At 56.2% G+C, this 113,073-nt stretch carries 113 protein-coding genes (2 of these 113 cut by a window edge); 62 read left to right on the top strand and 51 right to left on the bottom strand.

The features are described 5' to 3' along the window. A protein-coding gene (locus WBY09_RS17705) for a GumC family protein (protein WP_336233449.1) crosses the window boundary here: on the top strand, positions 1–977 show its 3' end. It extends 1,144 nt beyond the left edge of the window; the window shows 977 of its 2,121 coding nt (coding positions 1,145–2,121); the start codon falls outside the window, past its left edge; the stop codon is at positions 975–977. Positions 978–1,238: 261 nt separating this feature from the next. Here WBY09_RS17705 and WBY09_RS17710 read toward each other — a convergent pair whose 3' ends face one another. Beyond that, on the bottom strand, positions 1,239–2,561 hold the full coding sequence (locus WBY09_RS17710) for an O-antigen ligase family protein (RefSeq protein WP_336233450.1): 1,323 nt from the start codon (positions 2,559–2,561) through the stop codon (positions 1,239–1,241). Between the two features lie 89 nt (positions 2,562–2,650). Between WBY09_RS17710 and WBY09_RS17715 the strand changes: the two genes are divergently transcribed. Then, positions 2,651–3,736 carry an O-antigen ligase domain-containing protein gene (locus WBY09_RS17715; RefSeq protein WP_336233451.1) on the top strand — a complete coding sequence of 362 codons (1,086 nt, stop codon included), beginning with the start codon at positions 2,651–2,653 and terminating at the stop codon, positions 3,734–3,736. Next, positions 3,729–5,075 (top strand): prenyltransferase/squalene oxidase repeat-containing protein, encoded by a 1,347-nt coding sequence (locus tag WBY09_RS17720; protein ID WP_336233452.1) that lies wholly within the window; start codon positions 3,729–3,731, stop codon positions 5,073–5,075. The genes WBY09_RS17715 and WBY09_RS17720 overlap by 8 nt, the downstream gene beginning before the upstream one ends. Positions 5,076–5,084: 9 nt before the next feature. Here the strand turns inward: WBY09_RS17720 and WBY09_RS17725 are convergent, their stop codons facing one another. Then, on the bottom strand, positions 5,085–5,531 hold the full coding sequence (locus WBY09_RS17725) for a hypothetical protein (RefSeq protein ID WP_197146967.1): 447 nt from the start codon (positions 5,529–5,531) through the stop codon (positions 5,085–5,087). A gap of 264 nt (positions 5,532–5,795) precedes the next feature. Here WBY09_RS17725 and hrpB point away from each other — a divergent pair, with 264 nt between their 5' ends. After that, entirely contained in the window at positions 5,796–8,303 is a 2,508-nt protein-coding gene (gene hrpB, locus WBY09_RS17730; protein ID WP_336233453.1) for an ATP-dependent helicase HrpB, read from the top strand. An 11-nt stretch (positions 8,304–8,314) separates the two neighbouring features. Here the strand turns inward: hrpB and WBY09_RS17735 are convergent, their stop codons facing one another. Next, positions 8,315–8,938 (bottom strand): class I SAM-dependent DNA methyltransferase, encoded by a 624-nt coding sequence (locus WBY09_RS17735; protein ID WP_286790986.1) that lies wholly within the window; start codon positions 8,936–8,938, stop codon positions 8,315–8,317. Positions 8,939–9,041: 103 nt separating this feature from the next. Then, a complete protein-coding gene (gene greB, locus WBY09_RS17740; protein ID WP_008890268.1) occupies positions 9,042–9,521 on the bottom strand; it encodes a transcription elongation factor GreB in 480 nt (159 codons plus the stop codon). A 181-nt stretch (positions 9,522–9,702) separates the two neighbouring features. On the opposite strand from greB, the gene WBY09_RS17745 reads away from it, so the two are divergent. Beyond that, positions 9,703–10,719: an MBL fold metallo-hydrolase gene (locus tag WBY09_RS17745; RefSeq protein WP_286790987.1), complete on the top strand. Its 1,017-nt coding sequence runs from the start codon at positions 9,703–9,705 to the stop codon at positions 10,717–10,719. A 68-nt stretch (positions 10,720–10,787) separates the two neighbouring features. On the opposite strand, the gene WBY09_RS17750 is transcribed toward WBY09_RS17745, so the two are convergent. Further along, the gene (locus WBY09_RS17750; protein ID WP_286790988.1) at positions 10,788–11,696 is read right to left on the bottom strand and encodes a LysR family transcriptional regulator; all 909 of its coding nucleotides are present in this window, start codon (positions 11,694–11,696) and stop codon (positions 10,788–10,790) included. A 97-nt stretch (positions 11,697–11,793) separates the two neighbouring features. Between WBY09_RS17750 and WBY09_RS17755 the strand changes: the two genes are divergently transcribed. Continuing rightward, positions 11,794–12,258 carry an ester cyclase gene (locus WBY09_RS17755; RefSeq protein WP_286790989.1) on the top strand — a complete coding sequence of 155 codons (465 nt, stop codon included), beginning with the start codon at positions 11,794–11,796 and terminating at the stop codon, positions 12,256–12,258. Next, entirely contained in the window at positions 12,255–13,178 is a 924-nt protein-coding gene (locus tag WBY09_RS17760; RefSeq protein ID WP_336233455.1) for an NADP-dependent oxidoreductase, read from the top strand. The genes WBY09_RS17755 and WBY09_RS17760 overlap by 4 nt, the downstream gene beginning before the upstream one ends. 107 nt (positions 13,179–13,285) lie before the next feature. Here the strand turns inward: WBY09_RS17760 and WBY09_RS17765 are convergent, their stop codons facing one another. From WBY09_RS17765 to WBY09_RS17780, 4 genes are all read right to left on the bottom strand, one after another. Beyond that, a complete protein-coding gene (locus WBY09_RS17765) occupies positions 13,286–14,560 on the bottom strand; it encodes an MFS transporter (RefSeq protein ID WP_336233456.1) in 1,275 nt (424 codons plus the stop codon). A 76-nt stretch (positions 14,561–14,636) separates the two neighbouring features. Beyond that, the gene (locus tag WBY09_RS17770) at positions 14,637–15,584 is read right to left on the bottom strand and encodes a LysR family transcriptional regulator (protein WP_064781772.1); all 948 of its coding nucleotides are present in this window, start codon (positions 15,582–15,584) and stop codon (positions 14,637–14,639) included. Between the two features lie 92 nt (positions 15,585–15,676). Beyond that, positions 15,677–16,852 carry a DUF3095 domain-containing protein gene (locus WBY09_RS17775; RefSeq protein WP_064781773.1) on the bottom strand — a complete coding sequence of 392 codons (1,176 nt, stop codon included), beginning with the start codon at positions 16,850–16,852 and terminating at the stop codon, positions 15,677–15,679. Positions 16,853–16,907: 55 nt separating this feature from the next. Continuing rightward, positions 16,908–17,126, bottom strand: a complete 219-nt coding sequence (locus WBY09_RS17780) for a SlyX family protein (RefSeq protein ID WP_008890264.1) — start codon at positions 17,124–17,126, stop codon at positions 16,908–16,910. Between the two features lie 111 nt (positions 17,127–17,237). Here WBY09_RS17780 and WBY09_RS17785 point away from each other — a divergent pair, with 111 nt between their 5' ends. Further along, a complete protein-coding gene (locus tag WBY09_RS17785) occupies positions 17,238–17,783 on the top strand; it encodes a class I SAM-dependent methyltransferase (protein WP_064781774.1) in 546 nt (181 codons plus the stop codon). A gap of 13 nt (positions 17,784–17,796) precedes the next feature. Here WBY09_RS17785 and WBY09_RS17790 read toward each other — a convergent pair whose 3' ends face one another. The 3 genes from WBY09_RS17790 to WBY09_RS17800 all read right to left on the bottom strand — a co-directional run bounded on the left by WBY09_RS17790 (position 17,797) and on the right by WBY09_RS17800 (position 19,607). Further along, positions 17,797–18,048 carry a GDCCVxC domain-containing (seleno)protein gene (locus WBY09_RS17790; protein ID WP_064781775.1) on the bottom strand — a complete coding sequence of 84 codons (252 nt, stop codon included), beginning with the start codon at positions 18,046–18,048 and terminating at the stop codon, positions 17,797–17,799. Further along, positions 18,035–18,919 carry an NAD(P)-dependent oxidoreductase gene (locus WBY09_RS17795; RefSeq protein ID WP_063087726.1) on the bottom strand — a complete coding sequence of 295 codons (885 nt, stop codon included), beginning with the start codon at positions 18,917–18,919 and terminating at the stop codon, positions 18,035–18,037. Before WBY09_RS17795 ends, WBY09_RS17790 begins: the two co-directional genes overlap by 14 nt. Before the next feature lie 274 nt (positions 18,920–19,193). Further along, positions 19,194–19,607, bottom strand: a complete 414-nt coding sequence (locus tag WBY09_RS17800; RefSeq protein WP_008890260.1) for a tellurite resistance TerB family protein — start codon at positions 19,605–19,607, stop codon at positions 19,194–19,196. A 483-nt stretch (positions 19,608–20,090) separates the two neighbouring features. Between WBY09_RS17800 and WBY09_RS17805 the strand changes: the two genes are divergently transcribed. Continuing rightward, positions 20,091–23,102 (top strand): sensor domain-containing protein, encoded by a 3,012-nt coding sequence (locus tag WBY09_RS17805; protein ID WP_286790998.1) that lies wholly within the window; start codon positions 20,091–20,093, stop codon positions 23,100–23,102. 81 nt (positions 23,103–23,183) lie between these two features. Here the strand turns inward: WBY09_RS17805 and WBY09_RS17810 are convergent, their stop codons facing one another. The 3 genes from WBY09_RS17810 to WBY09_RS17820 form a co-directional block, all read right to left on the bottom strand. Beyond that, entirely contained in the window at positions 23,184–23,828 is a 645-nt protein-coding gene (locus tag WBY09_RS17810; protein ID WP_008890258.1) for a Crp/Fnr family transcriptional regulator, read from the bottom strand. A gap of 200 nt (positions 23,829–24,028) precedes the next feature. Beyond that, positions 24,029–24,475 carry a DUF2946 family protein gene (locus WBY09_RS17815; protein ID WP_336233457.1) on the bottom strand — a complete coding sequence of 149 codons (447 nt, stop codon included), beginning with the start codon at positions 24,473–24,475 and terminating at the stop codon, positions 24,029–24,031. 141 nt (positions 24,476–24,616) lie between these two features. Next, positions 24,617–25,507: a DMT family transporter gene (locus WBY09_RS17820; protein WP_197146978.1), complete on the bottom strand. Its 891-nt coding sequence runs from the start codon at positions 25,505–25,507 to the stop codon at positions 24,617–24,619. A gap of 102 nt (positions 25,508–25,609) precedes the next feature. On the opposite strand from WBY09_RS17820, the gene WBY09_RS17825 reads away from it, so the two are divergent. From WBY09_RS17825 to WBY09_RS17835, 3 genes are all read left to right on the top strand, one after another. Next, complete coding sequence (locus tag WBY09_RS17825; protein ID WP_064781779.1) at positions 25,610–26,509, top strand: LysR substrate-binding domain-containing protein; 900 nt, start codon at positions 25,610–25,612, stop codon at positions 26,507–26,509. 110 nt (positions 26,510–26,619) lie between these two features. Further along, complete coding sequence (locus WBY09_RS17830; protein WP_040823471.1) at positions 26,620–27,189, top strand: HdeD family acid-resistance protein; 570 nt, start codon at positions 26,620–26,622, stop codon at positions 27,187–27,189. 27 nt (positions 27,190–27,216) lie between these two features. Continuing rightward, complete coding sequence (locus tag WBY09_RS17835) at positions 27,217–29,142, top strand: heavy metal translocating P-type ATPase (RefSeq protein WP_336233458.1); 1,926 nt, start codon at positions 27,217–27,219, stop codon at positions 29,140–29,142. Positions 29,143–29,203: 61 nt separating this feature from the next. Here WBY09_RS17835 and WBY09_RS17840 read toward each other — a convergent pair whose 3' ends face one another. The 4 genes from WBY09_RS17840 to WBY09_RS17855 form a co-directional block, all read right to left on the bottom strand. Further along, positions 29,204–30,580, bottom strand: a complete 1,377-nt coding sequence (locus WBY09_RS17840; protein WP_197146981.1) for a PepSY-associated TM helix domain-containing protein — start codon at positions 30,578–30,580, stop codon at positions 29,204–29,206. A gap of 145 nt (positions 30,581–30,725) precedes the next feature. Further along, the gene (locus WBY09_RS17845; protein ID WP_252724081.1) at positions 30,726–31,169 is read right to left on the bottom strand and encodes a DUF2946 domain-containing protein; all 444 of its coding nucleotides are present in this window, start codon (positions 31,167–31,169) and stop codon (positions 30,726–30,728) included. Between the two features lie 57 nt (positions 31,170–31,226). Then, a complete protein-coding gene (locus WBY09_RS17850; protein WP_336233459.1) occupies positions 31,227–32,546 on the bottom strand; it encodes a glycosyltransferase in 1,320 nt (439 codons plus the stop codon). 43 nt (positions 32,547–32,589) lie between these two features. Beyond that, positions 32,590–35,373: an ATP-dependent DNA helicase gene (locus tag WBY09_RS17855; RefSeq protein ID WP_336233460.1), complete on the bottom strand. Its 2,784-nt coding sequence runs from the start codon at positions 35,371–35,373 to the stop codon at positions 32,590–32,592. 99 nt (positions 35,374–35,472) lie between these two features. Between WBY09_RS17855 and WBY09_RS17860 the strand changes: the two genes are divergently transcribed. Continuing rightward, positions 35,473–35,661, top strand: a complete 189-nt coding sequence (locus WBY09_RS17860; protein WP_336233461.1) for a hypothetical protein — start codon at positions 35,473–35,475, stop codon at positions 35,659–35,661. A 3-nt stretch (positions 35,662–35,664) separates the two neighbouring features. Beyond that, on the top strand, positions 35,665–36,522 hold the full coding sequence (locus WBY09_RS17865) for an AraC family transcriptional regulator (RefSeq protein WP_336233462.1): 858 nt from the start codon (positions 35,665–35,667) through the stop codon (positions 36,520–36,522). Between the two features lie 106 nt (positions 36,523–36,628). Here WBY09_RS17865 and WBY09_RS17870 read toward each other — a convergent pair whose 3' ends face one another. The 6 genes from WBY09_RS17870 to WBY09_RS17895 form a co-directional block, all read right to left on the bottom strand. Continuing rightward, positions 36,629–37,237: a LysE family translocator gene (locus WBY09_RS17870; RefSeq protein ID WP_336233463.1), complete on the bottom strand. Its 609-nt coding sequence runs from the start codon at positions 37,235–37,237 to the stop codon at positions 36,629–36,631. Between the two features lie 199 nt (positions 37,238–37,436). Next, positions 37,437–37,805: a hypothetical protein gene (locus WBY09_RS17875; RefSeq protein WP_120226462.1), complete on the bottom strand. Its 369-nt coding sequence runs from the start codon at positions 37,803–37,805 to the stop codon at positions 37,437–37,439. 178 nt (positions 37,806–37,983) lie between these two features. Continuing rightward, positions 37,984–38,421: a YqaA family protein gene (locus WBY09_RS17880; RefSeq protein WP_336233464.1), complete on the bottom strand. Its 438-nt coding sequence runs from the start codon at positions 38,419–38,421 to the stop codon at positions 37,984–37,986. A gap of 29 nt (positions 38,422–38,450) precedes the next feature. Further along, entirely contained in the window at positions 38,451–38,747 is a 297-nt protein-coding gene (locus WBY09_RS17885; protein WP_336233465.1) for a putative quinol monooxygenase, read from the bottom strand. Between the two features lie 180 nt (positions 38,748–38,927). Further along, on the bottom strand, positions 38,928–39,353 hold the full coding sequence (locus tag WBY09_RS17890; RefSeq protein WP_008890243.1) for an organic hydroperoxide resistance protein: 426 nt from the start codon (positions 39,351–39,353) through the stop codon (positions 38,928–38,930). A gap of 143 nt (positions 39,354–39,496) precedes the next feature. Further along, positions 39,497–40,540 (bottom strand): alpha/beta hydrolase, encoded by a 1,044-nt coding sequence (locus WBY09_RS17895; RefSeq protein WP_336233466.1) that lies wholly within the window; start codon positions 40,538–40,540, stop codon positions 39,497–39,499. Between the two features lie 283 nt (positions 40,541–40,823). On the opposite strand from WBY09_RS17895, the gene WBY09_RS17900 reads away from it, so the two are divergent. Continuing rightward, positions 40,824–41,282: a MarR family winged helix-turn-helix transcriptional regulator gene (locus WBY09_RS17900; RefSeq protein ID WP_336233467.1), complete on the top strand. Its 459-nt coding sequence runs from the start codon at positions 40,824–40,826 to the stop codon at positions 41,280–41,282. 6 nt (positions 41,283–41,288) lie between these two features. Here WBY09_RS17900 and WBY09_RS17905 read toward each other — a convergent pair whose 3' ends face one another. The 5 genes from WBY09_RS17905 to WBY09_RS17925 form a co-directional block, all read right to left on the bottom strand. Continuing rightward, positions 41,289–41,726 carry a DUF1801 domain-containing protein gene (locus WBY09_RS17905; RefSeq protein ID WP_336233468.1) on the bottom strand — a complete coding sequence of 146 codons (438 nt, stop codon included), beginning with the start codon at positions 41,724–41,726 and terminating at the stop codon, positions 41,289–41,291. Next, complete coding sequence (locus WBY09_RS17910) at positions 41,726–42,133, bottom strand: MAPEG family protein (RefSeq protein WP_336233469.1); 408 nt, start codon at positions 42,131–42,133, stop codon at positions 41,726–41,728. The genes WBY09_RS17905 and WBY09_RS17910 overlap by 1 nt, the downstream gene beginning before the upstream one ends. 139 nt (positions 42,134–42,272) lie before the next feature. Continuing rightward, a complete protein-coding gene (locus WBY09_RS17915; RefSeq protein WP_197146991.1) occupies positions 42,273–44,348 on the bottom strand; it encodes a methyl-accepting chemotaxis protein in 2,076 nt (691 codons plus the stop codon). A gap of 163 nt (positions 44,349–44,511) precedes the next feature. Next, positions 44,512–46,950 (bottom strand): two-component system response regulator, encoded by a 2,439-nt coding sequence (locus WBY09_RS17920; protein WP_336233470.1) that lies wholly within the window; start codon positions 46,948–46,950, stop codon positions 44,512–44,514. Between the two features lie 5 nt (positions 46,951–46,955). Continuing rightward, positions 46,956–48,014, bottom strand: coding sequence for a sensor histidine kinase (locus tag WBY09_RS17925; protein ID WP_336233471.1), 1,059 nt, complete (start codon positions 48,012–48,014; stop codon positions 46,956–46,958). 405 nt (positions 48,015–48,419) lie between these two features. Here WBY09_RS17925 and WBY09_RS17930 point away from each other — a divergent pair, with 405 nt between their 5' ends. Beyond that, a complete protein-coding gene (locus WBY09_RS17930) occupies positions 48,420–50,012 on the top strand; it encodes a lysine--tRNA ligase (RefSeq protein WP_336233473.1) in 1,593 nt (530 codons plus the stop codon). Positions 50,013–50,149: 137 nt separating this feature from the next. After that, on the top strand, positions 50,150–51,106 hold the full coding sequence (locus WBY09_RS17935) for a proline dehydrogenase family protein (protein WP_336233474.1): 957 nt from the start codon (positions 50,150–50,152) through the stop codon (positions 51,104–51,106). Between the two features lie 47 nt (positions 51,107–51,153). Here WBY09_RS17935 and WBY09_RS17940 read toward each other — a convergent pair whose 3' ends face one another. Continuing rightward, complete coding sequence (locus WBY09_RS17940) at positions 51,154–52,209, bottom strand: hypothetical protein (RefSeq protein ID WP_336233475.1); 1,056 nt, start codon at positions 52,207–52,209, stop codon at positions 51,154–51,156. 208 nt (positions 52,210–52,417) lie between these two features. On the opposite strand from WBY09_RS17940, the gene WBY09_RS17945 reads away from it, so the two are divergent. Continuing rightward, positions 52,418–53,002 carry a TetR/AcrR family transcriptional regulator gene (locus WBY09_RS17945; protein ID WP_336233476.1) on the top strand — a complete coding sequence of 195 codons (585 nt, stop codon included), beginning with the start codon at positions 52,418–52,420 and terminating at the stop codon, positions 53,000–53,002. A 136-nt stretch (positions 53,003–53,138) separates the two neighbouring features. Then, positions 53,139–53,726: a DUF4136 domain-containing protein gene (locus WBY09_RS17950; RefSeq protein ID WP_336233477.1), complete on the top strand. Its 588-nt coding sequence runs from the start codon at positions 53,139–53,141 to the stop codon at positions 53,724–53,726. Positions 53,727–53,824: 98 nt separating this feature from the next. Here the strand turns inward: WBY09_RS17950 and WBY09_RS17955 are convergent, their stop codons facing one another. Continuing rightward, positions 53,825–54,700 carry a branched-chain amino acid aminotransferase gene (locus WBY09_RS17955; protein WP_336233478.1) on the bottom strand — a complete coding sequence of 292 codons (876 nt, stop codon included), beginning with the start codon at positions 54,698–54,700 and terminating at the stop codon, positions 53,825–53,827. Between the two features lie 186 nt (positions 54,701–54,886). Between WBY09_RS17955 and WBY09_RS17960 the strand changes: the two genes are divergently transcribed. Continuing rightward, positions 54,887–55,696: an inositol monophosphatase family protein gene (locus tag WBY09_RS17960; protein ID WP_336233479.1), complete on the top strand. Its 810-nt coding sequence runs from the start codon at positions 54,887–54,889 to the stop codon at positions 55,694–55,696. A 12-nt stretch (positions 55,697–55,708) separates the two neighbouring features. Here the strand turns inward: WBY09_RS17960 and WBY09_RS17965 are convergent, their stop codons facing one another. The 3 genes from WBY09_RS17965 to WBY09_RS17975 form a co-directional block, all read right to left on the bottom strand. Next, complete coding sequence (locus WBY09_RS17965) at positions 55,709–58,954, bottom strand: CHASE domain-containing protein (RefSeq protein WP_336233480.1); 3,246 nt, start codon at positions 58,952–58,954, stop codon at positions 55,709–55,711. Between the two features lie 102 nt (positions 58,955–59,056). Beyond that, positions 59,057–59,677, bottom strand: coding sequence for a S24 family peptidase (locus WBY09_RS17970; RefSeq protein ID WP_008890227.1), 621 nt, complete (start codon positions 59,675–59,677; stop codon positions 59,057–59,059). 158 nt (positions 59,678–59,835) lie between these two features. Next, entirely contained in the window at positions 59,836–60,093 is a 258-nt protein-coding gene (locus tag WBY09_RS17975; RefSeq protein WP_336233481.1) for a hypothetical protein, read from the bottom strand. Between the two features lie 469 nt (positions 60,094–60,562). On the opposite strand from WBY09_RS17975, the gene WBY09_RS17980 reads away from it, so the two are divergent. From WBY09_RS17980 to WBY09_RS18005, 6 genes are all read left to right on the top strand, one after another. Beyond that, a complete protein-coding gene (locus WBY09_RS17980) occupies positions 60,563–61,003 on the top strand; it encodes a hypothetical protein (RefSeq protein WP_336233482.1) in 441 nt (146 codons plus the stop codon). After that, complete coding sequence (locus tag WBY09_RS17985; protein ID WP_336233483.1) at positions 60,991–61,515, top strand: hypothetical protein; 525 nt, start codon at positions 60,991–60,993, stop codon at positions 61,513–61,515. The genes WBY09_RS17980 and WBY09_RS17985 overlap by 13 nt, the downstream gene beginning before the upstream one ends. Before the next feature lie 109 nt (positions 61,516–61,624). Continuing rightward, positions 61,625–61,861: a hypothetical protein gene (locus WBY09_RS17990; protein WP_336233485.1), complete on the top strand. Its 237-nt coding sequence runs from the start codon at positions 61,625–61,627 to the stop codon at positions 61,859–61,861. A gap of 2 nt (positions 61,862–61,863) precedes the next feature. Next, positions 61,864–63,399, top strand: coding sequence for a portal protein (locus tag WBY09_RS17995; RefSeq protein WP_336233486.1), 1,536 nt, complete (start codon positions 61,864–61,866; stop codon positions 63,397–63,399). Further along, positions 63,399–63,644, top strand: coding sequence for a Bbp19 family protein (locus WBY09_RS18000; RefSeq protein WP_336233487.1), 246 nt, complete (start codon positions 63,399–63,401; stop codon positions 63,642–63,644). The genes WBY09_RS17995 and WBY09_RS18000 overlap by 1 nt, the downstream gene beginning before the upstream one ends. 69 nt (positions 63,645–63,713) lie before the next feature. Further along, the gene (locus WBY09_RS18005) at positions 63,714–64,364 is read left to right on the top strand and encodes a capsid assembly protein (protein ID WP_336233488.1); all 651 of its coding nucleotides are present in this window, start codon (positions 63,714–63,716) and stop codon (positions 64,362–64,364) included. A gap of 6 nt (positions 64,365–64,370) precedes the next feature. Here the strand turns inward: WBY09_RS18005 and WBY09_RS18010 are convergent, their stop codons facing one another. Further along, on the bottom strand, positions 64,371–64,499 hold the full coding sequence (locus WBY09_RS18010; protein ID WP_336233489.1) for a hypothetical protein: 129 nt from the start codon (positions 64,497–64,499) through the stop codon (positions 64,371–64,373). 279 nt (positions 64,500–64,778) lie between these two features. Here WBY09_RS18010 and WBY09_RS18015 point away from each other — a divergent pair, with 279 nt between their 5' ends. From WBY09_RS18015 to WBY09_RS18110, 20 genes are all read left to right on the top strand, one after another. Next, positions 64,779–65,594, top strand: a complete 816-nt coding sequence (locus WBY09_RS18015) for a phage capsid protein (protein WP_063087797.1) — start codon at positions 64,779–64,781, stop codon at positions 65,592–65,594. Positions 65,595–65,632: 38 nt separating this feature from the next. Then, positions 65,633–65,908, top strand: coding sequence for a hypothetical protein (locus WBY09_RS18020; protein ID WP_336233490.1), 276 nt, complete (start codon positions 65,633–65,635; stop codon positions 65,906–65,908). 98 nt (positions 65,909–66,006) lie between these two features. Continuing rightward, complete coding sequence (locus WBY09_RS18025) at positions 66,007–66,519, top strand: phage tail protein (protein WP_336233491.1); 513 nt, start codon at positions 66,007–66,009, stop codon at positions 66,517–66,519. An 88-nt stretch (positions 66,520–66,607) separates the two neighbouring features. Continuing rightward, positions 66,608–67,249 (top strand): phage tail protein, encoded by a 642-nt coding sequence (locus tag WBY09_RS18030; RefSeq protein WP_197147009.1) that lies wholly within the window; start codon positions 66,608–66,610, stop codon positions 67,247–67,249. Positions 67,250–67,324: 75 nt separating this feature from the next. Beyond that, positions 67,325–67,918, top strand: coding sequence for a phage tail protein (locus tag WBY09_RS18035; RefSeq protein ID WP_336233492.1), 594 nt, complete (start codon positions 67,325–67,327; stop codon positions 67,916–67,918). 63 nt (positions 67,919–67,981) lie between these two features. Then, on the top strand, positions 67,982–68,566 hold the full coding sequence (locus WBY09_RS18040) for a hypothetical protein (RefSeq protein ID WP_197147011.1): 585 nt from the start codon (positions 67,982–67,984) through the stop codon (positions 68,564–68,566). Between the two features lie 91 nt (positions 68,567–68,657). Beyond that, complete coding sequence (locus WBY09_RS18045) at positions 68,658–70,580, top strand: hypothetical protein (protein ID WP_336233493.1); 1,923 nt, start codon at positions 68,658–68,660, stop codon at positions 70,578–70,580. Then, positions 70,580–71,026: a hypothetical protein gene (locus tag WBY09_RS18050; protein ID WP_336233494.1), complete on the top strand. Its 447-nt coding sequence runs from the start codon at positions 70,580–70,582 to the stop codon at positions 71,024–71,026. Before WBY09_RS18045 ends, WBY09_RS18050 begins: the two co-directional genes overlap by 1 nt. Positions 71,027–71,049: 23 nt before the next feature. Next, positions 71,050–72,453, top strand: coding sequence for a hypothetical protein (locus WBY09_RS18055; RefSeq protein ID WP_336233495.1), 1,404 nt, complete (start codon positions 71,050–71,052; stop codon positions 72,451–72,453). 44 nt (positions 72,454–72,497) lie between these two features. Further along, complete coding sequence (locus tag WBY09_RS18060; RefSeq protein ID WP_336233496.1) at positions 72,498–73,604, top strand: phage head spike fiber domain-containing protein; 1,107 nt, start codon at positions 72,498–72,500, stop codon at positions 73,602–73,604. 9 nt (positions 73,605–73,613) lie between these two features. Beyond that, the gene (locus WBY09_RS18065; RefSeq protein WP_286791719.1) at positions 73,614–73,931 is read left to right on the top strand and encodes a hypothetical protein; all 318 of its coding nucleotides are present in this window, start codon (positions 73,614–73,616) and stop codon (positions 73,929–73,931) included. Between the two features lie 125 nt (positions 73,932–74,056). Beyond that, a complete protein-coding gene (locus tag WBY09_RS18070; RefSeq protein WP_286791720.1) occupies positions 74,057–74,320 on the top strand; it encodes a hypothetical protein in 264 nt (87 codons plus the stop codon). Positions 74,321–74,424: 104 nt separating this feature from the next. After that, positions 74,425–75,933, top strand: coding sequence for a phage terminase large subunit (terL, locus tag WBY09_RS18075; RefSeq protein WP_336233497.1), 1,509 nt, complete (start codon positions 74,425–74,427; stop codon positions 75,931–75,933). Positions 75,934–76,240: 307 nt separating this feature from the next. Continuing rightward, complete coding sequence (locus WBY09_RS18080; protein ID WP_008890208.1) at positions 76,241–76,546, top strand: hypothetical protein; 306 nt, start codon at positions 76,241–76,243, stop codon at positions 76,544–76,546. Between the two features lie 136 nt (positions 76,547–76,682). Beyond that, positions 76,683–77,006 carry a hypothetical protein gene (locus WBY09_RS18085; RefSeq protein ID WP_063088040.1) on the top strand — a complete coding sequence of 108 codons (324 nt, stop codon included), beginning with the start codon at positions 76,683–76,685 and terminating at the stop codon, positions 77,004–77,006. Next, on the top strand, positions 77,003–77,473 hold the full coding sequence (locus tag WBY09_RS18090; protein WP_336233498.1) for a cell wall hydrolase: 471 nt from the start codon (positions 77,003–77,005) through the stop codon (positions 77,471–77,473). Before WBY09_RS18085 ends, WBY09_RS18090 begins: the two co-directional genes overlap by 4 nt. 11 nt (positions 77,474–77,484) lie before the next feature. Then, positions 77,485–77,979 (top strand): 3TM-type holin, encoded by a 495-nt coding sequence (locus tag WBY09_RS18095; protein ID WP_336233499.1) that lies wholly within the window; start codon positions 77,485–77,487, stop codon positions 77,977–77,979. Positions 77,980–78,118: 139 nt separating this feature from the next. Further along, positions 78,119–78,943, top strand: coding sequence for a TIGR04255 family protein (locus tag WBY09_RS18100; protein ID WP_336233500.1), 825 nt, complete (start codon positions 78,119–78,121; stop codon positions 78,941–78,943). Next, on the top strand, positions 78,924–79,595 hold the full coding sequence (locus WBY09_RS18105; RefSeq protein ID WP_336233501.1) for a hypothetical protein: 672 nt from the start codon (positions 78,924–78,926) through the stop codon (positions 79,593–79,595). The genes WBY09_RS18100 and WBY09_RS18105 overlap by 20 nt, the downstream gene beginning before the upstream one ends. Positions 79,596–79,606: 11 nt before the next feature. Further along, positions 79,607–80,464, top strand: coding sequence for a hypothetical protein (locus WBY09_RS18110; RefSeq protein ID WP_336233502.1), 858 nt, complete (start codon positions 79,607–79,609; stop codon positions 80,462–80,464). 53 nt (positions 80,465–80,517) lie between these two features. On the opposite strand, the gene WBY09_RS18115 is transcribed toward WBY09_RS18110, so the two are convergent. From WBY09_RS18115 to WBY09_RS18130, 4 genes are all read right to left on the bottom strand, one after another. Continuing rightward, a complete protein-coding gene (locus WBY09_RS18115) occupies positions 80,518–80,928 on the bottom strand; it encodes a hypothetical protein (protein ID WP_336233503.1) in 411 nt (136 codons plus the stop codon). 4 nt (positions 80,929–80,932) lie between these two features. Then, complete coding sequence (locus WBY09_RS18120; protein ID WP_336233504.1) at positions 80,933–82,249, bottom strand: type II toxin-antitoxin system HipA family toxin; 1,317 nt, start codon at positions 82,247–82,249, stop codon at positions 80,933–80,935. Further along, a complete protein-coding gene (locus WBY09_RS18125; RefSeq protein ID WP_336233505.1) occupies positions 82,246–82,506 on the bottom strand; it encodes a helix-turn-helix domain-containing protein in 261 nt (86 codons plus the stop codon). Before WBY09_RS18125 ends, WBY09_RS18120 begins: the two co-directional genes overlap by 4 nt. A gap of 187 nt (positions 82,507–82,693) precedes the next feature. Next, entirely contained in the window at positions 82,694–83,614 is a 921-nt protein-coding gene (locus tag WBY09_RS18130) for a PhzF family phenazine biosynthesis protein (RefSeq protein WP_336233506.1), read from the bottom strand. Between the two features lie 73 nt (positions 83,615–83,687). Here WBY09_RS18130 and WBY09_RS18135 point away from each other — a divergent pair, with 73 nt between their 5' ends. Then, on the top strand, positions 83,688–84,605 hold the full coding sequence (locus tag WBY09_RS18135; RefSeq protein WP_336233507.1) for a LysR family transcriptional regulator: 918 nt from the start codon (positions 83,688–83,690) through the stop codon (positions 84,603–84,605). A gap of 37 nt (positions 84,606–84,642) precedes the next feature. After that, positions 84,643–85,002 carry a DUF952 domain-containing protein gene (locus tag WBY09_RS18140; RefSeq protein WP_064781822.1) on the top strand — a complete coding sequence of 120 codons (360 nt, stop codon included), beginning with the start codon at positions 84,643–84,645 and terminating at the stop codon, positions 85,000–85,002. Between the two features lie 31 nt (positions 85,003–85,033). Here the strand turns inward: WBY09_RS18140 and WBY09_RS18145 are convergent, their stop codons facing one another. Next, entirely contained in the window at positions 85,034–85,270 is a 237-nt protein-coding gene (locus WBY09_RS18145) for a DUF1413 domain-containing protein (protein ID WP_336233508.1), read from the bottom strand. Between the two features lie 127 nt (positions 85,271–85,397). Between WBY09_RS18145 and WBY09_RS18150 the strand changes: the two genes are divergently transcribed. After that, positions 85,398–85,982 (top strand): exopolysaccharide biosynthesis protein, encoded by a 585-nt coding sequence (locus WBY09_RS18150; protein ID WP_336233509.1) that lies wholly within the window; start codon positions 85,398–85,400, stop codon positions 85,980–85,982. An 87-nt stretch (positions 85,983–86,069) separates the two neighbouring features. Here WBY09_RS18150 and WBY09_RS18155 read toward each other — a convergent pair whose 3' ends face one another. Further along, on the bottom strand, positions 86,070–87,182 hold the full coding sequence (locus WBY09_RS18155) for an NADH:flavin oxidoreductase (protein WP_336233510.1): 1,113 nt from the start codon (positions 87,180–87,182) through the stop codon (positions 86,070–86,072). Positions 87,183–87,433: 251 nt separating this feature from the next. On the opposite strand from WBY09_RS18155, the gene WBY09_RS18160 reads away from it, so the two are divergent. From WBY09_RS18160 to WBY09_RS18170, 3 genes are read left to right on the top strand one after another with little or no spacing between them, the layout of a single operon-like run. Continuing rightward, the gene (locus WBY09_RS18160) at positions 87,434–88,570 is read left to right on the top strand and encodes a quinone-dependent dihydroorotate dehydrogenase (protein ID WP_336233511.1); all 1,137 of its coding nucleotides are present in this window, start codon (positions 87,434–87,436) and stop codon (positions 88,568–88,570) included. Between the two features lie 18 nt (positions 88,571–88,588). Then, the gene (locus WBY09_RS18165; protein WP_336233512.1) at positions 88,589–89,473 is read left to right on the top strand and encodes a TIGR01459 family HAD-type hydrolase; all 885 of its coding nucleotides are present in this window, start codon (positions 88,589–88,591) and stop codon (positions 89,471–89,473) included. 30 nt (positions 89,474–89,503) lie between these two features. Beyond that, a complete protein-coding gene (locus WBY09_RS18170; protein WP_336233513.1) occupies positions 89,504–89,962 on the top strand; it encodes a pyridoxamine 5'-phosphate oxidase family protein in 459 nt (152 codons plus the stop codon). Here the strand turns inward: WBY09_RS18170 and WBY09_RS18175 are convergent. Together WBY09_RS18175 and WBY09_RS18180 are read right to left on the bottom strand one after the other, a co-directional pair. Next, the gene (locus tag WBY09_RS18175; RefSeq protein WP_336233514.1) at positions 89,959–90,840 is read right to left on the bottom strand and encodes a DMT family transporter; all 882 of its coding nucleotides are present in this window, start codon (positions 90,838–90,840) and stop codon (positions 89,959–89,961) included. The two genes, WBY09_RS18170 and WBY09_RS18175, sit on opposite strands and share 4 nt — an antisense overlap. A 157-nt stretch (positions 90,841–90,997) precedes the next feature. Further along, a complete protein-coding gene (locus tag WBY09_RS18180) occupies positions 90,998–91,852 on the bottom strand; it encodes a D-amino-acid transaminase (protein ID WP_197147037.1) in 855 nt (284 codons plus the stop codon). Positions 91,853–92,251: 399 nt separating this feature from the next. Here WBY09_RS18180 and WBY09_RS18185 point away from each other — a divergent pair, with 399 nt between their 5' ends. Continuing rightward, a complete protein-coding gene (locus WBY09_RS18185) occupies positions 92,252–93,175 on the top strand; it encodes an arylamine N-acetyltransferase family protein (protein ID WP_197147038.1) in 924 nt (307 codons plus the stop codon). Between the two features lie 81 nt (positions 93,176–93,256). On the opposite strand, the gene WBY09_RS18190 is transcribed toward WBY09_RS18185, so the two are convergent. The 3 genes from WBY09_RS18190 to WBY09_RS18200 form a co-directional block, all read right to left on the bottom strand. Further along, a complete protein-coding gene (locus tag WBY09_RS18190) occupies positions 93,257–93,643 on the bottom strand; it encodes a c-type cytochrome (protein WP_064781830.1) in 387 nt (128 codons plus the stop codon). 192 nt (positions 93,644–93,835) lie between these two features. Further along, complete coding sequence (locus WBY09_RS18195) at positions 93,836–95,755, bottom strand: autotransporter domain-containing protein (protein WP_336233515.1); 1,920 nt, start codon at positions 95,753–95,755, stop codon at positions 93,836–93,838. Between the two features lie 532 nt (positions 95,756–96,287). Beyond that, positions 96,288–96,473: a VOC family protein gene (locus WBY09_RS18200; protein WP_336233516.1), complete on the bottom strand. Its 186-nt coding sequence runs from the start codon at positions 96,471–96,473 to the stop codon at positions 96,288–96,290. A 156-nt stretch (positions 96,474–96,629) separates the two neighbouring features. On the opposite strand from WBY09_RS18200, the gene WBY09_RS18205 reads away from it, so the two are divergent. The 4 genes from WBY09_RS18205 (at position 96,630) to WBY09_RS18220 (ending at position 101,034) form a co-directional block, all read left to right on the top strand. Next, complete coding sequence (locus tag WBY09_RS18205) at positions 96,630–97,157, top strand: sigma-70 family RNA polymerase sigma factor (RefSeq protein ID WP_231959681.1); 528 nt, start codon at positions 96,630–96,632, stop codon at positions 97,155–97,157. Continuing rightward, positions 97,154–97,291: a hypothetical protein gene (locus tag WBY09_RS18210; RefSeq protein WP_336233517.1), complete on the top strand. Its 138-nt coding sequence runs from the start codon at positions 97,154–97,156 to the stop codon at positions 97,289–97,291. Before WBY09_RS18205 ends, WBY09_RS18210 begins: the two co-directional genes overlap by 4 nt. A 4-nt stretch (positions 97,292–97,295) precedes the next feature. Continuing rightward, positions 97,296–98,396: a FecR family protein gene (locus WBY09_RS18215; protein WP_336233520.1), complete on the top strand. Its 1,101-nt coding sequence runs from the start codon at positions 97,296–97,298 to the stop codon at positions 98,394–98,396. A gap of 226 nt (positions 98,397–98,622) precedes the next feature. Then, on the top strand, positions 98,623–101,034 hold the full coding sequence (locus tag WBY09_RS18220) for a TonB-dependent siderophore receptor (protein WP_336233522.1): 2,412 nt from the start codon (positions 98,623–98,625) through the stop codon (positions 101,032–101,034). 80 nt (positions 101,035–101,114) lie between these two features. Here WBY09_RS18220 and WBY09_RS18225 read toward each other — a convergent pair whose 3' ends face one another. Then, positions 101,115–102,278, bottom strand: coding sequence for a hypothetical protein (locus WBY09_RS18225; RefSeq protein WP_336233523.1), 1,164 nt, complete (start codon positions 102,276–102,278; stop codon positions 101,115–101,117). A 212-nt stretch (positions 102,279–102,490) separates the two neighbouring features. After that, positions 102,491–103,162 (bottom strand): TetR/AcrR family transcriptional regulator, encoded by a 672-nt coding sequence (locus WBY09_RS18230; protein WP_336233524.1) that lies wholly within the window; start codon positions 103,160–103,162, stop codon positions 102,491–102,493. Positions 103,163–103,327: 165 nt separating this feature from the next. Here WBY09_RS18230 and WBY09_RS18235 point away from each other — a divergent pair, with 165 nt between their 5' ends. Next, positions 103,328–104,464, top strand: a complete 1,137-nt coding sequence (locus tag WBY09_RS18235; RefSeq protein WP_336233525.1) for an efflux RND transporter periplasmic adaptor subunit — start codon at positions 103,328–103,330, stop codon at positions 104,462–104,464. Positions 104,465–104,475: 11 nt separating this feature from the next. Beyond that, on the top strand, positions 104,476–107,622 hold the full coding sequence (locus WBY09_RS18240) for an efflux RND transporter permease subunit (RefSeq protein ID WP_063087892.1): 3,147 nt from the start codon (positions 104,476–104,478) through the stop codon (positions 107,620–107,622). Positions 107,623–107,869: 247 nt separating this feature from the next. Here the strand turns inward: WBY09_RS18240 and WBY09_RS18245 are convergent, their stop codons facing one another. Further along, a complete protein-coding gene (locus WBY09_RS18245) occupies positions 107,870–109,459 on the bottom strand; it encodes an FGGY-family carbohydrate kinase (protein ID WP_336233526.1) in 1,590 nt (529 codons plus the stop codon). 215 nt (positions 109,460–109,674) lie between these two features. On the opposite strand from WBY09_RS18245, the gene WBY09_RS18250 reads away from it, so the two are divergent. Then, a complete protein-coding gene (locus WBY09_RS18250) occupies positions 109,675–110,436 on the top strand; it encodes an HAD family hydrolase (protein ID WP_336233527.1) in 762 nt (253 codons plus the stop codon). Positions 110,437–110,442: 6 nt separating this feature from the next. Here WBY09_RS18250 and WBY09_RS18255 read toward each other — a convergent pair whose 3' ends face one another. Then, complete coding sequence (locus WBY09_RS18255; RefSeq protein WP_336233528.1) at positions 110,443–111,174, bottom strand: FadR/GntR family transcriptional regulator; 732 nt, start codon at positions 111,172–111,174, stop codon at positions 110,443–110,445. 162 nt (positions 111,175–111,336) lie between these two features. Here WBY09_RS18255 and WBY09_RS18260 point away from each other — a divergent pair, with 162 nt between their 5' ends. Together WBY09_RS18260 and WBY09_RS18265 are read left to right on the top strand one after the other, a co-directional pair. Beyond that, the gene (locus tag WBY09_RS18260) at positions 111,337–112,326 is read left to right on the top strand and encodes an aldose 1-epimerase (protein WP_286791749.1); all 990 of its coding nucleotides are present in this window, start codon (positions 111,337–111,339) and stop codon (positions 112,324–112,326) included. 99 nt (positions 112,327–112,425) lie between these two features. Further along, positions 112,426–113,073, top strand: partial view of a FadR/GntR family transcriptional regulator gene (locus WBY09_RS18265; protein ID WP_008890164.1) — the 5' portion only. The gene runs 69 nt beyond the window's last position; the window shows 648 of its 717 coding nt (coding positions 1–648); its start codon is at positions 112,426–112,428; the stop codon falls past the right edge of the window.

A 113,073-nucleotide genomic window follows, 5' to 3' on the forward strand; every position in this document is an offset into this window, starting at 1 on the left:
TTCAGGAGCTGGGCCAGCAGGTACAAGCTTTGCGCCGTGAAATGGCAGCGTTTCAGGGGGATGCGGCGATCCTGCATGCGCCTACTTTGCCCGCAGCAACCGAATTTCCCGCCAAGCGCGATCTTGCCATGTTGGCGATCATGATGGCGTTGTTTGCCGCCGTGGTTGCCGCATTGCTGCGTCACTATTTCGATCAGAGCATTGATGACGACTTTGATCCTCAGGCGGCGTTGGGCATCCCGTTATTTGCCCGTATCCCGGAACGGTCGAGGGTGAACAAGGCCACCAGCGCCGCTGCCCATGACGAGGCCGCAGGGCATCTGGCAGTTTTGATGCGGATCATGGTGCAGGGCGGAGATGCAGCAAGCAAATCCGATAAGGACGGGCAGGTGATTGCGGTTGGCTCAGCACTCTCGGGCGATGGCAAAAGTCACATCGTTCATGCGCTGGCCGAAAAGCTGGCCGGATTGGGGGCATCGGTGATTGTCCTTGATGCGGATTTGCATGATCCGGCACCGCCAAACCGGGCGCGGCATGACGGTGACATGACTGCTGATCTGACTGATGTCATGTCAGGGCTTATGGAAATGGACGCCGCCCTCGCCGGGGCAGAGAACGGCGAAAGGTATCGATATCTTGGTGCGCGTATGCCGGTGCCGGGAAATATCGCAACAGGCATGATTGACGGGCAATTACCTGATTTGATCACGCGCCTGCGCACCCGGTTTGATCATGTAATTGTTGATACGCCGCCGATCCTGTCCGTCGCGGATGGTGTGATTGCGCTGGGACTGGCCGATGTCAGGCTGTTTGCCCTGCGCTGCGGACATAGCAAGCGCCGCGATATCACCCAAGCCCTGTCGCAATTGCGCGCGGCCAATATTGTGCCAGAGGGCATTGTTTTGAACGGTGCCAAGCCGCGTGCGGCCTATGGCAAGGCACAGGCGGACATGGCGACCGAGGGGCCGACGTCATGAAGGCAGCCCTGATTGTGATTGCCCTGCTGTTGATTGGCTCTGGCGGCGTGGTTCTGGTTTCGGAGGGCAGGGCGCTATCGCAGCTTGAAAACAAACGTGCAGCTTTTGCCAACGGAGACGGCTTTGGTGCAGAGCGTGATGCGATGGTGGTCGATGGCTCGGAACTTGAAGCACTGCTCAGCCAGCGGCTGATCGAAAGGCCGTTTGATCCGGTTTTTCTGGGGCTGAAGGCTAAAATAGTAGCCGACGATGATTTGGCGCTTAGCGTAAAGCTTCTGGATCAGGCACAGGCGATTGCCCCGCGTGATCCCCGCGTGCAGGCAATGCGTGACGGGCTGCAAGTGCGGCTTCAAAGCTTGCCATTCCCAGCATCACCATTGGCAGAATAAGGGCAGGCATGATCATGACCCAGTCGCCCATGCTGCCAATCATTGCCATCGCAAAAAGGGCAATCAAAAGCGCGCACGTGTCGGGTTGCAGGCAGGTTGCAAGCACCGTTTTGATCGCGATGATGAGTGCTGTTGCGAGGACCAGCATGACCGGAACACCAAACACGATTGCGCCATCAAGCCAAAGGTTATGGCTGCTAAACCAATGGGCATTTGCGTTCAGGTCCGGGGTGGAAAAATGAGCAATGACCAGTCCAATGCTGTCGGCACCCCATCCGGTCAATGGCCGTTCTGCAATCGCCTGCAGGGCGGTGATCCACAAATCATCCCGCTGGATCAGATCACTGCGGGCAAGGTCGGTGAAGCGCGTGAAAAGTTCCGGCGATGCAAAGGCTGTGACGGCAATGGTCGCGATGATGCCAAGGGCGATCACAATCAGCCGCTTATTGCTTTGCACGTTTTCACGTGGGGTCAGAATGATAAACAATCCCCCGCCAACCAGCGCCATTATAAAGGCCAGCCGCGAGTGGCTTTGGACAACGGCAGTTGCGAACAGCAAGCCAATCGCCAACCAGCCACCCGCCTGATCAAGGCGCTTGGCCGTGCTCAGCGCGCGGCTTTGATCATACAAAAACAGGCAGGCCACAATACCGAAGGCCATCAGGTTTCCGAACGACGTGCGATTGGCGAAGCTGCCGGTCCAGTCGCCAAGATGGGCCTGTTTGGTAAACCAGAATGTGGTTTGCCATCCCATCACATCGGCACCTGCGGCAAGCGCCACTTGAACGGCGCAGGTGATGACAATTGTGCGGGCGATGGTGATGTTCAGATGGGTGTTGAGGCGTCCCACCAGCGCAGTCAGGCTCGCAACACCGCCCAGCCAAATCAGATAGGTCGCCATATTCGGCCAACCATACGGGGCGAGTGCAATGTGCGGCGCATTGAACGGATAGGTTTGAACTGGCCAGATCGGAAGGATTTGCAGGATCGCCCAACCAATCAGCCCAGCGATCCCGATCCAAAGATACAGCAGGTGCTTGCCGATTTGCACAGGACCGGGGCGCAGGCAAATCGCAAGCATGCCGATACCGGTCAGGATCGCCAGAATGGCAAGCGCCCATGGCCGCAATCCGCCGAGCAACAGCGGGGCCAGAATGATCTGCACCATCAGACAGGTTTGCGCCAGCCAGAGCATCAAGGTCAGCCAATCTGCTTTGAAATCAAGACCTTCAGCCTAGCCGAATTTTCGCACCCTGTCGCGCTGCTTGCGCAGGGGGCTGAGTGATGAAAGCTATTGCTTCCGACGTTGCGCACTACGCCGGGCAGGGGCCGGGAACCGCCAGCCAAGCAGTATCACTGCCGATCTGGTTGGTACTTGCGGGCAATCTTTTGATGGGCGCCTCGCTCTGGCTGATTGCAGCGGGCGGGATGGTAGCCAAGCTCATTCTGCTTGGTTTCTGGATTGCGATGCTGTGCGCTTACGCCCGCCCGGTTCGAATTACGCCGGGTTTGCTTGCAGGCAGTTTGGTTCTTTCCGGGCTGATTGGTGTCATCGCGACTGGCGATGGGGCAAGCCTCGAAAAACTCCGTCTGATCGGCAACCTTTTGATGCTGCCCGTTGGGCTTTTGGTCGGGCTTGTGATTGGCCGGGACAACCTTCGGGTGATGATGCCAGTTCTGGTGGTTTATCTGCTGCTATCTAGTTCGTTTCAGATGACGCATGAAGGCATGCGTCTTAATCAGCCGTTCTTGTTTTTGGGAATTTTTGCGCTCTGTTCAGTGGTCCAGTGGCGGGGCTGTCGGCTGCTCGCGGCGGGATCGGCCTTGGCTGTGTTGCTCAGCCAAACACGGATTGCGGTGTTGGCGATGTTGCTCAATCTGATCGGGATGATCCGGTTCTCACGGGCGATGACGTGGATTGTTGGATGTGTCGCCTTGGCAGTGGCTGGCTGGTTTGCAATGTCGCATCTGCCGCGCCTGTTTCTGACCCATGGCAGCGGGCGGTTGGCGTTCTGGCAGGATTTCTGGGGGATGTGGCAAGGCGGCTCTGTCGGGCAAAGATGGTTTGGTTTCGGGGCCGGGTCGGTGGAGGAAATCCTGTCCGGCTATCAATCCTTTGCATCCTTTGGTGCCCTGCATAACGATCATTTTCGCATGTTGTTTGAAACCGGAATCACCGGCGCGATGCTTTGGGCGGCGGGATGGATTGTGATGATTTGGACCGTTCGCCATGTGCGTCTTGCCGTCTGCATCCTGCTTTCGGTGATGCTGACCATGGTGACGGATAATACGCTGAATTATGGGCATTATCTGGTCTGTTGCGGGATGGCCGCCGGGATTGCTTCGAGTGCGGGGCGTCATCATGGATAGGGATCATCTGATCAATATCCGGGATCGCGTGCTGGCCCGCATGGTTGCGGATGGCTTTGCCGGGGCCGATCCGTTTGACGGGCTTGAAAGTGCTGTCTTTCGCGCAAGCGGCCTTGGGCGGTTCCGACTGGCGCGGTTGGCCTGGTTACAGACGATCAAGCGTGGTCCGGAAGGCTTGCGCAAGGTTGTTCGCATTCCCAATATGGTCAATCCGAAGACACTAGCCCTGCTGGGTGGGGCCGCGCAGGGTGTGGTCCTTTGTGATGTTCGGGGACGCCTGCTTGAAATGCAAAACCCGGATGGCGGGTGGGGATATCCTTTTGAATGGCAGGCGCGGGCGTTTTACGCCAAACGTCATCAAAGCAATGCGATTGTGACAAGCTTTGTCGTTGATGCGTTACTTCAAAGCGGGATGCAAAAGGATCACCCGGCGTTGGTTCATGCGGCCGGGTTTGTTGAAGACAAGCTCTGGCGGGAAGGCTATTTCGCCTATTTCGATCATGTTGTCGTTGAAATCCATAATGCCAGCCTTTGGGCGGCCTTTGCACTGCATCGGGTGATAGGACTGAATGACAAAACCGCACTGGCGGTGGAGCGCGTTATCAATGCGCAACAGTCTGATGGCAGTTGGGCCTATGGCACGCGGTCCCATCACCAGTTCGTGGACGGGTTTCACACGGGCTATGTTCTTGATCTTCTCGACAGCTTGCGGGCGTCGGGGATGGACGGGCTGGACAAAGCCATTGAATGTGGGTGGCAATTCTATCGCGCAGCGTGCTTCGATAAAAAGGACCTGCCGCGCAGCTTTGCCGGGCGGGATGGCTACCTTGATGCCCATGCAGTGGCACAGGCGATGGCAAGTCTTTGCCGGTTTGGGGACCGCGACGGGGCGATCCGGGTATCTGAATGGGCAGCAGAAAATCTTTTTGATCCGAGCCGTGATCTGTTCTTTGCCGGGATAAAGAAAGGCGGCCGGCCAGATCGGCGCAATTACATGCGCTGGACGCAGGCATGGATGGTCTGGGCACTGTCAATCGTGATAGAAAACACCAAGCCGAACCCGTCGAGCCCGCAAGATCAAACCATGTCGAATTTTGACCCGACCACGCCACTCAGTTTTACCCATCCCGATCCGAACCGGGCGGAGAAGGAGGCGGCCTTGCGTGCCTTGCCCGAACCTGTGTTTCGCGGGCTTTATGATATCACACGCGCGGCAGCATCGCGGGCCAAGGCTGAGGGCGCGATGGAAACGCTTTATGGCCTGACGCGCGGGATGAAGACCCTGCAGCGCATCGGGGCGGAGCAGGGCGTCATCCTTGGCATCAGGCGCGGTGGCTAAACTCGGCGGTTAGCGTTGGCGCAGCTCGTCAGCGGTCAGTTGGCCATCGCCGTTTTTGTCAAGATAGTTGAACATCCGGTTATGGACGGCCTGGAATTCTTCAAGCGCCAATTGGCCATCGCCGTTGGTGTCCATCATGACGATCATCATTTCCGGGCCATGCATTTTGCCCATCATGCCACCCATCATCATGCCGCCATTCATCATGGCACCGTTCATCATACCGGGGCCCATCGCACCGTTATTGCACGGCATCGTGTTGCAGGGACCGTAACCTTGTCCGTTGCCCGGGCCATATCCCTGACCCATCATGCCCGGACCTTGCATCATACCTTGGCCCTGCATCATGCCTTGGCCGTTAGGGTTCATCATTTGCGGGCCTTGTTGGGCCTGGGCGACGCCAAGCGCACCGGCAAGCATCAGTCCGATTGCGGTAATTGCGAGATATCTTTTCATCATAAGTCTCCTGTTCCGAAGGGATGAGACCATTATGTGCAGATGACCCGTCGCATTTTTGCGGATCGAAGGCGGGAAACTGCCCAAAACAATAAAATCATTCTATCATCATCAGGGGCGCGCGCATTGAGGCCGATCAATCGGCATCCGCTGCCAGAGTAAATTCTGGCGTGATTTTCATTGCCCCGGCCAACCCCGCGGGGATATTGCTAGGCGATGCCCGCAAACAGACATCTGCTGTGCCAAGCTGAGTATTGAAAACATATGAGTTCCCGATTTCCCGCCCTGCCGATTGATGCTGTCCTGCCGGAGGTGATTTCCGCGCTGGAAAACGGCACCAATGCGGTTTTGCAGGCGCCACCGGGTGCTGGCAAGACGACAAAGGTGCCGCTGGCGCTGCTTGATTGCGCGTGGCGCGGGGATCAGAAGATCATCATGCTCGAACCCCGTCGTCTGGCCGCGCGTGCCAGTGCGCGGCGCATGGCGCAGTTACTAGGCGAGGCGGTTGGCGAGCGTGTGGGTTATCGCGTCCGGTTTGACAGCAAGATTTCCAAGGACACCAGGATCGAGGTCGTGACCGAGGGCATCCTGGTCCGCATGATTCAGGATGACCCTGAACTTTCCGGCATTGCCGCCGTCCTGTTTGATGAATTTCACGAACGATCATTGGATGCCGATCTGGGCCTGGCCCTTGCCCTTGAAACGCAGGGAGCACTTCGTGATGACCTGCGCCTTGTGGTCATGTCGGCCACCCTTGATGGTGATCCGATTGCGCGACTGATGGGCGATTGCCCGGTGATCACATCCGAAGGCCGCGCCTATCCGGTTGAAACGAGATACGTGGCCCCCAAGCCCGATAAATGGGGCAATTTCCGCATTGATGTGGAAATGACCGGCGCGATCAAAACCGCCCTTCGCGAGGAAAGCGGATCGATCCTGGTCTTCCTGCCGGGGCAGGGCGAAATCACCCGGGTTGAAAGTGCGCTTAAGGATGCGGTGGGAAGTGATGTCATCATCGCCTCGCTTTATGGCGCGATGGATACAAAGGCGCAGGACATAGCGATCCAGCCCGCCCCGGACGGCAAGCGCAAGGTCGTTCTGGCCACCGCGATTGCCGAAACGTCGCTGACCATTGATGGCATCCGGGTGGTGATTGATAGCGGCCTGCAACGCCTGCCAAGGTTTGATCCGGCGTCGGGCATGACGCGGCTGGTCACGGTCAAATCATCGCAAGCCAGTGCCGAGCAACGCCGTGGCCGCGCCGGGCGACTGGAGCCGGGCGTGTGCTATCGCCTGTGGCCGGAAAACGAACATCGTGCGCGTGCGCCCTTTACCGCGCCCGAAATTGCCGAGGCCGATCTGGCGCCGCTGACGTTGGAGCTGGCGCGCTGGGGTGTTACCGATCCCGAAACGCTGCGGTGGCTGGATGTACCGGATCGCGCCAAGATTGATCAGGCGCGCGATGTCTTGCGCGGCCTTGAAGCACTTGATGGCGAAAACCGCATTACCCCGATGGGCACTGCCATGGCCGGATTGCCGGTCCATCCGCGGTTGGCGCATATGATGTTGCGCGGCGCTCAGCTTGGCCTTGATGATGTCGCCTGTGCGCTGGCGGCGTTGTTGTCTGATCGTGATTTCATGCGCGGGCGCGGGGCGGATTTGCGCATCCGGGTTGAGGCGATCATCAAGGGCCGGGCGCCCAAAATGATATCGGAGGCCGCCAAGCAACTTGCCCGCCGTTTGCGCGATGCTGCAAAGCAGAGCGGGTTGGCAAAACCCGATACCGCGCGCGTGGATCGCGCCGATGAGGTCGGATTGCTTCTGGCCTTTGCCTATCCCGACCGGATCGGGGAGCGGCGCAAGGGGGCGGACGCGCGCTATCGCCTTTCGGGCGGGCGCGGCGGTGTTTTACCCAATGAAGATAGCTTGGCGTCGGAGCCCTATATCGCGGTGGCCGAACTGGACGGGCAGGCGCGCGAGGCCAAGATTTACCTTGCTGCCCCGGTGGCGCGTGCAACTCTTGAAACCCATTTTGCCGATCAGATTTCCGAGGGCACGGAAGTCTTCTGGGACGCGCAAAGCGATGCGGTTGCCGCCCGCTGGCAACGCCGGATCGGCGCGCTGGTGTTGGATGAAAAAGCCACCCATGACGAAGCCGATCCCGATGCGATTGTTGCAGCGATGATGGAGGGTATCCGCAAACTTGGCCTGCATTGCCTGCCATGGGACAAGGCATCAGAAGGCTTGCGCGCAAGGCTGGCGTTTCTTCATCGGGTGGAGGGCGATGCCTGGCCCGATGTTTCTGACGACGGGCTTTTGGGATCGCTTGAAGACTGGTTGGCACCCTATCTCGGCGGCATTACCAAACGAGGCCAGCTTAAACAGATCAATCTGTCCGAGGCGTTACTCGCCGGGATTGACTGGAACCAGCGACAGGAAATGGATCGTCTGGCCCCCACCCATTGGCAGGTGCCCACGGGCTCAAACATCCGCATTGATTATAGCGGTGAAACACCTGCTTTGCCGGTGCGCATGCAGGAAATGTTTGGTGCCACCGAAACGCCAAAGGTGGCGAATGGCAAGGTCGCGGTGACCTTGCATCTGCTATCCCCCGCACAACGGCCCATTCAGGTCACCAGTGATCTGATCGGGTTCTGGAATGGGTCCTATGCGCAGGTGAAAGCCGAGATGAAGGGGCGCTATCCCAAACATTATTGGCCCGACGATCCCCTGATCGCCGAACCAACGCGTCGGGTTAAAAGCTGGATGTAGGGTGAGCGGGCCTAGGCCGCTTCAAGGATGCAAAGCTTGCAGGAATAGCCTTCTTTCTGATGATACGGCGCCTCGCGGATTTCGCGGATCTTGGCGATACCGTCCTGTTCCATCTGCTCAAGATGCTCCGCATAGCCATCCTTGTCCCAGACCTTTTCATGAACCGTGATGACAGCCGGTGCGCCGGGCTTGATCACGCGCACGAGTTCATTCATCGCACTCGGGCCGACATGGCCCGATGTAAAAACGCCGACACTGATGACACCGTCATAGGCATCATCCTTGATATCAAGTTTCTGGGTCAGATCGGCCGTTTCAAGTGCGTCATAAACGCCCTTTTGGCGCGCCTTTCTCAGCATGTCAGCACTCAGGTCGACACCGTCAATCGTGGGTTCGCACTGTTCGTGCAGTTCCTTGCCAACCAGTCCGGTGCCACACCCGGCATCAAGCACCCGGTCCGATGAGCTGATTTCGGATGCCAGTGTTTCCGCGGCAATCGCCGGGGCGACATAGCCCATGCCAATCAGGGTGTCATCGTCATAGCTTTCGGCCCAATCGGCATATACCGCGCGAATATCATCGCGGTCCCCGGCCAGGGCATAGGCGCGCGTCAAAAGTGGGTTTTCGGTCCCCATAAGCTTGCTCTCCATCTGTCCTGAATGGGGCAAGTGTACATGATATCAACATGTTATTCAAATCGACCGCGGTTTTGGCCGTTCTTCGCACGGTTCGTGATGATTAGCCGGGATAGCTGATCTCAAGAATTTCCAGCTCATCCTCGCCCGACGGTGTGCGAACGGTGACGACATCGCCGACGCCTGATTTCATTAGGGCACGGGCCACCGGCGAAATCCAGCTGATCTTGCCATTTAGGCTGTCGGCTTCGTCCTCGCCGACGATGCGGATGGTTTTTTCTTCGTCGCGGGCATTCACATAGGTGACGGTGGCGCCAAAGAAGATATGGGCATGATCGGGTTGTTCATCAGAGCGGACAACGACGGCATCTTCGATCCGCTTGCGCAGGTATCGCACACGGCGGTCAATTTCGCGCAGGCGCTTTTTGCCATAGATGTAATCCCCGTTTTCCGAACGGTCGCCATTGCCCGCTGCCCAGTGGACAACAGCCACGACTTCCGGCCGTTCCTTTTTCCAAAGGTGGTCGAGTTCGGATTTAAGGGCGTCTAGCCCTTCGGGGGTGATGTAAATCGGTCTGTCCATTCGCGGGTTTTAACGCAAGGCCGTGTCGCGGGAAAGAGGTGATTTCGACATCGTAATCGTAGATGCAGCCATATATCGATTATCGATTTGAGAGGAATGGTCACCGATCTCAAACTTTATCCACTGTGTAAATGTCTCCGGTGCCACCGCACCCCGATCATTGTTTGCAAAGGTGACTGAAATGGAAAAATCCTCCTCGTTTGATCTCGCCACGATGGACCGTCGACACTTGTTCAAACTTTCGTTGTTCGCCGGTCTGGCGGGCATGTTGCCAGGCCTTCCGGCCATGGCGCAGGAAGCAGGTGACAACGTTGATCCGCCGGTTTCGTCGAATCCGGTGCCGATTGTCGATGCCCGGTTCCCGTCTGAAATCGCGCCCGGTGTTTTCATCCTGCCGGACAAGCGGATCACGCTCGTGCCCAATGTCGGGATCATTGTCGGGCGCGATAGTGTCCTTGTCGTTGATTGCGGGTTGGGTATTGAAAGTGCCGAGAATGTTCTTGATGTCGCGCGGCGGTTGGCGCCGGGCCGCAAGATCATTCTGACAGTGACCCATGCCCATCCCGAACACGGCTTTGGTGCACAGGTTTTCAGTGCGGATGCGCGCATATATTACAACAGTGCACAGCGCGATCATCTTGCGCGACGTGGCGATATTCTTCTGGACGGTTTTCGCAACGGGGTTCTGCCACCCGAGCAGACCCATCTTCTCGATGGTGTGGTTCTGACAGGGCCGCATGAGACGTATGACGGTGCAACGGCAAGGATTGATCTTGGCGATCGAGTGGTTGACATGCGGACATGGGGGACGGCGCATACCCCGGGTGACCAGATCATTCATCTGCCAGACGAGGGGATCGTTTTTGCCGGTGATTTGCTGGAGGAGCGCATGTTTCCAATCGTTCCGTTCTTCCCGCCGATGATCGAGGCCGAGGAAATCGATATCGCCCGCTGGGAGACGGTTCTGCGCGATATCATCAGCCTTGCACCCAACACAATTGTGCCCGGCCATGGCAATCTTGCCGGTACTGAATTGCCCGAGGCGGTTCTGGCCTATTTCGCCGATGTCAGACAGCGTGTGCAAAATGCCACCGGCGATCCCGCCGCACTGGAACAGCAAATCCGTCGGCACTATGCCACCTGGGAAAATCCGCATTTTGTCGCGCCGACCCTGCGCTATTTCATGCAGGCGGGCTGATCGGCCGTCACTTTATATTCCGATCGTTATGACAGGGGACCTGTGCATTCACGCCAGGTCCCTTTTTGTCAGCCATCCAGCGACAGATCCGCGATGAAATCACGCAGCCAGCGTTGGGCGGGGTGTACGTCATTGCGGCGATGCCAGGACATGTAAAAAACGACCGGCTCAAGTTCAAAAGGAAGCGGCCGGATCGCAAGCGCGTCGGCCTGACCCGATGCCGGTATGACGCCAGCCATCAGGGTTGCGATCAGATCAGAACGCGCAATCATAAGCGGGGCGGCATAAAGGGTTGGCAGGGTTACGGCAAGGCGGCGTTTATGCCCCATCTTTGCCAGCGCGGCATCAACCAGACCAAAGCGGTCATTTTCCGGTGATACCAGCAAATGCGATAGCGACAAAAACGCCGAAAGATCCAGCGGTGTCTTGGTTGCCGGATGGTCACGGCGCAGAACACAAACGAAGTCTTCCGAAAAAAGCGGCTGGTTCAGAATGCGCCCGGTTGCCGTCGGTGGTACACCAATCGTCAGGTCGGCCTCGCCCGCATCAAGCAGCGCAATGGCATCGTCGCGCGCCGTAAAATTCCCGACCCTAAGCGTGATGCCCGGTGCCTTCTGGCGCAGGGCTTCAAACAGGACAGGCAGAACCTTGAAGGTCGGATGATCGGAGGCTGCGATGGAAAACGTCGCGGTGGATGTCGTCGGATCGAAGGTCTGGGTAAAATCAAGTGTGCGCTGAATTTCGGCCAGCGCATGACCAAGTGGTTCTGCAAGTTCAAGGGCACGCGGGGTGGCCTGCAGGCCAGAAGGACTGCGGATGAAAAGTTCATCATTTAGCAATCCGCGCAACCGCGACAGCGCAGCACTCATGGCCGGTTGTGTGCGGCCAATGCGAATGCCCGCACCTGTGACGCTGCGCTCTTTCATCAGCGCATCGAAAGCCACCAGCAGATTAAGGTCGATGCCATGTAAATCCATCAGGTGGATGTTACTGCATAATTTATATTGATTTCAAGTATGCTGAAGGGGCCGATAGCATTGCCCGATATTCAACAATCCTGAATGGGTAATCAAAATGACAGATCAACTTAATACACCGGTGATTTCCGGGGTGTCGGCCCCGGACCGCAAAGCGGTCGAGGCACTTTATCGCGCCTTTACAGAATGTGTGGACTTTCTCGACGAGGCGGTGACCAGCGACTGGCAGGATATTCCGCTTGCGCCCGGGCAGGAGCCGGGACGCGATGGCATGAAGCCATTGATCACGGCGTTTCAGGCTGCATTCTCAGACTTGAACATCATCATCCATGAGATGATTGGTGGGCCGGGCCGAGTTGCAGTGCGGGCTGAAATCACAGGCACGCATTCAGGCGAATGGTTCGGAATTGCTGCGAGCGGACGGGAATTTCGCATGCCGATCCACGAATTCCACTATGTCGAAAATGGCAAGGTGACCCATACCTGGCATCTTGAGGACTGGTTTGGTTGGCTGCATCAAGTGGGCGCATTGCCTACCGCCGATCAGGGGGATGCACGATGAAAGCGATCAGACTTGATAGCTACAATAGGGCACCGGTAATCGGCGATATTGCCACACCTGATATTGGTCCGGATGACGTTCTGGTCCGGGTCCGGGCAGCCGCATTTAATCCGCTGGATATCAAGTTGCAAAGCGGTGTCTTGCATGGATATTTCCCATTGGAATTCGGATATACGGCGGGAACGGATCTTTCCGGAACGATTGAAGAAGTCGGGGCAAATGTGACGAACTGGCGCAGGGGGGATAAGGTTATCGCCCGACTGGATCCGGTTGCGGGCGGTGCTTTTGCCGAGTTTGCCTGTGTTCCGGCGCATTATCTTGTGAAGGTGCCGGACGGTATGGCGTTTGAACTTGCGGCGGGAATCCCGACCGCAGCGGGCACAGCCTGGCAAGCCTTGTTTGAGATGGGCAATCTTGATGTCGGGCAGACGGTTCTGATCCATGCCGGTGCGGGCGGTGTCGGCAGTTTCGCCATTCAGTTCGCACGTGCTGCCGGGGCGCGCGTGATTGCAACCGCATCGGGTGACGGAATTGATATTGTCCGAATACTGGGCGCGGATCAGGTGATCGATTATCGCCACACCGACTTTGCCGAAACGCTTGCGGATATCGATCTGGTGATTGATACGATTGGCGGAGAGACACAGCAAAAATCGTTCGGCGTCTTGCGAAGGGGCGGCAAGTTGCTATCGCTTGTTGCACCGCCTGACGAGGCATTGGCAAATGCCCACAATGTCGATGCGCAATTTGTGTTTCATATGTCTGACACGGATCGCCTGGCACGGGTCGCTTCGGCACTGCACGAGAACAATGTGCGTGTTCTGATCGACCAGACTGTGCCGTTTGATGCCTTCGCACAAGCCTTTGCGCGACAATCATCGGGCCGGGCACGCGGCAAGGTCATTGTCACGATGGCCTGATCACAGTGTTTCAATGAAAAGCGGGCCGTGACGCCAAATTGTGCGTCACGGCCCGTTTGTATTGCGGTACTGCTTTGCTTTGTGAAGGCAAAGTTTGGTCTTGTCGGTTATCCTCTGGCCGCGACCCGAAGTTCGCGATCGTCAATCGGCATATGGACGATGGCGGCAAAGACGCCGAGTGCCACCGATGCCCACCAGACCGCATCGAAATTACCGGTCAGGTCATAGACAATGCCACCCATCCAGGCGCCAAAGAACGCGCCGATCTGATGAGACAGCATGACAATGCCAAACAAGGTTGCCATGTAACGCGGCCCGAAGACCTGTGCGATCAGGCCACTGGTCAGCGGCACGGTCGAAAGCCAAAGTGCGCCCATCGATGCCGAAAACAGCAAGATGGTTTCAGATGTTTTGGGTGCGAAGATAAAGATCACGATGACCAGCGCACGCATGCCGTAAATAAACGACAGGCCATATTTCTTGCGCCATTTGCCACCGGCCCAGCCGGCCGTAAGCGTTCCGACAATGTTAAACAGACCGATCAATGCCAGACCTTCGGCCGCGACAGAACGGGGCAAGCCGCACAGTTCTGTAAAGGTTGGAAGGTGGGTGGCGATCACCGCGATGTGGAAACCGCAGACAAAGAAACCGGCATTGAGCAGTGCGAAACCGCGATGTTTGCGGGCCTCGTGAAACGCGGCGGCCAAGCCCTGCGGACCCAGATCGGGGGTGGCGGTCGGGCTGTTGCCTTCGGCCTTGCCGGTCATGGCAAAGGCGGCCGGGATGATCAGCATCGAAATGGCTGCGAGGATAACAAGCGCCGATACGTAACCAAGCGAGCTGTTGAGCGCCTGGGTGGTTGGAGCCATTACCAACTGACCAACTGAACCACCAGCGGACGCCAGACCCAGTGCGAAGCTTCGTTTTTCGTTGCTGAAAACACGGCTGATGGCGGCAAGCACCACCGGAAAACTCGTGATGCCAACACCGGTACCGATCAGGAAACCTGCGGTGAGGTAGAGCTCGCCGGGGAACGCGGATGTCCCCATCAGATAAAGCCCAAGCGCATAAACGATGCCACCGCCAATCAGTGTCCGGGCCGTGCCAAAACGGTCCGCAATGGCACCGGCGATCGGGGCGGATATGCCCCACATCAGGTTTTGAATGGCAAAGGCCAGACCAAAGGTGGCAGCGTTCCAGCCGGTGTCATTGAGCATATCGGGGATAAACAGGCCAAGTGACTGACGCACACCAAGGTTTAACGACAACACAAGGCAGCCCGAAAGTAGAACCAGCCACGGGAACCATTTTTTTGCCCGCATGATGGTCATGCGTGTGGGGCTGTGGGGCGGACTTTGGGGCGAGCTTTGAGTGGGGCTCATAGGCGTTCCTCCGAGAGGGATTATTGTTTGGTGGCGATATTGAACGCGGTGGCGCTATGCGTCCAATTCATTCGGATTATGATGCTGATAACATTTCTGCATGGGGGTTATCGGATGCTTTGCCCGCATTAATCACCAGTTCGCCAACCTTGTCGATAATATCGTCAAGATCAGAGCTTGATGCGCGACGGATCAGGGTGATGGCCATGCCCCAGTTCATGCCGGGAATATCCAGGATCTTGATCCGCTTTGCGGCTGGGCTGTGCTGGCAAAACCGCCGCGCCATGATCCCGTAACCGGCCCCGGCGGCGACCATTTCGATCTGCAATTCAAGGGCGGATACCTCAAGCACGGAGGTGAATTCGACCCCGTTTTTATGCGCCCATGCATTGCCAAGCGCACGGAAGGTGCATCCTTCGGGCATCAGGATCATCGGGTGTTTGGCAAGTTCTGTGATGGTGGTCGGATGGGGACGGGATGATTTCGGGCCGATGGCAACGATTTCATCATCCAGCAGGGTTTGCGGTGACAAGCTTGCCGGCAGATCGCGGCTTTGCACCCCGCCAACAATGCCATTAGGCCCGTCAAGCGACAGCATGGCATCAATTTCGCCCCGACGCAGAAGCGGAAGAAGTTCGGCCGACCAGCCGCTTTTGATCGAAAGCGACATATCCGGGAAGGCCTGATGCAGGGAACGGAGTTCTTGGGCGGCCAAAAGCGGGGCGGCCCCGTGGCTTACGCCGAGGCGAAACGGGCCCTGGCGTTTGGTGTTGCCGAGAACCGAGTCACTGAAACCTTCAAGGCGGCGCAACAGATCGCGTGCCTCGGTAAGCGCCCGGTGCCCGGCGATGGTTGGTTGCAGGGGCTTGGTGGCCCGGTCAAACAGGCTTTTGCCAATGCGTTCTTCAAGGCGCTGAATACGGCGGGTGACGGCAGGCTGGGTCAGGCCAAGGCGATCTGCCGCACCGTGAAAGGATTGCGCGTCTGCAACGGCGATAAGGGTTTCAAGCTCGCGGGTGTCCATGGGGCTATCCTGATCCGTTCGGGATCAGGGAAGTGTCCGGGATAATTCATGGTCATGCAAGAAATCTATTGTAGCGTCACAATTGATGCGTTTCATGCATTGGCGGGGGATGCGCCAAGGTCCTGATCGCGTTTTCTTTTTGCCTTGAATGCCGTGGCCGCCGCGGTATAGCCGCCTTCGCCGCCATCAAGAAAATGGAAATGCGCATCACTTGTGATGGAGGGCACGATGCAGGTCATGATCGCGCTGCGTTGGCGATGGGTGCCAAAATGAATGTCACCTTGCAGTTCTGCCGCATGCAAAAGGGCTTCGACTTCCTCAGCACGGGTCAAACTGCAATTCACCGTCATCCAAAGCCCATCACCGAACTTGCGAAAGTCGGTGTTATAGCCGGTGTAATCGCGATAGCGCCTTGGATCAAACGCGCCCAGTTTCCAGCCGGTTTTCATCAGGATGGCTGCGATCAGCGCGATATAAAGCGCCTTGAGCCATGCTTTGATATAACCGCCTTCCTTGTGTTTGGTGGCCTCTGCCTCAAGATGCATGCCGGGCGGCGGGAAGGCGACGCCGGGCCCGTTTTCGGGGATCGGGCTGCTTTTGCGCGGGCTGTCATCGAGAATGGCAAACAGGGTGCGGACCGTTTCATCAAAACGGTCCGGGTGGTCGCGCGGGGCAACAATGAGTGACAAGATAACATCAGAGTCCTCGGCACGGATGGGTGACCAGCGGCAAGACAATCCGGTTAAATCCGGGCGGGTGCCCGGTGGTGCCGGCGTAATCAGGTTATGGCCCTGTTTCATTTGGTCTTCGGCCCATTGCAGGCCGCGCCCGTTGAACATGGCATAGGAAACCGGCTTGGACACTGCATAGCGGGCAACACGCACATTACGACCGGTGGCACGGATGTCGCCAATCCGAACCAGCCCGACCCGCAATTCAAGATCGAGTGTTTCACGGGCCCATGTGGCTGTGGCGGCCATCGCATCGCGCACGCCGTCAATCTGATCCGGGGGGCATGCGAAACTTGCGCCATCACCGCCAAACAGAAACGGAAAATCGGAATGGCCAAGCACATTACTGACCGCGCAGATCACCGACGCACCGACCATGTTGACGTCCTTGTATCGACCGGCTTCGACCGCCTTGGTCGATCCAATGACGTCGGATGTGCCAACCCACCAGTCATCTGGCAGGGCATGATACACCGTGCCATCAAGGACCTTTCCGAAGTCGTCAAAGGTCGGTATGTCGAGATAAAGGTTGGTCAAATCGATCTTTCATTGGCAGGCGCGATTGCCAGAAACCAGCAAACCCTGCGTGCCATCAATAGTGCGGCGGTGGTGCGTCGTCTTCGGGTGCTGTACGCAGGAAATCGATCATGCGTTTAACATCAGACGACATTAATTTGTTCTGACGTTCAAGCAGATCGATGCGATCCCACTGCTTTTTGATCATGTCAGACAGGTCGGTGACGACGGTTTCCATGTGGGCAAGCTGTATTTCAAGCTCGGTTATGCGGGTGTCGGTTTCTTCGTGGCTCATTCCGGTATCTTCTGCAAATGTGTTCAGTTGGCTGTGTATGCCGTGACTTGCGGTACGCGCATGCCTGTGGCACCACTGCGCGGCACGGACCCTAACATATCTGGATGGTTGATGACTGATTTATCCGTACTGGCCCTTGTCGGCATTATTTTGGCGCTGATTGCGGGATATGCAATCCGCCTAAAGGCCGTTCCGATGCCTACATCGGCCAAGGCAGCCGACGAAATCATCGCCTATATCCCGGGTGATACCAAGGCGGTGACGGATTTTGGATCTGGATGGGGGGATCTGGCACTGGCGATTGCGCGTTCGAGGCCGGAGGTCAAAGTAACCGGTATCGAGCTTTCGCCAATCCCCTATGCCATCAGCCGGATGCGGGCGGTTTTGGCTGCACGGCCCAACCTTGATTTCATCCGGGGCGATTTTAAAACCCTTGATCGTGATCCGGGCGACGTTGTGGTGTGTTTTCTTGACCCAAGGGTGATGGGCGATGTTGGCGATGTGCTGGATCAGCGCATGGCAAATGGCGGCATTTTGATATCACGCGCCTTTGCCATTTCCGGCTGGCAGGCGTTTGGCGAGGTGCCGATGAAAACCGGATCAGACCACATTTATCTGTATCGTATCGGCAGTCACAAGCCGGGCATTGTTGCCTGATCAGCCGTGAGGCTTAGTTGCCATGTCCGCAACAGCCACCGTCCGCATCGCGCCCATGCAACTGAATCGGCGGGCAGGGGACGGTGCCGTAAGAACAGAAAACGCAGCAATCACCGGCCTTGGGGCGCAGAACTTCGCCGCATCCCTTGCAGTCATAAAAATACTGACAGGCATCGGTCGGCATGGTTTCGGTTTCGACATGCCCGCATTCGGGGCAGGTCAGAACCGAGACCAGTTCGACATGATTGGCATCAGTCTTCTTCATAGACTTTGATCAATGCTGAATGATCAAGGTCGCCATGACCCATGTCGATCAATTCGTCATAAAGTTCCATGGCAAGACGGGTGATGGGCAGTTCGACCCCCAGTTCGCCTTCGGAAAATTCAAGCGCCTGGAACAGGTCCTTGCGCTGGGTGACGACCTTGCCGCCCGGTTCGAAATTGCGTTCGATCATGCGTTCGCCGTGCTTTTGCAAGATGGCGGAATCGGCAAAGCCACCGGTCAGGGCAGATCGCAGCTTATCAAGATCGACACCGGCTTCATCGGCCATGGAAAAGGCTTCGGCAACGGCACCGATGGTGATGCCGACAATCATCTGATTGGCCGCCTTGGCAATCTGGCCGGAACTGACATCGCCCACATGGGTGACGCGCGACCCAAGGACGTCAAACACCCGATGGGCACGTTCGAAATCTTCGGGCGATGCACCGACCATGATGGAAAGTGTGCCGTTCTCAGCCCCGTGGGTGCCACCGGAAACCGGGGCATCAATCCATGTGCCGCCAGCTTCTTCGACCACATCGGCAAAGCGCCGTGTGGCTTCGACCGAGGTTGTGCCCATGTCGATGACGATGGTGCCTTCTTCGAGGCCGTCAATAATGCCTTCTTCGCCCAGAAGGACATTTTCAAGTGCGGGCGTGTTGGCAACACAAATGATGACGATATCGGCCTCGGCCGCGGCATCGGCCGGGGTGCCGGCCGTTGCAATGCCAAGGTCTTCGAAGGCATTGAGGGTTTCGGGGTTACGGGTATTGACGGTCAGGACTGCACCGGCCTTTTCAAGATTGAGCGCCATCGGACGCCCCATCAATCCAAGTCCGATAAAGGCGATGTTTTCCCCGGAAAGAGCGGTCATGACGGCGATCCCTTTGTGTGACGGTAGCGATATCTGAATTGGCGACGCAAAAACGGTCCGCGCCCATTGGCCCGAAACCGGAAAGTTTTGTTGGCTGGGTCCTGACCCATTGTGGATGACCAAGAGCAGCAGTTTCAGGGCGTAACGCCCAAAATGCGCTTTGTGTTCCACAAATTCGATCAGACAGGCCCAACACAAAGTTGGAATGCTGAATTAACCGTTTTTCACTCAACAAGGCCGTGCTGGCAAGGTGCCGCAGCCGTCGTTGCAAACATCAAAAATCACCGGGCCGGACATAGCGCGCTGCCATGGCGCGTTCGATGGCCGATCCGACCAACCGGTCAATATCAAGCCGGTGGCGAAGCAATTCAAGAATGCGGAGTTCTTCCTGGCTGATTTCGCTGTCGGACAGGACGATTTCACAGGCGAAGACATACGCGGTTTCGCGCAGTTTGCGCGGCAGGGCATCGCGGATCATATCCAGCGTGCGGTCCATGCCGTCTTCTTCGCCCAGCAGTTTGGCGCAATCGCGCGCAACACTGGTGACGCCATCATTGTCAAATCCGGCAAAAATCGGAAGATAACGGACCCGGCGGCCCATCGCGGAAAGTTCGGCGTCGGTGATATCGTTATCGGCGGCCGATACCATAACCATTGTGTAGATCAAGGCGTCCTGATGCGAAATCACGTTGGTTACTCCTTATCGAGGATGGTTCCCTGAAACGCTTTTATCCGGACTTTGACGTTGGGATCCGGACAGTGTGAAAACCACCGAGCCGAGCGATGGTATGCCGATAAACTTCCACGGGCAACAGTTAACCGATGAATTTTCAAGGATTTTAAGGATTACGTAGTGAAATCGCGTTCATTCTGTCGGCACCGGTCGCGCGGGCGTTGAAAGCCGTGAAAAAGGCGGCATGCGCGACCAAAAGAACAAAAAATGAAGCCGCTACAAAAATACAAGCAAAATGATTGGGGTTGGTGGCTCTCGTCGGGGAAAATTTGGCTTTGCACTGCATGGGGTAGCAGTTATGGTCGCGCAGCGACAACAAACATGACGAATAAAGCCGCTATGGGAGACATCAACGCAATCGATTCCGTCGGTATGTTGACGGCGTTGATCAGCCACCTGTGTTTGCCGTCTGGAGCATATGATCCAGACGAAGGACGATTGCTCGTAAATTCAGCATGGCGCGAAGCCTATGACGAGAGTGTCCAGGTCGGCGAATGGGTTTCTCCGGACGCGGTTGAAGGTCTGTCGAAACCGCTGGCCGAACTTTCCGGACGGCTTCTTGATATTGGCGGCTACCATTATATCGAATGCGGGTTCCGGGACTCTGCATGTGTGTTGTTCGGCTGGAAGCTGAGTATCGGTCGGCGCACCTATATCCGCTTTACAACCATTGAAGCCACCGTTTCATCGGGCATCGGATCGTTGATTTCACCGCAACCGGTGTTGCTGGTGGAAACCAACGGTCGCCTGCGCAGCACCAATTGCGCAGCAGAGCAGCTTGCCCTTGAAATGGGCATGGCATCGCCGCTTGATCTGATGCATCCAAGCGACCAGCGCCCGCTGGTCAGTGACGAAGGTCCGCAATTTGACACCGACAGTCCGCGCACCGTCCATTACGGGCAGCGGTTCTTCCAGTGGCAATATATCACGCTGGAAAATTCGGGCTGTCTGGTGCTGTTTGGTCAGGAACGCACGCGCGAGGAAAGCTATCGCCGTGCCCTTGAACATGCGGTGCATGGTATTATCGAGCTGAATGCTGAAGGCACGATTACCAATGTGAACGAAGAAACCGCGTCACTGTTCAATTATGATTCCGTACGCGAAGTGACCCAGGCCTATTTTCGCCATCCCGAAACCTTTTATGCCAGCGACAGCGACCGCATTCAGCTGCGTCGTGATCTTGCATCCGGCAAGGGGGTTCAGGCCCGCGATATTGAAATGCGCCGAGCCGATGGCAGCCAGATCTGGGTGCGGGTGAATGCCACCGAAATTCGTGGCGAAGGCGGAATGCTGCTGGGCTATAGCGTTACCATCACCGACATTACCAAGAACCGTCAGGCGGAATATGATCTGCGTCGGCGTCAGGAACGCTATCGCGCCTTGGTTCAGACGGCGGGCAGCGTCATCCTGTTCCTCGATGCCGAGGGGCGCATTCTGGAATATAACCGCGAATGCGAATGGACGTTCGGCTATTCCTGGATGGAGGCGGCAGGCCAGAACTTCTTTGACTTTTTGCTGGTTGAAGAAGACCGGGCGCGTGTTCGGATGGCAGTGCGCCGGTTGCTGTCGGGCGAAATCATCAAGGATGAGGTCCTTTCATTCAAGCGCCGCGACGGTGAAACCCGCCTGTTGCAATGGAATGCGCGCGCGCATTTCGGCGAAGATGGCGATGTTGCCGGTGTGATCTGTATCGGTCAGGACGTGACAGAAAAACTGTCGGTCGAACGAGCACTCCGCCATGCCGAGGAAAAATTCCGCGGTATTTTCGAAAATTCGGCAGAAGGCCTGTTTCAAAGTATTCCGCTTGGCCCGATCCTGTCGGCCAACCCGGCCTTTGCATCCATCTTGGGCTATGACGCGGTCGAAAGTCTGATTGCCAAGGAGCATGACTGGGCGTTTCATTATCTGAACCCGGTCAATCGTTTGCGGTTTATCGGCCGGTTGCTGCGCGATGGAATTGTGCAGGGCTTTGAAACCGAGATGCGCCGCGAAGACGGCAAAATCATCTGGGTCGAGGAAAATGCCCGTCTTGTCCGCGATGAGAAGGGCCGTCCGACCCTCATTGACGGATCGATCACCGATATTACCGATCGCAAACGCAGCGAAGCGCGCATTCAGTTCCTTGCCCATCATGACGGCTTGACCGGGCTTCCGAACCGGACCCTGTTCCAGGAACGGCTGGCGGCGGCCGTTGCGCGCAGCAAACGCGAACGCTGCCACTTTGTCCTGATGATGTTTGATCTTGATAACTTCAAGGACATCAACGACACGCTTGGCCATCCGATTGGCGATCTGCTTTTGCAGGGGGTTGGCGAACGTATGCGGGTTTGCCTGCGCAACGAGGATGTGGTCGCGCGTCTTGGCGGTGATGAATTCGCAGTTCTGATCCACGAGCCGGGCTCGGTCGAGGAAGTGACCTTTGTCGCCCAGCGCCTGATCGAACGCATTTCCGAACGTTTCATGCTGGATGGCAATGAAGTGCAGGCATCGACCTCGGTCGGGATTTGCATGTATCCGCAGGATGGTCGCGATGAAAAGGACCTGCTACGCAATGCGGATCTGGCGCTTTATTGTTCCAAGGCCGAGGGGCGCAATCGCTATCACTTCTTTGAACCGAAACTTCAGGTCGAGGTTCAGGAACGCAAGGCGATGGAACGCGATCTGAGCCATGCGATTGAAAATGACGAGCTGGAGCTGTTCTATCAGCCGATCATTGATATCGTCGGTCATCGCATCATCGGCATGGAAGCACTGGTGCGCTGGTTCAGCCCGTCACGCGGCCAGGTCAGCCCGGTTGATTTTATCCCGGTGGCTGAACGCATGGGCATCATTGCCGATATCGGCAAATGGGTGCTGAAACGTGCCTGCGAACAGACCAAGGCATGGCGCGATGCCGGCTATGGCCAATTGACCATATCGGTCAATCTTTCGCCGCTTGAACTGGCCCGTCACGAAGACCTGATTGAAAGTGTCGGCGAAGTGCTTTCGCGCACGGAACTTGATCCCCATCAGTTGCAGTTCGAGGTGACCGAGGGGGCCGTGATGGACAATCCGCGCGAAGCCGCCATCACGCTTGGTATCCTGCGAAATCAGGGCATTCGCATTGCGATTGATGATTTCGGGACGGGGTATTCGTCGCTGGCCTATCTCAAACGCTTCCCGGTGGACAAGATCAAGATCGACCGGTCCTTCATCATTGATATCGACAGTTCTGATGGCAATGCCGCGATTGTGCGCGCGGTTGTGTTCCTGGCGCGATCATTTGGCATGGCGGTCAATGTCGAAGGCATTGAAACCGAAACCCAGCTTGAACATATCGCGTCCGAGGGTGTCGATGAAGTTCAGGGCTTCTATTTCAGCAAGCCGATCAGTGCCAGCGATATGGAAAGTCTGCTTAAGGCCAACCTGACCTCGCCCGCCCGTTTCCCGGTTGCCCAACCCAGTTCATAATCAGCATTAGTGTTGGTCCAAAAGAAAACGCACCGGAACGGTATCCCGGTGCGTTTGTTGTTTGATGATCGTGACGGCCAGTTATGCCGCGGATTGCTGTTGCGGGTCGCCTGCGACCTTGCACAGCTTGTCGCGATCGATCCGCATGGTCGATGGCATGCGCGGGTTTCGGGTGATTGCGCCCTCACGCCTCAGATTGGCGATCATGCGACTAGCCGTTTCGGTCGTGGTCGCAACGATATTGCCAAGCTTTTCACGGTTGGGCAGCGATACCAGATCATTGTGGGCAGACCACAACAGGAACCGGCAAATCCGGCGCATGGCCGATCCGGTGCCAAAACTGATCTTAAGCTGCTGACCATCCATGACCTCGCTTGCCAGAAGAGATGTCACAGCCGATTGCGTGCGGGCATCGTTTTGCTGGGCAAGACGGATCCGCTGGATCGGGATGCGTTTGATTACCGAGGGTGCGATGGTTTCAATCACAAGCGACGGGTCGGTCACCGCCAGCATTTCAAGGCCGATCGGATCGCCAGGGCGATAAACCCGGCAGACCTGCCTTTCCCCCTGTTCAGTGTATTTGCAGCGCAGTGCTAACCCGGACTGCACAATGTAAACATATGTGTGGTCCTGGCTGTGATGTCCGATGCTGGCATCGGATGGCAAAGTCAAAACGGCGGGTTCGGCAAGTTTTTCCAATACAAGCAAGGCGTCGTCTTTGTTCATGGGGATCTCCCATTGGCAACCTTACAGATACGCGGCAATGCCGTCGCGTATCGACACCAGTCTGTGAACCGGGATGTCCCGGAAGTCGCCGGCTTTACCGGCTGGCATGGGATGATGATCGGATAGAACCACGTCCGTCAGATACAGTTGTGGCGTAAAACCGCCAACAAGGCCCTGAAAGACAGTGCTTGGAAATCCGGTCAGATGGCGACCGGCGGTGCGCGCGGGGATGCGGCAATCGGGCAGAAATCGTGCAGACGTGCCGTAATGTGAAGGGCCGTGACCTTATTAGACAGCCGGATCCGATGGATCAACGGTAATTCAGGTTCAACCGGCATGCCGACCACGTGGTTGCCAAGGCCGCAACTGGCGCACTGGAAGCCATCAAAGGCGTTGGAACTGTGCGGATTGGCAGTGCGATCTGCGGCAAGGTCGGCTGGAACCGAAATGGTTTTGATGCCATTTGCGGTACAGATAATCAGCGGGACATAGGTCTGGGAAACTTCCGTGTTCGACGTCGGCACTGTTTCAAGGGCGACAGGCGCGTGCATGAACCCGAAAAACAGCGCGTTGACCAGCAACAGCCACGCCACACAAAGTGACAGGGTGCGTCGTGCAACCAAGCTGTTGAGCGGTGTGAAATACACGGGTTTCCATCCAGATTGGATAAGGTCTGGAATTTGATAGACCCTTGAAACCCCCATGTCAAAGCATCGAATTGTGAACCAGTTATCAGTTTTTCTTTATAATCGTTCTGATATGCCGGGCCAGGCCCGGCACACCCTTGGCTACGCCGTTGCCTTGCGGGCCGATCTTGCCATGGAAATGCGCAACATAACCACACCGGTTATCGCCACCGCGCCGCCGATCAGGGTCAGGATATCGGGCGTAATACCGTTTAGAGTCCATGCCAGCACAACGGCAATGGGTGGCACCAGATATAAAAAGTTTGCCGCCGATGCCGGCCCGAAATGGCCGATTGCGATGCTCCAGGTGGCATAGCCAAGGGATGCGGAAACAAGACCAAGGAACAACACCGCCGAAATCACCGAAACCGAAGCCACACTGATTTGTGCCATCCCGTCGGGCAACCAGGGTGTTAGCCATAGCGCACCGGTGATCAGTGTCCAGCAGGTGCAGGTGGCCGGGCCATATCGCGCAATCACCCCACGCACCAGAACGAAATAGGTGGCTGACAGCATGGATGCCAGCAAGATCAACGAACTGCCATTGCCAAAACGCATCGGGCCGGGTTGACCAACGGCGATCAGGACAACGCCGGAAAAACTCACCGCTGTGGCAATCCAGGCACCAATCCCGAACCGGTCACGCAGAAACACTGTCGCGAGCATCGCCGTCCAGATCGGTAATGTATTGATGATAAAGCTTGCCGCGCCCGGTGATACCGTTTGCTGCCCGGTATTGAGCAACCAGTTATAGATGCTGATGCCAAGCGCACCGCCCAATCCAAGCCGTGCAAGATCAACCAGCTTGGGCATTTCCGGGCGTTTGATCGCAAGCCAGATCACAGCCGGACAGGCCGCCAGTGTAAAGCGCACAGCGGCAAGGGGCAGGGGATCAAGCCCCGAAAGCGCAACCCCGATCAACGGAAAGGCCGCCGCCCAGGACAGAACCGTAATCAGGGCACAGGCAAGGCCCAAAGTGGCTTGTGAGAACATCAGCATTCCCCTCGTTCTATGCGAATGAATTTGTCTTCTGTCTTGCTGATAGCGCGATCATGAGTGTTGACATAGAACATAGCTTGGGGATCAGATGTGCATATGGTGCACAGCAATGACCTTTCCCTTCCGCCTCTTGCGCTTTTGCCCGCGGTGATGGCCGCGGCGCGCAACGGGTCCTTTTCGGCCGCCGCCAGTGAAATGGGTGTGACGCATAGCGTGATCAGCCGCCATGTTGCACAGGTCGAACAATGGCTTGGCTATGATTTGTTTGAACGCTATGGCCGCGGGGTGCGCCCGACGCCTGATGGGCAACGGTTTTTGCGCGAAACACAGGCGGCGATTGATCTTTTGTCGCAAGGCGCGCAGCCCTGGCGGCAACGCCGTGGACCGGATGTCATCAAAATAAGTTTGCTGCCATCTTATGCCCGGATCTGGTTCCTTAAGCTTGTGCCCGAGATCGAGCGTGATCTGAATGTGCGGCTTGAACTTGAAATTACCGAACGGCTGGCCGATTTCGATGGCGGGCAGACCGACATCGCCATTCGCTGTGGCAAGGGACAATGGCCGGGTACCAAATCAAGCTTGCTGTTTGCCGATGATCTGGTGCCGCTGATTTCCCCCAAGCTCCTCGGCGGGCTCGAACCGCAAAGCCTTGATGCAGATGCAATTGCCAACCTTCCGCTTTTAAATGACAGCGACGCGACCGGGTGGCGGCATTGGTTGGCCGAACATGGGGTTAAGTATCGGCCCAAGCCATCTGATCGCCGCTTAGAGGATTACAGTGTCGGGCTGTCTGCGGCGGATGCCGGCCTTGGTGTGATTTTGGCCCGCCTGCCGTTTGCGCGCACGGCAATTGGAAATCACGACCTGATCATGCTGCCTTTCGCACCGGTTCGAAGCCCGCTTGCGACGTTTTTGGTGCAGCCGGCCTATGACCAGCGCCCGGCTGTGCGTGCGGTGGCAGAGCGCCTGATCACGGCGGCAAAGGCCTGTGATTAAGATCAGCCCCTTGGGAACTTGTCCTATTCGACAGGCGTTAGATGGGCTATAATTTGCAGCAATTTCAGGTTGATATTGCCGCGATCCACAGCAGTCAGGAGCACCCTACCATGACCTTGATCGTTAATGACGGAACGCCGGAAATGCGTGGCCTTTTGGAAAAGGGGCGCAAACGGCTGCGCAACGTCGGCGTGGTGATGCTGATCCTTGGCGTACTGGCGGTGGCCTTTCCCTTTGTCACGACAATTGCCTTTAAAACCGTGATTGGCTGGCTGTTCCTGTTTGGGGCGCTTGGTCATTTTTACGGGGCCTGGAATGCCGATACCCCGACACGGCGCAGCCTTGATGTCGTTCAGGGGATTGTCTTTGCCCTGATTGGCGGCTGGCTGGCCTTCATGCCAGAAGGTGGCATTGTGACACTGACCGTGTTGCTGGCGATTGCCTTTTTGCTGCACGGGATTTTTGAAACCCTGATGGCGCTGTGGCTCAAACAGTTTCCGGGCTGGAAGTGGATGCTGGTTTCTGGCGGGATTTCGGTTCTGGCCGGTGTCCTGATCTTTGCCGAACTGCCAAGCTCCGCCACCTGGGCGATTGGTCTGTTGATTGGCATCAATTTGTTGTCGTCGGGTTTCAGTTATCTGATGGTATCGATGGCGATGGGCAAGGTTTCGCAGGCCTGAAAACCATAAACACATAAGGGGTAAGGCATGGCAAACACGCCACCAGTTGGTGTTCTTGAACGGTGTGATGATGCCTTGTCCGCCCCGGGCCTTAACCGCACCATTCTGATCATTACCGTGCTTGCCATGGCGGGGCATTTTATCCTGATGTTTCCTGGGGTGTTTGGTCTACCCGACATGATGCTGGGCCAACGCACCGCAGACCTGCCGCTTTTGGTTTTGTTTTTGCTGGGTGGCATCCCCATTTTGGCGCAGCTTGCAATCAAGCTTTTGCGGCGCGAAATGGGCGCTGATTTTCTGGCCGCTATTGCCTTTGTTACCGGTGTGGTGCTGGCGGAATATCTTGCCGCCAGCCTGATCATTCTGATGCTGACCGGCGGGCAGGTTCTTGAAGGCTTTGCCATGCGCAAGGCGTCGTCGGCCCTGAATGCCCTGGCCAAGCGCATGCCAAGTGTCGCGCATCGCAAATCCTCCGATGGCGAGATTACGGATATCGCGATTGATGAGATCGACATTGGCGATCTGATCGCGGTCTTTCCGCATGAAACTGCGCCCGCCGATGGCATCGTTGTTGATGGCCATGGCAGCATGGATGAAAGCTACCTGACCGGGGAGCCCTATGTGGTTGCCAAGGCACCGGGCACCAATGTGCTGTCGGGCGCGATCAATGGCGAGGCCGTCCTGATCATCCGGGCGGAAAAGCGCGCGCGGGATTCCCGTTATGCCCAGATCATGGATGTCATGGCCGAGGCCGAACAAAAACGCCCGCGCATTCGCCGTCTTGGTGACCAGATCGGCGCGTGGTTTGCCCCGGCAGCGCTTTTGTTTGCGATCTTGGTCGGGTATCTGAGTGACGATTCATCACGCTTTCTGGCGGTGCTGGTAGTGGCGACACCCTGTCCGCTTTTGATTGCCATTCCGATCACGGTGATGAGTGCGATTTCAATCGCCGCCAGACGCGGTATCGTCATCCGTGACCCGACCGTTCTGGAACGCTTGCCAACCTGTCAAACGGCGATTTTCGATAAAACCGGCACGCTGACCTATGGCCGACCGGAGCTGGTGGAGGTGCTGGCCGGGCCCGACATGGATGGCAACCTTGTCTTGCGACTGGCCGCCAGCCTTGAACGTTATTCGAAACATCCGCTGGCCTCGGCGGTTTTGAATGCGGCGCGGGATCGCAAACTGCCGCTTGATGAGGTTAATCATGCCTCGGAAAAACCGGGGCAGGGCTTAAGCGGGCAGGTGGACGGGCATGAAGTTGCCGTGACCCACCGCAATAAACTGATGAAATCCGACCCCGAGATCGCGGGGCTTTTGCCGGAAACGGCAGCCGGGCTTGAATGCGTGGTGCTGGTGGATGGCAAATATGGCGCGACCTTCCGCTTCCGCGATACCCCGCGCGCAGAGGGCGAAAGCTTCGTCGGGCATCTGGGCGACATCCATCATTTCAACAAGGTGATGTTGCTTTCTGGCGACCGGGAAAGCGAGGTCAGCTATCTTTCGGAACTGCTGGGCATTTCGGAAAGTCTGGCATCGCAAAGCCCGGAACAGAAAGTCGCGATCGTCCGCGCAGAAACTGCCAAGGCCCCAACCCTGTTCATGGGCGATGGCATCAACGATGCCCCGGCACTGGCCGTTGCCACCGTCGGCATTGCCTTTGGCAAGGAAAGTGCCGTCACTGCTGACGCCGCTGGTGCCGTGATCCCCGAAGCCTCATTGGTAACGGTTGACGAGCTACTTCACATCAGCATGGCGATGCGCCGCATCCTTTTGCAAAGTGTCATCGGCGGCATGGTGCTTTCCATCGTCGCCATGGGCTTTGCAGCGGCAGGCTATATCACCCCGGTCGCCGGGGCTCTTTTGCAGGAAGGCATTGATATCATCGCGATCCTTAATGCGCTTCGACTGGCGATCCGGCATAATATTGATGCGGATATTGTCGAGGACTAGAGCGACTGAGATGGAAAGTCGCGGCCCGAATATGTTTGCGGACCGCGACGAAATAGCAGGGTTATGCCGTGCGCAATTTGCGTTGCGGGCGGGCGACCAGCAGGTAATCCAGAAGCCAGATGACAATCATGGATGCGCCAACGGTCGGATAGATGATGCCGCCAATGACAAGGATGGCGGTGACCGTTTTAAGCTTGCCTGTGTCGCGCGGCATCGGCGGGACGCCAAGGGCACCGGCTGGGCGTCGTTTCCACCACATCACACCAGCCGATACCGACATGAAAATGATCAGGGCACAGATCACCAGCAGGATGATCTGATTGGCGATGCCAAATTCCTGACCCATGTGAACATTGATGCCAAATTCCATGATCTTGCCGAACGGCCCGTAATCGGCATAGCCCATATCGATCAGGGGCCTTCCGGAATATTGATCCAAGTGAATGACCCGTTGCAGCGACAGGTCATCGGGATAGATCGACGCCGAATAAACCCCGGTTTCCGAGCGCGGCAGGGCCACGACATATCCCGGTGTGAGCCCCATATCGTTAAAGGTTGCGACGGCCTGATCAATGCCGATGGGGTTCGGCTTTGTCACCGGATTGGCTCCACCATCAACCGATTGCGGCAGCGGAATGTTTTCGTTGATCCAACTTACGTCGCCAAAGGCATCAATCATCGGAATGGTCGACAGCGGCACATCGATCCGAACGCCGGACGGATATCCATTGGGCGTGCCGTTGGCAAACTGGTTGGCATATTTGCCCCAGAACACCGACCAGAACATGCCGGTTCCGGCCATGAAGATAATGAAAACACCAATGAAGATGCCGGTGACGGCATGGGCATCACGCCACCAGATGCGGCGTTTGGGTGTTCCACGCAGGCTGACAACCCCGCCTTTCTGATTGCCGCGCGGCCACCACAAATACATCCCGGTCAAAACCAGAAGGATCGCCCAGCCTGATGCAATTTCAATGATGTAATTCGGGATGGTGCCAAATTCGGCAAGGCTGTGAATGCGCCGGACCACCCACATGATGGTAGTGCGATCGGGCATATGCCCCAGAACGTCACCTGTATAAGGATTAACGTAAACCGCCTCGCGCCCGCCGGCCTCAGTGGCAATGACGATTTCACTGCTGCGATCCGGACTTGCCGGGGGCATGACCTTGGCGGCACTGCCCGGAACGGCAAGAAGGGCCGCGTCAATCTGTTGGCTTATCGGCAGGGGCGCTTGGCCCGATGCCTCAACGAATTTAAGGTCGGCGTGATACCAGTCATCGATTTCATCGCGATAGATGTAAGCCGCCCCCGTGATCGCCATCAGGATCATGAAGGGCAGGATCAGAAGACCGGCATAAAAATGCCAGCGCCAGACAGCGCGATACAGGCTTGTATTCCCCTGTGATGCCGGGGATTTGGAAGTTTCAGTCATGTTTCTTGTCCATGCATGTGCGCAAGGCGTGCGAAGGTGTGTTGGCACGACAAGGGCACAGGTAATTTTGGGAAAAAGCAGATCTGAACGCGCAATTATCCTGTCATGGAACTTGCGGTTTTTTCAGGCGTGCTAAGGCAAATGGTCAAGAAACAGCAGGCGGGGCGCGTGGCGATGGCGCAAGCGCACAGAAAACGTGCTTGCGCGCGGTAATGTGAAGGGCAGCAACTGCGTTGCTAAGTTCGATTGCTTCAAGTTCGGGAAGTTCCGGCGTCACCGGCATGCCAAAGGCATAATTGCCCAAACCGCACAGTGCACATTCAAAGCCATCTGGCGCGTCTGCATTCTGGCCTGGTTCGTCGGGCAGGCCATCGGCGCGGACCAGAACGGTTTTGAAAGTGGATCCGGTGCAAATGACAATCGGAATGCGCACCACCCCATCCATCACCGAGGCCAGCGATGCCCCGTTGGCCTTTGCCATGGGAATATGCATGAAGCCAAACATGATGGTGTTGGCAAGGAAAAACACAGCCACCAGTGCCGAAAGGCCCTGTCTGAACATCAGACTGATCTGGTGTTTGCGTTGCACGTGTTGCGATCCATCAAGCTTTGTCTGGATCGTGTTTATGCCCTTCACCGGGATGTGTCAAAGGCTTCCAGTTTTGGGAAGGTCAGATTGCCCAACCGCGCGCGTGATTTCGGCAATGGCATTCGCGATGCCGTCTTCATCGGCGATCTTGCTTGCGATGCGTTCTGCGTTATTGCGATAGGACGTCGTTTCAAGGACCGTTTTGATCCGACGGGCCAGCATCGCGGCATCAAGTTTTGCGGGCTTGATCGGGCGTGGCGCAACGCCAAGCCTGTGCAGGCGCTTGGCCCAGAAAGGTTGATCACCGAAAAACGGAATGATGATCGATGGGCGACCGGCGCGCATGGCGGCGGCACAGGTGCCAGCCCCGCCATGGTGAATGACGATATCGACCTTGGTGAACAGCCAGTCATGGGGAACTTCGCGCACTGCAAGGATGTTGGCGGGCCAGTTAATGTTTTCCATGCCACCCCAGCCGGTTGCGATGATGGCGCTAACATTGGCCTGCGATACCGCCTCGGCAATCATTTCGGCCATCGCCGTCGGATCATTGCCGGGCATTGATCCGAAACCGATATAGATCAGGTTCTTTTGGCTTTCGACAAAGTTTTGTAATGCCGGATCGGGTGGGTTTGTTTGGGCGGCTCCGTCCAAAAACCAGTATCCGGTGACGGTCGCGTGTTTCGGCCAGTCATCGGGTCGGGCAATCACCGCGTTGCTAAAGGCATGAATGATGCGAAGCTTGCCGGATTGGCAGGACTTCACAATGTCCAAAGACTTGGTCTCGATCCCGTTTTGACGTCGTACCGCCCATCGGCAAACTTGCCGACGCAGCGTTGCGTTCAAAACCCGGTAGATAAGTGTGCCGGTCACGCGGTTGTACCAGCGACCCAAGGTGCCGCTTGGGCCAATATCGGGAATGCCCATATGGGGATAATCGCCGGTCGGGATGAAGGACGGGATCAGTTGGGCCATCACAACCGGGATGCCGAAATGCCTGCCAATTGGCAGTGCGCCAAAGGTTTTCGGATGAAAAACAATGACGTCGGGTTTGCCCTGATCAATGGCGCGGAAAATGTCATCAAGCAGTGTGTCCTGAAGACCGCGCGCCTTTTTGCCGATGGCAAATAACGACCTCAGTTTTTGAAACGCCGATGCCTTCGGATCGGAAGCGTGGGCAAATTGTGGATCATCCATAAGCGCAATCAGCGCATCGGTCAGGGGCGCGAATTCAAGGTCTTGATCGGTGACAAAATCCGCAAAGCGTTCCGGCGCGACGAGCGTGACCCGATGCCCCTTTTGGATCAGCCCAGGGCCAAGCGCGACAAATGGCTGCACGTCGCCGCGTGTCCCATAGGTCATCAGCATGACATGCATGGTGCGTCCTTTCCGCCGTCACAATTGAGGCCAAAGAAACCGATTAACCTTCTTTGCGATCCCGGTCATTGCCAAGGAATCCTCGCGTTTGCTCAATCGCTTCGCGCAGGCCAACACGCTGGACTTCGACGTCTTCAGGGAAGGCACCCAGCAGCCGTGAGGGCATCCGGTTGTCCAGCAGGACAAACACGCCGCGATCTTCGGCACGGCGCACCAGGCGGCCAAAGGCCTGCTTCATGCGCAGGCGTGTGAGCATGTCGTCATAGCGCGCCCCATGGAAAGCGGACTTGCGCGCACGGTGCAGGATGTCGGGACGCGGCCAAGGCACGCGGTCAAAGACGATCAGGCGCAAGCTATCACCGGGCACATCCACCCCGTCACGTACCGCATCGGTGCCAAGCAAACAGGCGTCGCGTTCGACCCGGAAAATGTCGATGAGCGTCGAGACATCCATGCCATCAATATGCTGGGCCAGAAGCTGCAGGCCCGCTTCATCCATCGGCCCGGTCAGACGCTCATACACCGCCCGCAGACGGGTGATCGCGGTAAACAGGCCAAGCGCACCGCCGCCCGATGCCAAAAACAGCTCGCGATAGGCCGCCGCAACATGATCCGGGTTGTCGCGGCCAAGGTCATTGACGATGAAAACGCGGGTTTGCTCGCGGTAATTATACGGACTTTTCATTGCCGCCCGGATGGCCGGAAGCGGCATGTGCGCGGCCCCCGTACGATCCTCGGCCACGGCCCAGTCGAATTCTTCGTCACCCGTGCCATCCCGAAGGGTGGCGGACGTTACCACCATGCCGTGCGCGGTGGGCGCAAGGGATGTGGTCAGCGGGATGGTCGGGTCAAGGTAGTGACGATGCATGCCGACATCAAAATCGCGGCCAAACTGGCGTTCAATTGCAAACCAGTCGACAAAGGTTTTGGGTGTTTCCTCGACCAGCGATGCCAACATTTCACGCCATGCGCCGACCTGCATGATCGCGCGGCGTTCAAGCGAGCGGATGGCAGCATCAAGGCGTTGGCGTTCGGCACTGTCAAGCTCATCGGCCTTTTCGTCCAACATATGGGCAATGATCTTGATCAGGGATTTGGCCGGTTTTTCCATGGCCTCCAGCGCGCGATCGAGATCCGCCGCACTGGCAAGAACTTCGTTGAGCGCCGGTTTGCAATCGGTCTCGATTGAGTATCCTCGATCCCCCTCGGCGGAGCGCGCCATCACCTGTGCCCGGACATGGGCAAGGAAGGTTTCTGCCGGGCCCTTGGCATATTGTGACCCGTCATGAATGCGCGATAGCCAACCTTGTTCGGGCAGGCATTGCGCAGCGACAATCACCGCATTGACCGCATCACGCAGTTCGTCCCGATCAAGGATCAGCGTTTCAAGGCGCTGTTTCAGGCCCCGCGCACGCGATGACCCCTTTTGCTCTGCCCCCAGCAACCAACGTCTGAGCTCCTGCCCCTCCATCCCGGTCAGATGCGATGAGAAGGCCTTGTCGGCGGCATCAAAAAGATGATGGCCTTCGTCAAAGACGTAACGTGTCGGCATGGAGGCATCATCAAGCCCGCCAAGTGCTGCCTGCACCATGACCAGTGCATGGTTGGCCACCACGATCTCGGCCGAGCGGGCGCGCCGTACGGTCTTTTCGACAAAGCATTTCGAATAATGCGGGCAGGCGGCATAGATGCATTCACCGCGCTGATCGGCCAATGCGCCGGTGAACCGGTTGCCGAGCAATTCGGTCAGCCAGGCGGGGAAATCACCGCCGACCATATCGCCATCACGTGTGTGCGACGCCCATCGCGCAATCAGGCCCAGCGGGGTGGCTTGGTGCGGTTGCTGGTTAAGCGGGCGTTGGGCTTCTTCGAAATTCAGCAGGCAGAAATAGTTTTCCCGTCCCTTGCGCACGACGGCCTTCAGGCGCTTGTCCGTGGGATCGTCATACAGGCGATCGAGTTCCTGATCGATCTGGCGTTGCAGGTTACGGGTATAGGTCGAAATCCAGACCGCACCGTCATTTTTCTGGGCCCAAAGTGACGCCGGGGCGACGTAACCCAATGTCTTGCCGGTCCCCGTTCCGGCCTCGGCCAGGACGATATTGGGCGCACCATCATGCAGGCGTGGGCCAAAGGCCGAACATACGGATGACGCATAATCGGCCTGTTGCGGGCGTTCTTCCGCGCCCTCGCCCAGAAGTTCTTTCAGGCGTTTACGGGCATCCTTGGGATCAACCGGATAGTTGGCGGGTGGCGGTGGCGGGGCATGTTCGGCCCATTCGCCAAGCTTTTTCCAGACTTTCAGGCCCTCATATACCGCATAACGATGCGGACCGTCGCCATCGGCCCCAAGGGCGGCCAGAACCGAAACACCCCACGGCCAGTGGCCGCGTGCCATCGGCCATGCAACCGACAGGGCCGGACCGCGTTTGTTGCGATGAAGGGTGGCGAGTTCCTGCAAAAGCCGTTTCATGGCTTCCGCCAATGCCTCTGCCTGACCAATCAGGTCATCGGCCGGTTTCTGGCCCGTCGCCAATGCAATGCCGCGCGGGGTCGGCACACAAAACTGTGCCGGACGGACAAAGGCAAACAGCTCCAGCAGGTCATGGGCCGGGAACGGATCGGATTTCAGCCGCCGTGCACAGGCCGGGGTATGGACCAGAATAGGGCGTGATGACCGGGCGCGCTTGGCCGCGGCCCCGTGCGGGAGTTCCTCGATCTCGCCATCGGGCGACAAAAACACGGCGTGACGCAATCCAACGACCATGACAGGTGCGTTGGGCGGCATGAAACGCGGTTGGGACTCTTCGGAACGATCATCGAACATTTGGGGCACTATAAGCAGACAGCGACAGTGGCGCCACCGGGGAAATTGACCTATCTTCGAATTTGTAGATTAGATCGTTTGGCAATGGTGGGGGGAAGTATGGACTGGTTTAAAAATATAGCAGTCAATCTTCATGCGAAGGGACCTGCAGCGGTTCTGATTTCCCTAGTTTTATCTATTGCTGCTCTTGGTCTATGGGGAGAGGGCGATCTAGCAGAAGTCGCGCTCAGCATTCTCGGATTTGCCTTTGGAATGGTGGGCTTATCTCTGGCTAATAAGGCGAACTAACCAATGGCAGCCCCCAATACCCGCAATCAGCATTTCTGGCGCGATGACGCGATGCCGTTTGTCGAATTGCGGCGTGTCGCGGACGGGCATTCGGTTTGTTATGAGCGCCACAGCCACGATACCTTTTCCATCGGTACGGTGAAGGGTGGTTACAGTACCTATTGGAACCGGGGCAAGACCCATGAAACGCAGACAGGGTCGGTTGTGATCCTCAACCCGGAGGACGTGCATGGCTGCAACCCGGTCAAGGGGGCGGATTGGGTCTATGACATGTTGTTTGTTGATCCGGACTGGCTTACCGATTTGCAGATTGAACTCGATGCCGATGCGGCCGGAAAGTTTGCGATGTTTTCCGATACGCTCAGCCACGATCCGCATCTTTATGATGGCTTGATTGATCTGGCCGATATGCTGGCCAATCCGGATGTCGATATTCTTGGCAAGGAAACGGCACTGGTATCGTTCTTTGGCGATCTGCATGTGCAGCTTGACCGGCGCGGTGTGCTGGGGGGCTGCGAATTGCGCACCAACGGTGCGGTTCATGATCGAAAGATGGCCCGGGTGGGCGAGTATATCCGCGCCCATTATGCCGAAAATATCAGTCTGGATGATCTGGCGGCACTGGTTGGCTATTCCCGGTCCTATCTGGTGCGGGCGTTTAAAAAGACTTTTGGCATGACGCCTTATGCCTATCTGATCAATTGCCGGGTGCAGCGGGCGCGCCATGCGCTTAGGCGCGGGGAGAAGATCGTTGATGTCGCGCTTGAAACCGGCTTTGCCGATCAGGCGCATTTCCAGCGCATCTTCAAACGCCTGATGGCGGCAACCCCACGGCAATATGCCCGTGCGCAGGCCGCCTGATCTGGGGCTGTGGATGCCCGCCGTCGCGGGCATGACGAGGAAGGCTCAACTATGTCGTCATTCCCGCGCAGGCGGGAATCCCTTGCCGCAAGTTGTGCGGGCGCATTTATCCGAAAACCAGATAGGCGGCACTGGCGATCAGCAACACCGCCATCGCCCGGTTGAACGCGCGAATGCGCGAAGGTTCGCCCAGGAAACGCGACAGGAACGCGCCCGCATAGGCCCAGCACGCGACCGAGGCAAAGCAGATGACAAAGTAGATGGCGGTGAATTCCCAGATCAGGGTTGGCGCGCCGGACGCCGCATAGGCGCCCATCCCGGCGATGGATGCCAGCCAGGCCTTCGGGTTGAGCCATTGCATGACGGCCCCGGTGATGGCTTTGGGACCGGATGCGGCATCGCCCTTGCCAAGTTCGCCGTTTGACGTTGCCAGTTTCCAGGCCATGAACAGCAAGAACGCCACCCCGGCCCACTGAATGACAGTGGACAGTTGCGGGAAGGCTTCAAGCATTTCATGCAGGCCCAGCCCGATCAAAAGCAGCAAAAGGCAAAATCCCGCGGTCGCGCCAAAGACAAGGCGAAGGGACGGGCGAAAGCCATATTGCACCCCAGAACTCAGCACCAGAATATTGACCGGTCCCGGTGTGATGGAGGCGGCCAAGGCAAAGGCGGCCATGGAAAGATACAGGCTGAGTGTGGCGCTAAAGCCGGACATCTTGGTATTCCTCGCAGGGTAGTGTTTTTTGTTGTTGATCAACATGCGCTGTCTGGCGGCGGGTTTATTGAACAAAATTGACCTGCGCGAAGGTGATTGCGGCTTTGGGCATAAAAAAACGCAACCGGATGTGGAGCCGGTTGCGTTGCGTGCTGTCGATATCCGTGTTCCGGTTGGTTGTGCCGGAACCGGTGTCAGATCAGCTTGTCGTCAGATCCATCAGAAGCGATGCGCAGCGCTGAGCGATCTCGTTGTTGGGTTCGTCACTGCCCGGCATGGTTGCCCAGCCTTTTGCAATCACGAAATCGTCGCGCTTGTAAGAGCTTTCAGCCTTGAGGGCCGTAAGTTCCGCCGTCTGATTGTTGGGCGAAAGCATTTTGAACTGGGCGACACATACCGGTGCCATTGCCGAGATCGTTGCTTCCTTGCCGCTTGCATCGGCCATTTCCTGCGCAGTGCCACCAGACACCACCGAGCCGGTGCTAAAACCGACAATGGTGATCAGTGCGGCGCCGATAATGCCGCCCCAAATTCCGGGCTTTGTCCATGCAGGGATTTCGATAGCCATAAGTAAAATTCCTTTTAATCAGGCCGTGAAAAGTATTTTTCGCGGCTCTGTTAGATCAAAGGAAAACATTGATGATGTAATATTACAATTGATTTATTTTTAAATATTTAAATCAAAGGTGAATTTTCTGAAGGGGAGCGGTTTTATTTTTCGATATTTTGAAGAATTATTTCGTGCTTCAACCGGAAAACATGTTCGACAAACCAGTTGCCCCACCGGCAATCATGGCATAGCGCGCCGCCTTGCCAATGGTCACCAGAATGATGAAGGGCAGAAGGCGCACCCGCATGACCCCGGCAAACAGGGTCAGCGGATCACCAATAATCGGAAGCCATGAAAGCAGTAATGACCACAGCCCGTATTTGCCAAACCAGCGCGATGCACGATCCAGTGCCTCGGCGGAGACGGGGAACCAGCGCTTGTGCTTGAAATGCTCGGCATAAAGGCCAAGCCACCAGTTGATGAGCGATCCCAGAACATTCCCGACCGTGGCGACCAGCACCAACACCCAAACCGCATGATCGCCGGACGCAATGAGGGCGGCCAACGCCGCCTCGGACGTGCCGGGCAGGATGGTGGCCGATGTCAGGGCGGAGAAGAAAAGGGCGAAAAGCACGTGTAAAAGCCAGTCAGATCAAGTCAGCGTTATGATTTGAGGCTGAATCTAAGGACATCAAGCGGTTGTGCAAGCACTTCATCCTTGCTCTCGGCAAAGGCCTTCAGGTAGGGCATCTCGAAATGCCGGGCGAGGTCTTCTTCCGAGCGCCAGGTTTCATAGGCCAACCAGAGGGCAGGATCGTCATTTGACTGGTGCATATCATAGCTGATGCAGCCTTCCTCGGCGCGCGATGGTTCGACCAATGCCAAAAGCCGTTTGCCAAGTTCGTCTTCCATGCCGGGTTTGGCGCGTGCGGTGGCAACAACGGTAAGATGCTTGGACATTTCGGTTTCCTGTCATTTTGATTGTTTGGCTTTTGGATAGATCACCACTCACAGTGCAGGACAAATCTTTGTTTCACAAGCAGGCAGAGAACAGAAAAAGGCCCGGTGCGGGGGACACCGGGCCTGGAATTGCTGGTCAGCAGTTTGGGGGGGAGCTGACCAGCAGGGGGGAGACGAAAATTAGGCGATGGTCGTGGTGACATCGACATTGCCGCGAATTGCGTTGGAATAGGGGCAAATGGTGTGTGCTGTTTCAACAAGCTTCTCGGCATCGGCCTTGTCGAGACCGGGCAGTGATACAGTGAGCTCAACCGCGATACCAAAGCCGCCTGCTTCGCGCGGACCGATACCGACTTCAGCCGAAACCCCGACGTCATTTGGCACCTTGATCTTGGTCTGGCCGCTGGCTGCCTTCATGGCGCCGATAAAGCAGGCCGAATAGCCCATGGCAAAAAGCTGTTCCGGGTTATGACCGTCACCGCCAGCACCGCCGAGTTCCTTTGGCGTGGACAGCTTGACATCAAGCGATCCATCGTCAGTCGAAGCGCGGCCATCGCGGCCACCGGTTGCAGAAGCGAGTGCGGTGTATTTGACATCAACAGACATGGTTTTCATCCTTTGTTTGAACATTGGTTCGGTTGGTGATTACCCGGCTGTTAGGTTCATATGTCGCCGGGGGCGGGCAGGTGCAACCGCACCTACCCGAAAGAGTGTTAAAGTTTGGGGACAATTCCCCTGTATTCGTCGTGTTATTCGCCGTGCAGGGCGGTGTGGAGATACTGACCGGCCTGCGCAATTGCGCCTTTGGCAGCCGGGGTATCGGCAAGGGCATTGAGCATGACAAAGTCATGGATCGTACCGTTGTAACGCGTCACGGTGACATCCACGCCAGCCTGGCTCAGTTTGCGGGCATATGCTTCGCCTTCATCCCGCAGCACGTCGTTTTCCGCAGTAATCACAAGTGCCGGGGCCTGACCGGCAAGCTGATCGGCACTTGCATGGATCGGTGTGATTTTCGGGTCAGTACGATCAACGCCTTCGGGCAGGTACTGGTTCCAGAACCATTCCATCGCAGGCTCGGTCAACCACGGGCCGTTGGCAAATTCGGTGTAGGACCCGTTGTTAAAATCGGCATCCGTCACCGGATAGAACAAAACCTGTGCGGTGATTTCCGGACCTTTGCGTTCCTGAGCCAGAAGCGAGACCACAGCGGTCATGTTGCCCCCGACACTGTCACCGGCAATTGCCAGACGGGTCGGATCGATATTGAGCTGTTCACCATGTTCAGCCACATATTTGGTAACGGCGTAATCCTGCTCAATCGAGATCGGATAGCGTGCCTCGGGGGAGCGTTCGTAATCCACAAATACCAGGGCCGCATTGGCACGAACCGCCAGTTCACGAACCAGACGATCGTGGGTGCCGGTATCGCCCATCACCCAGCCTGCACCATGGAAATACACGATCACAGGAAGGCGATCAGTATTGCCCGCCGGGCGGATGATGCGGACCTTGGTGGCACCCGTCGGGCCAACACCAAAGACCGTGTCAGTGATATCAACAGCCGGTTTGGCAACCTCGCCGGACTGTGCACCCGCCAGAACGTTGCGGGCCTCAGCCGGGGTCAGGGTGTAGATCTCCGGGCCGCCGGATGCGGAAAGGACGTCAATGAATTCCTGGGTGGTGTTTTCAAGAACCGGCTCTGCGAAGGCTGCGGTGCTGGTCAGGGAAGTCGACAATGCCAGTGCACCAGAAACAACAGCAGCGGCAACTTTTGAATTGAATGGGCTCATGGGTCTGATCCTTTAAATGGGCCGTCCGTGATGTTTGACGGGCGACGTTGCGTTTTGTTGAATTATGTATCGCACACAATTAAGTCGTGCACGATATAAAAATGAGAAACCCAGCCATGCAATAAAATCGCTTGTTATTTAATCGCGTGCGATATAATTTGCTTGGCCTTGAAAATTTCAGACCCAAGATGTTTTGAGAAGACGGACATCGCCTGTGGGTATGGAAGTCGCAGAATTCTGCGCAATGCGATGTCTTGTTGCCCCATATTAAAGGACCAGACCAATGGACAATTCATCCAAAGATGATCTGCTTCAGCTCGAAAAGTTTCTGTGCTTTTCGATCTATTCAGCCGGTCATGCCTTTAACCGGGTCTATAAGCCGCTGCTGGATAATCTGGGGCTGACCTATCCGCAATATCTGGTGATGGTGACCCTGTGGCAGGAAGATAACCAGTCTGTACGGAGCATTGGCTCGAAGCTCTATCTGGAATCCAGTACGCTGACACCGTTGCTCAAACGTCTTGAAGCCAACGGGCTTGTCAGCCGCAAGCGCGACCCGGAGGACGAGCGATCCGTGCGCGTCAGCCTGACCGCGGCCGGAAAGGCCCTGCTAGACAAGGCTGAAGAAGTCCCGCCCTGCATTCTTGAGGCCACCGGACTTGATATCGAGACCGCCAAACGCCTGAACCGTGATTTGCGGACCATGCGCGATCAGATGGAGGCCGGCGGTCAGAAGGTTTGATCGCGGTTATGTGGCCTGCTGTTTGAGATCCTGTTTCCGGTCCCGATGATAGGTCAGGGCCCAGCCAAGCGCGGTCTTGATCGCCGGTTCAGGCAAGGGGCGATCCAGCGGCAGGATAATGGCGCGATTGCCCTCGGTCGTCAGATCAGCCGAAAGCAGGCTGCGCGTCCGGTCAATCAGGTCGGTCTTGCAATCAAAAAAGATCATGACCTGATCAGGTGTTTTGGCTTTCCAGTCGGCACGAATGGTAATGCCCGATCCGGATTTGGGACGCCAGGCCGGTTCGCCCCATTTCAGGCTTTCGGTGATCGGGCCAACCCCGTCAATTTCGCCCGCCAGTTCAAAGACCCAACCCCGGATCGATATCAATGCCCGCCGGGCGTGCGCCGGGCAGGCATTGAATTTTGCCGCAACATCTGGGCTTGCGAAATCGCCAGATCCCATCACATGCCCGCAGCGCTCAGATTGCCAAGGGACTGTATCAGAAGCCAGACACCACAGATCGCAAGGGTGATGTGCTGCATGATCATGGCCGGGGCGATGATCCGTTTGGACCGGGTTAAGGTGCCAATGGCATGTAAAATCCGGCTTGCGATCAGAATGGCAGCCACAATCCAGATGATGGTCGATGTTGCCAGGATCGCCTCGATGGCAAGGATCAGCAGAATGCAAAGCGGGGCATTTTCAACGAAATTGCCATGCGCGCGAATGCGCCGGCGCAGGGTGTTATCATCACCATCGCCGCTCAGCACATTAAGCTGGGCGCGCCGGATCGAAACTGCCATGCTCAGGATGGTCAGAATCAGAACAAAAACGGCGGTGATAAAGATGGTTACGGGCAGCGGCAGCATGTCAGTATTCCCGGCTTGTGAAGGGGATTGTGAAAGTGTTTTCGAATTCAATCACTGAACGCAGTTTGGATCAAACAAAAGGACGACACCAATCATGGTGCCGTCCGAAGTGTCATGGGTCGAAAGGTACTTTTTCGCCCTAGATGTTGCGCAGGCGATCAAGGAAGTTTTTGACCTGTGCGTCAAGATTGCGGGCTTCTTCGGCCAGTTGGGTCGCCCCGGCCTGAACGTTCGAGGCCGCTTCGCCGGTTTCCTGGGACGTGTTGCGAACAATCCCGATAGAGGACGAAACTTCGTTGGTGCCAGCAGCCGCCTGTTGAACGTTACTTGAAATTTCGGCGGTGGCAGCCCCTTGTTCCTCGACCGCGGACGCGATGGCGGTGGCGATTTCGTTGATGTTGGAAATGGTTTCGGTCACCCGTTCAATCGCGCCAACGGTATTTTGCGTCTCGGACTGGATGGAGCCAATCTGTTGGGCGATGTCTTCGGTCGCCTTGGCGGTCTGGTTGGCCAGGTTTTTGACTTCCTGTGCGACCACGGCAAAGCCTTTGCCAGCCTCGCCCGCACGGGCCGCCTCGATGGTGGCGTTCAGTGCGAGAAGGTTGGTCTGGGCGGCAATGTCATTGATCAGGTTAACCACTTCGCCAATGCGGTCGGCCGCCTCGGCCAGGCCGGTGACCATGGCGTTGGCACGTGAAGCTTCCTCGACAGCAGTGTTGGAGATGTCAGATGACTTTGCCACCTGGGAGCTGATTTCCTGAATGGAGGCAGACAGTTCCTCGGTCGCAGACGCCACGGTCTGGACGTTGGCACTTGCCTCGTCCGCGGCGGCGGCAACAACAACAGCCTGTTCGGAGCTTTCATCGGCAGCACGGCGCATTTGCCGGGACACTTGTTCCATGTTTCCGGCCTTGTCAGACACGTTGACAACGATGGAGCCGACCGATTTTTCAAACTCGTCAGCCATTTGCAAGCGCGTGCGATTGCGTTCGTCGCTGGCGCGCTGTTCGGCTTGAAGCTTTTCACGTTCGGCCATCTGCATGCGGGCGGAGGCCTCCTTGAAGGCTTCAAGCGCCTTGGCAATTGCCCCTATCTCGTCATCGCGTTTGAGATAGGGCACCGTAATGTCAAACTCACCCTTCTGGAGGTTGTCAATCACACTGGTCACCCGCGTCATCGGGCGCGCAACAAGGGTTCTGGTCGACAAAAGAACCACGGCAATGACAATCGCCAACAGGATGACACCGCCGATCAGGGTGATATTGCGCAGATTGTCTGCCGGGGCAAAGACGGTCGCCAGCGGCACATTGACCACAACGCCCCATTTGTTGGGGTATCCGGCAATCTCGACCGGGACAATCATGTGCATGGTTGTATCATCATCAATCCGCATCGGATCGCCCGATTGCATGGTTTTTAGGATGGCGGCATGGATCGGGTTGTTGCCATCAAGGGTGGTGCCACGGAGTTCCGGGTCTTCGTGGGCAACCCAGGTGCCTTGGGCGGAGACAAGATTGACCGTACCAGTGCCAAACGGTGTCAATTCGGCAAAGCGTTCTGACAGGGCATTGAGTTCAAGATCAACGCCCAGCACTCCCAGAAAATCACCGTTCGGGTTCTGCACCGGATAGACAAAGGATGTCAGAACAACGTCACGGCCCTGAATGTCATAGGTGATGGCGTCGGTGACATAGGGCTGATTGGTGTCACGCGGTGCCGTGTAATATTCATTGATCTCTGGATTATCGAGACCGGTCAGGTGATAGGGGGTAATGCCGTCACCGAAATTGTAATAATAGGTGACGTATTTGCCGCTGCCGTCGCCGAATGGCTCGCCCTCGTTTACGTAGTCGGCATCCTTGCCATCAAGTGCATCGGTTTCAAAGCCCGCCCATGCGCCGGCAAGTGTCGGATTGTCGATCAGTGTCCGACTGAGAATTTCGTTATATGCCGCGCGATCAACGCCGCCTTTTTCGCGGATCGCACGAAAGGCCCCGGCCAGGTTTTTTGCGACCAACATCCCGCCATTCAGAACACTACCAGCCTGCTCTGCGTGATAGTTTGCAACCCCACGTGCTTCGCCGACGGTCAGTTCCTCGGTGGTCTGGCTTGTTTGAACGGTTTGAAGAGATATACCTGCAATCAGGCAGAGCGCGATGGTTACTGCACTGACAAGAGTCAGCTTCGCGCCAAGGGACAGGGACGAAAAGTTCATACAGTCATCCTTCCGACCTATGCTTTCGTTTGAAAGATCGCAATTGAGTAATAGGCCAGCCAAGTCAATGGCTTGGCAGTGCAATAAGGCACGACATATTAGGCGATTACTCTAAGGTATAATATTTGGAAAGGGAAGCTGTCTGAATATGTAGTTTTTGTTATTAAAATCGTTTGGTTTTTCCGATTGTCGGCGCAAACACTTCCTCGGCGGGGACAGGTTTGCCAAACAGGAATCCTTGCAGCTTGATGCCCGGCACGTCGCGCAGGAAGTCATACTGCGCCTTGGTTTCAACGCCTTCCGCTGTGACCGACAGGCCAAGTGCACCCGCCATTGCCAGCATTGCGTTGATCAGGGCCACGTCATCACTGTTGCCCGGTACCCCGCTTACAAAGGCACGATCGATCTTGATGCGACTGATCGGCAGGCTTTTGATCGACCGAAGGCACGAATAGCCGGTGCCGAAATCGTCAATCGCCAATGAAACGCCGACTTCCCGCAGGTCGTGCAGGGTCCGGATCATGCTGATTTCGTCCTGGATCATGCTTTCGGTGACTTCGATTTCAAGATCCTCGGCCGGGAGGCCGGAAATCGCCAGTTCATGGGCGATGCTGTCGGCAAAACCGGGCTGTTGCATCTGGCGGACCGACACATTAACGGCCATGCGAAGTTTCTGGCCATATTCATCCTGCCAGCGACGGGCCTGGTGGCACGCTTCGCGGATCACCCAGCTGCCGATTTCAAGAATGAGGCCGCTTTTCTCGGCAATCGGGATGATTTCATGTGGCCCGACAAGCCCGTGGACCGGATGTTTCCAACGCAGCAATGCTTCGACACCGACCATGTCGCCGGTTTTGCCATCAATCTGTGGCTGGTAATGCAAAACCAGTTCTTCGTTTTCAAGCCCGCGGCGCAATTCAAGGGAGCGCGTCATGTAATGGGCTGCATTGGCCGTCATTTCCGGCTCATAGAGGGCAAAGGTCCTGCGTCCGCGATCCTTGGCCGCATACATCGCGGTATCGGCAAGCCGGATCAGATCGTGTGATGATCGGCCATGCACTGGATAGAGTGAAATACCCAAACTTGCCCCGATATTCATTTCGTGGCCACGGATATAGAACGGGCGTTGCAGTTCCTGAATGATCTTTTGCGCCAGATTGGCGGCCGCGGTTTCGTTGGGGATGTTTTCGCGAATGATCAGGAATTCATCGCCGCCCAGCCGGGATATCGTGTCGGTGCGTTCGGTAATACCCTTGATCCGGGTTGCGGCAATCAGAATGACCTGATCGCCAGCGGCATGGCCAAGTGTGTCATTGATCGTCTTGAAATCATCAATATCAAGAAACAGGCAGGCGACCATCATGCCGCTGGGTTCGCAACGTTCGATCGCGCGGTTCAGGCGGTCAGTGGCAAGCAGCCGGTTGGGCAGGCTGGTTAATCCGTCATATTGGGCGAGGTAATGCAATTCCTGTTCGGCCTGCCGGATGGCGGTCCGGTCAGAGACGATCATCACATAGTGGGTCAGCTCGTGCTCTTCGTTTTCGACGGCAATAACCTGCAGGGACAGCGATATCGGGCCACGACTGGCGTTGTGGGTATCAAGATCGCGATGCCATTGGCGGCGGGCACCCGGCCCGGAAAACAATTCCTGAAAGAACTCGGCAGGATGTTCATTGGCAGAAAGGAAATAGGGCGGCTTTTGCAGCGTGTTTTCTTCGGTCTCGCCCGTGATCCGGTAATAGGCGTTGTTGGCGTTGGTAACATTGAGGTCCGGATCAAGAATAAGAATGCCGTCCTGGGTGGTTTCAAACACCGTCATGGCTTCGCGGAGCTTGTCCTGCGTCAGACGCTGATCGGTGATGTCCTGCATCATGCCGATGATGCGTTGTGACCCTTTGCGATCATCGCCAAAGGACTTGCCGCGGGCCCGCAGCCAGCGATAGTTCTGATCCTTGTCCAGACTGCGAAAGACAACGTCATAGAAATCGCCATGGGCAACCGCATAGGCAAAGGCCTTGCGCACCATGTCGCGGTCTTCTGTTGCGACCCGTTCAAGAAAGGCATCCCAGCTTTCGGTGACTGTTTCGGCATTATGATTAAGGTCGGCATTGCCAAGCCCGGTGGAGTGCATTTGCCGGGTCAGGACATCAATTTCCCAGCAACTCATCTGTGCCGCCGTCATGGCAAGCGACAGGCGGTGCTGGCTTTCTGACAGGGCCAGTTCGGCTGTGCGGCGTTCCAGTGCCATCTGGATAGTGGCATGCAGTTCACGGTCCGAAAACGGTTTGATCAAATAGCCATAGGGACGGGTTTTTTGCGCGCGCGCCAGTGTCGCGTCTTCGGAATGGGCCGAAAGATAGATGACCGGGATCATCAGGTGCGGCGGGATTCCAGCCGCTGTTTCAATGCCGTCAATATCGCCTTCGATGCGGATATCCATCAGAATGATGTCAGGTGGATCTTCATTGATGGCCGCAAGGGCGTCGCTGCCGCGCGTATGTGCGCTGGTGCGCTGGTAGCCCAGCTTTTCAAGCTGCTTGCGCAAATGAAGGGCGATAACACGTTCGTCCTCGACAATCATGACATGGACTGAATGTGGCATCCCGATCACTTCCCTATTTTGAAGTTGATGACAAAGGTGGTTTCGCCATTGGTCGTGATATCAAGCGTGCCACCAATCTGGTCGGCCAGCAGTTCAATCAGTTGCAGGCCAAGCCCGTCACTCGTGCCCGGCGTAAAGTCATCGGGCATACCGCGCCCGTTATCAGATACACGCAAGGTCACAACATCTTCGTCATTCATCTGGGTCGATACCGTGATCTGACCTTTTGCGCCGTCGGGGAAACCGTGTTTTAGCGCATTGGTGATCAGTTCGTTGGCAATCAGTCCACAGGGCACGGCCTGATCGATGGTCAGTTCGACATGGGCCAGATTGCTTTTGACCTGTACCCGGTTGATATCGACATTGAATGTCGCCAAAAGCGACGAAATAAGGCTTTCGCAGAAATCGGCGAAATTCACCTTGGCGATGTCTTCGCTTTGATACAGCGACTGGTGAATTTGCGCCATCGACCGGACGCGATTGCAGCTGTCGATCAGCGCTTCGCGTGCCTGTATGTCAATGACCGAGGATGTCTGCATATCGAGCAAACTATGAATGATCTGCAGATTGTTTTTCACCCGGTGATGGACTTCGGAAAGCAGCGTTTCCTTTTCACGAAGCGATCGTGCGATCTGTTCTTCGCGATGTTTGCGTTCAGAAATGTCGGAAATGGCCGCAAGGATTTGATGCCTTTCGCCATCAGAGATCGGGTTCAGGCCGATTTCAACGGGGAACTCGCTGCCATCCTTGCGCAAGGCATAAAGATCGCGGCCAGCCCCCATCGGGCGGGGATTTGGCCGCTCGGAATAGGAGCGCCGCAAACGCGGGTGTCCGGTACGGAAACGTTCGGGGACCAGCATTTCAATCGGCTGGCCCAGCAGTTCATCGCGCGCATAGCCGAAAATGATTTCGGTCTGGGCGTTCACCATTTCCATGGTGCCATCCGCACTGATCAGGATCATGGCATTTGGCGCGTATTCAACAACGCGTTCAAATCTTTGATCCGGACTTTTCGTCGGAAAGGCGTTTTCGGTGATGTGCCCACCGGTCTCTCCAAACGACATCAACACACTCCAATCATCGTGTTTGTTTCGTCGATCGGGTTTGCCTTCGCTTGCGGACTATCAATAGTATTAAATTAAACTAATAGTGTATCTCAGTATAAGCATATGGTTATGCAATAAAAGATCTTCTCAATTTAAGCGTGCTTACCCACTGTCGGATATTTGTCGGCAGGTGGCTAAAGTCAACTACACTTAGGTGTAGCCGCTAAGGTGGCTTTACAAGCAACCGCCTGCAGATAAATATCGGCGATTGGCCCGGTAATTCCGCGATTATTTGGCAGCCATGCGCAACAGGTGCTTGATCTTGGCCCGAAGTGGGGTATAGCTTCGCGCAAACATGCGATCAGCTTGATACGTATATTTCCCGAGAATTTAACGATCCAACTGACAAACAAGGTTTCAAAAATGACAGCCGATCTTCGAGATGCCGCACTTAACAGCAACGTCTGGGCTTTTCAGGAAGCCAGCAAGCTGGTCAAGCGGTATAAACAGAAGGCGCCTGAAAAGGGCTATGTCCTTTTTGAAACCGGTTATGGTCCGTCGGGTTTGCCGCATATCGGCACCTTTGGTGAAGTTGCGCGCACGACCTATGTCCGTCGCGCGTTCGAAACCATGTCCGACATCCCGACCAAGCTGTTTTGCTTCTCGGACGATATGGACGGCCTTCGCAAGGTGCCCGACAACATCCCGAACAAGGACATGGTCGCCCAGCATCTTGGCAAGGCGCTGACCAGCGTTCCGGACCCGTTTGGGACGCATGAAAGCTTTGCCCATCATAACAACGCCAAGCTGCGTGAATTCCTTGATGGTTTCGGGTTCGAGTATGAATTCAAATCATCGACCGACTGTTATCGTTCGGGCATGTTTGACGAAGCACTCCTGCGCCTTCTGGAACGCTATGACGCGATCCAGAAAATCATGCTGCCGACCCTTGGCGAAGAACGCCGTGCGACCTATAGCCCGTTCATGCCAGTCGAGCCGGGCACCAACAAGGTCCTGATGGCCAAGGTGACCGAGCTTAAGCCTGAGAGCGGCAGCATCGTTTACGAACATCCGGAAACCGGCGATCTGGTTGAAACGCTGGTTACGGGCGGCAATTGCAAACTGCAATGGAAGCCGGACTGGGCAATGCGCTGGTATGCGCTGGGCGTTGATTATGAAATGGCCGGTAAAGACCTTATTCCGTCGGTCGAGCTTGGCAACAAGATCGTCAAGGCACTTGGCGGCACCCCGCCGGAAGGCTTCAACTACGAGCTGTTCCTTGATGAGAACGCCCAGAAGATTTCCAAATCTAAGGGTAATGGTCTTTCGATGGAAGACTGGCTGAAATATGCGCCGGAAGACAGCCTGTCGCTGTTCATGTTCCAGAAGCCGAAAACCGCAAAGCGTCTGTATTTTGATGTCATCCCGAAAACCGTGGATGAATATCTGACCTTTGCCGAAAAGCTTAAAACCGAAACCGATCCGGAAAAGATCCTGCAAAACCCGGCCTGGCACATTCACGCCGGGACCGCACCGGATCGCGAAATTCCGTTGTCGTTCGGCATTCTTCTGAACCTTGTTTCGGTCTGCAATACCGATGATCGCGACCTGCTTTGGAAGTTCATTTCGCGTTACGCCACCGGCGCAACTCCGGAAACCTCGCCGTATCTTGATAAGCTGGTCGGCTATGCGATCAACTATTACAGCGACTTCGTCAAACCGACCAAGTCGTACCGCGCCCCGACCGAGGCAGAAAAAGCAGCCCTTCAGGATTTGCGCGATACACTGGCTAAAATTGCACCGGGCACCGATCCGTCCGATATCCAGACCGAAGTTTTCACCGTGGGCAAAAACCACAATTACGAAAACCTGCGCGACTGGTTCAAGACGCTTTATGAAGTGCTTCTGGGTCAGGAACAGGGCCCGCGTATGGGCTCCTTCATCGCCCTTTACGGCCTTGATGAAAGTGTTGCCCTGATCGACCGTGCGCTGGCCGGTGAAGACCTGTCAGCCTAAGACGGCGCGATCAGATAAATGCAAAAGACGGCTCGCCTTTGGCGGGCCGTTTTGCTTTTTGGGTCATATCATTCAATAATTTGCCAGTCAGACCGGCTATGGCGGTGCTTTGCGTCACCAGCAAGGAATTGAATGATATGGGATTTTGGCAGAAATCAATGATCGCGGTTGCATGTTCCAAACCGCTTCGCAGCCTTGGCGAGGCGATTGGACGCAAGACTGGACTGGCCGCGCAGTTTGTCAGTGCGAACGATGGCATTGGCCATGTGTCGCGGGCAAATGCGCTGGCGGCACAAGGTATCCGGATTTCAAGCTTTTATCTTGGTGAATATGTCGAAGATATCACGCAGGTCCGCGAAACGGTTGATCAGCTTGGCTTTGTGATGCCAAGCCTCGATATGTCTGGACTGGATGTGCATGTGTCGATTGATCCGTCGCAGCTGGGCTATATGCAGGGCGAGGCGGTCCTGACCAAACATGTCGACGAGATCGCAAACAAGATCCGCGATATTGCAGCACAGGCAAGTTCATCGCAGACCATCCGGCTTATGATCGACATGGAAGATTTCGACATGGTCGATGATACGCTGGCACTGCATCATCGGTTGGCGACCGCCGGTGTGCCGGTTGCCCAAACCCTGCAAGCCCGTTTGCACCGGACGGAATCTGATCTGAACGACATGATTGCACGCGGGGCGATGGTACGACTGGTCAAGGGGGCAATGGCCCCACCGGCAAGCGTATCGTTTACCGAGCGTGATCAGATTGATGCCAATTATCTGAAACTGGCCGGCATGATGTTATCGGAAACCGCCAGGCAAAGCGGTTTTTTCCCGGTCTTTGGCAGTCACCATCGCGACTTGGTGCTCAAGATCGCGACGCTTGCCGATGACAATGGCTGGGCCCGCGATCAGTTCGAGTTCGAGATGCTGTATGGCGTTAATCAGCCGTTGCAACGTGAACTGGTTGCGGCGGGGTATCGCCTGCGGCTGTATGCGCCGTTTGGCAAGGACTGGTGGGCCTATGCCTGGCGCCGGGTGGGGGAGAATCCGCGCAACCTGTCGCTTTTGATGAAGTCGGGACTTAACCGATAGTAAAAACGAATGAGGCCAGCACATTGATGCTGGCCTCATTGTGTTAATCAGCTTGGCGGCAGGTAACGCCGCAGCGGATGATTTTCAAATGGCGCCAGAAGCACATGGCGGGCACGTTGCCAACCCACACCAAACGCCATCACCAGTCCGCCAACGATGAAGCAGACCAGAACGATGGTCATGGACGGATCAATCGCCGCCCCCTCGAACCCGGATTGCAGCAGATAACCGACATAGATCAGGCCACTGATGATCGGCGACCGACGATCCAGGATCAGGGACAGCACCATGGCAATGATGATCACCGGGATCATCGCAAGGGCGGCGGCCTCAAACGTTGCGGCAATCGAATGGATGGTCAGCGGCGCGCCAAAGACATAAAGCCAGAACGCACATTCCGCCCAGCCATTGATCCGTTTGGGATCGCGGCTGTCGATAAAGATCGCAAGGGCCAGCAACAAGATGCCCGTCGCCGTGATCAGATAGGGGATATAGGGTTCTGCCGCCGGGCCGAATGTCGCCATCAAAGCAGACCAGAAAACGCCAACGAGGCCAGCAGCAATCAGCGCAAACGATACCGGCAGGCGATAGCGCAGGAAGAAGCCAAGTTGGAAGGCAAAGCCGATGATGGCGACAAACACCAGCACATTCATCGACCGCTGCCCGAAATCAATCACCGTATCAAGATCGGACAACTGCCCGGCAGGTCCGGCAAGCGACATGTAAATCGCCACCGCATAGATCATCAGCGTTGCGCCAAGGGCGGCCATAATCGCGATCGAGGGCAGGGACGCCTTGAGCTTACCTGCGATATATTCCGCCAGCGCGACATAGGCGATCATGGCGAGTGGTGGCGCGATCCAGAATGCCAGCCCATTGGCAAGCAGGCCCCACAGAACGAACCAGCCGATGGTCAGTGCGCATATGCCAAGTGCGATGAAGATGTCATTCATGCCGCGAAACAGCGTGAATTTTTCAGTTTCAGGCGACTCTTGCGATTGTTTAGCAAGGTAGTCTTCAAGCCTTGCAAAGGCCTCTTCGCTGAGCACGCCGGCCGATACCGCATTTCGGATATCGGCAAGGGTGAATTGATTGTTTTTCACGGTGGCTCCGGTGTGTGTTGTTGCTCTTGTGCCGTTTTGGCGTGTGTCCGATGGGTCAGTGATACACGCCCTGTGCAATGCTTTCAAATTTCTCAGTATGCCTAAATGCGGACTAAGGCATCGAACGGGCACCTAAACCGGGCAGTTAACAGGAACATAATGTTTAACGAATAAGTTAGTGAACTGACTTATATGTGTTGAGGTATCAATGGCCACCAAGCTGAGTTCCGAGCAAAAGCGTCAAAAGCTTGCCCGCGCGGCGATGAATGTGATCTGGCGCGATGGCTATCACGCCGCCACCATTCAGGCAGTCGCGACCGAGGCCGGGTTACCCGCCGGTGGCGTGTTTTACCGCTTTCCCAAGAAACATGACCTTGCCCTGGCGGCACTCGAAACCATGGAAGGGGAGTTTGTCCCGCTTCTTGAAAGTATCTCGACGTCGCGTTCGGTCGCGGACCGTTTGGCAAAGTTTTTTGATTATCTTGATGCCATGACGCCGCGCCGGGTCAGTCACGGCTGCCCGTTGGCAAGACTGATGCTTGATCTGCCCAATGATGACGACTTTGCCCCGTCGCGCAGAACCGGCCAGGCGGTGTTTGACGCCCTGATCAACTGGGTTGCGGATCAGCTTGAAGAAGGCGGGGCAGATCGCAAAACAGCCGCAAAGACCGGTCGTCAGATCATCATGCGCTGGCAGGGCGCGATTATTCTTGCCCATAGCATGGGAGATCGGGCCATCCTTGATGATGAGATCAATGAATTGCGCGCACTGGCCGAAGATCTGATTGGCTAAACCCCGGTTGTTTTTCCCCAAAAAGTTGATTGCCATTATTTACGCATTTTCTGATGATGAATTAGGGGATTGGCGCATTCACCCGATGCGTGTCGCACTTGGTCCGGCAAACATTTCAAACCAAAGGACACGGGCAATGACGAAGATGAAACTTGTGCTGGTGGCAATGATGGCAACGGTCTTGGCGGCCTGTGCCACAGGTCCGCGCATCTATACCGATGCCGATCCGGCGGCCGATTTCGGACAGTATCAGACATTCGCCTTTGTCGAAGGGGCCGGCAAGAATGCCGAGGCGCAATATCAGACCCTGTCGGGTCAGCGGATCGAGGATGCGATCAACACCGCAATGGTGTCGCGCGGCTATCAGCTTGATATCCATAACCCGGACCTTTTGATCAATTTCCATCTCAAGACCGAGGAAAAGACACGCTCTTCTCCGCCGGTTTATATGGGCGGGTATTATGGCTATCGCAGTGGCATGTATGTTGGTTGGCCGGGCTATGTCGAACCGGGCTATGTCGATAGCTACACCGAAGGCACGCTGAGCATCGATCTTGTAGACCGCCAGACCCGTCAGATGGTCTGGGAAGGCACAGCTGTTTCGCGGGTGACCAGTTCACTTCGCGAAGCGCCGAATGAAACGGTGCGGGCTGCGGTGGCGTCGATCTTTGCGCAATACCCTTATGTGGCGGGCAATAGTGCGCCCCGAGCCTTGACGCATTAAGAACCAGAGCCTTGACGCAATAAGAAAGCGTTCTGACGGAACAAAAAAACGGCCCGGATATCCGGGCCGTTTGTCTGTCGATCATGTGCTAACTGCGATCAGTCTTCGCTGGCAGCAACAAAGGCGGTGTAAAGGTCCTGCGCGCGCCGTGTGATCGGGCCGGGCTGAAGGTTGCGGTCATCAAGTTTGACGCACGGGGCGACCTTGTAATAGTTGCCGGTGCCAAAGATCTCGTCAGCGGTTTCGAGTTCTTCGTATTTGCAGGTCTTTTCGACCACATCAACACCGTCTTCACGCAGAAGCTTGATCACGCGCTGACGGGTCAGGCCATTGAGGAAGGTGCCATTGATCGCCGGGGTAAAGACCGTACCGTCCTTGGCAAAGAACAGGTTGGCATAGGAAAACTCGGCAACATTGCCAATCGGATCAAGCATCACGCCGGTGTCAAAGCCCGAACTGGTGGCCTCGGTCACCGCACGGCCGACATTGGGATACAGGCAGGATGCCTTGGCCTCGGTCGGCGCACTTTCCGGTGACGGGCGGCGGAAGCTAGATTTGCGGGCACTAAAGCCGGTCTGGATGGCTTCTGGCATTTCACTGACAGAAATGCACAGCACGAACTGCGCGCTTTCGGGCGTCGGCGCGATGAAGCCTTCGCCGCCAAACACCAGCGGTTTGATGTAAAGCGCCAGTTTGGGATCGAACTTTTGAACGCCTTCCTTGACCAGGGCGACGATTTCCTCGGTGGTGATCGTCGGTTTCAGGCCCATCAGCTCGGCCGAGCGGATCACACGCGCACAATGCGGATATAGGTCCGGCATTTTGCCATTCATGCGGCGTGCACCATCAAACACGGTCGAGGCCATCCAGAAACCATGGGTTTGCGGCCCCATGATGTTGGGGTTCCCTTCGTGCCATTGGCCCTGATACCAGGTCCAGGTGGTGACGGTGCTATCGGTGGCGGCGTGACCCATTTTTGTACTCCTGTGGGGCGGTTCATTAGCGCCGCCTAGCATAGGATTTTTGCAATCAAATGGTCAAAGAAAACATCACCGCTTTAGTGCCTTTGAAATGTCATGAAACCTTGCAAGCAGTTATGCGATAGGTTTTTCTATAGATAGTTGATTTTGAGACGCTTTCCGCTTTGAAAGGAAAACAGGATGGGTGATGACGTCAAACTTGATCTCGACGCGCGGTTCGAACATGCCCGTGACGTCATCCGCACTGCCGGAAAGCGGGCGATGGAGTATTTCGACGGCAGTGCCGGCGATCTTGAGGTCGAGGCCAAGGAAAACCCGCTCGATATGGTCAGTATCGCCGACAAGAATGTTGAAGCGATCATTCGTGATCAGATCGCAGACACCTTTCCCGAGGACGGCTTCCTTGGCGAGGAAATGGGCATCGAGAAGGGCGACAATGATTGCCTGTGGGTGATCGACCCGATTGATGGCACGGCGTGCTTTGTCAATCAGATGCCAAGCTGGTGCATTTCCATTGCCCTTGTCGTCAAGGGGAAGATCGAGATCGCCCTGATCTATCAGCCGTGTGGCAAGGAATTGTTCAGTGCCCGTCGCGGTCAGGGTGCGCTTGCCAATGGCGAGCCGATCAAGGCGAGTGAGGCCAAAACCGTCGGTGACGGGGTGATGGGGCTTGGCATGTCCCATCGCACGACAAGTGACGCGATTATGCCGTTTATCAAGGACTTGCTGGATCGCAAGGGCATCTTTATGCGCAACGGATCAGGCGCACTTTCAATGGCCTATGCCGCGGCCGGGCGGATGATCGGCTATTACGAACCGCATATCAATCCGTGGGACTGTCTGGCCGGGATCCTGTTGATGCAGGAAGCCGGGGGTTGGGCCAATGATTATCTGGGCGCACCCGATGCGCTTGAAAATGGCGCACCGATCCTGACTGCGGGTCCCAAGGTCGCCGAAGAACTTAAATCCATGACCGGTATCACCCGTTAGGCAGCCCGCGCATCAGGTTGCTGGCGTGTCATTTCGCGCCAGGCGGGCGTCAAATTTGCGGTGAATGAGGCGGGCCAGTTCAGCGTCAATCATCGCGATATCCAGCGGCTTGGTGCAATAGGCGTCAAAGCCGGTCTCGTGAAAGTTTTCGAGATTGTCGTTTGAAATGTCCGCGGTCAGGGCAAGCACCGGAATGGTCGCCTTGACCGGATCGTCAAAGGCGCGGATACGTCGGGTAGCCTCGATACCATCAAGAACCGGCATGTGAAGATCCATCAGAACCGCATCGAAATCGGCCCCGGCAAGAATATCAAGCGCGATTTGCCCATCAGCAGCCGTGGTAATCGTATGCCCCTGCGCTTCCAGCAGTTTCTGGGCAAGGATACGGTTGATTTCGATGTCCTCAACCAAAAGCAGGTTCCATGCGCCCGGATCAGCTGCCTCGGCCTTTTCAGATCGGGCGTCGTCCGGGTTTGCGGTTTGTCCTTCCTGCCGGGCAACGTCGGTTTCGGTGCTGCGTGGCAAGGTCAGGTCAAACCAGAAACGGCTGCCTTTGCCTTCCTGGCTTTCGACTTGCACCCGGCCGCCCATCGCCTGAACCATGCGCTGACAAATGGTCAGGCCAAGTCCGGTGCCACCATAACGACGCGTCGTGGTGGTGTCGGCCTGGGTGAAGGCATCAAAGATCGCTTCGAGTTTGTTTGGCGCAATGCCGATCCCCTCATCGCGCACCGAAATGCGGAATGAAACAGCATCTTCGGTGATGTCGAGTGCCTGCACCACAACCAGAACCTTGCCCTGTTTGGTAAACTTGATGGCGTTGGAAACAAGGTTGGTCAGCACCTGCTTGAGGCGTACAGGATCGCCGGTGACATGGCGCGGCAGTTTCGGATCGATATCAAGCTCAAGCGTGCTTTCCTGCGCGCGTGCCGGGACCAGCATCATCGAAACAACTTCTTCGCAGATGTGATGAAGGTCAAACGGGTTTTCTTCCAGCACAAGCTTGCCGGCCTCGATCTTGGAAATATCAAGAATATCGCCAATCAGCGACAATACGTGGCGACCGGCCCCGCGAATGGTCGACAGGTAGCTGCGCAGCGTTTCGGTATTGGCATCTTTTTCCAGACTGTCACTGGCAAGCTGGGCATAGCCCAATATGGATGTCATCGGGGAGCGGAATTCATGGCTCATGTGGGCGATGAATTCCGATTTGGCCCGATCAGCCTGCTGGGCCCGGTTCATGGCGTTTTCGGCAGATGCGCGGGCGTCTTCAAGTTCGCGGGTCCGGGTCTCGACCAGATTGACGATGTATTTTTCGGTGCGGTTCAGTGATCGCAGATAGATCAAAAGCAGAATGCTGACTGTGCTGCCAAACACAAAGATCGCCCATGGCTGCCAATAAAGCAGCGTGCCAAAGCCCGGCTCTGACGGATGCAGGACAATCGTCCAGTCGCGATAGCCAAACGTGAAGTTCGAAACATTCGGGTTGAACGGCTTTTCCAGTTCCTCTTGAATGTGCTCTATCGCATAGTTGGCTAACCGGTTGGAATAGATAAGTTTCTTATCAGACTCGGATTTCAGGTCGGCAAGATGGATTTCAAAATTCAGTGGAATGCGCGCCACCCGTGCCGCCCGGCTGATCATGTCGGTCAGGCGCAACACCCCGATGGCAACGCCCAGTGGCGGTCCGGTGCGGTCCCGACGATTTTCAACCGCCAGAAACGCAAGCGAGGTCACGACCGCCGAATTCGCCTGCACCAGTTCGAGCGGCTCGGTCAGGGTGACATTGCCGGTCTGAAGGGCGGTTTCAAGCGCACGTCGACGCGAAGGTTCGCTCATCATGTCAAAGCCGATGACTTTTTCATTCCCGGATCGCGGAAAGACAAAGAAGACCGGATAATAGGTGTCCTGTTCGCTTGACGTTTGCAGTTCGCCATCGACAAGGGCGCGGATGGCGAAATTGGTCACCCCGCGCAGCTCGGCATTTTCTTCAATCAGGCCGCGCGCCCGGCGTTCAACATGCGGCGCCCATTCAAGGGCGGCAACACCGGGCCGACGGTTGACCCATGGGGCAATCATCGCATCAAAGGTATTGGCCGAAATGCTGCCATGGACATCAAACAGGGTCCGGACGGCGATCAGCGCATCGGTGGCCCCGCCAAGTTCTTCGCGAAGCGACGCTTCAAACGCCAGGCGATACTGGTCGGTCGATGATCGGTCGGCGGCAACAAGCTGGGTATAGGTGTACCAGGATGCCAGCCCCGAGACGCCAAACCCGATCACGCCAATGATGATCGACAATGTCCGGCGTAACCGATGGACATCTTCGGATTGCCGCCCGTCAAGGGTTCGCGTCGTGATCGCGGCAATCCGTTCCATGCCCGCAGCCAGAAACAGGGTGCCGACCGAAATGGCAATGACATAGCCATAAAGGTTGCGAAGGCCTGTATTCAGCCCGACACCGACAAAGGTTTTATTGCCAAGGGCGGCAAAGACGATGATGTCGGCAACGATGACGGCATTGATCAGAACCGCGCCCAGCAGCCCATAGCGCACCGCCCCCCAGATCACCAGCGGTACGGAGACAAAGATAAACAGATATTCGGGCTTTGAGATCAGCGGCGTTGTCTGAACGGCGGAGGCCAGAACGACGGCCGCAATGACGATGAAGGCAAGCTCGCCATAGTGTTGGAGCGAACGGGATACCGGCTGCCGGTTCATCAGGCGCAAGGTCAATGGTCCGACCACAATCGCACCGACCAGATCGCCCAGGAACCAGCCCTGCCAGATTTCGCCGAACTGATCAAAGTTGCCGATAACAATCATGCTGAGTGTGGTGCTGCCCAAAAGGGCTGCTATGGCAGGGCTACATACCGTGCCCAGCGCAAGGAAAACCAGCATGCTGCGGAATTGCGCCAGCGGATAATTCTCGGCAAGGCGCGTGATCAAAAGGGCGGGCAACACGGCGGCAAGGGTATTGCCCGCCGCAATCATAAGGGCCGCTGGCACCGACGGCGACGTCGCCAGATTAACTAGAAGGGCACCGATGAACACTGCCGGGAAATACCGCCAGCCCCAAAACACCATCGCGGCAATTGCGATGCCCGATGGCGGCCAGACAAGGGTGACACTTGTGCCAAAGAACGGAAGTTGCAGTCCGGCATAGCCCGTTGCGAAATAGGCAAGGATAACCACCAGAGAACGCACAATGTGATGGCGTTGCAGCGTCAAACGATTGTTCCCCTTCCCCTCTGGCATCAGCCGGTTCTTTTGCTAAGACCAAATGTAATGTGTCGCAGGGCGGATTTGAATAGATCAATCATCGAATGTGTGCGAATGGCCAAAGGCTTATTCGAATGCTTATTGGCTGCACCACAGAATACGGGCGACCCAGTCGATTTCCTCTGCCGGAATAAAGCGGTCTTCGAAATCGGGATTCAGGGATTTCAATTCCACACCAAGCGCGCCGCGCCGGACCAGTTCCTTGGCCATGACTTCGCCCTCGTGGGTTTTGACAACCACGCGGTCCTTGGGGCGGATGTTTGACGCCGGGCTGACAATGATCAGATCGCCATCGCGAAACACCGGCGCCATGGACTCCCCCGATATCCGCAACCCATAGGCTGTCGGATCGTGCAGGGCCGGAAAGGTGATGTCTTCCCATGATCCGCCAACCGGATAACCGGCATCATCAAAAAAGCCGCGATTGCCGGCTTGCGCAAAGCCGATCACAGGGATACGCCCGGCACCATTGCCATCCACCAGTTCGGAAAATTCACGGAAACTGACATCGGTGACGGAAAGCACCTTTGAAATGCTTTCGGTCGAAGGCCAGCGCGCCTTGCCTTGGGCTGTGGTGCGCTTGGACCGGTTGAACGTGGTCGGGTCAAGTTGTGCCAGGCGGGCCAGTCCCGAAGGCGTCAAACCGTGATCTTCGGCGATCTGATCCAGGGCAGCCCATATTTGTTGATGTCTGATCATGCCGCATTCTAGCAAGAGGCGAGATCATTGAGGAAGGAATTAATTCCTGAATTCGAAAGATATTAGTGTCCCAGTACCGGTTACACGCCGTTCTCTGACGAAAAGAGCCGGTGAACGCACCACGGAAGTCGTGATGTGGAAAATTTGCCGTAACTCAACTAATCGCAAAAAACACTAGTCTGACGATGCTCTTCGACAATGTAATCCGTGCCAACTTTCCTTGCGGTCAATGTGTGAATGCAGGAATCGGCATAGGGAACGTAGGTCGTAGTATTGGGGCCCGATATCGGTATCAAGCCGCTTTCGACGATGTTCCACTGATAGGCTCTGCGGCCATCATCAAGATCGATGATGTTTATTGGCGGGCCATAATCCAGAATCGGTTCGGTAATTGATTGGCCAATATAGCCTTTCATGATTTGTCCTGTGCAACTCACAACGAACAAAACCGCGAGTAAGGCGAAATATCTCATGAATCCCCCAAAACCGTGCTTTTCAGAGCGAGCCCAGCAGTAAAAGTGTCTCACAATACCTGCTCTAAATCGAGCTTTGGTTGTGTAAGATGTTGCAAATACATCAAAAATAATTATAGGAAATTAATCCTTTACAATGAGAACAAAAAGGGATTATAGCTTGCATATCAACACCGGAATTGCATCTGCAAATAAGTCGGGCCTTTCGGGGACCGGCTGAAAAGACGGCGAGAACCGTCGATATGCGCGGGCGGAACACCGCCCTTGGGGACATCACAAACCATTCATCAAATCAACGTGCATCGCAAGATGCGCGAACGGGAAAGTTTTATCTTTTTCAAAGGTTTGGTGCGGTGAAGGGTTGGTTGCAGGTCCGGTGGAATGAACAGGTTTTATCCAGCAGGAGGGCGACGTGACCGAACAACGACTTTTTCCCAAACCGCATTCTGCGCGCGACATCACCCCTTTTTCCAGCGCCCGGCAGGCGTGGTTCTGGTTCGTGCGCTGTCAAACTGCGCGGATCGAGGGTGCTCGTGTGGTGGCCGACGCGGGCGAGGTGGTGCGCCCCTGTGACCCTGATGATGTCTATAACGCGGTAATGCGCCTTAAAAAGGCGGGCATTCTGGGGGATGGGCATTTGCAGGTACTGGAATATTTCGGGTTGGTCGAACGCGAACCCGATGCCCGCGATCCGCGCGAAAAGGACAAGGGTGATTTATGGCAACAAGCCCTTGATGCACTTGAAAATGTGCTGGTCACACGCGGCATCGTCAAACGCGGGGAAGACGAAAGTTTCCATCATGAAGATGTCGCCGTCGAACTGGGTGGGGATCTGTCGCCATGCGGGATGTAACCAACGTGCTCAAACAATCCAAAACCGCCGAAACGGCACAGGAATCCGCCGGTCCGTGGATGGATCACTGGACCGATCAATCCGCTTCCGGGCGCGAGGTCTCAGTCCTGGTGGTCTTTGCCGATGCACCAGAAAAGCGATTGTTGCGGGTTCTCAAACCGGGCTTTCGTCATTGCTTTGTACTGGTGTCTGGTGTCCGGGCAGGGGAGTGGATCTGCCTTGATCCGCAAAGCCATCGGGTGCGCTGTGAAAGCTGGTGCTATTCGCCGATCTTTGATCCGGCGGCCTATTATCGCGGCCTTGGCTATCACTGCATCTGGGCGCGGTATCCGGCCTCGATCACGCACAAGGTCCGCTTCGGCCCGATGAGCTGTGTCGAGCTGATCAAGCGCCTTTTGGGCATTTCGGCCTTCTGGATCATCACCCCCTGGCAGCTCTATCGCCATCTGCAACAGAGGTCTGAAAACCCAGATCAGATCAGGAAAGTGTTTTTTTCTGAAAAATGTTCTTGATTTGTTCTTTTTAATGTGACATAAGAGACAAATCAACGCCACAGATGCGCCCGCAGGGTTCCGACCCTTGCGGGCGTTTTTGCGTTTGGGGGATCGGGAGGGAAAAGTGATGGGCAGTTTGTTTTCGACACCCAAACCGGCCGCTGTCAGTGCGCCGGTGACACGTCAGCAATCCACCACAACCGAAGAAGACACCAGTGCCGAAGACGCCGCACGATCTGCCCGGACCGAGGCGCTTGAACGCCGCCGTTATGGCCGGGCCAGCCTGATCGGGACGAGTTATCGCGGGCTTTTGACGGACCGCATCGCCAAGGCGGGCGGTGGCAAGAACCTTTTGGGGGAATAGGCATGGCGAAATCGCAAAAGCTTGGCGAGATGACGGAAGATGAAGACAAGATTTCGTCTGGTGCGGATGTTGCCCAGTTGCGCGCCCGCTTTCAAAAGGCGATGGAACGCCGGCGCAACTGGGTTGCGCATTGGCAGGATTGCTATGAATTCGCCCTGCCACAGCGCAATGCGGCAGCCAGCAACCAGACCAATGGCGGCAAGCGCCTTGATCGGGTGTTTGACGCCACCGCATCGGACGCGGTCGAACAGCTTGCCGCCAGCCTGATGGCCGAAATCACACCGCCCGGTGGCGGCTGGTTTGAGCTGGAGCCCGGTGGCAATGTCGCCAATGCGGATCGACAGGCTTTGACCGAGCAACTTGGCCGGGCCGTTCGGATTTTGCAGGGGCATTTTGATCGGTCCAACTTTGCGGTCGAAATGCATCAGGCGTTTCTGGACCTGGTCACCGCCGGAACCGCATGCTTGCGCCTTGAAAAGGCCGATTTGCACAGCCCGTCTGCTTTGCGCTTTACGGCAGTGCCCTTGCGGGATCTGGCGTTTGAAGAACGATCGGATGGCAAGATGGATGCGGTGTTTCGCAAACTGGCGCTCACCCGCGCGGAAATCCTTGCAACCTGGCCGGGGGCAAAGGGCTTTGCCGGTGATGATAGGGATGACAAGAACGCGCCGAAACGCTTCACGGTGATCGAGGCCGTGCTCCCGGCAACCGACCGCAAAACCGGCTATGAGCTGTGTGTGTTTCGCGAAGACGGTGACGCCAATACCAATGATCTGATCTATCGCGACCGGTTTGATGTGTCGCCCTATATCGCCTTTCGCTGGATGAAGGCGCCGGGCGAGATTTATGGCCGGTCGCCGGTGATGAAGGCGCTGCCCGATATCAAGACCGCGAATAAGGTTGTCGAACTGGTTTTGAAAAACGCCTCGATTGCGGTCACTGGCATCTGGCAGGCCGATGATGATGGCGTTCTGAACCCGGCAACCATCCGCCTTGTGCCGGGCAGCATCATCCCCAAGGCCGTTGGATCGGCGGGGCTCAAGCCGCTTGAGGCGCCCGGTCGGTTTGATGTGTCTGATCTTGTGCTTTCCGATCTGCGGGATCGCATTCGGCGCTGCTTGCTGGCCGATCGCTTGGGCCAGACCGATCAACCGGGCATGACCGCGACCGAGGTGCTTGAACGTGCGTCCGAAAACGCCCGGCTTCTGGGGGCAACCTATGGCCGGTTGCAGGCGGAATTGCTCTATCCGCTGATCCGGCGCGCACTTTATATCCTGACCCAAACTGGCGAGCTTCCCGACATCCCGCTGGATGGCGATGTTGTCGTGCTGCGTCACGCGGCCCCGCTCGCACAACTGCCAAAACGGGTACAGGCGGGACAGGCGCTTGATTGGCTGTCGCGCATTGCCGCCCTTGGTCCGGATGCCCTGGCGGAGGTCGATTTGCCCGTCATGGTCCGCTGGTTTGCCGATCAGTTTGGTGTGCCGGACCATTTGTTGCGGCCAAGCCTGCCCCCTGAAATCGCGGAGGCGGTGTGATGGTTGAGAACGGATGGGACTGGTTTGAGGCCGAGAACGAGACGCTTTCGGAAAACGGCAGCGACCACTGGCAGGCCTGTTTTGATAGTGATGCCGGGGCAAAGGTACTGGCCGATCTTGAACGCCATTTTCTGCACACCGCCCTTGGACCGGATGCCAGCACTGCGGCGATCTGGATGCGCGAAGGGAAGCGCGCGCTGGTGCTGCAGATCAAACGGCTGGCGGAGCGTTCCGCCGAGGATTGATCCCCGCGAAGGCGGGGAACCCGAGCCAATCGTACCAACCGATCTTTTCAGAAAAACTGGAGTGTTCGCATGACAACCGAACCCGACCTTCTCGCACCGGAAACCGAGACGCCGGAAGTCCCGGAAGCGGCAGAAACACCCGAGCTGCCTGATATCGAAACGCCAGCGCCCGAACCCGAACTTGACCCCGCAGCCCTCGCCGATCTGGTGCCCGAAACACCGGATGCGTACGCAATCACGCTTGCTGAAGGCATGGAAGATATCGATGCCGATCTGAACCAGCGCCTGCATGCGGCAGGCTTCAGCAACGCACAGGCACAGCTGGTTTATGATCTGGCGGGGGAGGTTCTTTCACCGCTTATGGGCGATCTTGATCAGGCCGCACAACGCGCGACCGACCGTGCGGCGTTGGCGGCCGAGTTTGGCGGGGCGGAAAGCTGGAAAAAGCTGGCCCCGAAAATCGAAAGCTGGGGCAAGGCCAACCTGCCAGAGGCCGCCTTTGAAACCCTGTGTCAAAGTGCCGATGGTGTGCGTGCCATGCATCGCATGATGGCGCAAAACACTGAAGCCGCCCTTGGCAAAGCTGACGGCGGGGCCGGGGAGACAGGTCTTCGATCTGAAATCCGGCGCAAGATGAATGATCCGCGTTATTGGCGGGATCGCGATCCAACGCTGGTCGCCGAGGTGCAAGCGGATTTTGCCCGGCTTTCCGGTGGGTAGTCAGGCCTAGAACAGCTTGTCGGCACGGTCGATGACCGCGTTGACATAGTCGGGGATCGGGGTCAGCGGCAAAAGGAAATAGCCCGCAATCCCCAGCCCGATCAGGCTGAACACAAGCACAACCGACTTCTTCACGACAGATACTCTTTTTCTTTGTTTTCTTGTTTGTCTTGGACCGGACCGCGCAGAAAAGCCCGTCGGGTGCAACAGGTCGGGGCAAATCAAGCGCGTGTCCTACGGAACCTCGATGGATGAGGTTTCCTGTAACAGCGCTCTTAAAACACCAAACCTTGGCCGGAAAATGACCGGTTTTGGGGCAATTGTGGCACCGGCCTTTGTGGGCTCCGCAATTGATCCCCGGCGGCTGCCTGCAATCACGACAAAACCATATCTGAAACAAGGGGATAAAAGGCGATGACAACCACGATTGATCAAAGCTTCATCGACCATTTTCAGGCCGATGTGCATCAGGCCTATCAACGCATGGGATCAAAACTGCGCAACACGGTGCGGGTCAAAAACGCCATCAAGGGCGCGACCACGGTTTTCCAGAAAGTCGGCAAGGGCACGGCGACCACCAAGGCGCGGCACGGCAAGGTGCCCGTAATGAATGTCGATCACGAGGCGGTCCGCTGTGACCTGCGTGATTACTATGCCGGTGACTGGGTCGATGCGCTCGACGAGCTTAAAATCAACCATGATGAAAAAATGGTTCTGGCCAATGCCGGGGCCTATGCGCTGGGCCGCAAGACCGACGAGCTGATCATTAATGCCCTGGTCGGGGCCGATGATGTTGTGCCTGACAATACCGAGGGCATGACCCTTGATAAGGTGATGATGGCGTTCGAAGGCCTTGGTGATCGCGATGTGCCCGATGACGGGCAGCGCTACGCGATTGTCGGCTGGAAACAGTGGTCGGAACTGCTCCTGATCGATGAGTTTTCACGATCTGACTATATCGGCGATGAAGACCTGCCGTGGAAGGGCACACAAGCCAAACGCTGGCTCGGAACGCTTTGGATGCCCCATTCCGGCCTGCCGGTCGCAAGCGGTATTCGATCCTGCTTCTGGTATCACCGCACTGCGATTGGCCATGCAATTGGCTCGGACGTTCAGTCCGACATCACCTGGCACGGCGATCACGCAGCCCACTTTGTCAACAACTCCATGAGCCAGGGTGCCACGCTGATTGATGGCGATGGTGTCACCTGCATCAAGGCGCAGGAATAACACTCACACCCGACTTTTCCCGAACCAAGGAGACACAAATGGCAGAAGGTTTCAAAGCCAGAAACCTCAGTGTTCTGGCATACGCCAACGGCTTTACGCTGTGGCACTACGTCACCCCGGACGTCGCCGCCGACGTCGACACCGCCGACTACTTTCTTGAGGCCCGCGACATGCTGCGCGTCGGCGATTTCATCATCGCCAACACCAACCGCGACGCCACCATGTCCGGCGGCCTGTTCGTCGTCGCAAGCTCCGGTGCAAACGGCGTCGATGTCCGCGACATGACGGCAATCGGCACCTCAAACACCGACTGATCGCAAACCCCCGATCCACCCTTTTCATCCTCCCTCAACCTCGCCCCGGTGACAGATGTTGCCGGGGTTTTCTTTTTACCCGATCCCAAGGATTGCCCATGTGTAACTGCAACAAGATTACCATCTGCGCCGAGTTTGATGCCGCCCAGATCGCCGGCCTGCAGGTGCCGATTGCTTCCATCCATGCCTTTGCCACCCAGACCGTGCCGGACGGCTATCTGATCTGTGATGGTTCTGCCGTTTCCCGCGCAGAGTATGTCGACCTGTTTGCTGCACTTGGCACCGTTTGGGGCGAGGGTGATGGCAACACGACCTTCAATGTCCCCGATTTGCGCGGCGAGTTCCTGCGCGGCTTTGATGCTGGCCGTGGTGTCGATGAGGGGCGTGTGTTTGCATCTGAACAGAATGATGAGTTTAAAAGCCATACACACGGTTTTACCGAAACCAAGTCTGCTTTGTCAGGGTCGAGGGAGTACCCAGTCTACAGTTCGCAAGTTGTTGAGCCGAACGCTGTAGAGGAAGCTGTTACTCACACTGGTGGGGATGAAACCCGCCCGCGTAACGTGGCCGTGACTTACGCGATCAAGGCAATCCACCCTGCGAGCAACTGAGTAAGACCCGCAACCAATCCACATCTTTTCAAACGCCCTGGCAGCATCCGCTGCCGGGGTTTCTTTTTCTCAACCAAGGAGACTGCTCATGCAGGGTAATACCCCGGTCGAATGTGAAATCCTCAATGTCATTCAGGGTGCGGGCATCTGGCCCGATTGCGATGATAAAACGCAGCTTCTTCAAGCCATCGAAGCGCTGATTTCAGGCGGTGGTTCTGGTGGTGGCGGTGTCGTCGCTGGCAGTGAAATCGGTTCGGTTTCAGCTTTCGCCATGCCAACCCCGCCAACTGGCTGGCTGGTCTGTGATGGTTCAGCGATCTCACGCACCGAATATGCCGATCTGTTCGCAACCATTGGTACGCTTTGGGGGGCTGGTGATGAGGTGTCTACCTTTAACCTGCCGGACCTGCGCGGTGAGTTCGTGCGTGGCTTTGATGATGGTCGCGGCGTTGATGATGGGCGTGTGTTTGCGACTTCACAGGACTTCGCCCTTGAAAACATCACTGGGCGTTTTGGCGGAAGCGCGTTGTCGGGTGGTAACGACATCTTCGAGGGTGTTTTTGGTGACAACATCACAGGTTTGTTGGATCAGTCGCCAGGTTCGGGCGTGAAGCAGCCCTACGGCATTGATTTTGATGCTTCGCGAGTTGTCAGCACAGCTAACGAAACCCGCCCACGCAACATCGCGATGACCTATGCGATCAAAGCGTTCTATCCGACGTCTGCATAAGTCTTGCAATGAAATTTATGACCCTGGCAGACCGTGTTTGCCGGGGTTCTTTTTTGTCCAAATTGGAGAAATCATATGCAGTGTTTGAGCCCGGTTGAAAGTGAAGTTCTCAATGTCGTTCTGGCAGCCGAAATTGTTCCGGATCGCATGGACGATACCCAGCTGTTGCAGGCACTTGAAACCCTGTTTGGCGGTGGCAGTTCTGGGGGTGGGGCTGTGCCGGTTGCGACCATCCTGTCGTTTGCCGGTTCGTTGGCACCGGAAGGCTTTATGATTTGTGATGGTGCGGAACTTCTGGCGGCGGACTATGCCGATCTGTTTACCGCGATTGGCACGACCTATGGTGTCGGGCAGGCCGCTGGTAGTTTCAAACTGCCGGATCTGCGCGGTCGTGCACCGATTGGTGCCGGTCAGGGCGATGGTCTGACGGATCGTGTGATTGGTGCGGCTGGTGGTGAGGAAACGCATCAGCTTACGGTCGATGAGATGCCAAACCACACTCACCAGTACGGTGCGCCTCATCTCCAAACCTATGGCATGGGTTCATTTGCGGAACGGGGCCTAAACCCGACTTCGCAGGAATGGTATTCGGTGTCGGATGCTGGTGGCGACCAGCCTCACAACAACATGCAGCCGTTCCTGGTGGTGAATTACATCATCAAGGTCTGATTGCTGTGATCTAGAACCTTGCGGGGCCCGGTTTTCCGGGCCCCGTTTTTGTTGGGGGATGTGATGGCGTTAAGTGATGTGGCGCTGTGCGCGCGGGCGTTGGTGATGATCGGGGCAGCACCGATTTCATCGTTTGAAGAAGACGTCGCCGAGGCCGAGATTGCCCGGATGCTTTATCCCGCTGTGCGTGACGGCATGCTGGCGGGCTACCCTTGGCGGTTTGCCGGGCGGGGGTGCTGGCTCTCGCGCTTGGCGGACGGGGATGGCGCTGGGGCTGGTTCGGCCAAGGAGGACAGCAATCTGTTTGCCTTGCCACGGGACTTTATCCGCTTGCTGTCGCTTGAAAATGAGGGGGGCAAGATTGCCCGGTTTGAGTTGCGCGATCAGGCGGTTCTGGTCGCAAGTGACAGTGCGTATCTTGGCTATGTCGCGCGTTTGCCCGAGGGCAGCTTTCCGGCCTGGTTTGATATGGCCTTGATGGCACGACTGGCGGCCGAGTTTTGTCTGCCGCTGACCGAAAGCAGCACGCGCGCAGAGTACCTTTTCAAGCGGGCCGAGGATCAGTTGCGTGAAGCCAGGCTTGCCGATGCGCAGCAATCGACCCCGCATGCGATTGATGATTTTTCCCTGATTTCTGCGAGGGGCTAGGGCTGGCACGGAGCACGTCGCCATAGATCCCCGCCTGCGCGGGGATGACGATCCGCAGGCGCATTACCGTTATTCAACGAGGGAGCACCCCATGGCACGCCGCGTTCTGGAGAAAAATACCTTTTCGACCGGCGAACTGGCCCCGGAATTGTGGGGGCGATCGGACTTAAGCGCCTATGCCTATGGGGCAGCGCGCCTGCGCAATGTGTTTATCGAGCCATCGGGCGGAGTGCGACGTCGTCCAGGTATTCGATTGGTTGATGAATTGCCCGGTCCCGCCCGCCTGATCCAGTTCGAGTTCAATACCGAGCAGACCTATCTGCTGGCCTTTGGTGACAACCGCGCACTGGTGTTTGAAGACGGGGTTGAGACGATCTGGTTTGAAACCACGTTTGGGGTTGAACACCATGATCTTTTGAACTGGACGCAAAGTGCGGATACGCTGTTGGTCGTGCATCCGGATGCCAAGCCGGTCCGGATCACGCGCACCGGCGATGGCAGCTGGCAAACCAGCCTGTGGGCCTGGCGCGAAACCAATTTTCGCACCAGCCAGCCCTATTACAAGTTCGTTGAACCGGCTGCGACCCTGACGCCGTCGGGCACCAGCGGCACGGTCACGCTCTCAGCCAATATGGATGTGTTTGTGCCAGCACATGTCGGGACCCTGTGGCGCATTCAGGGGATTGAGGGCGAGATTAAAAGTGTCGCCAATGCTCGGTCCGCCACCATCGCGCTGAAGCAGGCATTGCCCAATACCGATGCTACCGTCGATTTTGTCGAGCAGGCCTTTTCCGATGTGCGTGGTTGGCCGCGCAGCGTGACCTTTCATCAGGACCGCTTGATCATCGGCGGATCGCGCGATTTGCCCAACCGGTTGTGGATGTCAAAGTCTGGTGATCTGTTTAATTTCGAGCTCGGCGAGGGGCTTGATGACGAGGCGATTGAATTTGCCCTGCTGGCCGATCAGGTCAATGCGATCACCGGCATTTTCGCCGGGCGTCATTTGCAGGTCTTTACCAGCGGGTCGGAATGGATGGTGACGGGCGATCCTTTGACGCCCGCAAATGTGCAGGTCACGCGCCAAACCCGGATTGGCAGCCAAAGTGATCGCACCGTGCCGCTGGTCAATGTTGATGGCGCAACGCTTTTTGCCGGGCGGAGCGGGCGCGAAATTCGCGAATTCCTGTTTACCGATGTCGAACAGGCCTATGGATCCGCCGACCTTGCCTTGCTGTCACGCCATCTGATCCATCATCCGATTGATCAGACCTTCGATCCGGATCGGCGGCTTTTGCATGTGGTGATGCGCGATGGATCGCTTGCCACCCTGACGCTGTATCGGTCTGAGGCGATTACCGCCTGGTCGGCGCAATCGGTTGCGGGATGTGCCTTTGCATCGGTTTCGGTGTCAGGCGGGGATGTCTATGTCGTGCTGGAGCGTGACGGACTTTATTTCCTGGGCGTGTTTGACCCGACATGCGGCTTTGATCTTTATCGACGCCAAGTGGTGGCCGCGGGTGAGGCGCCGCGCCGACATTGGGGCAATCTAGATCCGCTCGATGGGCTTGATGTCAGTGTTTGGCACGATGGCGTTCTTGCCGATGACATCCCGGTTGCCGGGGGCACGATCAGCTTACCTGAGAGTATTGGGGCGGTGCCGGAAATCGAAGTCGGCTTGCCCTTTACCCATGAAATTTATGCCCTGCCGCCGGCCGCATCGGATGGCAGCCGCCCGCATGGCGGCAATGCCGTGCGGCTGTTCTCGGTGACCTTGCGTTTGCAGGAAACCGGGCAGCTTCGCGTTGATACCGGTCGGGGATTGCGCGATGTGGCACTTCCGGTTTCCGCCGATGAAAAGGACGCGCTTTATAGCGGGGATATCACCCTGCGCGCGCTGGGTTGGCGGCGGGGCAGTGGCGGGACACTTAAAAGCGGACTATGGCGCATCGCCGGGGACTTGCCCCGGCCTTTTTTATTGCTTGGTGCGGCCAGTGAAATGGGGGTGAATGACTGATGGGTGGATTTACATCAATCGTGCCGATGGCGGCATCGGTGCTGCAAACCGGACAACGCATTGCCGCCAATCAAACCAATGCACAAAGCCGAATTGATCAAACCGAAGCGGCCCGTCAGGCGGAATTGGCCGAAATCGCAGCGCGTGAGCGTGAAGACGCCACCAATCGCGAGGAGGACCTTCGACGGCGTCAGGCAACCGCGCGTGCCCGGCAAGGGGCATCGGGCCTGATGGCCGGTGGATCGGGATCGGCCAGTGCGGTTCTGGCGGGGTACGAAAAAGCCGCCCGGCAGGATGCGAACCAGAGCGCGGACGCCGCCGCGAGAAACCGCAGTCGCATCAACCAACAGGCCGCCTGGCGTGAAAAGTCGCTGCTGCGATCTTCGCAGGATGACACGGTTGCGCGGCTGAATGCCTGGTTTTCAAAGCGTGATGGCTGGGGCTGATATTTTTAAGGGGTAAGTACGCTATGGGTGCTGTTTTTGCCAATCAGATCCGTGCCGCCATTGCCTTTGTTGGCGATGGCGCACGCGATACGTTTCCGTTTGATTTTGATGTGTTTGATGCCGGTGATGTGCGGGTGGCGATCAATGGCACGGAAACCGATACCGGCTTTCATATCGCACTCACGCCCACCGATCAGGGCGGGGGTGGCGTGGTGCAGTTTGAAACCCCGCCCCAAAATGGCAGCACGATCAGTATTGCTCGGCAGTTGTATTTGCGCCGCCTGAGCAGCTTTGACGCCATGTCGGTCCCGCGTGGGGATGCGCTGGAGCGTGATCTTGATTTCATGACGGCCGCCCTTGGCGATGTTGATCGCGCGCTTTCCGGTGCTTTGCGCTTTGGCGCGGATCAGGGGGAGGGCGCGTCGGCGGAACTGCCGGTGATCAAGCCCGGTCGGGCGCTGATCTGGAACGCGGCGGGCACGGGGCTTGCCAACGGACCCAGCGGGGCGGAGATCACGCAGGCCAGCACCAAGGCAGCGCAGGCACAGGATGCCGCCAACCGGGCGGAGGCCGCCGAAAGCCGATCTGAAACAGCACGTGCATCGTTTGAAAGATCCACAGCCTCGGCGATGCTTGATCTTGATTTTCGCAGTGGCGATGTCCTGGCGTGGGAGGATGAACGCCGCATGCCGGTGATTGATGCGCCGGTCAGCCGGATCATGGATGTCCGCGAAACCGGATCGCTGGTCCGGCTTTCAAGCGGGGCGCAATTGACCCTGCCGGTGGCATCCGTTGCGCGCAATGGCGTTCGGTTTCGGGTGTTTAACGGTGACGGCACGATGGTCGATATTACAACAGCGGCGGGGAATGTGATCCGCCCGACCAACGGCGGGGCGGAGGTAACTGTTTATCCGTTGCCGACACGCGGTGACATGGTCGATCTGGTCTGTGATGGTACGCGCTGGTTTGCCGCCCCGATCCATGAGAGCGGGCCGGTGGTGAAGCTTTTGCGGGTGGCATCGCAATCCATCCCGGCCGGTGGGGCGTTTCTGGTCGAATGGGATCAGGTGATTGAAGACAGCCACGGGCTTTATGACAGTGCTGTGCATGGCATCACCGGCCTGCCGCCGGGCTTTTATCATGTTGATACCGGGGTGCGTTTCCCAATTACCGACCAGTCGGTCTTTACGACTTTGTCGCTCGAACGCTTTGACGGCACCGATTGGTCGAGCCACTTGCAGGCCAACGACATTACCGCCATGGGCAGCGGGGCGGCGCACAGTTTGCGCCTGAATGGTATTGCCCGGATTAATCCCACGCCCGGCACCGGATTGCGCCTGCGTCTGTCGCATAGCGATGTGCAAACACGTGACATTGGCGCGAGCGGTCTTTTGACCTGGTGTCACATTCATCGCATTGGCGGCTAGCGCACAACCATCAACCCATAGCCAATTAAACGGAGATGCATCCAATGGGATTGCGTTATCAGCCGCTTTCGGCCTGCATGAATGTTTCGCGCGCCAGCACCAAGCTTGTTCACGGCCGAAATGGTTTGCTTGAAACCCGCGCGATTGATGAACCGGCCTATGACCATGATCGGCTTGGTCGGCGTCTGGGCCTTCTGATCGAGGGGGCGGCGACCAACCTGCTGCGCTACTCATTGGGCTTTGACAATGCGCTTTGGGAAAAGAACAGCGGTGTGGTGGTAAGTGCCAGCACCATCGCCGCCCCGGATGGCAGCCAAACCGCGATGCAGCTTGATCTGCCGGGCACTTCCGGTGGTGCGGATGGACTTTATCAGAATGTCGGTGGGCTTGTGGCCAGCCAGACCTACAGCTTTGCCGTCTGGATGCGCGCAGTTTCGGGCACAGCCGACATCACGCTTGGCGGGATTGACGGGGCTTCCGCGCACGGCTTTACACTCGATCAAAACTGGCAGCGGGTCTGGATCGCCGAACCGGCATCCGGTACGACCCGCTATCCGAAAATCAGTACCGCCATAACTGCCCTTCCGGCCTCCATCCTGATCTGGAATGCCCAGCTTGAAACCGGACCAGCGCCGACAAGTGATATCATCAGCAAAGGTATCCCGGCCGCGCGGGCGGTCGATGATGTGCGGCTTGATCCCGGGGATTGGTTCGCTCAGGGGCGCGGCACAATGGTGTTTGATCTCCATACCACGCCCGATTGGGCGGGTATCTGGCGGATCGTGCAGCTTTATTCGCTGAGTCTGAATGATGATCACCTTGATCTTGGTTATGACAGTGCCGCCGATCAGTTGCGCATTTCGCTACGTTCGGGTGGCGTGCCGGTCGTCACCCAGTCGCTGTATGGCACGCTTGCCAAGGATAGCCGTCATCGCATCGCGCTGGCGTGGGATGATGACGTGATCTCGGTAGGGCTGGATGGTGTGGTGTTGTCATCCCCCGATGGCTTTGCCATGCCGCGCAACTTTTCCAATATCGTGCTGGGTTCCTTTGGCGGCACCGACAAGGCCCTGAACGGGCATGTGCGCAATCTCGCCTATTGGCCGGAAATGCTTTCCAATGCGCGGTTGTCAGAGCTTTCAACTGTCTGAGGATGGGCGATGCGTGAGACGGAAAACACCGATCCAATCGCCACCTTGCGAGCGGAACTGCTGCGCGATTTGCCCGATGACATCAAACGGGTGCGCAATGCCTATCGCCGGGCGGCACAGCAGGCAGCGCTTCTGCGCGAAGCCAAGGATTTCAATGCGCATCAGGCGGCGTGCAAAACCGCCCTTGGGCATCTTGATGGTTTGATCAAACTGCTGCGTTGGGCGTCTGAGGGGCAGGGTGCCGGGGAAGACGACGGCGCGGACGATGCAATGAACACCAGCGATTTGATCGCCAAAGCGAAGGAGGCGCTTGAAGGTGCCAGCTGAGGGATTGGCGTAAAGCATTGTGATCTTTGTGTGATGGTATCACATCCGTGATTGTCGAGACGTCCTTGAAAGCTGCCGGCATAGGTCGCGCAGCGATAAATGCCTAACTTTAGAAAGGACAGACCATGAAAAATGCGATGATTGTTTTTGCCAGCCTGATGTTTATGGCAAGCCCTGCATTTGCCAATGGTGGTGACGAGGAATCGGCAAGTTCGAGCTCGGAAGACAGCCTGATTGAACAGGTGCAGGGTGCGACCCAAAAGCAGAAATGCTGGTCTGCTAAAAATTGCACAGGCAAGGTTCTGAGTAACCGTGATGCCCATAACTGCAAGGACAAATCCAAGGGCAAGTCCTGGGAAAGCAAATTTGGGGTTTGTACAAACCTCTGACCCGCAATTCTCATCGTGATGTGAAGGGCATTCGGCGGCATGCGTTGCCGAATGCCTTTTTGTATTCAAGATAAAGAAATCTGATCATTTCGAGGATCGAGCAAATGGCAAGCTTCGCCGAATTCGTTTGGATCTGGGATCAGATGTTGGGGCTGAGCCTGCCGGCCCATCACCGCAAGATGGCCGATTGGCTTGAGGACTGCTGGCAGTCGGGCAAGCGGGAAATGCTTTTGATGGCATTTCGTAATTCCGGCAAGTCGACACTGGTCGGGTTGTTTTGTGCCTGGGTGCTTTATCGCGATGCCGATTTGCGCATTCTGGTTCTGGCCGCCGATCTTGATCTGGCGAAAAAGATGGTGCGCAACGTCAAGCGCGTGATTGAGCGTCATCCGCTGATGGGTGCCCTTTTGCCTGAAAAGCTGATCGATTGGGGGAGTGAGCGGTTTACCGTGGCGCGAACGGCTGTGTTGCGCGATCCGTCCATGCAGGCCGTCGGCATTGGTGGCAACATTACCGGATCGCGTGCCGATCTGGTGATTTGCGATGATGTCGAGGTGCCCAAAAACAGCGACACCGCCCATAAACGTTGCGAGCTGCGCGAAAAGCTTGGCGAGATTGCCTATGTGCTGGGGCCAAGCGGTGCACAGCTTTATGTCGGCACACCGCACAGCTATTACTCGATCTATGCTGATGAAGCGCGAACTGAAATCGGCGAAGTTGCCCCGTTCCTTGCCGGTTTTTCACGCTTTGAGCTTCCCATCGTCAATAAGGACGGGACATCAAACTGGCCGGAACGGTTTGATCTGGCCGCCATCAAGGCCATGCGGATCCGCACGCCAGAGCGCAAATTTCAAAGCCAGATGATGCTTGAAATGATGGCGCCGGTGGCCGGGATGCTCGATCCCGCAAAATTGCGGTTCTATGACGACGCGGCCGAGATCACGCATGGCAATGGCCGCATGAGCCTTCGGATTGGCGGGCGGACCATGGTCGCCAGTGCCTGCCATTTTGATCCGAGTTTCGGGTCGCTTCGCGGCGACGGGGCGGTGGTGGCGTGCGTTTATATCTGTGATCAGGGGGAATATTGGCTGCAGGATATCGCGTGGCTGCGGGCGTCTGATCCGAGCGTGTCAGAGACAAATGCTGAAATGCCCTGGCGCGATGAGGCCAGCCAGCTTTGTGGCCAGGTGGCGGAATTTATGGCGCGCCATCATTTGCCGTCGGTCCGGGTCGAGGCCAATGGCATTGGCCGGTTCCTGCCCAATATTCTTCGGCGTGAACTGAAATCAATCGGATGGGCGGCGAGCGTCGTAGAACATCATGAGAGTACCAACAAGGCCACCCGGATCGAGGATGCCTTTGGCGCGGTGATGGGGGCAGGATTGCTGCATGTCCATCGCGATGTTTGCCAGACACCGTTTCTGCGCCAGATGCGTGATTGGCATCCCGATAACAGCAATGCCAACAAAAGTGCCGATGACGGGCTTGATGCGGTGGCGGGCTGTATTTTGCATGATACGGTGCGTTTGCCACGGGTCGATATGCCGGTCAAACGGGCCGACTGGCGGGCACAAAGCGGGATTTTCCGGGCCGAGAGCTATTTCAACCCGTGAGAACGGGCTTTCAATTCGTGAGGGAGGAAAAAACTTTCTCACAATGCCAAATGGTTAGCGCAGGTCTGTATCACATTTGTGAAATATTCATGGAAAATTCAGCTTTGGTCCCTACGTTTATTATATGAAAGCATAGTAAGTAATTTTTCTTCCTATACTAAAGTGAGTTTTCGAAGCCAGAAAAAGACGGGTCCCGGCCCATGAAGCCGGCACAAGGAAACGGCCAAAGATCATTTGTTGATTGATTTTGCAGTACAGGAAAACAAGACGTCCATGTGGGCGCACCTGACTGCCAGGAGGCCTGACCATGTTGAAAACACTGAGCTTGATTGCTGTGGTGGCAGGTGCCGTTGCAGTAACACATACCCCAGCCTCGGCATCCCCCGTCTGCGGGGATCGATCCAAGGTGATCGACAGCCTGAGCGCAAAATATTCCGAAGAACCGGTCGCGGTCGGCGTGACATCCAATGGTGGCGTGATCGAGGTGCTTAAAGCCCCCGATGGCCAGACCTGGACCATCCTGTTTACCTATCCGTCCGGCCCAAGCTGCCTTGTCGCCTCTGGCGAGGCCTGGCAGGACCTGGAAGAAAAGCTGAAGGGCCCGGCAGCTTAAACCAAGCTTCCCCGCCTCCTGACTGCTTTGACCGCTTATCCAGCCCGTGGGATGTCGCCCCGGGTGGAGGCGCGGTCGACCTGACCCGCAAACCACCGGTTTGCGGGTTTTTCTTTGTCTGAAAATCGAGGCCCCCATGACCCTGCCTGTGACCCAGACGGTTGATGTGATCTGGTGGATCACGGCTGTTGAAATCCCTGCTGTCGCCAGCCTGTTCTGGCTGCATTGGCGGATGCGTTCCGAACTGCTTGGCCGGGTGGAGCAACTCCGTACCCGCGAAGAGTCAGATGCCAGCGATCTGCGCGATGCTTTGGCTGCCTTCAAGCTCGATGTCGCGCGCAACTATGTCTCCATCCCTTATCTCAAGGATGTCGAAAAACGCCTGACCGGCCATTTGCTCCGGATCGAGGCCAAGCTCGACATGCCCCCCATCCCGAGCAAAAAGGATCTGAGCTTATGACTGAATGCCAAACCCTGACCAGATCGGCATCAATGCCGGTCACCGATCCCGATACACTGACCGAGGTCGAAGTGCTTGCCCGCACCCTTTATGGCGAGGCGCGCGGCGAAGAACTTCCCGGGATCGAGGCGGTGGCATCGGTCATCCTCAACCGGGTGGCGTTTGCCAAGCGGCGCGGGCGCTATTGGTGGGGCAATGACATCAAATCTGTCTGTCTGAAACCGGCACAGTTTTCCTGCTGGAACGAAGCGGACCCCAACCGCAAGAAGCTTCTGGCACTCAGCCCGCGTGACCCGGCGTACCGTTTGTGCAAACGCATCGCCAAGCGCGCGGTGGCAGGGGAGCTTCCCGATCAAACCGACGGTGCCACCCATTATCACACCCATGCGGTGGACCCGTTCTGGGCACGCGGCCATGTGCCGTGTGCGGAAATCGGTAACCACCTGTTTTACAAAAACATAGGGTAGGGAGGTATCAAATGATCCCGGCATTGCTCGCCCAGATCGGCCTGCCGCTTTTGATGAAGGCGGTGGGTGCGGGGCTTGATCATATCGATAATCCGATTGCCAAAACGGCGGCCGAGGGCCTGAAACAGGTCGAACAAGCGGTCACCAAGGGCGACGTCACGCCCGAACAAATCGTAGCTGCCAACCGCCACACCGAACGCATGGCCGAAATCGAACTGGCCCGTGATACCGAAACACTCAAATCCGTCAACCGCACCATCCGCGCCGAAGTCGCCAGCGAAGATGCCTTTGTGCGGCGCTGGCGCCCCAGCTTCGGCTATGCCGTCGCACTGACCTGGATCATGACCATGGGCGCAATCGCCTACGCCATTATCCTCACCCCGCTACAGGCCCCGGCCATCATCGCAGCGCTGGTCAATACCAGCCCGATCTGGGGCATTGCACTGGGGGTTTTGGGCGTGAGCGTGGTGAAGCGGAGTGCGGATAAGAGGTTAAAAATGGAGTAAGGGGGGCGCTTGCCTCATTGTTTTTAAGCCGTTTTGACACATATGATTAGTATGTATCTATTAATGCTTCACACTATGCTTCACACTGCGTCTTATTGATGTATGATGTGCGTGCTACAGGTGAGTCAAAGAGGTTGACATGGGTAAGCTAAAGGAAAAGGCACCTCAAGAGGTGGCCCTGAGCCGTGCGCCGCTGGTTAAAGTTCTGTGTCAAGTGCGTTTTCCCCTTCAGTTGTCAATTCGGAGTGATGATGCGGTTGCTCAGTTTCAGTCGGAGCTGCGCAGCGAATATCCATTTCTTAATAAAGAAGTGGTTCATAGCTTTAGGGTAGAGGGAGCAAATGTACAGGGCGCTCCTGAGAACGCGATTCTGTGGCGGTTTGATGATCAGAAGCCTGAGTTCGTCTGGCGAGTGACGCTTACAACAGAGTTTGTAACCTTAGAGACGAACAGTTATTCCTCTCGCGAGGATTTTGTCTCACGGCTTGCTGCTGTAATTAGAGCTGTTGACAAGTCTTTTTCTCCCGGTGTCGCCCTCAGAATAGGGGTGCGTTACGTAAATCATATCCACGGGGAAGATGTGTTGGGGATTGAGCACGACATTAATGCATCTGTGTTGGGCATATTGTCACCAGATGCAGATGATTGTAGCCCATTACGTGACGCAGCCGTGCATTCAGTTTCAGAGGCAATGTTCAATGCTGAAGAAGGGCGACTGCAGGCTAGATGGGGGAAGTTACCTGCGCGCACCACGCATGATCCGGCTGTGCTTAAACCGGTTGACGGAGAGAGCTGGATTTTCGATTTCGACATGTTTACGCAAGAAAACCTTCAATTCGAAGAAAAAAAGATAACGGAAATTTGCGAAATTTTTTCCGAGAGAGTGTATTATGTGTTTCGTTTAATGGTTGAAGAATCTTTCTTGGTAAAGTTCGGAGGTCACGATGCTGTTGCATCCGAGTGACGCTAAAACAGAGCGGGTTACTTCTTCCTCGATTGGTGACGGTAATAAATCTGATCCCAACGTAGACTTGGTAAAGCTGGTTTTAAGTGTGGGAGGGGAATCTTCTCAGACCGCGAACAACTATTCTCAACCCGTTTTCTTGATGGGGACTTCTTCTGAGCCCGCAGGGAAAGTTTTTGAAGCCAGTCCTGATTCGATTTACGTTGATGTGCCCGCTGCCTTGTTCGAGTTGCGCCGAATTGCTGCGTTGAGCTGGAGTGAAGTTGGTGGCATGTTTGGTGTTGGTCGTCGAGCGGTTCATCACTGGATAAATGGGCAAAATGTTGCCGCTCATAACTGGTCTAAAATCTTTAAAGTTCTTATGTGCTTGCGAGGTGTTGCTAAGGGGGCGGGAGCGCAGAGAATGCGCGCGTTGCTTTTTGCTGAACGAGAAGACGGAATATCAGCCTATAAACTGATTAACGATGGCAAGTTTGATATTTTAGATGATCATTTCTCTAAGATATCGACAGAAGTTCTGCTTCACCCTGAAAAAGCTCAGATTAGTGAGAACGGTTTTTCCGAACCAGTTCAGTTGCTAGATGTAATAGGTGATCGGCCTGAAATCCCAAGTCAGCCTAAGTTGAGAAAAACTCTTCGCGTAAGGAAATGACGAGGAGCTGGATGGCTGAGGATTCTTTTAGCGAAATAGATAGCGACTATTCCCAATGGAAGCAGGGGGATTTCTGGCTGGGTGCTAGGATTCCCTTTTCTTTTGCGATTAACATGTCGTCGCCGCTTTCAGAACTAGCTAGAGCTATAGTAAATCAAAGCACTGAAGATGACTTTGTCGAGGCTCCTTATCAAGTTATAGATGATGAAGGAATTGAGGGGTTTTCTGTTTTGTCGCAGACTTGCGACATTGTTCGATCTGCTGAACGTCGTCCGTATCTCGAAATCGCACCTTTGGTGCGCCTTTCGGACGATGAATTTCAAGATGTTCGTGGCCTCAAACGACCAGCGTTTGCGTTTCTGCCAGGGGCAGAAGAAAAAAAACTTGTTGTTGATTTGGATAGGGTTATGACCCTCGATAAAGGAGGGTTAAAAGGTATTAAAAGAGAAGTTGGTTGCTTTACAGATCAGCAAAGACGAGATTTTGCCTCCTCACTTGCAAGGAAAAGAGCAAGATTTGCGTTTCCAGATGATTTTGGGGTTGCCTCGAAAAAATTCGTAAAGAGAGTAAAAGACAAAAGTAAGAAAACCTCAGAAGAAGGTGAATTCATTCGTGGCTTGTCGCAAATTCGCGCTTCAACGAACGTTGAATGGGATGCGGATGAGGTGGAGGTAACTATATTTCTAATCCTCGAAGATGCGCTTCCCATTAAGGAGCTCCATGGCACAATAATCGAGAAATGGGAGCAAGCGTTCAGTGGCTCTCAAAAATATGCAGTCACTATGATCGCGTGTCATATGCGCGATATCACCGCAAATGACTACATTTCTTCCGATATCTTGAGTTTTGATGATCTGTCAGTGTCTTAAGCTTTTCAAATTTTACCATAAAAAGGGGACAGTCCCTTTTTATGGATAAGAAGTTAGAGCAATGACGAGGTTGCTTTTCGCTTTGAGTGGGCCAGGAACGCCGCGATATCCTGTGCCGAATAACCCAACAACTCCCCCATCCGCGCAGAATCTGAGTCGTGATCTGCTACTGTTCCGATGCACAGGTTGCAGCACATCACCAACGCTTCCTCGATCCGCCATTCTTCGCCGGGCAGGGCGAAGAACAAGTAGCGCATTTCATAAGGTGGGCGCGGGATGATTTCCTCGACGCGGATGATTTTGCCTGACTCTACATGCGGGGCAAAATCGGCTTCTGGGAAATAGTCGCTGACATGAACCGCGTCCGAGAACATTGCCATCGGCTTTGTTCCGGCCAGCATCAATTCCAGTTCGCGGTCATTATGCGGGCCGATGCCCGGCGGCAATTCGAAATCATCATCCATGCGATCACCCGAGTTTTCTGATCCAAGCTTCACACCGGTTCGACACATCGTCAACGATGTGGTCAAGTCTTGGGCTGTCGGCGTCGGTATCACGAACTTCATCGCGCAGCGGGGTGATGGTTTCGCGGACTTTCTTTGCCATGGTGAGCAACGCCTTGCGAAGTGCGGTGGGGGAGCTTCCGATGGTGCGGGCCTGGGTTGCCCAATGCGACCAGTCCAGTTCGGTCGGGTCAAAGCATCCGCCGATGGATTGGGCGAGGCGGGGGCGCTGGCTTTTGAAGCAATCGCGAAACGCCGCACCATTGTTGACGTCATAGAGCGGACTGATTGCGGTGTGGACATTTGTCGCATTGGCATTTGTCGGGCGTTGCCGATAGATCAGGGAATAGTTCTTGGCGTGCGCATCCGGGTTGCCGATCAGGAAATTGAAAATCACAAACCCAAGCAATTTGGGGATATCGCGCGCCGGGATGGTGGAAGCCTGTTTGGTCAGCGCAAACATCGCGGCAAGGTCCGGTCCGCCCTGACGTTCATATTTGACATCCGGGTTCACCCCAAGTGCCTGACAGAAATCTTCCTGATGCAGGCGGGTAACGCGGACGCCCTTTGATGTCTGGGCGTAGGCGCGGTCAAAGCGGGTGACGAACAGGACAGGGCGATCGTTAAACAGGCGGATTTTGGTGTGCGCGGCATCAAGACCGATCTTGCGCGCAAGCTTCATACAGAAATGCTCGGTCCGGGTAGAGTCCGGCAGGCGTTCGATATCGATCTTGAGGATATGGGTACTTGGATAGCCGCCAAACGGCAGGGAGATTTCCTGTGTGGCTGGATCGATATAAACCGCGGCCTTGTCATTGACCCCGGCCAACGACAGCACAACTTCATCCTCGTCGATGAAAAGCGGTCTTTGGGGCAGGTCGGCAATGCGTTTGGCAAGATCATCGGTCGAGATCGCCGAAAGACGGGCATCGGATTGCAGGGGGTTTTTTGCCTGATCGGGATGGATCAGCATCAAGGCCCCGGCGCAATCGCGCCCGATATGTTCCAGAATGCCGAACTCGTCCGTCGGGGCGACATCAAACAGGGCTGCGATCTGGCGGCGGACATCCTTTTTATCGGGCAAAAGCCCGTCAAAGAACGGTTCAATGGCCTGATGGTCAAACGCACCATCCCGCAGCGGGATGCTTTGCGAAATTGGATAGGCGGCCGGGTTTGAAAGCCAATCCGGGTCATAGTCAAATGACATGTAGCCGCGCCCATCGGATTGCAAAACGCCAACCCGGTCGCGACCATTGGCAAGAACCAGAAGGGTTTTGCTCATGCCCCGTCTCCGTCCGATTGGGTGGGGTCGGGGGCAATCGAGATATCGGGCCAATCCAGCATCACCTGACCACCAAGGGCACGGGTGATATCCAGGATATTGGCAAAGCCCGGATTGTCGGCCTTGCCGGTTTCAAGCTGGCTGAGGAACTTGACGCTCAAGCCCGTGGCAAGCGCCAGATCGGTCTGCGACAGGCCAAGCGCCTTGCGGGCCTTGCGGATTTCCGGGCCAAGCTGGTCCATGCGGGTGATGTGCATGGCATCCTCCAAATTTACCTATGGGTAAATTTAGGGGGTTTTGCTGTGAATGTAAAGTGAAGTTTACCTATAAGTAAAATTCGGTGATTGTGGCCCGATTTTTAGCGAGATTTTACTTATGGGTAAAATATGGCGCTTCTGCGAATTTACAGAAGCGCCAAACTCTGGTCCTGACACCACTCCGTGCTTACAGCGCAATCTCAAGGTTCTTCATCACTTTGCCCTGACCGCCTGCCAGAAGGCCGGTGATGCGGCCGTCTTTAAGGTCCAGCGTGACCTTGATCTGGCTTGGCGACGGCTCAGTCATGAATTCGCCCTGGGCGATCAGGAAGCTGTCCTTTTTGATGTCCAACAGGTCATGAAGAACGCAGGCCAGCGGCCCGGCGGCCATGCCGGTGGCGGCTTCCTCGGTGATGCCATAGCGCGGGGCGAACATGCGGGTGGTGGCGTCAATCCCGGTGTCACCTGCGTCACCGGTGTCGGTGGTGAAGATGTAATAGCCGATCAGGTCAAGCTTCTCGCTAATCGCGTTGATGGTGTCCTGATCGGGCGTGATGTTGGCGAGCGTCGCCTGATCTTTCACGGCAATGACGATGAAGTTATTGCCGGTATTGACCAGCACCGGGCGGGCGCGGTCATCGAGGTCATCAGACGTGATCGCAAGCGATTTCAGCACATCACAGAGCGTGACACCCTGGTCAGCCCACTTGCTGGCCGGGGTGTAGGTCGGGGCCAGTTGCTCCATATAGGCCATGCCGTGATCAAGGATGATCTTGCGCGGGCCATCGACAGTTTCCTTCGACGTCTCGCCATCGCCAAAGCGGCCAATTTCGGCGAGATAGGAAAAGGTTGCGATGGTCGCATGGCCGCAATGGGCGATGCGTTTGGTCGGGGTAAAGAAATCAAGCTTTATGCCGCAGGTCTCGGATTTCGAGACAAAGGCAGTTTCGGAAAGCCCGACTTTCCGGGCGATCGTGAGTTTCTGATCATCGCTATACTGATCGGCATCCAGCACGACGCCGGCCGGGTTGCCGCCCTGACCATTTTTCACAAACGCATTGACGATCTGCACCGCGACGGTTTGGGTATTTTGTTGAGATGTACTCATGACTCTATTCCTGCTAAAATCTCTGTTGAGGCTGTTTTAATAAATCTCACAGGGATTCTGGACTCATATATAGATGAAGAAAGCTCATGAAATGTCGCGGGGCGACCTGATTGCGCGGGTGAGCCCGCTGGCCCCGGTTTTGGCCGCGATTGCCAGCGAAAACAGTTTCAGCAAGGCGGCCGAAAAGCTGGGTGTCCATCAATCGGCCGTCAGTCACCGGATTACCCAGCTTGAAGAGGCGCTTGGCTTTGCGTTGTTTGAACGCACCACGCGCCAGATCACGCCGACCGAATATGGCCGGGTGCTGTGCGCGGCGGCGCTTGAAACGGTGGGTGTCTGGGATGGGGCGTTTGACCGGCTGGAAAAATTCAGAACGAGCGGCACTGTGCGCCTGTCGGTGGCATCCGCACTTGCGATGAAATGGGTGTTGCCCAATCTGGTGAGTGCACAGCAGGCAGGGCTTGAGATCACCTTGGATGTCAATGATCGGCCGGTGGATTTCAGTGCTGGCACAATTGATGCCGCCATTCGCTTTGGCGCAGGGCCGTATCCCGGTTTGCATTCCAGCTTGCTTAAAAAGGCAGCGATCGTGCCGGTTGCCCGTCCGGGCTATCTCGCCGGGGGCAGGGGGTTTGAATATGTTCTTGGCGATCCTGACGTTACCTTGCTCAAGGATGCGGTGGGGGAGCGCGATGGCACCGATTTCAGTTGGGGCTATTATTGCGCGCACGCCGGTTTAAGCCTTGATGCGGATCGCAAGGCGCTTGCGTTTGATCGTGCCGATCTTGTGTTGCAGGCGGCGATCAATGGCATGGGCATCGGGCTTGGCCGAACCCTTCTGATTGAAGGCGATATCGCGCAAGGGTTTCTGGCGCCGGTTGGTCCGGCGGTTCCCATGAAATCATCCTATTGGCTGGTCTGCAGTCCTGAATTTTCCAAGACGGAGCGCCATGCGAAGCTTTTGGGCTGGCTGAAGGGGCAGATGAAATAGGCTTGCCGTTTTGCATGTGTCTGCCTAAATTCCCGCCATGACAAATACAACTGATGACATGATCTATCGCGTATTGGGTTCGGATGAATGGGCAGAAGCGCTCAGTGCCGGACAATATGACGGTGCGCCGCATGATATTGCCGATGGCTTTATCCATTTCTCGACCCAGGATACGCTGGCCGCAACGCTTGCGCTGCATTATGCCGGGCGGGATCACTTGAAATTGCTGCGGGTGCCGGTCGCGCCGATTGCCGCGAAAATCAAATGGGAACCGGCCCGCGGCGGCACGCTGTTCCCGCATCTCTATGATGTTCTGTCCGTGGAGCACGTGACCAAGGTCGATGAAATTCGCCTTGATGAAAACGGTGTTCACATCCTGCCCGAAGATCTGCGTTGATCTGCGCCAGCTCCGCCTGAACGCGCCGGATCTAAATCCCGCACGGCTTCCAAAGATATAATCGCCCGCCGCCTTTCTTCGTGCCGGTATCGATCACGCCGGGCAATTTCCCGGCGCGCACGGCATTCAGGAATGAATGGCCGAGTTTGACCTTGTCGCCGATATAAAGCGTTTCCCAGCCCTGCCCATAGATTTCATGTAAATGAAACGGGCCGGGATTTCGCGCGGCAAGGGTTTTCTTCAGTTTATCAAGATCAAGCTGTGTCATGGGGTGATCTCAGCATAGGGGCGACCTGTCTGCATTGTTCTGGCGCAAATTGGCCGGAAACAAGCGCGCCCGTCAGGCGTTGTGGTTTCATGCATAACATTCATATCCATAGCCAAAAGGCCCGGCCATGACGGCGCCGAAAAATGCAAAGGTCGAGGATATCGTTGCGCGGATTGACAAGCGCGCAGAAGGCGACCGGCATGTTTCGGTCGGCGATATCGTGGCCGAGCTGGGACAACGCAGTCAGGGGCCGTTTCTTCTGGTACCAGCCCTGATTGGTGTGTCGCCGATTGGTGGCATTCCGTTTGCGCCGACCTTTCTGGCCGCACTCGTTGCCGTGTTTTCCCTGCAAATTATCATCGGACGCACGCATTTATGGTTGCCTGACGTCTTGGCAGCGCGGGAAATCGGCGGTGACAAGGTCCGTGCCGGACTGGAAAAGATTGATCCGGTGGCCAAGCGGATGGATCGCTGGTTTGGTGGGCGGTTTGAAAGCCTGATCAGCGGGGTTGCTGTGCGGATCGCGGCCCTGATGTGCCTGATCCTGTCGCTGTCGATGCCGATGTTTGAGCTTGTCCCCTTTGCCGCCATCGCGCCGCTGAGCGCTATTGCCGCCTTTGGCCTGGCGATTTTGGTCAGTGACGGGCTTTTGATGCTGGCCGCCATTGCCATGACTCTGGGCACCGTGATTTTGATGTTTCAGATCATCTGAGGCATTTAGCCAACGACCCCGCCTGATATGCAAACAGCCCGCCGATGGTTCGGCGGGCTGTTTTTTGTGTTTGTGATCGGTGTTAACTTACGCGAGTTCTGCCAGGGCAGAGGCGTTGAAGTCTTCCAGCTGATCATAGGCGCCGCTTTTGACCTTGTTGGCCCATTGGGCGTCGCTCAGAAGCGCGCGGCCAACCGCGATCAGGTCAAACTCGCCCTTTTCCATGCGATTGATCAGCTCATCAAGGCTGGCCTTTTCCGATGCTTCGCCAGAGAACGCACCGATAAAGTCGGATGACAGGCCAACAGAACCCACCGAAATCGTCGGCGCCCCGGTCAGCTTCTTCGCCCAACCGGCAAAGTTCAGGCCCTTTTCGCCATCAATCTCGGGGAATTCCGGTTCCCAGAAACGACGTTGCGATGCGTGGATGATATCGACCCCGGCCTCAACCAGCGGGCCGAGCCAATCGGTCATTTCATCAGGCGTATAAGCAAGACGGGCGGTAAAGTCCTGCTGTTTCCATTGGCTGACGCGCAGGATGATCGGGAAGTCCGGCCCGACGGCGGCCCGCATTGCGGTCACCACTTCGCGGGCAAAGGTCGAACGTTCCTTGATCGTCTTGCCGCCAAAGCGATCGGTGCGCAGGTTGGTGCCGGGCCAGAAGAACTGATCAATCAGATAGCCGTGCGCGCCATGGATTTCAAAGGTGTCAAAGCCTGCATTCTTGGCATCAAGGGCCGCCTTGGCAAAGGCTGCGATCGTATCGGCAATATCAGCATCCGTCATCGCGTTGCCGCGCGGATCATCCGGGCCAACCAGACCCGATGGGCTTTCGACCGGTGCGTCCGGTTCCCAGCCGTCCGGTGTGCGGGTTGATCCGGTATGCCAGATCTGCGGACCCATCTTGCCACCGGCCGCATGCACGGCATCGGCAACCGCCTTCCAGCCCTTCATGGCGGCCTTGCCATGGAAAAGCGGAATGTGCGGAAGGTTACGTGATGCCGGGCGATCGACCACGGTCCCCTCGGACAGGATCAGACCAACACCGCCTGCGGCGCGCTTGCTGTAATAATCCGCGTTGGCGGCGCCCGGAATGCCGTCCGGTGCCTTGTTGCGCGTCATCGGGGCCATGACGATACGGTTGGGAAGATCAAGCGTTTTCAGCTTGAAAGGTGTGAAGAGAATGTCGGGTTTTGACATTGGATATCCTTTGATCGGAATTTCTGTTTTGGTCGCTCCTAGATATTCCGGAAATCGCGGCTGTCAATCTGTGGCCACGCGATAAAAACATCGGTGCATGATTTTATGCAGTACAGCGCCTGAGATCGTTGATGGACCGGTCATAAGAAAATAACCGGCCGCATGGCGCCACTGAATGCCATTGATCCTTGCCCTAACCCCGCCAGCCGCGTAAGAAAAGGGCATGTCCTTTAAAGCACGGAGCGTCTCGCGTGGGGTGGTATAAGTCACTGGTTTTGCCGATTGTCCGCTGGATTGATGCCGAGACCGCGCATGGTCTGGCGATCTGGGCGCTGAAAAACAATCTGGTGCCGCGGGCGGATGACGCAACCGACGCGACCCCGATGCTCGAAACCGAGGTGTTCGGGCGCAAATTTGCCAATCCGGTCGGGCTTGCTGCGGGCTTTGATAAAAACGCCGAAGTGCCCAACCAAATGCTGTCACACGGCTTTGGCTTTGTTGAAATCGGTTCGGTGACGCCGCTTCCGCAACCGGGCAATCCGAAACCCCGTCTTTTCCGGCTTTATTCCGACCGGGCGGTGATCAACCGCATGGGGTTCAATAACGACGGGGCCGAATTGGTGGCCGCACGCCTGCGCAAACGCGCACGTCGCGGCGTTTTGGGCGCCAACCTTGGCAAGAACAAATATTCCGAAGACGCGGCCGATGATTATGCCAAGGGGGTCGAAGCACTTGGCCCCTATGCCGATTATCTGGTGGTCAATGTATCCTCGCCCAATACGCCGGGCCTGCGCGCTTTGCAGGGCCGCGCACCTCTTGAAAAGCTTTTGAAGGCCGTGATCAAGGCGCGCAATAGCTTTGCCAAGGGCGTGCCGGTGTTGTTGAAAGTCGCCCCCGATTTGACCGAGGAAGACAAATCCGACATCGCGGCTGTGGTGACCAAGGTGAGGCTTGATGGCATGATCGTATCGAACACGACGATTGACCGACCGGTCGGGCTTAATTCCTATGATCAGGATGAAAAGGGTGGCCTTTCCGGTCCGCCACTTATGGAACCCTCGACCAAGGTTCTGGCCGATTTTTACCGTTTGACCGAGGGCAAGGTGCCGCTGATCGGGGTTGGCGGGATTGCGTCGGGCAAGGATGCCTATGAGAAGATTCTCAATGGTGCGTCGCTGGTGCAGCTTTATTCTTCGCTGGTTTATCAAGGTGTCGAGCTTGTCGCCGAGATCAAGGAAGACCTCGCACGGCGGCTCCGCAAGGATGGCTTTGCCAATGTGTCGGATGCGGTCGGTGCCGCCTTCCCGGAGGTTTCGGGCAAAGGCATTCCGGTCGATGAAGCCCGTTCTGCCAAGGCAGCTGTTGCTGCCAAATCAAACAAGAAATAACACAAGGATCCGGACGGCATGAGCAAGACCGCCCCCTATGAAATGATCAATGGCCTGTCCGAGGTGATTGGCAAATATGATGCCGTGATCCTTGATCTGTGGGGCGTGGTGCATGACGGGGTGACTCCCTATCCAAGCTCGATCGCCGCGATGACAGCGCTTAAGGAAGCCGGTATTCCCGTTGCCCTTCTGTCCAACGCGCCGCGTCGGTCCTCGGTCGTGGTTGGCCGGATGGAAGATATGGGCATTTCGCGTGATCTGTATGGCCCGGCGGTGGCATCGGGCGAGGTTGCCTATGCCCAGCTCGTGGCGCGCTCTGATCCCTGGTACGCCAAGCTGGGCCGCAAGGTGCTGATGGTGGGGCCGGTGCGCGATATGTCGATGTTTGAAAATCAGGATGTCGAGATTGTTACCGAGGTCGATGATGCCGACTGGGTTCTGATCACCGGCCCGAACGAGGATCATGATCCGGTTTCGAAATACGAAGACCTTTTGCATGCGCTCAAGGCCCGTGACCTGCCGGTGCTGTGTCCCAACCCGGACCGCGAAGTGATCCGGGGTGGCAAACGCATCATTTGTGCCGGCGCCATTGCCGGGCGTTACGAAGAACTGGGCGGCAATGTCCGCTGGGAAGGCAAGCCACTGGCAAGTGCGTATGACTTCTGCCTGCAGATGTTTGATGCGGGCCCGGATGCCAAGCTTCTGGTCGTCGGCGACAGCATCTCGACCGATATTGCCGGATCAAATAATGCCGGTCTGGACGTCGTGCTGGTCACCGGCGGCATCCACGCCGAAGAACTCGACGCGCCGCGCGGTACGCTGCCGGAACGCGAAAAGCTTGATGCGCTTCTGGCCGCCACGGGCCGTCACATTACCTATGCGATGGGGGATTTCTGCTGGTAGGCAGCAGCCCTGATTTTGGCGGAGATTGCCATGCTGACCGATGACATCCGCGAATATGCCAATCGTTCGGTTTTGTGCTGGATGGCGACAAGTTCCGATGCCGGGCCGTCTGTCAGCCCCAAGGAAATCTTCGCCTGCTTTGGTGAAGACCGCATCATCATCGCCAATATAGCCTCCCCGCAATCGGTTCAGAATGTCGCTCGTAATCCGCAGGTTTGCGTCAGTTTCGTGGATGTGTTTTCCCAGCGCGGCTGGCAGCTTTATGGATCGGCAACCCTGATGCGCAAAGGCGATGCGGGGTTTGACGAACGCCAGGTCATCTTGCAGGACATGGCAGGCGACGCCTTTCGGGTGGCGACCCTGTTTGATGTCACGGTGACCAAGGCCAATGAAATCCTTGCCCCCAGTTACCGGTTTAAAAACGACGTGCATGAGGCCGACATGCGCGAAAGTGCGATGCGGACCTATGGCGTCAAACCGCGCGACTAGTTTTCCGCCGCCACCTTGCTTTCGCGGAAGATCACGAAAAGCCCGCTTGCGGTAATGATTGCGGCTCCGACAAAGGTAAGCATATCGGGCGTTTCACCCCAGAACATCCAGCCGAGCGCCGTCGCCCAGATCAGTGCTGTGTAATCGAATGGTGCCACCGTCGGGGCCTCGGCAAATCGGAAGGCCTGGGTGATCATGGCCATGCCGAGCGAGCCGCAGAGTGCAATCGCCAGAAACAGCCAGATGTCCTCCGCCCGGACCGGGCTCCAGACAAAGATCACCGGAATACTGGTCAAAATCGCGCTGGTCAGGCTGAGATAAAGCAACAAAGTCCACATGCTTTCGCGCGTATCGACAAAGCGGGCACTTAGCATCAGGATCGCATAGGTAAACGCGGTCGCAATCGGCAGGAGCGATATCAGCTCAAACGTTGCCGCACCCGGCCGGACAATCACCAGAACCCCCAGAAAACCGACACTGACCGCAAGCCAGCGCCGCCAGCCGACCCGGGCAATGAAAATCGCCGATAGGGCGGTGATAAATAGCGGGGCGACAAAGGCCAGCGCTGTGGCTTCGGCCAGGCCAAGATGATGGATGCTGGTAAAGAACATCACCGTTGCGGCAATCCAGACGACACCGCGCATGAAATGCACGTGAACCCGGCTTGAACGCAAGCTGCGAGAACCGCCCATTTTGAGCGCCACCAAAAAGGCAAAGGGAAGGGCGATGATGTTGCGCAGGAAGATGATCTGGATCGGGGAATAATGATCCATCAGGCTTTTGGCCAGCGCATCATTGATACACAGCGCTGCCACCCCGCCACACATCGTCATGATGCCGGCAAGGTTGTTCTGGCGGGAAGACGTTTGCGTGGCCAATGGGGCTTCCTAGTTGGTGGTGGCGTCAGCTTTCAGCTTTACGGGAATTGTTGCGATGAGGCCAGCAGTTAAGCAAAAACGCCGCCCGAAGGTGGGCGGCGTTTTTCGTTTTGATCGACATTGAGGAGACGATCATATCAGACGTTGTTTGATCAGATCAGATCGCCATCTTGCGGTTGGCGTCGATATAAATCTCGCGCAGGCGCTTGGCGACCGGGCCAGGAACGCCATCGCCGATTTTCTTGTCATCAATTTCGACAACCGGGCAGACAAAGGCCGAGGCCGAGGTCGAAAAGGCTTCAGCCGCGTTCTGGGCTTCTTCGATGGTGAAGTGGCGTTCTTCGACTTTGAGCTGAAGCTCCTCGGCGCATTTCAGGACCGCGGCACGGGTGATGCCGTGCAGGATGTCGGTCGAAAGTTCACGGGTGACGATCGTGCCGTCCTTGGTGACGATATAGGCGTTGTTGCTTGACCCTTCGGTGACATAGCCATCCAGCACCATCCAGGCATCATCCTTGCCCTTGGCAGCCGCATCGGTTTTGAGAAGCGACGCATAAAGAAGCTGGGTGGTCTTGATGTCGGACCGGCGCCAGCGGATGTCGGGGAAGGTCACGATCTTTTGGCCGCGTTCGGCAAGGGCCGATTTGATCAGGGATTTGCTTTGCGTGAACATCACGATGGTCGGCGGCGTTTGCGGGTCGATCGCGAAATCTCGATCACCGGCCGAACCACGCGAAACCTGCAGGTAGATCAGGCCTTCGGTGATGTCGTTAAGCTTCACCAGTTCACGGTGGGCTTCAAGAAACTGGTCAATATCGGGCTTGAACTGGAACTTGAGCTCGGCAAGCGAGCGTTCGAGGCGCTTCATGTGACCCGTAAAGTCAATCAGCTTGCCATCAAGCACCGAGGTCACTTCATACACGCCGTCGGCGAACAGGAAGGATCGGTCAAAAATCGAAATCTTTGCTTCGGTTTCCGGCAAAAACTCGCCGTTCACATAAACAGTGCGCATGGTTATTTCCCTGTCTGGCAAGCGGACCCTTCGCGATCCGTCTTGGGTGGATAAAGCGACGTTTCCAAAGACCCGTTCGCGCACGGCCAGTGCCATCGCGATCATTGGCTTGTTCGGTTTCTCCGCTCTTTAGAGTCTCAAATATCACAGGGGGACGCAATCTGTCGCGCAAAAGCTCTATATCGTGCGTGTAAAAGGTGAATTGTTGCTTGAATGGGCCGTGATCATGGGGTGAATGCTGTGAGTGGGGCCGTGATTTCAGATATTATTCGCAGATTATTCGATTTAAAGTTTTTCGATTTTTTGCGTTTGACCGTAACATAGGTTGAGGTTTTATCGTCCTGCTTCATGAGATCAAACGATGATGAAAAGACATCGTCAAAGGAATGGAGCCTTGTGATGAATAGCCACCAGCCCGTCACCCATAACGCCCCGGTCGCACCAGACCATGACACTTTGCAAAGCCGGATCAATGCCAGTTGGGCCGCCCCGATCAAACGCCCGAGGCAGGAAGTGGATCTGGATGCCTATTTCGCCCGGATCGGCTATGACGGCCCGCGCGAAGCAACGCTGGAAGTTTTGCAAACCCTGCATGCGATGCATCCGGCAACCATCCCGTTCGAAGCGATTGATGTCTTCAACGATACCCCGATCAGCATCGATCCGGAGCGCGTCGATCAAAAGCTGATCCATGACGGGCGGGGTGGCTATTGTTTTGAGCAGAACGGCCTGTTTCGCCGGGTGTTGTGCAGCCTTGGCTTTGAGGTCGAAGGTCTGGCCGGGCGGGTTTTATGGGGCTATGGCCCGAATGATCTGCCCCGTCCACGCTGCCACATGGCCAACCGGGTGATGATTGATGGCGAAGCATGGCTGGCCGATGTTGGGTTGGGCGGCTGTGTGCCAACCGGGCCGTTATTGCTTGATATCGAAACGCCACAAGCAACCCCGCACGACACATACCGCGTGACCAAGGGGGCGCACAGCTATCGGATTGAACTGGAACGCGATGGCGTTTGGAAGCCGGTGCATGAGATCGATATCGCGCCTGTTTCAAATATCGATTACGAGGTCATGAACTGGTACGCATCCGATCACCCCGACAGCGGATTCTGCAAGACCCTGATGGTCGCACGCTCTGCCCCGTTTGCCCGCTTCACCCTGCTTAATAACCGCCTGACCATCCGGCTGGTCACCGGCGAGGAAGAACAACATACGCTCAGTGTTGGGGATATTCCCCAAACGCTCAAAGACATCTTTGGCATCGAGCCGGACCCGGCCTGGCGCGGCGCCTTTGCCAGATTGGTCAATCACAGTCACGTATAAACGACTGTGCGGTGTTTATCGGGCTGTGAATGATCAAGGGCGGGGCGTTTTTGCTCCCCGCCCTAATTACCTTCAAACGGCTTATTTGCCGGCCTTCGCATTGGCCTCGTTTGTCAGGCTTTCCATATAGCTCAGCAGATCGGCGATGCTTTGGGAGGTAAAGGAAAATTCCGGCATGGTCATGTTGTCATGCGAAACCGTGATGCCTTCTGCCAGGGCTTCTTCAAGGTTTTCGAGCGGCCAGCGTTGCCCGAAACTGGCAAGGGCCGGGGCGGTGGTGACGTTCGGATCGGGCAGGGGATCGCCTTCGAATTTGGTGTGACAGCGCAGGCAGGTCTGCTCGGCAATTGATTGCCCGCGTTCGACATCGCCATATGCCTCGCCCTTGTGCGCCATGTAATCGCTGATCCCCCACATGCCCAAGGCCACAACACCGGTCAACAGGATGACAAGGCTGGTTTTCTGCATGGCGGGCTCCCGGATGGCGATTTTGAATGTGTTCTAATCACCTGTATAGCAAGCCAAGGTAACGAAATTCCTAAGCTTTCTGGCGGTTGTTACGACGGGTTGATGTCGGGTTATGAGCGGTTTGGGGCGATAGCGGTGCTGGCATGAGAGAATAAAGGGATGGCTTTGTGACATCCCTTTACACGCGTGAGATCAGTTTAGCGGAATGTCGAGCCCTATCCGGAAGGTGCTTGCCTGGGTTGAGCTTACATCCTGATTAAATGAAGATTTGAACTTGCTGTTATCCGGCAGGAAACCGAAAGTTACCGGCGTGTTTGCAATGATTTCAAAGCTATGGGACTCATAGTTCGCTAGGCCAATGCCGTCATAGGCATATTTGGCGTAGATACTTCCGCCATCTTCAAAGGTGATGTCTCCGCCAAGTTCCGCTCTGGCGCGCAGCTTTTCGGTATCTACTTGGCTTCCGTTACTATGTGCAATCGGTGGTGCCCGGAAATCCCAAATGCCGCGAAGAGCAACGAATGGCCGATATGTTGGGCCATCTTCGACTTGCAAAACGCGAACAATTTCCGGGCCGAACGTAAGGTTGCCGAAGGTTATTGTCTGGGCTTCGATCCGCTCCCCGCCAAAGTTTGTGTATGCTTTTTGTTCTTCACGGAAGTAGTTGATGCCGATCTGCGGATAAAATTCCCAATTTTCTGAGCGGATGTCGCCGGTCAGATTGGTTTCCAACTGTGAGCGTTCACCGTCATATTTGTCCCATCCCCGGCCGAGCGGATTGATCTTGTTTTTTGATTTACCCCAGGCAACGCGACCATCCCAAATCAGGTTTTCATCCAGTCGAGAGACCATATAGGGCCCGACCATCCAGCCTTTTCCCTCACCATGGCTGTCTTGGCCAGTGGCAGTCGATTTGTAGAGGTCATATTGGCCAAGGATGCCAACCATCGTGTCTTTATCAACACGATAGTCGATGCCAGTCATAAACAGGCCGAAATCGCTGTCTCCTGCTGTGCCACCCCGACTATCATTTATGCCTTCCCATCTGCCCTTCACCCACAGGTTCATCGGGCTTTCAAAATTGGAAAACGCGCTGGGCGGGAGACCACCTGTATTTTGCTCTCCGGCAGCCAGTTCTCCCGTCCAGTTCATCACGCTATTGAGATTTGCTGCAAAGTTGCCTCTTCCTTCGTTCAACTCCAGTGCAACCGGCAAAGTCAAACCTGTGGATTCCGTCAAGGCATTCCCGAATGCGGCGCTGTCGCCAAACAAACCGCCAAGGCTGCCGCCGCCACGGCCAAATCCGCGTCCGGTAATCAATCCGGAAAGGCTAACACTTTGCGACGTCATGTTTCTGATATGAGTAGCAAGTACAGTCTTGATCGCAGACTGGGATTCTTCAAGGTTCCCGGCGGGGGCAAGTGTGTTGTCAAACAGCTTTAGGCTTGCTGTTCCTTTCACCGTGCCGCCTGAGTTGCGCAAGGTAAAGGAAATGAAAATATCGCGCCCGGCAATCTGGGGAAGATTGATCGTTAGGGATTGTCCTGCAATGGTGTTACCGCTCAGAATTAGTCCGTCGAAATTAGCAAATGATCCCGGCGTCGTTCCTTGTTGGATGGTGACGGTGAGCGACGACCTTCCTTGGGGCGATCCCGAGAAGGTTGCCCAAGTCAGGTCACCAGTGCCAGCGCCGCCCGCACTCGCTTCGAAGGAAATGTTGGCGTCAGCAAAGGTCGCCCCGCCACTCAGCGAGATTTCCAGCGTATCGCCCGCTGCAAATCCGGATGGTGCCGGATTTGCCTCCTGGAAGAAGGTCAAGCTGTCGCCGGGCACTCTTTTGCTGGCTTCGGTTGTAATCGTCTGTGTCGGTGTCGCTGCACTGCCACCCGCGTTTGTTACGCTGTAGGCATAGGCGCTATTGGGCGCGACAAGCAAAAATAGTGCAATAATACAGAGCCATGCGACGTTGGTTTTTATCTGTATTGTAGATTTTGTTTTTCTGTATCGTATTGTTTCACGTTTTATATTTATTTTCAGTGTGTTGTTGGTAAATCTAGTTATAAGAAGCAATGCCCGCCACAACATGTGGTCAGACTTAAAATAGCTTTCCATAGCTCAATCGTTCTCCCAGACAATGCGTTTTACGCCACTGTTGTCTTCTGGCTGCTCTCACAGCAAACAGGGTCATCGTGTTCATGCCATAAGGTTTGCCTTATGAACTGCATCGGGGATGAGAAGGGCTCTGAAAGTCTGCTCTGCTTGCGCCTGATCACATCATCGGATTGCAAAACGCCAAGTTTTTTACCCGGGTCAATGCTTCAACGGTTATCCGCCAGACAGGTCTTTGTCTGATGCATGAATTTCCATCACGCAAAGACACCTCAAGATCGGCTAAAAGATCGGCTAAATTTTCAAGTGAACAAGAAACGCTTCAATCCCCGCGCAAAGAATTAAGCTGCATCTCCGATAAAGAAACATGCAATTTGGTGCGGGCATACGTTTGCTGCGCTTTGGGGATACTCTGGACGCTTTCTGGATATCGCACCCGGTTTCTAGTGCCGGATCGACCATTTGAATGAGTCTGGACCCTAGAACGATAGACGTCGAACGTGCGTTGGAGACAGGCGAGTGCGCGGCTGGAGATCTATACCGAATTCTTTGCCGGGTCCTTGAGGTTCGCGAACTGGTAGCTGTCGGCCTGATGGATCGGTCCGACATCGACCCCGGATTTGATCAGGGCGTTTCGGGTGCTTTCGACATCCTCGACTTCAAAGACCAGTTTGATCAAAGACTGGCCCGCTTTCTGACCTTTGCCTGCCGGATGCAGCATCAGGATCAGGCCCCATCGGCACGGCGCAGTTCGATGATGCGATCATCGTCTGATGGATAGGGTGCTTTATTGATGTTGATAATCAGTATCATTTGCGCTAAGCGTGTCATCCCATGCGGGCACCGGCTTGCCCGCATTGTGCAAAGGACATTCTGATTGGCTTCAAACGCGACATCAAATGTGACGTCATTGGCGCTGTTCATGCGCCAGCGATCCGCACTTGTGAACTATGCCAGCAGCATCATCGGCAGCCGTGTGCAGGCCGAAGATCTGGTGCAGGAAGCATGGTTGCGCTTTGATGCGGCGACCAAGGGGCGGTTTCTCGATGATACCACCGGATATCTGTACCGGATCGTGCGCAATCTGGCACTTGATAGCAAACGCCAGATTGCCCGTGAAAGCAGCCTGACGGCGGCATCTGACTATGACGTTGCCGTGCAAACGCGCGCATCCGACAGCCCGGACCCGGAAACGGTTGCGGTGTACAAGGATGAATACGCGATTTTGATGCAAGCCCTTTCCGAACTGCCCGAACGCACGCGCATTGCCTGCGAGATGCATCGGGTGGGTGGGGCGAAACTGCGCGAGATTGCTGACTATCTCGATATTTCCGTGCCGCTTGCCCATAAGCTTGTATCCGAGGGCATTGATCATTGTCGCGAACGGCTGGGTGGCTGGCCATGAGGATCGCCGATTGCCCAACCAAACAGTCTGACCGTGCAGAAATTTGCGCCATAACCCGCACAGATGGTGACGTGTTGCGTGATATCGGCTATATCGCCCTGATCGCACCAGGCGGTGCAACGGGGGCGCAATAGGGTGATGGCAGAGATAACTGATCCAGTTCAAAAGCAGGCGGGCAAGGCCGCGACCGAATGGTTGATCCGCCTGCAGGAAGATCCGGAAAACCCGGAACTGCAAGCGCAGTTTGCCGACTGGTGTGCCGAGGATCCAGCCCATCTTGATGCCTGGAACGCCACGCAAAAGACTGCCGATCTGATGGCAAAGGCCAAGCCGTCTGGCACGGCCGACTGGCAGGCGTTCCTTGCGGCGAGCCGTGAGGCTGGCGACAAAGGTGCTGGGGACGGTCAACAGAATGACGCGGTCGCGGCCCTGCTGAATATTGATTACGAAAAGGCCGTTGCCGAGGGCAAAGTCATCTCGGCGCAAACCCGGTTTCAAAAGCGCGGCAATATGTCCTGGCGCGGGATCGGGCTTGGCGGGGTGGCGGTGGCTGCATCCCTTGTGGCGGCCATCATCGGGCCGGATATCGCCACCCGGATGCAGGCCGATCATGTCACTGCAACAGGCGAGATGCGCACCATCACGCTTTCTGACAACAGCACGGTGACCCTTGCGCCGGAAAGCGCGATTACGGTGCATTTTGACGGCGCGACGCGCTTTGTCGAATTGCTCGATGGCGAGGCGTTCTTTGATGTCACCCCGGACCCGCAAAAGCCGTTTCGCGTCGGGGCGGATCAGGTGACGGTAACGGTGCTGGGCACCGGATTTGATGTTTCCGAAGGCAATGCTGTTTCCACGGTTGGCGTGGAACACGGACGGGTACAGGTCGAAAATGCCGCCAATGTTCCGGCGGTTTTTGAAATTCTTGAAGCCGGGCAGAATGTCCGGGTCGGGCAGGACGGCACGGTGATCCGTCATCCTTCCCCGATAAGCCAGATCGGGGCCTGGCGCAAGAACCAGCTGATCGCACAGGATCAACCATTATCCGAAGTTGTTGATCAGCTTCGGCGCTATTTCACTGGCACCATCCTGATCACCGATGAGGTCCTGGCTGCACAGACGGTCACAGGCGTTTATCGCCTTGATGATCCGGTATCGGCCTTGCGCGGCATGGCGCGGGCGCAAAAGGCAACGGTGCGTGAAATCACCCCGTGGGTTCTGGTTGTCTCAAAGTCCTGATGGCGGTGGGGGCCGGATTTCGGCCCCCGTTTACACTTGCTCGCCAGAAAAAATAATGTCTTTCAAATCCGCAGAATTTTGCGGGTTTGGAAGCATCCTGATGATTTCCCATAAAAATTTTTGAAAAAACAGAACCGGCATCCGTTTTGTCTTTTATGCGAAATTGAGAAGCGTTTGCATTCTCAATTTGTTTCAGGCATAGGACATGAAACGGAGATAGAAGAAAATGAAGAATGGGGGTGCAGCTCGACTGCAAAAACGTGGTCGTGTTGTGGTAATAGCCAGCGCCTTGATGATGACAACCGCCTTGGCGCCGGTCGTGTTGTTTGCACCTGACGCAAATGCACAGGTCAGTGCGGGCGGGATCGATGCCGAGCACACATTTGATATTCCGGCCCAGTCACTGACCAGTGCATTGGCCCAGTTTGGCGTGCAGGCCGGTGTGCAGGTCACGGTCGATGGTGCGCTGGCACGCGGAATTGATGCGCCGACCATCAATGGCACGATGCGCGCAAGCACAGCCCTTGAGGCGCTTCTGCGCGGGTCGGGGCTTGATTATGACGTGACCAGTGACGGGACGGTCGTGATTGAAGCCGTCACCAGCAGTGCCGGCGAAGAAGTTCTTGAAACGCTCCGGGTCGAGGCCAATGCGGCAGAGGCATCTGATCCGAGCAATGCTATCACCGACAGTTTTGTTGCATCGCGCTCGCGGACCGCTTCGAAAACTGATACGCCCATTTTGGATGATTCATCGGCGGTTTCGGTTGTGACGCAGAAAGAAATGGAAACCCGTAACGTTCAGGACATCCAGCAAGCGGTTTCCTACACGGCGGGCGTTCAGGCTGCTGAATATGGTTCTGACTATCGATATGATTATGTGCGTGTTCGTGGCTTTGGCCAAACCAACCTTGGCACCTATCGCGATGGATTGTCTTCGCGTGTCTACAATTTTATCACCAGTCGGCCGGAGACCTATGGCTTGCAGCAAGTTGATGTGCTTAAGGGCTCGACATCCAGCCTGTTTGGCATGAATGGCCCGGGCGGTTTGGTCAATATGACAACCAAGCGCCCGCAGGATGAAGCCAGCGGCGAAGTTCTGACCACCTTTGGTGAAAATCATCTGCGCGGCGCGGGCGATGTGACGGGTCCGGTTGGCGAAAACAGCAACTGGTCCTATCGCCTGACTGCTTTGTGGCAGGATGCCGAACGCGGGCAGGACTATTCGCAGGATGACCGCATCTATGTCGCACCGGCCTTTACCTATGCCCCCAATGCGGATACCAAGCTGACTATCCTGACAAGCTACAGCGACCGTGAAAGCGGCCTTGGTTATGGCTTTCCAGCTGGAATTGAAACCAGCCGTGATGCGTTCTTTGGGGAGCCGGATTTCAACAATTTCGACACTGAAGAAACCAATATCGGTTACGAGCTGTCGCACCAGATCAATGATAAGCTCGAGTTTCGTCAGAATGCGCGCTACACCCATGTCGATCTGACGTATGAAACGGTCTATCTCAACGATACTACGCCGCTTGGCAATCGATATGCTTTTGCGATTTACGGTGAACTTGATCGTTTCGCCATTGATAACCAGCTCCAGTATGACACAGCGATCAACGATACCTTCGACAGCAAGACGTTGGTTGGGCTGGATTACAACCGCGATCAGAACCGTGAACGCCGCTTTGACGGCACGGCCAGTCCGATTGATCCGTACAACCCGTCCTATTGCGGCATTTCGTGCATCAACTTGAACTTCACCTCTGATACCGAAATTACCCAGGCGGCCTACGGTCTTTATGCCCAGGAACAGCTGACCATTGCCGATGACTGGATCGCAACCGTTGGCGGACGGTTCGATTATGTCCAAAGCGACACCGACACGATCAGCAGTGGTACGACCGACGAACGTGATGATCACAAATTCACATCGCGTTTTGGTCTGACCTATAAGGCGACCAACGAAGTGTCGGTTTACGGAAACTATTCGGAATCCTACCAGCCGGTTTATTCCAGCCTGGCGTCGCGACCGGATGGGGTGAAACCGCAGGAAGGCACGCAGTACGAAATCGGTGTGAAGTACCAGCCCGAAGCAATCGATGCACTGTTTACAGCTGCAGTATTTGATCTGACCCAGGAAAACGTTTCGCAGTACAATTCCGCGACCAGAACCTACCACCAGATCGGCGAAATCAATTCCCGCGGGCTTGAGCTTGAAGGTAAAATGTCGCTGGGTGAGCAGACGAACATGACGCTGGCCTATACCTACCTTGATGCCGAAATCAAGGATGACTTGACGGCGGCAAATATTGGCAACCGCCCGGCAAACGTGCCCGAGCATCAGGCTTCAGCTTGGCTTGACTACACTATTCCGGGGCAGGGCGCGCTTGGCGATTTGACCCTTGGCAGTGGTGTACGTTTTGTCGGTGAACGTCAGCGCAATGACGGCAATACCGAAACCCTGCCGTCAAACAGCGTGTTTGATGCAGCCATCAACTATGCCGTGACAGATGACGTCAGTCTGTCCGTGAACGCCACCAACCTGCTTGATCGGGAATATGTTTCTTCAAACACATTCGGCAGTCGTTATTACGGTGAAGGTCGTACGGTTCTGGCGACCCTGAAATACAGCTGGTAACGCGAAGCCTTTAAACAGAAGCGGCCGCCCGTCTTAATGATGGGCGGCCGTTTTGTTGTGTCGGGACGGGGTGTAAAACCCTAGCTGCCGTCGGCTGTTCGAAAGACCGTCAGTCCGTTGACCACAACCCGCCCATCGGGCAGCAGCTGCCCATCATATTCGGTGGTACCTTGTGGTCCCGGGCGTCCGGCGGCAAGGCCGTTCACGGCAAAGGGCACAAGCGCGCCAAGGATTGTCGGGTTGTCTGGCGTTCCCAAAAGATCGACCAGCTTTTCCTGACCCAGAAGTCTGAAATCAAAATCACCGGTGAAGCCATAACGTGCCGCAGCCTGGGCCAAGAATTCGCCAGATCCAAGCGCCTCGAGCCCCCGGGATTCAACATAGAATTCATCAACCTTGACCGGCGCACCGTTCTGGGCGGCCTTTTTCCACAGCGCATCGCCGATTTGGCGGCGGGCAAAGCGCGGGGCGGTGCCGGTCAGGATATCGTTAAAACCCTTTGCAATGATCGGTTGGGCATCCGACCAGGGCAGGCCGGTACTGCTGCTTTTGACCCGCACCGTGCGCGGCTGCAGAAGGCTTGGCAGCCACAAACCATCATGGGAATAATCAAGATGGGTTGCGCCGTCTTTATCAGGATAAAGCGTGAAGCTCGCCGATTTGATGGAGCCGCGCTTTTCACGGTTCGGGCCCGTCCACTCGGCCGCCTGCCAGGCGATCTTGGCCATTTCCGGCAACCATTGAATGATCAGGCCATTGATCAGCCAGTGCTTGCGCGAAACCGGTTCATCGCCGACGAGAAAATCGGCAAATCCGTCAAAGGTAACCGGCACATTGCGTGCGGTATCCCAGCGCAGATAACCGCCAGCATTGCGCAGCGTCAGGTCACGTTGATCCGTGGTTGCCTCGGCCAGCATTTTGGCCTGTGTGGGCAGTTTGACATCAAGATCAACCTGATTGGCACTATCGGTATCGCGCACCGTGACCAGAACGTCATCCATCGCGAGTTGGCGCGGGCTGGAATAGCCGCTGAGATCAAGGGAAACCGCGTCATAAACCAGTTCGACCGCATCGCCGTCGATGGGGCGGGCATCGACCTCGGTCGCGGAAATGCCCGATTGCATCAGGATCGCATCAACGGCCGTCCGGGCATCTTCGACGGAAATAGCGTCGGCACGGGTGGTCAGGCCGGCAATCGAAATTGCCAGAACGCCAAAGCCGGTAAGTGCCTTTCGCAACTGCATGACGGGATCCTTTTGCTTGCCAGAAGGGGGAAATACGCCTTCTGTTGGTAACGCAGGCCAGAGTTTACCCCAAATTTGGTAATGTTAGGGCAAAGTAATTCAGGTGTGATGCAGGTCACCCTTGGGGAATTTCGCCACGATCGGTCACACCTGACAGGATGCTGTCAGGAGGGGCTGGCTATAAAGCCGGTCAGCGACGACGAAGGGGGAGGTTATTTGTTCGCACAGTCGAACTTGTCGCGCGCTTCTGGTGTTGCGACACCACACAGGAAGGTTTCAACCGCGCGGGCAACACGTTCAGCAATCTGCTGATCGGTCATTGGCGGGCGCGGATTGTGTTTCATGATGCGTGACAGCCAGTCACCGATGACCATGGATTCAAACATCTCAGCCGAATGTTCCGGGTCGTCGATGATCATATTGCCAAGCTTTTGTTGCCTTGAAAGGTAATCGGCAAGGTGCTTGCGTGTGCTGTCGGGGCCAACTTCAAAGAATTTCTCGATCAAGGGTAGAAAATACTGGCCTTCGGAATACAGAATCTGGGTGAAGCGGGCGACTTCCTCGGTTACAATCTTTTGGGCCAGTTTCGTGCCGAAGTCCGTAAGGGCATCACGGGGAGGGAGATCGGTTTCCAGTGAAATATGCAGTTCGGCTGAGAATTCTTTGCATTGCTCGGTCATGACCGCAGCCAGCAAACCATCCTTTCCGCCAAACGCTTCGTACAGGGTTGTGCGCGACCCGCCAGATTTTGAAATCACGTCATTGAGGGTCACGCCAGCAAAGCCACGTTCAAGCAATAACGCCCATGCAGCATCCATCATTGCACGACGGCGTGCAGTACCGCGAGAATGTTGTTTTTCAAGCTTTTCGGGCGTTTCACTCATCTTTCTTGGCTCTGCTGTTTTTGGCTCTTGATCGTGCAGCGCACAATGTGTACTGTACCGTACAGTATTTATAAAAGCAATGGCAAAGCGCACACCACACAGCTTTGCGCGGACTTAGAAGGAATAAGCATTTTGTCCATGCGATCTTGTTTGAAATTCGCTGGTATGGCAGCGCTTGTCGTGCTTGTAGCCGCCTGCAGCGAGCAGAGCGAAGGCGACCAACAGGCAGCCGCCCAGCAACAGCCACAGGCGACCCCGGTCGGTACCGTGACGCTGAACGCGCAGACTGTTGGCCTGGTCGAGGAAATGCCCGGTCGTACCGTTGCCTTCCGTCAGGCAGACATCCGCCCGCAGGTCGATGGCATTATCAAGGAACGCAACTTCACCGAGGGTGCGTTTGTTGAAGCCGGTCAGCAGCTTTATATGATTGATCAGGAAGTTTACCTTGCGCGGGTTGATGCCGCCCAGGCCGAACTGACCCGTCAGCGCGCAACCCTTGATCAGACGACCAAGACGCGGTCGCGCTATGACCCGCTGATCAAGTCGCAGGCCGTCAGCCAGCAAACCTATGACGATGCAGTCGCCGCTGAGGCACAGGCAAAGGCAGCGGTTGCTGCGGCGCGCGCAGAACTTGAACAGGCGCGCATTAATCTCGCCTACACCACGGTTACCGCACCGATTTCCGGTCAGATCGGCTCGTCGGATTATTCCGAAGGTGCGCTTGTGACTGCCAATCAGTCGGCAAAACTCACCACGATCACCCAGCTTGATCCGATCTATGTCGATGTGACCCAGGCCGGTGGCCGGTTGCTGAAGATCAAGGAAGCCATCCGCAATGGTCGCATCAAGGGTATCGAGGAAGGCCAGATCGAGGTTTCCCTGATCATAGATGCCACCGGTGAAGAATATCCGCACAAGGGCACCTTGCAGTTCTCCGATGTGACGGTGAATGAAACCACCGGCACGGTGCGGTTGCGCGTTGTCTTCCCGAACCCGGATGGCACGCTTCTGCCCGGTATGTTTGTCCGCGGTCAGGTCCGTCAGGGGCATCTTGAAGACGCATTCCTTGTGCCGCAAAAAGCGGTAATGCGCCGCCCGGATGGCTCGGCTTATGCCTATGTCGTCGAGGATGGCAAAGTGGCCTCCAAGGATCTGACGATTGAGCAGTCGCAGGGACAGGATTGGCTGGTGACGGCCGGTATCGAAGATGGCGCGCAAGTCATTGTTGATGGCCTCCAGCGTATCGGACCGGGTGCCCCGGTTGCGCCGCAGCCCGTTGAAACCGCCAAAGCCGCCGAATAAGGACTTATTCAATGGCAAAATTCTTTATTGATCGCCCCGTCTTCGCCTGGGTTGTCGCCCTGGTGATCATGTTGGCGGGGGGACTTTCGCTTTGGCAGTTGCCAATCGAACAGTATCCGTCGATTGCACCGCCATCGGTCGAGATCGAGGCAACCTATCCGGGGGCATCGGCCCAAACTGTTGAAAACACGGTCACCCAGGTGATCGAACAACAGATGAACGGGCTTGATTACCTGCGTTATATGTCCTCGACGTCTTCGGGGAACGGTCAGGCAACAGTGACCCTGACCTTTGAGCCCGAAGCCAATCCGGACATCGCCCAGGTTCAGGTGCAGAACAAACTGCAGGCTGCCATGTCGTCGCTTCCGACCGAAGTGCAGCAGCAGGGTGTGACCGTCAGCAAGTCCAGTGGCTCGTTCCTGATGGTTGTCGGCTTTGTCTCGGCAGACGGATCGATGGATGCCGAAGACCTCTCGGACTTCGTCGTTTCGTCGGTGGAAGACCCGATTGCCCGTGTGAACGGTGTTGGTTCGGTTCAGGTGTTCGGTGCGCAGCACGCGATGCGCATCTGGCTCGATCCGAACAAGATGCTGTCCTATAACCTGACGGTGATGGATGTTAACAATGCCATCGAGGCACAAAACACCGAAGTCACCGCCGGTCAGATTGGCGGCGCGCCGTCGATTGACGGTCAGCAGATCAACGCAACCATCACCGCGCAAAGCAAACTTCAGACGGTCGATGAATTTTCCAACATCCTGCTAAGGGTCGAAACCGACGGATCGCAGGTGCGTCTTGGCGATGTTGCCCGCATCGAGATCGGAGGCGAAAGCTATAACATCGTTGGGCGTTACAATGCGCAGTCTGCAACCGGTATCGGCATCAACCTTGCCACCGGTGCCAATGCGCTTGATACCGCAGATGCGGTCAAGGCCCGTCTGGCAGAACTGAAACCGTTCTTCCCGCAAGGCATCGAGATCGTCTATCCCTATGACACGACGCCGTTTGTCGAAGTGTCGATCGAGGAAGTGGTCCATACCCTGTTTGAGGCGATTGTCCTCGTCTTCCTGGTGATGTTCCTGTTCCTGCAAAACTGGCGGGCAACGCTTATTCCGACGATTGCCGTGCCGGTTGTCTTGCTCGGCACCTTCGGGATCCTTGCGGCCTTTGGCTATTCGATCAACACGCTGACCATGTTTGCCATGGTGCTGGCCATCGGCCTTCTGGTCGATGACGCGATTGTTGTGGTTGAAAACGTCGAACGTGTGATGCACGAAGACGGTCTTCCGCCACGCGAAGCAACGCGGAAATCGATGGGCCAGATTACTGGCGCGCTGATTGGTATTGCCCTGGTGCTGTCAGCCGTGTTTGTGCCGATGGCGTTCTTTGCCGGGTCTACCGGGGCGATTTATCGCCAGTTCTCGGTCACGATCGTTTCGGCCATGGCGCTTTCGGTGGTTGTGGCGATTGTTCTGACCCCGGCACTTTGCGCGACCATGCTCAAGCCCGGTCACGAAGATCCGAGCAAGAAGAAAGGCCCGTTTGGCTGGTTTAACCGCGGGTTTGACAAGACCAACAACTTCTATCAAGGCAGTGTTGGCCATGTCGTGAACCGCAAATGGCGCTATCTGTTCGTCTACGGCATTCTTGTCGCGGCGCTGATTGCGCTGTTTGGCCGTCTGCCGGGATCGTTCCTGCCAGAAGAAGACCAGGGCATCATGTTTGCCATGGTTCAGCTTCCGGCTGGCGCGTCTCAGGAACGCACCGTTGATGTTCTCAAGAAGCTTGAAACACACTTCATGGAGAACGAGGCGGAAAACATCGATGGTCTGTTCACAGTTGCCGGCTTCTCGTTCGCCGGGAGTGGCCAGAACGCCGGTATTGCGTTCGTGAACCTGAAAGACTGGTCTGAACGTACCCGTCCTGATCAATCGGTTGATGCGGTGATTGGCCGTGCCTATGGCGCGTTTGCGGGTATCCGCGAAGCCATGGTCTTTGCCTTTGCACCACCGGCGATTATCGAACTTGGTACCGCAAACGGCTTTGACCTGCAGCTTGTGGATCGTGGTGGCATTGGTCACGATGCCCTGATTGCGGCCCGCAACCAGCTGTTGGGCATGGCATCACAGGACCCGCGTCTTGTCGGTGTGCGCCCGAACGGCCTGAATGATACCCCGCAGCTGAACGTCAATATTGATCAGGAAAAGGCAAGCGCCCTTGGCGTGAGCATTGCTGACATCAACCAGACATTGGCAGCGGCCTGGGGCTCAAGCTACGTCAACGACTTCATCGAAAACGGCCGGGTCAAGCGCGTCTATATGCAGGCAGATGCCAAATACCGCATGATGCCCGAAGACATGGATTACTGGTATGTCCGCAACCAGATGGGCGAGATGGTGCCGATTTCGGCTGTCTCGACAAGTGAATGGACATATGGTTCTCCGCGTCTGGAACGCTTCAACGGTCTGTCCTCGCTCAACATTCAGGGCTCTGCCGCCCCGGGTGTGGCATCGGGTGACGCGATGAACGCAATGCAGGAACTGGTAAACAAGCTTCCGGGGGGTATCGGCCTTGAATGGCAGGGACTGTCCTATGAGGAACGCGAAGCGGGCGAGCAGGGACCGGCATTGTATGCCCTGTCGATGATCGTCGTCTTCCTGTGTCTGGCAGCGCTTTATGAAAGCTGGGCCATTCCGATTTCGGTGATGATGGTCGTGCCGCTGGGCGTCCTTGGTGCGGTGATCGCAGCGATGCTGCGTGGCCTGCCTGATGACGTCTATTTCCAGGTGGCCATCCTGACCACGATTGGTTTGTCGGCCAAGAACGCCATCCTGATTGTCGAGTTCGCCCGCGAACTTTATGACCAGGGCATGGGGCTTCTTGAGGCAACAGTCGAGGCCGCCCGTCAGCGTCTGCGTCCGATCATCATGACGTCGATGGCCTTTACCCTTGGTGTCGTGCCGTTGGCAATTTCGACCGGTGCCGGTGCCGGGGCCCGTGTGGCCGTGGGTACCGGTGTGATGGGCGGGATGATTGCCGCAACCGTGCTTGCGATCTTCTTCGTGCCGCTGTTCTTTGTTCTGATTGTTGGCACCTTTGCCAAGAACCGGAAGAAAAAGGACGAAGTCCAGGCGGCCCACGAACATCCGGCTGAATAAAATTTAAGGCCAGCCTTGATCAAAAGGCTGGCCTTAAACGGCATCGCGCCGTGACGGTGCAGAATTTAAATTTCTGCATGATCCCCCGACCCCGCCGTTGCGCGTGCGAAAGAAAGGGCCGATGCGTTTGCATCGGCCCTTTTGTTTTGACCGCAACCCCCAATAAGGTCAAGCGCCTTTTGGATAGGGTGCGCCGCGCCAAACCCGCACGAACGGCGTAGATATCGCACTATTGGGCAGGCAAAAATCAGGTTTTGCTCATGCTATCAAGGCTCTGACGATGGGCGTGCATCTGATGGAAAATCGCGTATCGACGATCATGATCTGCCTTGGCTGACGGGTCGGGCGCATGGGTGGTTTCCTTGCCGGCCATCTGGCGTGCGGCCCGGGCAAGGCCACCTTTTGCATCAAGCGCACCTGCGGCCAGCATCGCCGATCCCAGAAGAACCGGCTCCTCGCAGTCAGACATCACAACCGTACAGCCGGTGACATCGGCATAGAGTTTCACCAGTACCTTGCTGGCGGTATGGCCGCCGCTCAGGTGAATGTGGGTGATGTCATAGCCGGTATCATTCATCGCATCGATGATATGGCGCGTGCCATAGGCAATCGCGCACGCGGTGGCCCAGTAAAGCTTCAGGAAGCTTTCCTCGCTTTGATCGAGTGTCAGGCCGGAAATCACGCCAAGGGCCTCCGGATCGGCCAGTGGCGATCGGTTGCCATGGAAATCGGGCAGAACATGCAGGCGCGGCGCCAGATCGGGTTTTTCCGCCATCATCGGCATCAATTTTTCACCGGCAAGCTTGTGGGCATCCCGGCCCATGTCATGGGAAAACGGATGCATGGCAACGATGTGATCCAGCAACGCACCGGTCGCCGACTGCCCGCCTTCATTGAGCCAAAGGTTCGGGGCAATCGCCCCAAAATAGGGACCCCAGACACCCTTGATAAAGCGTGGTTCCTTTGATAGCGCCATATGGCAGGTCGATGTCCCCGCGATCATCGCAAAGTGCTGATCAAGGTTGCCATCCAGATATTCGCCAAGTGTGCCGAGCGCCCCGGCATGGGCATCAATCAGTCCCGCACCCACCACGCAATCAGTCGTCAGGCCAAGGTCGGAAGCCCCCTGTTCGGAAAGGGATCCGATCAGCTCGCCAACTGCAAGCGCACTGTCATGCATGTTGATCTTGTCGTTCAGGTCTTCCATGTCGATGGCTTTAAGGAAATCGCGATCCCATGGTTCATCCTGATGGGCAAGGTAGGTCCATTTGCACGTCACCGTGCAGCAGGACCGGGCGTTGCTGCCGGTCGCGCGGAATGACAGGAAATCTGCCAGATCATACGCCGCCCCCATTTTCTGCCAGGCGGCATTGTGATGGCGTTTCAGCCACATCAATTTGGGGATTTCCATTTCGGGCGACATGGTCCCGCCGATATATTCCAGCACCTTGGCGCCGGTGGCGGTGCATTCCTCGGCCTCGCGCACGGCCCGGTGATCCATCCAGACAATCACATCCCAGTTGTCCGCACCATTGGGGGTGACACCCAATGGTTTATTATCCTGATCGCGGATCACGAGCGAGCATGTGGCATCAAACCCGATGGCGGCGACCTTTTGTGCAGGGACCCCTGATTTGGCCATGGCATCCCGCACCGACTGGCAGACCGACTGCCAGATATTCTCGGAATCCTGTTCGACGAAATCGGGTTTCGGGCGGTTCATCGCAATCGCGTGTGCGGCACTGCCCAGCAATTTGCCATTGGCGTCAAACACGCCGGCGCGCGCACTTCCGGTGCCGACATCGACACCGACAAAACAGGGGTAAGTGGGACTCATGATCGGGTACTCCTCCGCATATCCCCTGGCTTTTCGGGGGTTCTCCGATGCCGGGTGATCTTTTGTTTGGGCTGTTGTTTCGTCTGTTTTGGGCTCAATTTTGCCTGAGTTGATCAAAAGTTCATTAATTGGTCAAATGTTCATTTTTGTTGACGCTGAACTTATCTCTTAGCTACGCTGTAGCGATAACATAAATCACACAAGCCAGGTTCAACATGGCCCGAGGAAACAATGTCCAAGGCCCGGCCGATGATGTCGGGACCGGTATCGTAACGTCAGCATCAGAGATCCAAGGTCTGTTTGACGCCTGTCGTGTTGTCCTGTTTGACTGTGACGGCGTTCTGGTCAATAGCGAACCGATCTCGCTGGCAACGCTTGTCGATGTGCTGGACCATTTTAACGCGCCGCTCAGTCTGCGCGACGTATCGGACCGATTTACCGGACGATCAAGTTCCGCACCGATTGAATATATCAAAACCCAAACGGGGTGCGATGTCAGTGCGGAATTCAAACCGTATTACTATAAAATGCTGTTTGACCGCTATGACCGCGACCTGACCAAGATTGAGGGGATCGAAACCGTCCTGACCGTCCTTCAGGCACGCGATATTGCCTTTTGCATTTCATCAAGCAGTTCTGTCGAACGGCTTGAAAAAACCATGCAGGTCACGGGCCTTGGCCCTTGGTTTGACGGGCGTGTGTATAGTGCGGATTTCGTTGAAAACGGCAAGCCGGCCCCGGACCTTTTCCTGCATGCGGCCGATGCCATGGGATATGTCCCGGGTGATGCCATCGTGATCGAGGATTCTGTTGCCGGGGTGACGGCGGCACGGGCGGCGGGCATGAAATGCATCGGCTTTGTCGGCGGTGGTCATTATGCCGATGATCCCCAAACCGCCAGCCAGCGACTTTATGACGCCGGTGCTGACATTGTTATTTCCGACATGGCGATCCTCGCACAGGCGCTTGCGGTTTAGCGCCGCTTACCGCTGGGTCAGAAGTTTCTGATAGCGGGTCTGGCTTTGGCTGAGGTGATCGCGCATCGCCTTGCGGGCAGTATCTTCGTCGCGCGCGGCAATCGCATCATAAATCCGGCGATGTTCACCGGTGATCATCTGCATATAGGCCTTTTGGTCTTCGGCCTCTGGCGGGCGACGGCGCAATTGCGCGCGCGGGATGGTTTTATCGCCCAGATGTTCAAGAAACTCGGCAAAGCGGCGATTGTTGGTGGCGGATGCAATCGCGCTGTGAAATTCGAAATCGGCTTGTTCGGTCGGTTCGCCCTTTTCAAGGGCGCGTTCCATCTTGGCCATCGCCTCGTAAATCTTGGTTTGCTGCGCGACAGAGGCTCGAGTGCAGGCAAGCCCGGCCGCCTCGATCTCGACCGCCATGCGCAGTTCAAGAATTTCGAGAACGTCGGACACCTGCGCGTAATCAACCGCAAAGATCGATTTATCATTGGCCCGCGTTTGCGGTGACAGAACAAACACCCCGGCACCCTGACGCGGTTCCAGCAACCCGTCGGCCTTAAGGGCGGCAATTGCTTCGCGGATCACGGTGCGGCTGACGCCAAACTGTTCGGTCAGAACCGGTTCGGTCGGCAATTTGCTTCCGGGTTCGCGTTGGCCGCTTTCGATCTCTTGGCGCAGGCTGGCAATGACCTTTTCGGTCAGTGATACTTTGCGCGGGGCGGCCGGCACACGTGGCTTGTTCATTTTGCGTATCCGATAATTCCGGTGTAAAACAACCGGATATAAAAATGGCAGGTTGGCGTTAATCTTTGTTTGCGCCATTGCAGTTACCATCTTCAATTAATCGAACGATAGTGGTTCTGTAAAGTCATCATATGATTTTGGTTGGATTTGAGGCACACAGGAATGGCCAAAAAAGGCGAACCTGAATACCGTTGGAACAGTGGTCCTTTTCAGATCGGAATTGTCCCAGAAGGTGGGGCAATATCGCGGATTGACTGGATCCGTCCGGATGGCAAAGGGATTATCAATTTGTTGCGTCCGGTAACCCCGGAGGCGATTGCATCGGGCAATCCGTCAAATTTGGGTTGTTTCCCGATGGTGCCGTTTGCCAACCGACTGGCCTTTGCCGAGTTCGAGTTTGATGGCCGCATCGTCAAGGTTCCGGCCAACCGCCCGCCAAGCCCGCATGCCATTCACGGCTTTGGCCGATCCTCGGAATGGCAGATCGAACGTCCGACTGTTGATACGCTGCGCTTCAATCACAAACATGACGATCCGCAAAGTGGCTTTGTCTATGTCGCCTGGCAGGAAATCAAGGTCACCGAGGGGGATGTGACCATCGAAATCGGTGTGCGCCATCTGGGCCGAACACCGATGCCCTATGGTATTGGTCTGCACCCCTGGTTCCCGGGCGGCGAAGACGTTTCGGTCGCCTTTATCGCCTCTGACAGTTTCGCAACCGACGAGGATATGCTGCCGACCGCGCGCACGGTGATTGATCTGGGACGCGATTTTTCCGATGGTCGCATGATCCGCCATAACCTGGCGCTTGATGCCCATTATGCCGGTTGGCACCTTGAAGCCGATATGGTCTGGCAGGATGCCGGTTACAGTGTGAAGATGCTGGCAAGCGACAGCCTTTCAAACGTGCAATTCTATATCCCCGAAGACGGCAAGACATTCTGTGTCGAGCCGGTCTCCCACGTTCCAAACGTTCATAACCGTCCGGAATTCAAGGAACTCGGCGATCTTGTCGTGCTTGATAACAACCAGACGCTGACCGGGACCATGACGCTGATTCCGACCTTGCTTGAGACACCCGATAACGGCTTGGTCGACGAGGACGAGGTTTTCGGCAAACCGGGCAACCGCGACTATTCGCTGGTGGATTGATCCGAAACGACGGGCAGATCGGCAAAGGCTTTACCGACCAGAAGTTTATCGATAAAAACTTACAAGTAAGTTTTACAAGATAACAAGTCCGGGGGACGGATGTCGGAATTGCTTTTAAGGGTTCAGAAGCGCGAAAAGCTTGCCGATCAGCTTTATGGTCAGATCCTTGAACAGATCATCTCGGGCAACCTTGCCGAAGGTGCCAAGCTGCCCTCGGAAAATGAAATCTGTGCGTCCTTTGGCGTGTCGCGCCCGGTTGTGCGCGAAGCGTTGCGCAAACTGCAATCCGATGGACTGGTCTATGCCCGCCAAGGGGTCGGGTCGTTTGTTAAAAAGCGCCCGCCACAAGGCCTGATCGAGTTTGGCGGTGTGAGTGATGTCGCCGGGCTTCTACGTTGCTTTGAGGCACGTTCCGCGATTGAGGGCACAACGGCCCGCATGGCTGCCGAACGCGCCAGCCCCCGCCATCATCGCGAAATTGAAAATGCGCTTAAACTGCTCGAAGACGGGGTATCGGCCGGTGATATTGCCGACAAGGCCGATCTGGCCTTTCACATGGCGATTGCCCGTGCCAGCGGCAACGAGATTTTCGTGACCATCCTTAATTCCCTGCATGAAGTGATGTCGAAATCCATGCGTGTGGCGCTGAATATCACGCGTGGTGGCTCGGCCGAACGTGCGCAAAAGGTGCTTTCCGAACACCGTCAGATCTATGATGCGATCCTTGGTCATGATGGCAATAGTGCC

Source organism: Thalassospira sp. CH_XMU1458 (genome assembly GCF_037027205.1).
Lineage (GTDB): Bacteria > Pseudomonadota > Alphaproteobacteria > Rhodospirillales > Thalassospiraceae > Thalassospira > Thalassospira tepidiphila.

Excerpts from the sequence above, each read along its gene's own strand:
- WBY09_RS17710 (WP_336233450.1), bottom strand. The coding sequence starts at position 2,561 with ATGCTCTGGCTGGCGCAAACCTGTCTGATGGTGCAGATCATTCTGGCC.
- WBY09_RS17715 (WP_336233451.1), top strand. The coding sequence starts at position 2,651 with ATGAAAGCTATTGCTTCCGACGTTGCGCACTACGCCGGGCAGGGGCCG.
- WBY09_RS17720 (WP_336233452.1), top strand. The coding sequence starts at position 3,729 with ATGGATAGGGATCATCTGATCAATATCCGGGATCGCGTGCTGGCCCGC.
- WBY09_RS17725 (WP_197146967.1), bottom strand. The coding sequence starts at position 5,531 with ATGAAAAGATATCTCGCAATTACCGCAATCGGACTGATGCTTGCCGGT.
- hrpB (WP_336233453.1), top strand. The coding sequence starts at position 5,796 with ATGAGTTCCCGATTTCCCGCCCTGCCGATTGATGCTGTCCTGCCGGAG.
- WBY09_RS17735 (WP_286790986.1), bottom strand. The coding sequence starts at position 8,938 with ATGGGGACCGAAAACCCACTTTTGACGCGCGCCTATGCCCTGGCCGGG.
- greB (WP_008890268.1), bottom strand. The coding sequence starts at position 9,521 with ATGGACAGACCGATTTACATCACCCCCGAAGGGCTAGACGCCCTTAAA.
- WBY09_RS17745 (WP_286790987.1), top strand. The coding sequence starts at position 9,703 with ATGGAAAAATCCTCCTCGTTTGATCTCGCCACGATGGACCGTCGACAC.
- WBY09_RS17750 (WP_286790988.1), bottom strand. The coding sequence starts at position 11,696 with ATGGATTTACATGGCATCGACCTTAATCTGCTGGTGGCTTTCGATGCG.
- WBY09_RS17755 (WP_286790989.1), top strand. The coding sequence starts at position 11,794 with ATGACAGATCAACTTAATACACCGGTGATTTCCGGGGTGTCGGCCCCG.
- WBY09_RS17760 (WP_336233455.1), top strand. The coding sequence starts at position 12,255 with ATGAAAGCGATCAGACTTGATAGCTACAATAGGGCACCGGTAATCGGC.
- WBY09_RS17765 (WP_336233456.1), bottom strand. The coding sequence starts at position 14,560 with ATGAGCCCCACTCAAAGCTCGCCCCAAAGTCCGCCCCACAGCCCCACA.
- WBY09_RS17770 (WP_064781772.1), bottom strand. The coding sequence starts at position 15,584 with ATGGACACCCGCGAGCTTGAAACCCTTATCGCCGTTGCAGACGCGCAA.
- WBY09_RS17780 (WP_008890264.1), bottom strand. The coding sequence starts at position 17,126 with ATGAGCCACGAAGAAACCGACACCCGCATAACCGAGCTTGAAATACAG.
- WBY09_RS17785 (WP_064781774.1), top strand. The coding sequence starts at position 17,238 with ATGACTGATTTATCCGTACTGGCCCTTGTCGGCATTATTTTGGCGCTG.
- WBY09_RS17790 (WP_064781775.1), bottom strand. The coding sequence starts at position 18,048 with ATGAAGAAGACTGATGCCAATCATGTCGAACTGGTCTCGGTTCTGACC.
- WBY09_RS17795 (WP_063087726.1), bottom strand. The coding sequence starts at position 18,919 with ATGACCGCTCTTTCCGGGGAAAACATCGCCTTTATCGGACTTGGATTG.
- WBY09_RS17810 (WP_008890258.1), bottom strand. The coding sequence starts at position 23,828 with ATGAACAAAGACGACGCCTTGCTTGTATTGGAAAAACTTGCCGAACCC.
- WBY09_RS17820 (WP_197146978.1), bottom strand. The coding sequence starts at position 25,507 with ATGTTCTCACAAGCCACTTTGGGCCTTGCCTGTGCCCTGATTACGGTT.
- WBY09_RS17825 (WP_064781779.1), top strand. The coding sequence starts at position 25,610 with ATGGTGCACAGCAATGACCTTTCCCTTCCGCCTCTTGCGCTTTTGCCC.
- WBY09_RS17830 (WP_040823471.1), top strand. The coding sequence starts at position 26,620 with ATGACCTTGATCGTTAATGACGGAACGCCGGAAATGCGTGGCCTTTTG.
- WBY09_RS17835 (WP_336233458.1), top strand. The coding sequence starts at position 27,217 with ATGGCAAACACGCCACCAGTTGGTGTTCTTGAACGGTGTGATGATGCC.
- WBY09_RS17840 (WP_197146981.1), bottom strand. The coding sequence starts at position 30,580 with ATGACTGAAACTTCCAAATCCCCGGCATCACAGGGGAATACAAGCCTG.
- WBY09_RS17850 (WP_336233459.1), bottom strand. The coding sequence starts at position 32,546 with ATGCATGTCATGCTGATGACCTATGGGACACGCGGCGACGTGCAGCCA.
- WBY09_RS17855 (WP_336233460.1), bottom strand. The coding sequence starts at position 35,373 with ATGTTCGATGATCGTTCCGAAGAGTCCCAACCGCGTTTCATGCCGCCC.
- WBY09_RS17860 (WP_336233461.1), top strand. The coding sequence starts at position 35,473 with ATGGACTGGTTTAAAAATATAGCAGTCAATCTTCATGCGAAGGGACCT.
- WBY09_RS17865 (WP_336233462.1), top strand. The coding sequence starts at position 35,665 with ATGGCAGCCCCCAATACCCGCAATCAGCATTTCTGGCGCGATGACGCG.
- WBY09_RS17870 (WP_336233463.1), bottom strand. The coding sequence starts at position 37,237 with ATGTCCGGCTTTAGCGCCACACTCAGCCTGTATCTTTCCATGGCCGCC.
- WBY09_RS17875 (WP_120226462.1), bottom strand. The coding sequence starts at position 37,805 with ATGGCTATCGAAATCCCTGCATGGACAAAGCCCGGAATTTGGGGCGGC.
- WBY09_RS17885 (WP_336233465.1), bottom strand. The coding sequence starts at position 38,747 with ATGTCCAAGCATCTTACCGTTGTTGCCACCGCACGCGCCAAACCCGGC.
- WBY09_RS17890 (WP_008890243.1), bottom strand. The coding sequence starts at position 39,353 with ATGTCTGTTGATGTCAAATACACCGCACTCGCTTCTGCAACCGGTGGC.
- WBY09_RS17895 (WP_336233466.1), bottom strand. The coding sequence starts at position 40,540 with ATGAGCCCATTCAATTCAAAAGTTGCCGCTGCTGTTGTTTCTGGTGCA.
- WBY09_RS17900 (WP_336233467.1), top strand. The coding sequence starts at position 40,824 with ATGGACAATTCATCCAAAGATGATCTGCTTCAGCTCGAAAAGTTTCTG.
- WBY09_RS17905 (WP_336233468.1), bottom strand. The coding sequence starts at position 41,726 with ATGGGATCTGGCGATTTCGCAAGCCCAGATGTTGCGGCAAAATTCAAT.
- WBY09_RS17910 (WP_336233469.1), bottom strand. The coding sequence starts at position 42,133 with ATGCTGCCGCTGCCCGTAACCATCTTTATCACCGCCGTTTTTGTTCTG.
- WBY09_RS17915 (WP_197146991.1), bottom strand. The coding sequence starts at position 44,348 with ATGAACTTTTCGTCCCTGTCCCTTGGCGCGAAGCTGACTCTTGTCAGT.
- WBY09_RS17920 (WP_336233470.1), bottom strand. The coding sequence starts at position 46,950 with ATGCCACATTCAGTCCATGTCATGATTGTCGAGGACGAACGTGTTATC.
- WBY09_RS17925 (WP_336233471.1), bottom strand. The coding sequence starts at position 48,014 with ATGTCGTTTGGAGAGACCGGTGGGCACATCACCGAAAACGCCTTTCCG.
- WBY09_RS17930 (WP_336233473.1), top strand. The coding sequence starts at position 48,420 with ATGACAGCCGATCTTCGAGATGCCGCACTTAACAGCAACGTCTGGGCT.
- WBY09_RS17935 (WP_336233474.1), top strand. The coding sequence starts at position 50,150 with ATGGGATTTTGGCAGAAATCAATGATCGCGGTTGCATGTTCCAAACCG.
- WBY09_RS17945 (WP_336233476.1), top strand. The coding sequence starts at position 52,418 with ATGGCCACCAAGCTGAGTTCCGAGCAAAAGCGTCAAAAGCTTGCCCGC.
- WBY09_RS17950 (WP_336233477.1), top strand. The coding sequence starts at position 53,139 with ATGACGAAGATGAAACTTGTGCTGGTGGCAATGATGGCAACGGTCTTG.
- WBY09_RS17955 (WP_336233478.1), bottom strand. The coding sequence starts at position 54,700 with ATGGGTCACGCCGCCACCGATAGCACCGTCACCACCTGGACCTGGTAT.
- WBY09_RS17960 (WP_336233479.1), top strand. The coding sequence starts at position 54,887 with ATGGGTGATGACGTCAAACTTGATCTCGACGCGCGGTTCGAACATGCC.
- WBY09_RS17965 (WP_336233480.1), bottom strand. The coding sequence starts at position 58,954 with ATGCCAGAGGGGAAGGGGAACAATCGTTTGACGCTGCAACGCCATCAC.
- WBY09_RS17970 (WP_008890227.1), bottom strand. The coding sequence starts at position 59,677 with ATGATCAGACATCAACAAATATGGGCTGCCCTGGATCAGATCGCCGAA.
- WBY09_RS17975 (WP_336233481.1), bottom strand. The coding sequence starts at position 60,093 with ATGAAAGGCTATATTGGCCAATCAATTACCGAACCGATTCTGGATTAT.
- WBY09_RS17985 (WP_336233483.1), top strand. The coding sequence starts at position 60,991 with ATGCGGGATGTAACCAACGTGCTCAAACAATCCAAAACCGCCGAAACG.
- WBY09_RS17990 (WP_336233485.1), top strand. The coding sequence starts at position 61,625 with ATGGGCAGTTTGTTTTCGACACCCAAACCGGCCGCTGTCAGTGCGCCG.
- WBY09_RS17995 (WP_336233486.1), top strand. The coding sequence starts at position 61,864 with ATGGCGAAATCGCAAAAGCTTGGCGAGATGACGGAAGATGAAGACAAG.
- WBY09_RS18000 (WP_336233487.1), top strand. The coding sequence starts at position 63,399 with ATGGTTGAGAACGGATGGGACTGGTTTGAGGCCGAGAACGAGACGCTT.
- WBY09_RS18005 (WP_336233488.1), top strand. The coding sequence starts at position 63,714 with ATGACAACCGAACCCGACCTTCTCGCACCGGAAACCGAGACGCCGGAA.
- WBY09_RS18015 (WP_063087797.1), top strand. The coding sequence starts at position 64,779 with ATGACAACCACGATTGATCAAAGCTTCATCGACCATTTTCAGGCCGAT.
- WBY09_RS18020 (WP_336233490.1), top strand. The coding sequence starts at position 65,633 with ATGGCAGAAGGTTTCAAAGCCAGAAACCTCAGTGTTCTGGCATACGCC.
- WBY09_RS18025 (WP_336233491.1), top strand. The coding sequence starts at position 66,007 with ATGTGTAACTGCAACAAGATTACCATCTGCGCCGAGTTTGATGCCGCC.
- WBY09_RS18030 (WP_197147009.1), top strand. The coding sequence starts at position 66,608 with ATGCAGGGTAATACCCCGGTCGAATGTGAAATCCTCAATGTCATTCAG.
- WBY09_RS18035 (WP_336233492.1), top strand. The coding sequence starts at position 67,325 with ATGCAGTGTTTGAGCCCGGTTGAAAGTGAAGTTCTCAATGTCGTTCTG.
- WBY09_RS18040 (WP_197147011.1), top strand. The coding sequence starts at position 67,982 with ATGGCGTTAAGTGATGTGGCGCTGTGCGCGCGGGCGTTGGTGATGATC.
- WBY09_RS18045 (WP_336233493.1), top strand. The coding sequence starts at position 68,658 with ATGGCACGCCGCGTTCTGGAGAAAAATACCTTTTCGACCGGCGAACTG.
- WBY09_RS18050 (WP_336233494.1), top strand. The coding sequence starts at position 70,580 with ATGGGTGGATTTACATCAATCGTGCCGATGGCGGCATCGGTGCTGCAA.
- WBY09_RS18055 (WP_336233495.1), top strand. The coding sequence starts at position 71,050 with ATGGGTGCTGTTTTTGCCAATCAGATCCGTGCCGCCATTGCCTTTGTT.
- WBY09_RS18060 (WP_336233496.1), top strand. The coding sequence starts at position 72,498 with ATGGGATTGCGTTATCAGCCGCTTTCGGCCTGCATGAATGTTTCGCGC.
- WBY09_RS18065 (WP_286791719.1), top strand. The coding sequence starts at position 73,614 with ATGCGTGAGACGGAAAACACCGATCCAATCGCCACCTTGCGAGCGGAA.
- WBY09_RS18070 (WP_286791720.1), top strand. The coding sequence starts at position 74,057 with ATGAAAAATGCGATGATTGTTTTTGCCAGCCTGATGTTTATGGCAAGC.
- terL (WP_336233497.1), top strand. The coding sequence starts at position 74,425 with ATGGCAAGCTTCGCCGAATTCGTTTGGATCTGGGATCAGATGTTGGGG.
- WBY09_RS18080 (WP_008890208.1), top strand. The coding sequence starts at position 76,241 with ATGTTGAAAACACTGAGCTTGATTGCTGTGGTGGCAGGTGCCGTTGCA.
- WBY09_RS18085 (WP_063088040.1), top strand. The coding sequence starts at position 76,683 with ATGACCCTGCCTGTGACCCAGACGGTTGATGTGATCTGGTGGATCACG.
- WBY09_RS18090 (WP_336233498.1), top strand. The coding sequence starts at position 77,003 with ATGACTGAATGCCAAACCCTGACCAGATCGGCATCAATGCCGGTCACC.
- WBY09_RS18095 (WP_336233499.1), top strand. The coding sequence starts at position 77,485 with ATGATCCCGGCATTGCTCGCCCAGATCGGCCTGCCGCTTTTGATGAAG.
- WBY09_RS18100 (WP_336233500.1), top strand. The coding sequence starts at position 78,119 with ATGGGTAAGCTAAAGGAAAAGGCACCTCAAGAGGTGGCCCTGAGCCGT.
- WBY09_RS18105 (WP_336233501.1), top strand. The coding sequence starts at position 78,924 with ATGCTGTTGCATCCGAGTGACGCTAAAACAGAGCGGGTTACTTCTTCC.
- WBY09_RS18110 (WP_336233502.1), top strand. The coding sequence starts at position 79,607 with ATGGCTGAGGATTCTTTTAGCGAAATAGATAGCGACTATTCCCAATGG.
- WBY09_RS18115 (WP_336233503.1), bottom strand. The coding sequence starts at position 80,928 with ATGGATGATGATTTCGAATTGCCGCCGGGCATCGGCCCGCATAATGAC.
- WBY09_RS18120 (WP_336233504.1), bottom strand. The coding sequence starts at position 82,249 with ATGAGCAAAACCCTTCTGGTTCTTGCCAATGGTCGCGACCGGGTTGGC.
- WBY09_RS18125 (WP_336233505.1), bottom strand. The coding sequence starts at position 82,506 with ATGCACATCACCCGCATGGACCAGCTTGGCCCGGAAATCCGCAAGGCC.
- WBY09_RS18130 (WP_336233506.1), bottom strand. The coding sequence starts at position 83,614 with ATGAGTACATCTCAACAAAATACCCAAACCGTCGCGGTGCAGATCGTC.
- WBY09_RS18135 (WP_336233507.1), top strand. The coding sequence starts at position 83,688 with ATGAAGAAAGCTCATGAAATGTCGCGGGGCGACCTGATTGCGCGGGTG.
- WBY09_RS18140 (WP_064781822.1), top strand. The coding sequence starts at position 84,643 with ATGACAAATACAACTGATGACATGATCTATCGCGTATTGGGTTCGGAT.
- WBY09_RS18145 (WP_336233508.1), bottom strand. The coding sequence starts at position 85,270 with ATGACACAGCTTGATCTTGATAAACTGAAGAAAACCCTTGCCGCGCGA.
- WBY09_RS18150 (WP_336233509.1), top strand. The coding sequence starts at position 85,398 with ATGACGGCGCCGAAAAATGCAAAGGTCGAGGATATCGTTGCGCGGATT.
- WBY09_RS18155 (WP_336233510.1), bottom strand. The coding sequence starts at position 87,182 with ATGTCAAAACCCGACATTCTCTTCACACCTTTCAAGCTGAAAACGCTT.
- WBY09_RS18165 (WP_336233512.1), top strand. The coding sequence starts at position 88,589 with ATGAGCAAGACCGCCCCCTATGAAATGATCAATGGCCTGTCCGAGGTG.
- WBY09_RS18170 (WP_336233513.1), top strand. The coding sequence starts at position 89,504 with ATGCTGACCGATGACATCCGCGAATATGCCAATCGTTCGGTTTTGTGC.
- WBY09_RS18180 (WP_197147037.1), bottom strand. The coding sequence starts at position 91,852 with ATGCGCACTGTTTATGTGAACGGCGAGTTTTTGCCGGAAACCGAAGCA.
- WBY09_RS18185 (WP_197147038.1), top strand. The coding sequence starts at position 92,252 with ATGAATAGCCACCAGCCCGTCACCCATAACGCCCCGGTCGCACCAGAC.
- WBY09_RS18190 (WP_064781830.1), bottom strand. The coding sequence starts at position 93,643 with ATGCAGAAAACCAGCCTTGTCATCCTGTTGACCGGTGTTGTGGCCTTG.
- WBY09_RS18195 (WP_336233515.1), bottom strand. The coding sequence starts at position 95,755 with ATGGAAAGCTATTTTAAGTCTGACCACATGTTGTGGCGGGCATTGCTT.
- WBY09_RS18200 (WP_336233516.1), bottom strand. The coding sequence starts at position 96,473 with ATGCTGCATCCGGCAGGCAAAGGTCAGAAAGCGGGCCAGTCTTTGATC.
- WBY09_RS18210 (WP_336233517.1), top strand. The coding sequence starts at position 97,154 with ATGAGGATCGCCGATTGCCCAACCAAACAGTCTGACCGTGCAGAAATT.
- WBY09_RS18215 (WP_336233520.1), top strand. The coding sequence starts at position 97,296 with ATGGCAGAGATAACTGATCCAGTTCAAAAGCAGGCGGGCAAGGCCGCG.
- WBY09_RS18220 (WP_336233522.1), top strand. The coding sequence starts at position 98,623 with ATGAAGAATGGGGGTGCAGCTCGACTGCAAAAACGTGGTCGTGTTGTG.
- WBY09_RS18225 (WP_336233523.1), bottom strand. The coding sequence starts at position 102,278 with ATGCAGTTGCGAAAGGCACTTACCGGCTTTGGCGTTCTGGCAATTTCG.
- WBY09_RS18230 (WP_336233524.1), bottom strand. The coding sequence starts at position 103,162 with ATGAGTGAAACGCCCGAAAAGCTTGAAAAACAACATTCTCGCGGTACT.
- WBY09_RS18235 (WP_336233525.1), top strand. The coding sequence starts at position 103,328 with ATGGCAGCGCTTGTCGTGCTTGTAGCCGCCTGCAGCGAGCAGAGCGAA.
- WBY09_RS18240 (WP_063087892.1), top strand. The coding sequence starts at position 104,476 with ATGGCAAAATTCTTTATTGATCGCCCCGTCTTCGCCTGGGTTGTCGCC.
- WBY09_RS18245 (WP_336233526.1), bottom strand. The coding sequence starts at position 109,459 with ATGAGTCCCACTTACCCCTGTTTTGTCGGTGTCGATGTCGGCACCGGA.
- WBY09_RS18250 (WP_336233527.1), top strand. The coding sequence starts at position 109,675 with ATGGCCCGAGGAAACAATGTCCAAGGCCCGGCCGATGATGTCGGGACC.
- WBY09_RS18255 (WP_336233528.1), bottom strand. The coding sequence starts at position 111,174 with ATGAACAAGCCACGTGTGCCGGCCGCCCCGCGCAAAGTATCACTGACC.
- WBY09_RS18260 (WP_286791749.1), top strand. The coding sequence starts at position 111,337 with ATGGCCAAAAAAGGCGAACCTGAATACCGTTGGAACAGTGGTCCTTTT.